This is a genomic window from Bacillus sp. FSL R5-0654 (assembly GCF_038008745.1).
Classification (GTDB): domain Bacteria; phylum Bacillota; class Bacilli; order Bacillales; family Bacillaceae; genus Bacillus; species Bacillus safensis.
In genome coordinates this window covers 3,680,947-3,791,123 of record NZ_JBBOZV010000001.1, presented here as the reverse complement: position 1 = coordinate 3,791,123, position 110,177 = coordinate 3,680,947, and the positions used below count along the sequence as shown (strand labels likewise).

Genomic DNA, 110,177 nt, shown 5'->3' with positions numbered 1-110,177 from the left:
AAGGCCTCTCCCCCCTCCTTTTCTTTTTAAAATGACCAGTATCAAACTGTTATAGAACACGAAAAAGAGCAAATGGTCATCACCATTCGTGCACATACATTGTTGAAAACAATTAATATAGTAGAAAAACGTCTTTTCGACAAATTACACAAGCTGTGGATAAACAATTCAACAGGCTGTGTAATAACTTTCCACAGGTTATCCACAAATTGTGGATAATATAAATGGGCCAGATAAGTAATTAAGAGTTAAAACACAAATATAATATCAAAATAAACAAGATGGTGCAATGGGTGTCACAAACTTATCCACACACTTTACATCCTGTTGAAAAATAATTATCCACATCGGTTATTTGTGTGAAAAAAATGTCGATAATGGGTGTGGATAGTCTAAATATGCCGGAAAAATATCCACATTCTTGTTTTGAAGGTTTTTTAGGAGGAAAAAAAGAATAAAATGCTGGAAACTAAAAAAGAAGGTTTCTTCGTTTGATAACTTATGTTATGCTTATAAGGTTGATAATAAGAGTTTTATCATTGATATTGACAATCGATGGGTTACACAAATATAATGAGTTAGACTGTCTTAAACAGCTATTCCTCAGGGAGGTGTCATAAATGAAAAGAACGTTTCAACCAAATAACCGTAAGCGTAGTAAAGTTCATGGCTTCCGCAGCCGTATGAGTACTAAAAACGGACGTCTAGTTTTAAAGCGACGCCGCAGCAAAGGTAGAAAAAAATTATCAGCTTAGGCCACTGAATAATGTCAGTGGTCTTTTTTACATAAAATCGTAAATGAACTGTCAGTTTTTATCGGAGTGGAAGAAAACATGAAGAAGCGAAACAGGCTAAAAAAAAATGAAGAGTTTCAAAAGGTGTTCAAAAAAGGTCAATCAATGGCAAATCGCCAATTCGTTATTTACCAGCTGGATCAGCCAAATCAAGTTGAACTGCGTTTAGGATTGTCTGTCAGTAAGAAGATTGGTAATGCAGTGATTAGAAACCGAATTAAACGTCTGATCCGTCAGGTGTTTTTAGAGGAAGGCCATAAGTTAAAGCAAGAAAAAGACTACATTGTCATTGCACGAAAACCAGCGAGTGAATTGACCTTTGAAGAAACAAAGAAGTCTCTCCAACATTTATTTAGAAAATCCGCTGTTTATCAACAACAACCGAAAAAGTCTTCGTAATAGAAACTTTCGTTGAATCAATTTTTAAAAGCGCTTCCTTCATCTAGTGAATTAAAATGAAACCACCACTTTGCAAAGAAAAAATGTTACCATACTGATTAGGTGAGTCACTTTCTTAATCAATTCCAACTTAAATAAAGTTTGAAGTAATGGGAGGAATCTTGTTGAAAAGGCGATTATTACTAATATTTAGCTTGATTGGCGTATTGGTTTTATTGGCAGGATGTACACAGATCAATGAACCAATTACATCAGATAGTAAGGGATTCTGGAATTCTTATATTGTTTACCCGCTATCTCAATTAATCACGTACATGGCAAACTTAACTGGTGAAAACTATGGTGTAGCGATTATTATTGTGACACTATTAATTCGCTTGCTTATTTTACCATTAATGATTAAACAGTTAAGAAGTACAAAAGCGATGCAAGCATTACAGCCTGAATTGAAAAAGCTTCGTGAAAAATATAGCTCTAAAGATCAAAAAACACAGCAGCAGCTTCAGCAGGAAACAATGGCCCTTTTTCAAAAAAATGGCGTCAATCCATTAGCAGGCTGTTTCCCAATTTTAATTCAAATGCCAATCCTTATTGGTTTCTATCATGCAATTATGAGAACAGCAGAAATTAAAAAGCATACATTCTTATGGTTTGACTTAGGCAGCCCAGATCCATTGTTCCTATTACCGATTATTGCGGGTGTAGCTACTTTCATTCAGCAAAAGCTGATGATGGCTGGAAATCCTTCGGACAACCCTCAAATGGCTATCATGTTATGGGTGATGCCGATTATGATCGTTGTGTTTGCAATTAGTTTCCCAGCAGCACTTTCATTGTACTGGGTTGTAGGTAACATTTTCATGATCATTCAAACATTGGTGATTAAAACACCTCAAGTAAAAGTTGATACAAAAGAAAAAGCTGGCGGGAATAAAAAATGAAGGAAATAACTGCTGTCGGTCGTACAATCGAAGAAGCAGTAGATTCCGGACTTAAACAAATTCAGCTACTACAAGAAGAAGTAGAAATCACAATAGTAGATGAAGGAAATAAAGGGTTTTTAGGATTATTTGGTAAAAGACAAGCTGTGGTCAAGTTAGTAGAAAAGATAAATGCATTTAAATTAGCTACACAGTATTTAGATAAAATTGTTAAGTCTATTGATCCTAAAGCAAAGATTATTTCCAAACAGGAACCGAAAAAGATTTCTTACCACATTGATGGAGATAAAACGTCATTAATGATTGGAAAAAGAGGCCAAACACTGTACTCTTTAGAAACGTTGGTACAGCTAGTGTTTAATCGTTATTCTGATCAGTATCATCATATAACAATTGATATTGGCGATTATAGGAAGAAACGACAAGAAGCACTTGAACAATATGCAGTCAAAACAGCAAATCGGGTTTTAAAAACGAAGAGAAAGGTTCATTTAGAACCAATGCCTTCGAATGAACGAAAAATTGTTCATGATGCGATTGCTGCATTCTCTAAAGAACTTGCAACGGCATCTGAAGATACAGGCAGCAAACGTCATGTTGTGGTGCTGTATAAAAAATAGCAGAAAGACTAAGATTCGGCAAAGCTGGATTTTAGTCTTTTTTTATTGAAAAATTGCTTTTTATAGAGGATTCATCCTTTATTTCTAAAAAATGAGTGTGTGATATGGGTGCAAAACGCCAATTTAACAAGTAAGTATAGGGATCAGGGCGTTTAAATTTATTGGATTTAGGTGTAAGATGTGAAGACAAGTTTCAAACGTCGTTATTCACATGTGGATAAGTTAAGTGTTAAAATAGATAAGATGCAAAGCTGTGGATAATTAGATATGGGATACTTTCACTTCGCTTTCATTTATGGTATCTTTAAATTTTGGATTAAGCGTTTTTGATATAGAGATGGACAATGTCCATTTAATAGATAACAGACTGTTTATTAAGTAGAGAAAGAGGTGAATGAGTGATGGATACAATTGCAGCAATTTCTACACCGATGGGTGAAGGAGCAATTGCGATTATTCGTTTAAGCGGGCCTGATGCGGTACAGATTGCTGATCGGATGTATAAAGGTCCCAAGGAGAAAAAACTTGTATCGGTGGATTCACATACGATTCATTATGGTCATATTGTGGACTCTAGCACTGAGCAAGTCATAGAAGAGGTCATGGTGTCAGTATTAAGAGCACCAAAAACATTTACGAGAGAAGACGTTATTGAGATTAACTGCCATGGCGGAATTGTAACGGTCAATAAAGTACTGCAGCTTGCTTTAAGAGAAGGGGCAAGATTAGCGGAGCCAGGTGAGTTTACAAAACGAGCTTTCTTAAATGGAAGAATTGATCTTTCACAGGCTGAAGCGGTAATGGATTTGATTCGTGCAAAGACAGATCGTGCGATGAATGTAGCGATTACTCAAATGGAGGGACGACTCTCCGGTTTGATTAAACGACTTCGCGGTGAGATATTGGAAACTCTGGCTCATGTTGAAGTCAATATTGACTATCCTGAGTATGACGATGTTGAAGAAATGACGCATCGAGTTTTAGTTGAAAAGGCAACATCAGTGAAAAAGGAAATTGAGTCACTGCTAACGACTTCTCAGCAGGGGAAAATACTTCGCGAGGGCTTATCCACTGTTATTATTGGAAGACCGAATGTTGGGAAGTCTTCCTTGTTGAATAGTCTTGTACAGGAAACAAAAGCGATTGTAACGGATATTCCTGGAACAACGAGAGATGTCATTGAGGAGTATGTAAATGTTAGAGGTGTACCGCTTCGTTTAGTCGATACTGCGGGTATACGTGAGACGGAGGACATTGTTGAGCGTATAGGGGTTGAACGATCTAGACAGGTCTTAAAAGAAGCTGACCTGATTTTACTTGTGCTCAATTATAGCGAGGAATTGTCAGAAGAGGATATCAAACTATTTGAGGCAGTCTCAGGCATGGATATCATCGTGATCGTGAATAAGACAGATCTTGAGCCTAAGCTTGATATCGAAAAGGTCAAGCAGTTAGCGAAGGATCGTCCGGTGGTTACTACATCATTATTACAAGAAAAGGGGATTGATGAGCTCGAAATTGCGATTCAATCATTATTCTTCACGGGTTCAATTGAAAGTGGAGATTTAACGTATGTAAGTAACACAAGGCATATTGCCCTTCTCCAGGCAGCAAAACAATCCATTGAGGATGCTCTTGAAGGAATTGAAATGGATGTACCGATCGACATAGTTCAAATAGATTTAACACGCTGCTGGGAACAGCTGGGTGAAATTATTGGGGATGCTGTTCATGAAAGCTTGATTGATCAGTTATTCTCTCAATTCTGTTTAGGAAAGTAAAGGGAGGAACATAAGAAATGGGTTATGAAGCTGGCAATTATGACGTAATCGTCGTGGGTGCCGGTCATGCTGGAGTTGAGGCTGCTCTTGCTTCTGCAAGACAGGGCGCCAAAACACTTGTATTGACTATCAACCTCGATATGGTTGCTTTTATGCCATGTAATCCGTCCGTAGGCGGCCCCGCAAAAGGGATTGTCGTCAGAGAAATTGATGCTCTAGGCGGAGAAATGGCGCGAAATATAGATAAGACGCATATTCAAATGCGCATGCTGAATACGGGGAAAGGACCTGCTGTCCGTGCGTTAAGAGCGCAAGCAGATAAGTTCCAATATCAGCATGAAATGAAAAAAACAATGGAAAATGAACCAAACCTGACAATGCTGCAAGGTATGGTAGATCATTTAATTGTAGAAGATAATGAATGTAAAGGTGTTGTTACTCAAACGGGGGCTAACTATCGTGCAAAGTCTGTTGTATTAACGACAGGGACTTTCTTAAAAGGCCGCATCATTTTAGGAGACTTATCGTATTCAAGTGGTCCAAATAACCAGCAGCCTTCCATTAAATTATCGGATCATTTAGCAGAACTAGGATTCGATTTGGTTCGCTTTAAAACAGGAACACCTCCTCGAGTGAATAGCCACTCGATTGACTATAGTAAAACAGAAATTCAACCAGGTGATGATGTCCCGCGGGCATTCTCCTATGAAACGGTTGAATATATTACTGACCAGCTGCCATGCTGGTTAACATACACGAGTTTAGAGACTCATCAAATTATTGATGAGAATCTTCACCGTTCTCCAATGTATTCAGGTATGATTAAAGGAACTGGCCCTAGATACTGCCCGTCCATTGAAGATAAAGTGGTTCGTTTCAATGATAAACCGAGACATCAAATTTTCTTAGAGCCAGAAGGTCGTAATACGCAGGAAGTTTATGTTCAAGGATTGTCTACAAGTCTTCCGGAGGATGTACAGCAGCGCATGCTTTCAACCATCCCAGGACTCGAGAATGTTCAAATGATGAGAGCGGGTTATGCCATCGAGTATGATGCGATTGTGCCTACTCAGTTGTGGCCTACACTTGAGACGAAGAAAATTTCTGGATTATATACAGCCGGCCAAATTAATGGTACGTCTGGTTATGAGGAAGCAGCAGGTCAAGGGATTATGGCAGGTATTAATGCAGGAAGAAAAGCATTAGGTAAAGAAGAAGTCATTTTAAGCCGATCTGATGCATATATCGGTGTCCTCATCGATGACCTTGTCACAAAAGGAACAAATGAACCATACCGTCTCTTGACATCACGTGCTGAGTATCGTCTACTTCTACGTCATGACAATGCTGATTTAAGATTAACTGAACTTGGCTATCAAATTGGATTAATTTCTGAAGAAAGATTCCAAGCATTCCAGCAGAAAAAAGAAGCCATTGAAGCAGAGAAAAAACGTTTATATTCTGTCATCATTAAACCTACAGCAGAGACTCAAGAATTTATTCGTTCACTCGGTGGAAGTGAGTTGAAGGACGGCATTCGTGCAAGTGATTTAATGAAGCGTCCGGAAATGAATTATGAATCTGTTGTGAAATTAGCTCCTGCTGAAACACCGCTTCCTTCTGATGTGTGTGAGCAGGTAGAGATTCAAATTAAATACGAAGGTTATATTGAAAAGTCACTCCAGCAAGTTGAAAAACTGAAAAAGATGGAGAACAAAAAGATTCCTGATCGTATTGATTATGATGCCATCAAAGGGATTGCAACTGAAGCGAAACAAAAGCTGAAAGAAGTCCGACCGCTTTCTGTTGCACAGGCTTCTCGTATTTCAGGCGTTAACCCTGCTGATATTTCTATCCTTTTAGTATATTTAGAGCAGGGGCGTATTGCGAAGATAGCAGAATAGAAAGGATGTCGGCATGAACATTGAACAATTTACAGCAGCACTAGAGGAGAAAGGGATCACTCTTTCTCCTGTGCAGCTTGAACAATTTGAAACCTACTTCCGCATGCTTGTAGAATGGAACGAGAAAATGAATTTAACGTCCATTACTGAAAAGGAAGAAGTGTATTTGAAGCATTTTTATGATTCAATATCAGCAGCATTTTTTATTGATTTTCACAAAGTGACGACGATTTGTGATATTGGAGCTGGTGCTGGTTTTCCAAGCATTCCTCTTAAAATTTGTTTCCCTCATCTACATGTGACCATTGTTGATTCTCTTCAGAAACGAATTACGTTTCTCAATGAGTTAGCAAAAGGATTAAACTTACAAGATACTACTTTTTATCATGATCGTGCGGAAACGTTTGGACAACGTAAGGAAAAGCGTGAAAGCTATGATCTTGTCACTGCTAGAGCAGTTGCACGTTTATCCGTCTTGAGCGAACTATGCCTGCCTCTAGTGAAAAAGGAAGGATTGTTTGTTGCCTTAAAAGCATCTGCCGCTGATGAAGAAATGCAAGCAGGGAAAAAAGCTGTCACAGTTCTCGGAGGAGAGGTTGTTGAAAAGCATTCCTTTGTTCTTCCTTTAGAAGAAAGCGAACGGAACATCATTGTCATTGAAAAGAAAAAGCAAACACCAAAAAAATATCCTAGAAAACCAGGAACACCTAATAAATCACCAATAGAAGGTTGATCATGTAAAAGGTCGGTTTTTCTTCAATATTTATGATTTTACAGAAGGAAAAAACATGAGAAAATAGAATTATAAAAAGGTAGTTTTTAAAGGTGGTGTAGGTTCATGAAGCATTCACTCTCACGCTTCTTCGGGCTTGGAGACAAAGAACATCCTGAGCGTGAAACCGAAATAGAGGCAGAGATTGCTGAGCATGATACATTAAAGGAAGAGATACAGGAGCTCCCGGTCGACACAATTATGCCAAACCGTTTTCAGCCACGCACCATTTTTTCAGAAGAAAAGATACAAGAGCTGGCCACGACGATTCATACCCATGGCATTATCCAACCGATTGTTGTTAGACCAACAGAAGAAGAAGGAAAATATGAACTGATCGCCGGCGAAAGACGTTGGAGGGCGGTACAGACTCTTCAATGGGAGAAAATCCCCGCTATTATAAAAGATTTTACTGATACGGAAACGGCATCTGTGGCATTGATTGAAAATTTGCAAAGAGAAGAGCTGTCTTCTATTGAAGAGGCTCATGCTTATGCACGTCTTTTAGAGCTTCATGATTTAACACAAGAGGCGCTTGCTCAGCGTTTAGGCAAGGGACAATCAACTGTTGCAAACAAATTAAGACTTTTAAAGTTGCCTGAAGAGGTACAACAAGCCATTTTAGAGAAAAAAATCTCTGAAAGGCATGCACGTTCACTTGTGCCCCTAAAGCTTCCAGAATTACAAATCGCGCTATTGCAGGAAATCATCGAAAAGCAGTTGAATGTGAAACAGACTGAAGAGCGTGTAGTGAAGATGCTTGAACAAAAAACGGATCGCAAACCGAAGCCAAAACGTAAGGCGTTTAGTCGTGATACACGAATTGCGATGAATACCATTCGTCAGTCTCTCCACATGGTAGAAGACAGCGGACTTAAAATAAATACCGAGGAAGAAGAGTTTGAGGAATATATCCAATTAACGATTCGAATCCCTAAATAGAAAAAAGCTGATGAGCGCCACTCGTCAGCTTTTTTTTGTCTTATTTCTAGCACACATTCAATATACATTATATTTATAAATTGGTAAAATATGATTTTAGAAGTTAAAGGAGGTGACAACTACTTGATAAAAATGAAGAAGACTACTTTCGCCATTATTTGTTATTTACTATTTTCTTTTTCTCTTTTTTCAAATGAAGCGACAATATACGCTGTGAAATCGTCAACGGCTCATCATGCGGATGAAAGTTTGATGACCAACGAAGAATTGAACGTTCTGAAGGAGCAAGGTGCTGTTTCTAAAGATGTGACTGTACAGCAATTCAATCAAGAGTATGCGTCTTTCGACGATTCGATCGACTTGATTACAACTGACGATGATTTGAAGAACTATGGATTACGACAAAATAAGCAGGATGAGCTGGTGACGGATGAGAAGCCGCACACCCTCAAGCTCCTTTTAGGAAAGCCGTATCCTGGTACCGATATTATCCCTAAAAAAGGAGATATTTTGGTGACAACCACTGATGCTGTGAAGGGGTTGGTTGGACATGCAGGTATCGTCATTAATGAGAAAAGCTATGCTTCTATTCCAGGGTTACGGCAGCATCCGCAACTAGATTCCATTCATAACTGGTTTCGCTATAGTGCCAATTCAAAGGTAATTCGGATTAATCAAGAGGAAAAGGCAGATTTAGCAGGAGAATGGGCACACGATTATGTGAAAGGTCATCCGAAGGCTCGCTACTCGATCACCATGTCCATTCAATCACTAGATCCGACTTATTGTTCAAAGATTGTGTGGCAGGCCTATGGCAAAACAGGGGACGCATTGGGACATGCGAACTTTACCATTAAGACACCCTATGGATTTTTAAAAAAGAAAAGCTATAAAACAGTAACTCCTAAGGTCATTGTGAGTGAAGGCCGTAAAATAGGTGAATTAAACTTTTGACATGTGACCCTCACTTTTGATGAAAGTGAGGGTTTTGAGCATGTCTATTTCTTGAAAAAGATATATCAATATACTTTTTCGATGCGTTTTCATTCGACCTTTTATGTACGAAAAGGCACATTCACCGACGAATTTATAATAGGGAAACAAAAAAAGCAAACGTTTCATACTTTTTTTGATAGAATAGAAAGTATGAATGAATGAGAAACTTGTTAAGTTGAAAGTGGGTGACATCGTGGGGAAAATCATAGCGATTACCAACCAGAAGGGCGGCGTCGGGAAGACGACAACTTCTGTTAATTTGGGTGCGTGTTTAGCATACATAGGCAAACGAGTGTTGTTGGTTGATATTGATCCGCAGGGCAATGCCACGAGTGGTATTGGGATTGAGAAAGCCGACGTAGAAAAGTGTGTGTACGATATTTTAGTTGATGATGCAGATGTTCTTGATGTGATTAAGACGACAGAGGTCGAAAATCTTGATGTCATTCCTGCGACAATACAGCTTGCAGGGGCTGAAATAGAGCTTGTGCCTACAATCTCACGTGAAGTGAGGCTGAAGAGAGCACTTGAATCTGTTAAGCAGAATTATGATTATATGATTATTGACTGCCCGCCATCACTTGGACTGCTGACGATTAATGCGTTAACTGCATCCGATTCCGTTTTAATACCAGTTCAGTGCGAATATTATGCGCTTGAAGGATTGAGCCAATTGTTAAACACAGTTCGTCTCGTGCAGAAACATTTAAATACCGATCTTGCCATTGAAGGTGTCTTGCTGACAATGCTTGATGCCCGAACAAACCTTGGGATTCAGGTAATCGAAGAAGTGAAGAAGTACTTTAGAGATAAAGTCTATCAAACCGTCATTCCGAGAAATGTCAGGCTGAGTGAAGCGCCTAGTCATGGAAAGCCGATTATTTTGTATGATCCACGTTCAAGAGGTGCAGATGTCTATTTAGACTTAGCAAAGGAAGTGGATGCGAATGGCTAAAGGTCTTGGAAAGGGTATTAATGCACTATTTAACAATGTAGACTCAAATGAAGAAACGGTTGAAGAAATCAAATTAAAGGATTTGCGCCCGAATCCGTATCAACCAAGGAAAACGTTTGATGATGATGCATTGTCTGATCTGAAAGAATCGATTCAGCAGCACGGGGTTTTACAGCCGATCATTGTTCGTAAATCGATTAAAGGATATGACATAGTAGCAGGAGAACGCCGTTTCCGCGCAGCACAACAAGCTGGTCTGACAACAATTCCTGCAATCGTTCGAGAGTTTTCAGAAACACTGATGAGAGAAATTGCCCTCTTAGAAAACCTGCAGCGTGAGGATCTCTCTCCACTAGAGGAAGCGGAAGCATATGCTTCCTTGCTGGATCATCTAAGTGTGACGCAAGAGGAATTAGCGAAGCGATTAGGGAAAAGCAGACCGCATATTGCGAACCATCTCCGTCTGTTGACTTTACCGGATGACATCCAAAAGCTGATTGCAAATGGAACGTTATCAATGGGACATGGCCGCACATTGCTCAGCTTAAAGAACAAAAAGAAGCTGGCGCCTTTGGTAAAGAAAATCGTGGATGAGGGGTTAAACGTACGACAGGTTGAAAAACTTGTTCAGCAGTTAAATGAAAATGTTCCACGTGAAACAAAGAAAAAAGAAGCACCAAAGGATCGAGTGTTGAAAGAAAGAGAGTCTTTCTTACAAAACTACTTTGGTACTTCCGTGACGATCAAGAAACAGAAGAAAAAAGGGAAAATTGAGATTGAATTCCTCTCGAATGAAGATTTAGAAAGAATCCTTGAATTGCTTTCTACGAGGGAATCATCAGAGTGACCATCTTGATATGAGATGGTCTTTTTTATATTCTCCCAGTGATATTTTGAATAGGGGTGAAGAGAGACCGGCTTTTTTCTCTCGTCCAATCCATTTGGTCAATGTGAGATAGACTTTCAGAAAGTGTATTGGCCATAGACATGACAAGATGAAGACGTGTGTTTTGGAGGACGAAGTATTCCATGAAACCACTCACATTGACGATCCCATTAATATGAATATCTCCTACCTCTGGCAGCTCCTTTTGGACACCAGCTCCAGGCTTTAACGGACCATCACCAATTTGGAAGGAACCGACACTTTTCACTCTTCCTAAACAGGCATCAACCGCTACAATAAACGGGTGTTTATGGGCTTGTTCAATTTCAGCGAGTTTTTCTTTTAAATTGACCGCATGCACTGGGTCAGAGAGTGTTCCATATACATGAAGCTTTTTCAAATCCAGACCTGAAAGCTTTGTACCAACAAGTGGACCTAGAGAGTCGCCAGTTGAGCGGTCTGTTCCAATACAGACGATGGCAACGGGTCTTTTTCCTGCTTTCTGAAGATGCGAGAATAAAATACTTTTAAGCTGTTGAATGGCGTTTGTATCCGTATGGGACACGTATTCTTTTACCCTATTTCTAAAAAAAAGACCGTTCTTGCTATTCATAGGTCTCACTTCCTTGTCATAGTAGTTAGTATCAGTATACGGAAACAAGCTTAATTCTATACCTATGAGGTGATGATTGTGTGGAAGGCTGGTTCAAGGTGGACGCTTTTAATTTTAGGAAGCTTAATAGGAGCGGGATATGCTTCCGGCCAGGAAATTTGGCAGTTTTTTGGCATTGATAGCGGACTAGCCATTCTACTGTTTACATTGATGTTTATGCTGTCTACCTATGTGGTGTTAAAAATCAGTTATGAGGTGCGTGCCGATCACTTTGTTCCAGTGCTGGAACGGCTTGTCGGTCCATGGCTGGCTAAGGTGTATGACGTGTTAATTGTCCTATATTTATTCACGACAACGACGGTCATGATTGCCGGCGGCGGTGTGACTCTTGAGATGTATCATGTGCCTTTTTGGATTGGCATCGGCGCGTTTTGTTTGTTTTCATTTATGATTTTTTTCTGGGATGTGAAAGGGCTTTTATCTGTGAATGCTTTCATTATACCAATTTTGGTGGCGGGGCTCATCTATGCGTTTGTTTTTTATTATATGAATCATGATCATGTGTGGCGGATTGATTTTGGGCAGCAGTACAATTGGCCTGCCAGCATTGTCTTTGCTTCTTTGAATATATTATCTGTTGTGGCAGTGCTGTCTTCGGTTGGGAAAGAAATGAAGGGGCTCGGGGAAGCCAAAGTGGCGAGTATATTAAGCGGTCTTATTTTTGGTGTCATCTCGTATGTGTATAACGAAATACTAGTTGATATTTCTGGAAGCCTTTCATCAGAAGGAATTCCTTTGTTTACAGTATTAGAAGGGGCGCCGACTTCTTTGTTTGTGTTTATGACCGTTGTCCTTTGTCTAGCAATTTATACGACGACGGCAGCAGGTTTATTTGGATTATCAAGCCGGATGCTTTCTTTTGTACGAATGCCCCGCTGGCTGGTTGTATTGGTGATGCTTCTTTTGATGGCTCCTTTAACATCTCTTGGATTTGCTGATTTGATTGCTTTCTTGTATCCAATTTATAGTTTGTTGAATCTTTATTTGCTCGTCTGTTTAATGCTGTATCCGATTTTAAGTAAAAAGATATTTTCTCGTCCTAAAAATTATATTGATAAAACAAAATAAGCACCTCTCTTTTTTAGAGCTGTGCTTATTTGATCTGAATTGAATCAATCGCTTCTTTGATATCATCATAGACAGGCATTTGCTTGAGACGCTGGAGGCGATCCTCTAATTCTGAAATGGCCTGTCCCTTTAAATGCTGGGAAATGTGTTGTTTGACAATGGTCGTCTGGTTTATCATGTCTTCTGTTTTAGCCAATTGATACTCCAAGTGCACGCGAGTATTTGCTAATTCGTCGTGCAGCCGCATTTTGAGCAGCCGTTTTAGATCCTTTCGCTGTCCTTCTCTGCGCATGGCCTGAATGGCGGCCATTTCTTCTGGAGACTGTGTTTGTGTGTGTGGTGCCGATTGATTTTCGAATACAGACATGGAGCGGCGGGCACTCACATTTTGCAAGAAACGCTGGGCGTCACTAGGAGGCTTATTTTGATTGATCATGCGATGACTCCTTTCTTAATGAATACCCATTTGCATTGCAAGGCGTCTATCTGCCTTGGCGTAGTCATCACCCATTGTGTACATATGTCTTGAAAGAGCAGAAAGCTCTTGTTCGTAATCCCTCAGGGTGTACAAGGCATTCAGCTGTTTTTCGTGTGAATAAAAGGAGGAATGCGACTGTTCCATCCTCACTTCGTCTACCAGTGCTTCCACATCACTATGACTTAATAAATCATAGTGGCCAAAGCCTACGAGTCCTTTAAGCTCTTGTTTTACATGATGGACGGCGTCTTTTACACTTTCATCAATTCCATCGATTTTTTCAAATACAGTGTGCACTTCATGTTCAATAATGCTTTGCAGATCATAGGATGAATTTTTTAGTAAATGGGATTTTATGATAATTTCAAGTCCGCTTTGTGCATATGCACGTCCAGAATGAATTTCTTGCAGCAGCATGGCTGTAAAACTTGTATTATGATCAAGCTGTTCATCTAAAATACGGGCAGATCCATTCGGATGGAATGAATATCCATTTGCTTTGAATTCACCTGAAACGAGAGCTAAAAAAGCATTTGTATCAAAGGATTCGTTCCATTCTATATTCATAGATGCAAAAGCTGATTTTAAAAAGGTGTCAATTTCCCTTTTTTTGTATTTAACGGATTCTTGGACTGAGTCTTGCTGCCGTGGCGGTACGGTGTACTTGACTTGCCCAACTCCTTGATCATGACGATTGAGTAAACCGACGTAATGACTAGGCTGAATATATTCAGTCAACATGCGTTTATATTGACCTTGCTGCGCCTTTTGCTGAATCGAAGGCGATAGGCTGCTCCATATATTTGGGCTGTCAAAGGTAACGGCTTTTTTGACAGCTGGCTGTTCTGTTGCAACATAAGCACAAACAGCACCGGCAAGTGCTTGTCCAGTGAGATGGATACCTGCATTCGGATGCTTCTGACAGACTTTCTCTATGTATTCCTTCCCTTTAAAAAAGACATGGTCTTGATTGCCGTCAAGGGACTTTCTTTCAATTGGATAGGCATAGTCTGTTTTGAGCAATGACTGTGCCGCATTGTGTACATCTTGCTTAGATGTCACCCTCATTTGATGTGGCAGCGGACAGTGAAAAGCGACGATGAATTCATCTGATTGTTCCGGCTGCATCGTTAAACCATATAATTTTTGGTCGATCTTTAGAAAATCGTGGACAGTGAGTGTTTGCTGACCTATTTCTATCGTATGGTGCTGCTGGTAATTGTCGATATTTCCAGCATGATCGGATATGATTTTATATTCTTTATCAGTTAATCTATCCTTTCGATTGACCATCGTACCTGCTCCCTCACATAACATTTATGCAGATATCATAAATCAAAAAATATGGAAAAACCACCGCGTTCTACCAATAAAAACCTTTTGACCTACAGTGTTTGTGACAATATTGAAAAAAAACGGAGTTTAAGTAACTATTGGTCACAAATAAAATGATCTAAAAGGAGGGTTTTTTCTCTAAAAAAGAATAGGATGAACGATTGAAAGAGACTCTTTGTTTTGTGCATTGCCCTTCATCGCCGTTTTTTTGTACAATAGATTCAATGAAGTGAGCAAGGAGAGGTGAAGGCTGATGGCAGACAAAGCGTTTGGGTTACATGATGTTGTAGAAATGAAAAAGCCCCATCCATGTGGTGCCAATCGGTGGAAGGTCATTCGTTTGGGCATGGATATCCGTATTAAATGTGAAGGCTGCGGACACAGCGTGATGATCCCAAGAAGAGATTTTGAACGAAAAATGAAGAAAATTCTCGTCAAGCATGAGGAGCCAACTGCTTAAGTAGGCCTCATGCTTTTTTTATTAAATTTGTCTTTTCTATAGCAAAGCCAGGTGCATTTTCTCGTTTTGAAGCATTGATTTATTCTTTTTGACGATGTTTCTTCTATTGAAAATGCATGATGGTTAGCTTGTCTTTTCATGTAAACCTACTTATAATTGCTCTAGGTTCATATTACGCAGTATAACGAGCACGTTTGATATAGAGGAGATGAAAGAATGGCTTTAACAGCTGGTATTGTTGGCTTACCTAACGTCGGGAAGTCAACGCTATTTAATGCAATTACACAGGCTGGAGCGGAGTCTGCTAACTATCCGTTTTGTACTATTGATCCAAACGTCGGAATTGTAGAAGTTCCTGACGAGCGTTTACAAAAGCTAACAGAATTGGTGCAGCCGAAAAAGACAGTTCCCACTGCTTTCGAATTCACTGATATTGCGGGTATTGTCAAAGGTGCATCTAAAGGTGAAGGTTTAGGGAATAAATTCCTTTCTCATATTCGACAAGTAGATGCAATTTGTCACGTGGTTAGAGCTTTTGCAGATGATAACATTACACACGTAGCTGGTAAGGTTGATCCTGTGGCAGATATTGAAACGATTAATCTCGAATTGATTTTGGCTGATTTAGAAACAGTTGAAAAGCGTTTAGCTCGTGTGAGTAAGCTTGCAAAACAAAAGGACAAGGAAGCAGTAGCTGAATTTGAGATTTTGTCGAAGCTAATGAACGCATTTGAAGCTGGGAAATCGGCAAGATCTGTAGAATTTACTGATGAGCAGCAAAAGCTTGTGAAACAGCTTCATTTACTCACATCTAAACCAGTTCTTTATGTAGCAAATGTGAGTGAGGATGAAGTAGCGGATCATGAGGGCAACGAATATGTACAGCAAATCCGTGAGTTTGCTTCTGGTGAAAACGCTGAAGTTATCGTCGTTTGTGCGAAGATCGAGTCTGAAATTGCAGAGCTTGAAGGAGAAGAGAAGCAAATGTTCCTTGAAGAGCTTGGTATTAATGAGTCAGGGCTTGATCAGCTAATTAGAGCATCTTACTCTCTTCTAGGATTAGCTACGTATTTCACAGCAGGTGAGCAAGAGGTACGTGCTTGGACATTTAAAAAAGGAATGAAAGCGCCAGAATGTGCTGGAATCATTCACACAGACTTCGAGCGTGGATTTATTCGTGCTGAAACGGTTGCGTATGAGGATTTACTAGCTGGCGGAAGCATGTCTGCTGCTAAAGAAGCAGGAAAAGTTCGTCTAGAAGGTAAAGAATATGTAGTGAAAGATGGAGACGTCATTCATTTCCGTTTTAATGTATAGGTTCTTGTCATAGGCCAAGTAATTTGTTATAATATACAATTGTGAGTAATATAATTTATTGCTCCTTGCCCGTTTAGGGCCGCTTAGACCAAAAGGAGGTGCAATCAGATGAGAAAGTACGAAGTTATGTACATCATCCGCCCAACAGTTGACGATGAGGCTAAAAAAGCAGTTATCGAGCGTTTCAATAACGTGTTAACTTCTAACGGTGCGGAGATCACTGGAACAAAGGATTGGGGTAAACGTCGTCTTGCATACGAAATCAACGATTTCCGTGACGGTTTCTACCAAATCGTAAACGTTCAATCTGACGCTGCAGCAGTTCAAGAATTTGACCGCTTAGCTAAGATCAGTGACGATATCATTCGCCACATTGTTGTTAAAGAAGAAGTATAAATCATTGAAATATATATTTAAAGGTGGTCTTTCAATATGCTAAACCGTGTTGTATTGGTCGGAAGACTAACAAAAGACCCTGAGCTTCGCTACACGCCTAATGGTGCGGCTGTAGCCACGTTTACTCTAGCTGTGAATCGTACGTTTACGAATCAATCTGGAGAGCGTGAAGCCGATTTCATTAACTGTGTTACTTGGAGAAGACAAGCCGAGAACGTGGCTAATTTCTTGAAAAAAGGAAGTCTTGCCGGTGTAGACGGTCGTTTGCAGACAAGAAACTATGAAAATCAGCAAGGACAGCGTGTCTTCGTGACAGAGGTTCAAGCTGAAAGTGTTCAATTTCTTGAGCCTAAGAGCGGCGGTGCTGGTTCAGGTGGATACAGCGGCGGTGGCAATAGCGGAGGCCAGTATTATGGCGGTAGCCAAAACGATCAGAATCCATTTGGAAATGAACCAAGTCAAAATCCATATGGCAATCAAAACAACCAAAATCGTAATCAGGGAAATAGCTTTAATGATGACCCATTTGCGAACGATGGTAAACCGATTGACATCTCCGATGATGATTTGCCATTCTAATTGATCTGAAAAAATGACTAAAGGAAAGGTGTGAAAACAAATGGCAGGTGGACGCAGAGGCGGTCGTGCGAAACGTCGTAAAGTATGTTTCTTTACTTCTAACGGTATCACGCACATCGATTACAAAGATGTTGATCTTCTTAGAAAGTTTGTTTCTGAGCGTGGTAAAATTTTACCTCGTCGTGTAACAGGAACTAGCGCTAAGTATCAACGTAAATTGACTTTAGCGATCAAAAGATCACGTCAAATGGCATTACTTCCATACGTTACTGGTGAGTAAGTCGTTGACTTAAAAAGCGGAGAGCCCCGAGCTCTTCGCTTTTTTTATTTTCCTCACTGTGAATCTCATCTATTTTTGCTAGAGTTGTTTTTGACAGTCAACCGAAGGGAAGTATGTAAAAGTGACAGTTTATTCTATACAAATATGAGGTTGATCTGTCATATTGATAGTCTAGAAAATAATTGCAGTCAGGGCGTGGGAAGATGATTGAATTTAAAAAGGTATCGATGCAATTTTCTGATGAGCGCTATGCCGTTCAATCCGTTGATTTGGAGATTCAGAAAGGTGAGTTTTTTGTATTGATTGGACCTAGTGGCAGCGGGAAAACGACGACATTGAAAATGATCAATCGTCTCATTTCTTCTACAGAAGGTGAGATTTACATAAAGGGTCAAAAAATAAGTGAGTATGATATGTATGAGCTGCGCTGGGATATCGGTTATGTTTTGCAGCAAATTGCGCTTTTTCCTCATATGACCATAGAAGAAAATATTGCTGTGGTGCCAGAGCTTAAACAATGGAGCCGGAATGAGACCAATCAGCGTGTCGATGAACTCATGTTGATGGTCGGGCTTGATCCTGCTATGTATCGGCATCGAAAGCCAGCAGAGCTCTCTGGTGGACAGCAGCAGCGTGTCGGTGTGGCACGTGCACTTGCAGCTGATCCTGAGATCGTCCTGATGGATGAACCTTTTAGTGCGTTAGATCCACTAACGAGGGAGAAATTGCAGGATGATCTGCTTGATTTGCAGCGCCGTATACAAAAAACCATTGTTTTTGTGACGCATGATATGCAGGAAGCTATGAAGCTGGGTGATCGGATTTGTGTGATGAATGAAGGAAAAGTAGTGCAGATCGGACGTCCTGAGGAATTGGTTCAACATCCAGCCAATGCCTTTGTACAGGAGTTTGTTTCAGGGGCTGCCCGCCATGTGGGACATCAAGCTTTTGAGCTGGAAATCTTGGCACAACCGATAGCCCACGAAGCTCTTTTACCCTATGAGGCGGTCTCAGCACATGCCTCACTGGATGAAGTCTTGTCTCAATTGGCAAAGCACGAGGAATTGGCTGTTGAAAAGAATGGAGAGCGGATTGGACTAGTGAATCGTCAAGCAGTAATTCAGTATTTAGCTGATTCTCCTAAAGAGAGGGGCGAGTCACATGAATGATTGGACCCGTGTGTTATGGGAACGCAAAGAACAATTGGGACACGCCTTACTTGAGCATATTCAAATTTCTTTTATTGCTTTATTTTTAGCGATTTTGATTGCTATTCCATTAGGTATCTATTTAACGAGGGTTCCAAAGCTAGCGGAGTGGGTCATCGGGGTGACGGCCGTCTTACAAACGATTCCGTCGCTCGCACTTCTTGGCTTGTTGATTCCTCTCGTGGGGATTGGGCAAGTACCTGCGATTATTGCGCTTGTGGTCTATGCCCTACTCCCTATTTTAAGAAATACATATACAGGCATTCAGGAGGTTGATCCTTCTCTGAGAGAAGCGGCACAGGCCATGGGGATGAATCATCGCAAACGGTTATTAAAGGTAGAGCTTCCTCTTGCTATGCCAGTCATCATGGCGGGTATTCGAACCGGGATGGTACTCATTGTGGGGACCGCCACCCTGGCAGCACTGATCGGGGCTGGGGGATTAGGAAGCTTAATCTTGCTGGGAATTGATCGAAATGATATGTCTCTCATTGTTATTGGCGCGATACCAGCTGCCTTACTTGCACTCTTATTTGATGTGGTGCTGCGAACCTTTGAGAAGATTTCCTTTAAAAAGACTGTGATTTCTGTGACTGTTTTTGCTCTGATTGCAGGAGCGGTTGTCGCTGCCCCCTCGCTGTTTCAGCAAGAAAGGAAAGAAATCACCATTGGCGGAAAGTTAGGATCAGAGCCTGAGATTTTGATCTCGATGTATAAGCTTTTAATTGAACAGGATACAGATATTCAAGTGAACCTGAAGCCCGGTCTTGGTAAGACGTCCTTTGTTTTTCAGGCTTTACGTTCTGGTGATATCGACATTTATCCTGAGTTTACAGGTACAGCAATCTCTGAATTCCTCAAAGAAACAGCGAAAAGCACAGATAAAAGAAAAGTGTATGAGCAAGCGCGGCGCGGATTGGAATCGTCCTTTCAGCTCCGCCTTCTTGAGCCCATGGCATACAACAATACGTATGCTTTAGCCGTGCCGCAGTCGCTGGCTGATCAATATGAGGTGTCCAACATTTCAGATCTAGGTAAAATCAAAAATCGTATAAAAGCTGGATTCACCTTAGAATTTTCTGATCGTCAGGATGGGTATCGAGGCATTCAAAAAGCCTATCAATTTTCCTTTGACGATGTTGTGACGATGGAGCCGAAGCTACGGTATCGAGCGATTCAAAAAGGAGATATCAATTTGGTCGATGCGTATTCGACAGACAGTGAATTGAGACAATACAAATTAAAGGTGCTTGATGATGATCAGCATGTTTTCCCGCCATATCAAGGAGCACCGCTGCTCAGGCAGGAGACATTAACTGAATTCCCTGAAATTGAGACCTCTCTCAATAAGCTTGCGGGTCAAATCACAGACGATGAGATGAGAGAAATGAATTATGAAGTCAATGTGAAGGGGAAGGATGCATTTCAGGTAGCGAAAGCCTATTTAAAAAAGAAAAAATTGCTGCAATAATCCAAGGAAAAGCAGAGCTGTTTCATGCAAAACAGCTCTGCTTTTTTAAAAGAAAAACAAAAATCATTGACATTTACTTAAAAACATCATATCCTTAATTCGAGATAAATATATTTTTTTGATCTAATATCTCGAATTCGAGATAATATAAAGACGTCAGTAAAGACATAATGAATAGAGGCTTATTACTTCATGATTAGGAGGTCATTAGAAGTGAAAAAAACAGAAGGAATTCACCATATTACAGCTATTGTCGGTCATCCTCAGGAGAACGTTGATTTTTATGCAGGTGTTTTAGGACTTCGTCTCGTGAAGAAGACCGTAAATTTTGATGATCCGGGCACATACCATTTATATTTTGGAAATGAAGGCGGCTCTCCAGGGACCATTATTACGTTTTTCCCTTGGCCGGGGGCACAAAAAGGTCAAATTGGTGCAGGGCAAGTGGGCGTGACGACATATGTTGTACCGACAGGCGCTTTCTCTTTCTGGAAGGATCGTCTTGAGCAGTTTAATGTTTCTTATGAAACGGTTGAACGCTTTGGCGAAGCTTTTCTCTCATTTGAAGATCCACATGGCTTATTGATTGAGCTAGTAGAACGTGCGGAAGGAAAGCAAAACGAGTGGACATTTAATGGTGTCACACCAGATGTAGCCATTAAAGGATTTGGCGGAGCTGTTTTATTAACATCACAGCCGGAGCAAACGATGCAGCTGCTAGAGCAAACGATGGGACTTGAACGAGTCGGAGAAGAAGGAGACTATGTGAGATTCCGTTCGTTTGGTGAAATAGGCAATGTCATTGATGTGAACATCACACCTGTTCCACGAGGACGTATGGGTGTTGGAGTTGTGCACCATATTGCATGGAGAGCAACAGATGATCAGGACCAATTAGATTGGCAAAGCCATATTGCACAAAGCGGGTATCAAGTGACACCTGTGCAAGATCGAAATTATTTTAATGCTATTTATTTTAGAGAGCTTGGCGGCATATTATTTGAGATTGCTACTGATCCTCCAGGGTTTGCACACGATGAATCAGTGGAAACAATGGGTGAAGCATTGAAACTGCCACCGCAATATGAGACGCAGCGCAGTCAGATTGAACAAATTGTACTGCCAATTGAAGTGAGAGAAGTTAAAGGGAAAGGAGATTCATGATGAAGCATCTTTTTCGAAAAGGAAAGAATGAACAAAAACCTGTGCTGTTATTACTGCATGGAACTGGCGGGACGGAAGAAGATTTATTGCCGCTTGCACAGATAGTAGATCCTGATGCATCTGTTCTTAGTGTGAGAGGGAATGTATTAGAAAACGGCATGCCGCGTTTTTTCAGACGTTTGGCAGAGGGTGTATTTGATGAGCAGGATTTGATTGAGCGTACAGAGGAACTATATACATTTATCGGCGAAGCAGCTGATGAATATGGGTTTGATCGTCACAATGTGGTGGCTATCGGATATTCCAATGGGGCAAACATTGCTGGAAGCTTGTTATTCCATTATGGGGATGCTTTAAAAGGAGCTATCCTGCATCATCCAATGGTTCCAAGACGCGGGGTTTCGTTGCCTTCATTAGCGGGGAAGCAAGTCTTTATAGCAGCTGGTGAAAATGACCCAATGTGCCGTCCAGAGGAATCACAGGAGCTGGAGCAATTGCTGCAGGGTGCAGGCGCATCGGTTACACTTCATTGGGAAAATCGCGGACATCAGCTAACGAGAGAAGAAGTCGATGCTGCGGCTTTATGGTATCGTCGTCAATTTTAAATAAGGTGGGGAATACAGGTGGGATTTTTACAGAAGCTTTTTGGGCAAAACAAACAAAAGGAGCTGGAACAAATGGAAAACGTAAAATTAGCGATTATTTATTATAGTTCAACAGGTACAAACTATCAGATGGCGAAATGGGCTGAAGCTGGAGCAAAAGAAGCTGGCGCAGAGGTCAAAGTATTAAAGGTTGCTGAATTGGCACCAGAAGCAGTTGTCGCTTCAAATCCAGCATGGAAAGCACATTTAGACGAAACAAAGGATGTGCCAGAGGTTCAATTAAGTGATTTAGAGTGGGCAGATGCCATCATCTTTAGCATGCCGACACGTTTCGGTAACCTGCCAGCTCAAATGAAGCAGTTCTTAGATACAACAGGCGGCTTGTGGTTCCAAGGTAAATTGGCAAACAAAGCAGTCAGCGCGATGACTTCAGCTCAAAACGCAAATGGCGGACAGGAGCAGACGGTTCTCAGCCTATATACGACGATGTTCCACTGGGGAGCCATTATTGCCGCTCCTGGATACACAGATGATTCCTTATACGGTGCAGGGGGCAACCCTTATGGCGTAAGTGTCACTGTTGACCAAAATGGAAAAATCCAAGAGGATGCAGAAGCAGCTGTGAAACATCAGGCAAAACGTACAGTCAATGTGGCAGAATGGATCAAAAAAGGTCAAAACGCTTAATAGATGTATACAAAAAGAATGCAGCCTCGCCGCTGCATTCTTTTTTTCATTAATAAGGATCTGATGGTGTGCTGTTGTTGATGGCTTCGTCCACGGCTTGAGCAGCACCTGTAGAGCCGATAGGTCCACTTGGCTGTTCTTGTTTAAAGGCTTTTAAGCCGTCAGCGACACGCTTTCCGTAATCGGGGTCTGCTTTTGTAAAGTTTTCAATCATTTGGTCTTGAATGTCCTTTTGACATGTCGCAAGAGTATTGACTAAGTTCTTAATCAGTTCCTCACGCTCCCAATCATTAAAACGGCGATACGTTTCTCCCGCTTGTCCAAAATTGTTTGGGCGGTCAATGGCTTCTCGTTTGACTTCACCCTCTACAAAAGGCGTATGATCCTTTCCATCCTGTTTGGCTTCTTTTAATCCTCCGAGGATCGATGGCTCATAATTCACATGGGGATTTTGGCCTTTGCCTTGATCGACATGGTATTCCATTTGACCGTCTCTCTGATTGGTGGCGACATGCTTTTTCGGTGCATTGATCGGGAGCTGTAAATAGTTTGGCCCTACACGATATCGCTGCGTGTCAGAGTAGGAGAAGGTACGGCCTTGAAGCAATTTATCATCTGAGAAATCTAAACCGTCTACGAGTACGCCAGTCCCAAAGGCAACCTGCTCGACTTCTGCGAAATAGTTTTCTGGATTTTTGTTTAATACCATCCGTCCGATTGGTTTCCATGGATAGTCATCCTTGTACCAAAGCTTTGTCGGGTCTAGCGGGTCAAAGTCGAGGTGAGGGTGGGCATCATCTTCCATGATCTGTGCATATACCTCCCATTCAGGATAATCTCCTTGCTCAATCGCTTCATATAAATCCTGTGTGGCATGGTTAAAATTTTCTCCCTGGATCGCTTGCGCCTGTTCTTGGGTCAGGTTGCGAATGCCTTGTTTCGGTTCAAAATGATATTTAACCAGCACCGCTTTTCCTTCATGGTTGACCCATTTGTACGCATGGACACCTGAGCCTTGCATGTGCCGGTATGTAGCTGGGATGCCCCATGGTGAAAAGAGAAATGTCACCATATGCGTCGCCTCAGGTGATTGTGAGACAAAATCAAAAATACGCTCGCCGTCCTGACGATTGGTGACAGGATCAGGCTTAAAGGCATGAACCAAATCAGGGAACTTTAAAGCATCTCGAATAAAGAAAATTTTCAGGTTGTTCCCTACAAGATCCCAGTTGCCTTCCTCTGTATAAAATTTAATCGCAAACCCTCTCGGATCGCGTAATGTTTCTGGCGAATGACCGCCGTGAATCACAGAAGAAAAACGAACGAAAACAGGCGTCTTTTTCCCTTTTTCCTGAAACAATTTTGCCCTCGTATAGGTGGAGATGGGTTCATCCCCGAATGTGCCGTAGGCTTCAAAGTAACCGTGAGCTCCGGCACCGCGTGCATGTACAACACGTTCAGGGATGCGTTCACGATCAAAATGACTGATTTTTTCTAGGAAATCGTAGTTTTCAAGCGTAGTGGGTCCTCTATTCCCAACAGTTCTCATATTTTGATTATCTGTTACGGGATGACCTTGCCGATTCGTTAAGGTTTCTTCTGACTCTGAAGATGATTTAGGCTGTTGATCTTCTTTCAATTCGAATCCCTCCTTCAATATCTCCCTAACAATATGGTCATGTTGCTCCCTGTTTCATACAAGGATTGATATAATGATTGAAAACTTTCACGAGGAGCAAACCAGATGATTCGATTACACTGCCTTCACGCCCATCCATCCAATCAATCATATATAGAAGATGTTTTTGGTGATATAGATGTTGATTTGCATCACAGGGTCGATTCATCATTTATAGAACGCGCGACACAAGATCCTGCATTTGATCAACACAAGCAGCAAATGTATGCTATCAACAGATTAAAACAAGAAAGTGAAGCCGATCTCATTCTGCTCACGTGTACACAATACATTGCCGCTTTGGGTGATCAGCAGCACCTTTTTAAACAACCGATTGTTCCGATCGATGAACCGTTATTTGAGCTGATTTGTGAGAAACAAAGGCCTCTTCAACTGGTGTTTTCCAACCCAGATACAGTGGAAGGGACGATGGATCGGCTTGAATCATATGGCACAGAGCGCGGCAAACAGCTTGAAGTAGAAATGGTTGTGATGGAGGATGTCTTTCATCTCTGCCTAGACGGTGATATGCAAGCTTATGATGAACAAATCAAGGAGCAGCTGAGAAAATGTATGAAGCAAAAAGGGAGAGACATTTGTGTGATGCAGCTTTCGATGGTTCATGCGGCAAAGCAGGTGGAGCGGGAGACAGGCGTTTCTATCATTCATCCGCTTTCTCCACTAAAACAGTTTGTCCATCAAACACTATCCGCTTGGAAAGAGTGAACCCATCAGGTTCGCTCTTTTTGTATAGGAACGTAAATGCGATGACATGTTAAAAAATAACCGAGCGCAAACTATTTTCAAAAGGTGCGCGTCTATCCAATGTAAGAAATAACAGATGCGCATTTAAGATAAAGGAGCTCTTTGTAAAATGAAGAAACGAAAAATAGACGATCAATTTGCGGATTACGTCATGGAACATAAACACAGTTTTTATCGGTTGTCCTATAGTTATGTCAAAAACCCAGAAGATGCTATGGATGTTGTTCAGGAGGCCATTCATAAAGCACTCAAATCTGTTCACCGATTAGAGGACGCGAGCAAGATGCATAGCTGGTTTTATAAAATCGTGGTGAACGCTGCCCTAGACTTTTTACGAAAGAAGAAGCGGGTGCAGGTGACAGATGATGATACGCTTGAATTCTTATCTCAGGGCGAATCAGATGTATACGAGGATCAAGACGTCAAACGGGCTATAGAGGATTTGCCTGAGATGTATCGAGTCGTCATTATTTTGAGATTCTTTGAAGATTTAAAACTAGAGGACATCGCCCAGATTCTCGATGAAAATGAAAACACCATTAAAACAAGATTATATAAGGCGCTGCGGCTTTTAAAAGTAGAATTATCACAGGAGGAAATATAAATGGATAAGTATTTGGAACATTTAAAAGATGAATATTTAGAAATTCCTATTCCACCGGAATATGATGCGATGGTTGAACGAACGTTAAAAAGAAAAAATAAAAAACCTCATTTTCAGCAATGGACTATCGGACTTGTTGCGGCGGCAGCTCTTTTTGTCACAACTGTTAATGTCAGTCCACAGGCAGCAAGAGCGATTTCAGAGGTACCTGTCATTGGCGAGCTGGTGAAAGTCGTGACATTTACAGAATTCAAAAAAAGCGATCAAGGAACGGATATTGATCTCAAAACACCACATGTTTCAGGGCTTGGGGACGGAACATTACAAGACAGCCTGAATCAAAAATATTTAGCTGAAAACAAAAAGCTGTATCAAGATTTTGAAAAGGAAACAAAGGGTTATAAAAATGGTCATTTAAGTGTTGAGAGCGGTTATGAAGTGAGAACGAACAATGATCAAATCCTTTCACTAGGCCGATACAAGGTGACGACTCAGGCTTCTGCGGCAGAGGAAATGACGTATGATACGGTTGATAAGAAAAACCATGTACTCATTACATTACCAAGCCTGTTTAAAGATGATCGTTATATTGATGTGATTAGTGAAAATATTAAAGAACAAATGAAGAAACAGATGAAAGAGGATTCAGACAAAATATACTGGATTGGCAAGGAAGAAACAGATCCATTTAAGAAAATTAAGCCGGATCAAAACTTCTATATCAATTCAAAAGGAAAGCTTGTGATTTCCTTTAATGAATATGATGTGGCTCCTGGTTACATGGGTGTTGTTGAATTTACGATCCCAACAAGTGTGCTAAAGGATGTTCTCGTTAGTGATATGTATATTCATTAAAAAGAATATAGACAAAAAAGACTGCTGAATGATTCAGCAGTCTTGTCGTGTTTTATTAAGAAAGTGCGTCTGTCAGTGCAGGTACGACTTGTTTCTTTCTTGATACAACACCTTTTAGTAAAGCTGTGTTGTTTTCAAGCGTGACGTTAAATGCTTTTTCTACTTTTGCTGCTTCTGCACCGAGTGCAAGAGCAAGGGAGTCATTTTCTAAAATGTCTGTGATGACTAAAACAAATAGATCAAGACCTTTTGCTGCAATGACTTCATTAATTTTTGCTTCAATGTCAGCCTGTCTTGCTGTCACTTCAGCGATATCTACTGTATTGACTTGTGCAATTTCCACTTTACTTTTGCCTAGTGCGAATTCTTTTGCATCAAGTGTAATTAATTCTTGAACCGTTTTTTGGCTTAGATCAGCGCCTGCTTTCAGCATGTCTAGGCCGTAAACTTCTGGATCTACCCCTGCGATTTTTGCAAGCTCATGTGCAGCATCAATATCTTGCTGTGTGCATGTTGGGGATTTGAATAGTAAGGAATCAGAAATGATCGCAGATAAAAGCAAACCAGCGATTTCTTTTTCAATCGTCACTTGGTTTTCTTTATACATTTTGTTTAAGATCGTTGCTGTACAGCCTACAGGCTCTGCACGATAGTAAAGAGGTTCACTTGTTTCAAAGTTGGCAATACGGTGGTGGTCAATGACCTCAGTTACTTGTACTTGATCAATATCGCTTACACTTTGCTGGAATTCGTTATGATCGACAAGAATGACTTGCTTTGTTTCGTTTGCAGCCGTTTCAATGAAACGAGGTGCTTCTTGTTTAAAGAAATCTAATGCGTATTGTGTTTCTCCATTGATTTCTCCAAGTCTGACGGCTTCTGCCTCAGTGCCGATTTTGTTTTTCAAATCAGCGTAAGCAATAGCAGAACAAATCGTGTCTGTGTCAGGATTTTTGTGTCCGAATACGAGTGTTTTTCCCATGTGAATTCTCCTTCTTACATTTATTGATGATGTTTCTATTCTAACAGCTTTTGACCTTGAATTCAGGGTTTATAGCTAAGAATAATCTAAAAAATTGTAACATGCTGTTTGAAAACTTGCATGTGCGATTCTATATCGGTGTTCCACGTGAAACGCTCCTAAGATAGCCTGCATTTTACTTGAGATTTGCCGCTATGGTAAAATAAAGGTTGGGGCAAGACATGATGGAGCTGACATCATACGTATACATAGAAGTACACATTGAGCAAGATATAAACAAAAGGATTGGATAGAGGTGAAGGTGTGAAACAAACAAAAGCGTTAGTAGAGGGCGCAATCATGATCAGTATTTTCGCAGTCATGATGCTGTTTTATTTATATGTGCCGCTATTATCCATTATTTTCTTTCTAGCTGCTCCGATTCCGATCATCCTCTATACAATCAGACACGGCTTGAAAAAAGGAATTGCTGCTGGCGCTATTGGGATAGTGATCAGCTTTTTAATTGGGTCTATAACTGGACTCATGAGTGCACCTATTCTGATTTCTGTCGGATTAGGCATGGGTGTTTTCTACAGCAGAAGGCAGCCTGGGAATGCCATCATTACAGGTGCGCTGATCTATTTGTTCAGTTTTCTCATCTCCTTTGTTGTCAGTGTTCAGCTTTTTCAGATCGATATCATGAGTATCGCGAAAGAGTCAATTGAGCAAATGATGCCGATGGTAGAGAGTGTTTTAAAGCAATCCGGGGCTTCTGAAAAGGACATAGCCAAACAGCTCAAACAGTTTAAAGAGATACAGGATACGGCATTAAGTGCTTTACCTGTAGCGTTATTGATTTTGGTCACCCTGATGGCTTTCGTGAATCACTGGTTCGTGCAGCCTCTGATCAAACGGTTTGTCAAAGACATGCCGTCCTTGAAGAAATTTAAGGATATGCGGCTGCCAAAAAGCATGGTATGGTATTATTTACTCACATTGCTTTTGATGCTGATTCAGACGGAAAAAGGCAGCTTTTTATGGCTCGTTCAAACGAGTGCGTTTCAAATTTTATTTATACTGGTGCTTATTCAGGGATTTTCTTTTCTCTTCTATTATTGCCACGAAAAAAACATCTCAAAAGCGGTACCCATTTTCGCTGTTGTGTTAACGGTTTTCTTTCCGCCGATCGGTGTGATTGTGCGAATTATAGGGATTGCTGACATAGGCTTTGATTTAAGAGAAAAAGTAAAAAACAAATAATTCACTCTGAATGTTGAGGAGTTGATATCAGTGCCAAGCTTCTATAGAAAACCTGTCATCAAGTATCCGATCTTCGCGTTAATTGTTCTTGCGGTGATCACAGTCCTCCTCAACCTTTATTTCAATTGGATCATAGGAGCAGTTGGTCTTTTCGTCCTTGCAGGTGTGCTCTACTTCTTAAAGTGGGCAGATACGCAAGTGCAGAAAGAGATTGATTCATATATTTCAACATTATCCTATCGAGTCAAAAAGGTTGGAGAAGAAGCATTAATGGAGATGCCAATTGGTATTATGCTGTTTAATGATCAGTATTATATCGAATGGACCAATCCATTTCTCGCTTCATGCTTTCATGAAAGCACACTTGTCGGCAGATCCTTGTACGATACATTCGAGTCCATTGTGCCTCTTATTAAACAAGAGGTTGAGACCGAAAATGTGACGCTGAATGACCGGAAATTCAAAGTTATTATTAAACGGTCAGAGCGCCTTTTATATTTCTTTGATGTCACGGAACAGGTACAGATTGAACGACAGTACGAAAATGAACGAACGGTGTTATCTTATATCTTTTTAGACAACTACGACGATGTCACGCAGGGACTTGATGATCAAGTGCGCAGCGCGATTAATAGTGAAGTGACGTCTTTGCTCAACAATTGGGCACAAGAATATGGTATTTTCCTGAAGAGAATTTCGTCTGAACGATTTATGGCGGTTCTAAATGAGAGCATTTTAGCTGAGCTTGAAGCGTCGAAGTTCTCCATTTTAGACGAGGTCCGTGAGAAAACAGGGGCACATAGTGCGACACTCACTCTGAGCATCGGGATCGGTGCGTCCGTTCCTTCTTTGAAAGAGCTTGGAGCACTTGCGCAGTCGAGTCTTGACCTTGCTCTCGGACGAGGCGGGGATCAGGTCGCCATTAAACAGCCGAATGGAAAAGTGAAATTCTACGGTGGAAAAACAAATCCAATGGAGAAACGGACACGCGTACGCGCACGGGTCATTTCTCATGCTTTAAAAGAAATTGTATCTGAAAGCGGTAATGTCATGATCATGGGGCATAAGTTCCCAGACATGGACTCAATCGGTGCATCCATTGGGATTTTAAAGGTTGCCCAGGCCAATGGAAAAGAAGGTTATATTGTCATTGATGCCAACCAGATTGGCGACAGTGTTCAACGCTTAATTAGTGAAATTAAGAATTATGAAGAGCTTTGGTCACGTTTTATCACACCAGAGGAAGCAATGGAGCTTGCAAAGGATGACACATTGCTTGTGGTCGTGGATACACATAAACCGTCTCTCGTCATGGAGGAACGACTGCTGAATAAGATTGAAAACGTCGTGGTCATTGACCATCATAGACGCGGCGAGGAATTTATCCGTGATCCTTTACTTGTTTATATGGAGCCGTATGCTTCATCTACAGCAGAGCTTGTGACAGAGCTTTTAGAGTATCAGCCGAAGAAATTGCGGATTAACATGATTGAGGCGACTGCGCTTCTGGCTGGGATCATCGTTGATACGAAGAGTTTCTCCCTGAGAACGGGGTCAAGAACGTTCGATGCAGCATCCTATCTTCGTGCAAAGGGAGCAGATCCTGTCCTTGTGCAAAAGTTCTTAAAAGAAACAGTCGATCATTACATCAAACGAGCAAAACTCATTCAGCATACAGAGCTGTATCAAAATCAGGTGGCTATCGCTTCATTGCCATCTGACAGGTCGGAGTATTATGATCAAATTACGATTGCCCAGACAGCGGATTCCCTGTTGTCAATGAGTGAGGTAGAAGCGTCATTTGCTGTCGCTAGACGAGATGACGACACGGTATGCATTAGTGCTAGATCATTAGGGGATATCAACGTTCAAATTATTATGGAAGCATTAGACGGCGGCGGCCATTTGACTAACGCTGCTACCCAGATTTATGGTATAACCATTGAAGAAGCGGTAGGGAAGTTAAAGGCTGCCATAGACGAATATTTCGAAGGAGGGGTTCAAAGATGAAAGTCATCTTTCTAAAAGACGTAAAAGGCAAAGGGAAAAAAGGCGAAGTCAAGAATGTAGCTGACGGATACGCTCACAACTTTCTCATCAAACAAGGGTTAGCTGTTGAAGCAACTCCAACGAACCTAAGCGCATTGGAAGGGCAGAAAAACAAAGAGAAAAAGAATGCCATCCAAGAGCTTGAACAAGCAAAACAATTAAAAGAAACACTTGAGGCGTTAACAGTGGAACTCACTGCAAAATCAGGTGAAGGCGGCCGTTTGTTTGGCTCAATTACAAGCAAACAAATCGCTGATAAATTGCAAAAAGATCATCAAATTAAACTCGATAAGCGCAAAATCGAGCTGAATGACGCCATCCGTGCGTTAGGTTATACAAATGTACCGGTAAAGCTTCATCCAGAGGTACAAGCAACGTTAAAGGTACATGTGACAGAGCAGGCATAAGCAGAAAAGAACCCGTCTCACGAGGAGGCGGGTTCTTTTTTATGAAGGATCTGAAATATAGACGCTGCGTCCGGCACGCATACCGGATAAAAACATGAAAAATAGGATGACAATAAAGATGATAATCGCGGGTGTCCATGTATGTGTGGAATCAAAAAGGATTCCAATCATGAACGGCCCAACAGCAGCTAATAAATAACCGAGAGACTGCGCCATTCCAGAGAGGGCAGCTGCTTGTTCCATATTGGTTGTACGTAATCCGATGAATGTGAGGGCAAGACTGATACTGGCCCCTTGTCCAATGCCGATCAATAGAACAGAGATGACAAGAATAGGCGTTGATCCTCCGAGAAGAAGTCCAATCATGCCAAGTAAATACACAAGGACAAGGCCGGCGACAAGCGGTCTTTGTGTTTTTAATTTTTCTGCAAGAACGGGCGTTAAGAAGGTGGATGGCAGCCCAACAAACTGCATAATGGAGAGCATCCAGCCAGCTGTCGACAGGTTCATTCCATGTGATGTTAAGATATCAGGAAACCAAGCGATACTGCTATAGAAAAGGAATGACTGCAACCCCATAAAAAAGGTCACCTGCCATGCAACACGTGAACGCCATATCGGCTGCTCTGTGAGCGAGATGCTTTTGACGGCCGCTGTATTCTGATGAAGAAGCTGCGGCACCCAAACCATCATGGCGAGAAGGGCAAGTCCAGCCCATACAAGGAATGATGTATTCCAGCCGCCAGGCATCGTATGACTGAGCGGAACACTGACACCTGATGCAAGTGCAGCAAAGACGGACATTGAAGTCGTATATACACTTGTCATCAAACCTGCATGTGCAGGAAATTTATGCTTCACAAGCCCCGGTAAGAGCACATTACAAATCGCAATTCCAACGCCGACCAGTGCCGTTCCAATCATTAAGAAGGTGATGGTGCCAAATGAGCGAATCACAATCCCAAAGAGAAGGACAGCAAGTCCAAGCCAGAGGGTTCGTTCATTGCCAAGTCGTTTTCCGATTTTAGGTGCAATTGGAGAAAGCAATGCGAATGAAAGCAGTGGTAAAGTCGTGAGAAAACCCGCCAGTCCATTTGAAAGCTGCAAATCGGAGCGAATCGCGCCGATCACAGGGCCAACGGATGTAATGGCAGGCCGAAGATTAAATGCAATAAGCAGAATCCCAGCAATCAGCAGGATGGTTTGTCCAGTACTGCGAGGATGTAATGTTGATTTTTCTAGTTGTTGTTCCATGAATGTAAACTCCTTTATTTCTTTAAGAAGAACGATCTTTCTTCTGTTCAAGCTCCGCTAATTTAGCTAATAAGATATGCTGCGGCATATGCATAATTTGTTCTAACGGTACATTGAGTGATGCAGCAAGCTTTTGTGCGGTATCGGCTGAGATTTGTAAAGGTCTCATGCGCAAATCCCTCCTCTTTCAATCTATACGTTCCAATATATCATATCGGCTTTGTGCCATGCTGATAAAAAATTAGCGTTCTCTTTGATAAAACCACTTTAGAGCCGATAAGAAATTTTTTTGAAATTGTTTCAGATGATGGCCCTCCCCTTGTTTGATGTGATATTGCAGCTGCCTTTCTTGCATCCCTTTTTGTAATAAAAGATCATGCAGTTGTTTGTTGAATAAAGGCATGTGCTGTTGAGCAGATGTTTTTCCTTTCCCTTCTTCACTGCCTACAGACAAATAAATAAAGTGATCCACACACTGAATGCTTTGTTGTTTAGCAAACGGTAGAAAATCTTGATACCAAAATGACCCGGAGATCGATGCGATGTTTTTAAAAAGATCAGGGTGCATGAATAAAGTATAAATAGCAAACAGCCCGCCTAATGAAGCACCTACGTGGCTATGTTCATGACAGGTCTCTTGAACTGGATATTCTCTTTTGATATATGGGAGCAAGTCATTCGCTAAAAATGACACATACGTCTGTGCCTCGCCTTTAAAGTCAGGGAACCCAGATCGCAGTGATGACGCCTTCCATGGTGTATATTCGTCAAGTCGATTGAAGGGGTGTATGCCGACGATGATGATTGGCGAGATGGTTTTGGTTTCGATCATTCTTTCGATCTCTAGCAGGTGTGTTCTAAACAAAGAAGAGCCATCTTGTACAAAGACAGCTGGGACATCAATAGAGGTGTCCGGTGGAAGGTAAATATCAAGCTGACGCCCGTTAAGCTCGTCATATAGAAACGTTCCGTTCATGTGTATCCTCTCCTAACGGTTTTCAACTGCGTTGAAAAGAAGACAAAGGGCTAAACATTTTAGCCCTTTGTCAACCATCTGATCACGCATCTTTTTAATTGTTTTGATCTAACCATTTGACAGCCTTGTCAAGGAAGGTTGTTTTGCTTAGTGCTGTTCCTCCTTGAAGCATAGGGTCAACGGCATTTTCATTGATGTGCCCATTTTTCACAGCTTTTAGGCTTGTCCAAATTTTATTTTTCTCTAAGTCTTTCAATGCATTTGGATTCGATGAGTTTTCTTCTTTAGAGAACTGAACAAAAATATAGTCAGGATTGAGTTCTCCTAGGCGCTCCAATGAAATCAATGCCTGTGCTTTGGCTTTTTTGATATCACTTGGTACTTTAAATCCTAAATCCCCATATAAGGTAGAGTTGAAGTATACGTCTTCAGGGTACACGTACAAGTCGCCCTGTCTAATGCGTAAAATGACAGCTGTTTTGTTGCTGCTTTTGTCTTTCAGGGTTTCTTTCGCTTGTTTGAGATCTTTCTGATAATCAGAGATGATGTTTTTCGCTTCTTCACTTTTTCCAGTCAATTCACCGAGTAATAAAAGATTGCTTTCCCAGTCGGAAGAGACATGTGATACTGGGATCGTCGTTTGGACTTTATCTAGTTTTTTAATTGTTGCAGGCGGGAACTTTGTTGATCCAAGTATCACATCTGGTTTTAGTTTTAGGATTTTTTCTAGGTTCGGTTCTGTTTTTTCACCGATGCCTTCCGTTTTCGCTGTGATGTCTTTAAATAATTCAGGGAATGTGCCGCCTACAGTAGAAGCACCAATAGGCTCGATACCAAGTAATTTTGCATCTTCCATTGATTCAAGGCTTCCAGCAATGACAATTCGTTTCACTGGTGTTTTGAGTTTGTACGTTTGATCTAAGTAATTGATGTTTGTTTCTGTTGCTTCAACTGACTTGCTTTTGGTTGTGTTTGAAGCAGGTTTATTTTCTGCAGCACCACAGGCTGCTGCGGTGAGCGTCATGATACAAAGGATAAGCAACGCGAACCATTTTTTCATTTGTTTTCTCCTTTAACTGATAATTGTTCTCAATTAAAGATTGTATTAGGCTTTCGTCCTTTTATCCATAGACAAATATCTGTCAAATGATGGACTTTTTACGGAAAAAAAGATAAAAGGTCCTGAATGACTCGTTGATGACTGGCTGCTGTGTATTCACGCCAAGGGTCAGAAGTGAGCGGATAGACGGCTTGCTGCGTCACAGCTTTGAGATTTTGCCAAGCCTCCTGCTGCTTTAACTTTTGATAAAAAGCAATGGTTTTTGGCTCCTTATGCAGGAAGAGGAAGATGGCGTCTGGATCTAGCTGTTGTATGGAGCGAATGCTGATTTTTTTTTCTATTAGCTGGCCGTCATTCTGAAACGCTGGCAGAAGACCAATGTCATGAAAAATCACTTCGGACATGGTGCGATTTACAGACAAGTAGAGCTGATCTTGAAAGATTCGTAGAGGCAGGACGGTTTTTGGTGGATGATCAAAAAGGCATGCCTTTTTCGCTTGAATGACGAGTTCCTCGTAATGAATCAGCCATTCTTCTGCTTCCTTCGCTTCGTTTAGGAACATAGCTGTTTGTCTGAATTGAGTGCGCCAATCCAATTGTGTGAATGGAACAAAGTGAACAGGACAGATGGTTTTTAACACTTGTTTTTCTTCCTCTGTCACATGTTCATTGGCAATGATCAGCTCAGGTTTTGTTTCCTTTAATAGCTGTAAATTGGCTTCAGCGTGCTCGTTGATCCGATGTGCACTCAGGTGAATCGGAATTTCTTCTGCATGATGCTCAAAATCATGTGCTGTCCATTTAGGGTGAAGAGGGGCAGCATATGGAATGATATGAATGGGTGTGAGCTGGCCGAGTATAGAATGACCATAGGCTGCAATTTTCCGCTGACGGCTTTTCATATAAGTAGAAGGGGTCATGCCCGTTTTTTTCTTAAAGATGCGGCTGAAGTAATACGGATCTTGATAGCCGATTTCAAGTGCAATGTCTTTGAGCTTTGCGTTGCCTTTTGCCATTAATTGTTTGGCTCTAGCCATCCTTTTCTTGGTGATATAATCAGTGACACTCACATCAAAATGCTTTTTAAATAGCTCACTGTAATGATTGGCGCTGATACCAGCCATATGAGATAGACTTGTCAGGCTGAGGGGTTCTTCGGAATGTTGATCGATATATTGTTTTGTTTTGAAAAGGGCATGTGCCGTGTCACAAATATCTTCTTTATGCAGTGTAAAAAGCTGCATAATAAGCTGCTGGAAAAGAGTTTGGCTTCTAAAAAAGCTAATGGATTCAGGTCTTTGCCATTCCTCTGTCATATCGGACAGTAAAGAATGAATGTGTTCAATCAAACTAATATCGATAAATTGCCATTTATTCAGTAAAGAACGGGCATGTTCTGGTGATACTTCTCCTATGTTTTGATTTTGCAGCGTGTAGAGCTGAAAGCGAAAAAGGTAGAGCTCGTGTTTTTGATAAGGCTCTGTTTTCAACATAAATGTTTCCCCAGGCATGATCGTATAGAGAGTCAGATGTTTCAATCGCCATTTTTGATCGTTCAATGTGAGTAAACCGCTGCCGCTTATGCTGAAGAGGAGGCAGAATGTATCTGATAGCTGCTGCTCCGTATGTGGAAGCTCTGCATTATTTATTTTTTCAGTATCTGTTAATCGATAGATGAATTGTTCGGCATTTGCCAACGTACGTAATTGATTATTGTTTCCCATAAAACCACCTGATCTCTTTTTAGTTGATAAACATTCTCAATTAAATTGTAGCAGAATGAGCTGAAAGATGGTGATGTTTATTCTGTCAAAAAAGCACCCTGATGGAGATCAGAGTGCGATGATTTATTCCGTTTTTCCATGAGCTAGCGCTGGTTCTTTTGTTAAACTTAATGGCCGCAAGTCCTGCCAGTGTGTCTGGATATAATCGATGCAGGCATTTCTAGTGTCTTCACCAAAGACCTTTTCCCATCCATCTGGCACTGGTGCAAATGATGGCCAAAGTGAATGCTGTCCTTGTTCATTGACCAGCACAAGAAATACACCGTCTTCACGATCAAAGGGATTTGTCATTTGTCATCTCTCCTTTATTCTTAGTGCTTTTGTTTGACCCGATGCAGTGCGTTGTCTAAGATGACACCAATTTCTGCTAGGGGTTTAGGCTGGCACATGTCTTTGTGCCGGCAATGAATGTCGTGCTGTTCAATTGTTCCGTTGATATAAGGTGCCCATGCTTCGGGATCAATTGGTGTAAACCAATCTGGGATAATGGTAGATCTAAAGAATAATATGTCCCCCTGATAAGTTTTTGGGTGATATTCTCCGAGCAATCGAACTGAATTCACATAGGTTTCTTTTAGATTTCTAATGGCATCTTCACTTAAGCTTGCTAGTGCACTGCCATCTTTTTTCAAAATGTCGACGGCACTTTTCATCGTGAGCGGTTCACCTGTTAAGGTATCTGGATCATAACCGCCGAGCGCAAGAAGAGCAATTAGTGCTTCTTCTTCATCAGGTGCTGCTTTAATCGGTAAGAAATGGTTTGGATAGGCATCCAGCATCGCAACGAGTGCGATTTCTTCACCTTGCTGCTGGAGCTGTGTAGCCATTGCCTGTACAACGTTTCCACCTAATGACCAGCCAAGAAGATGATAAGGGCCTTTTGGCTGAATCGTTTGGATGTGCTTGATGTAATCCGCAGCCATATCATCTAGTGTGTGCGGGTAGTCATCTTTTCTTGCGATTCCTCGTGCCTGTAATCCATAAATAGGGATGTCTTTCTCTAATGTATTCAAGAGACCTGCATAGCACCAGCTCAGACCACCTGCTGGGTGAACACAGAAAAGAGGATATCTTTCTCCATTTGTTCGCAGCGGCAGCAAGATGTCTAGTGCGTTTTCATCGCTTCCTGTTTCTAGTTTCTCTGCCAAACTTGCCACATTTGGTGCTTCAAACAATGTTCCAATGCTTAGTTTGACACCAAGTGCATCACGAATGCGGCTGATTAAACGAACTGCAAGCAGTGAATGCCCGCCAATGTCAAAAAAGCGATCGTCTATGCTGATTTTAGGCAAATCAAGCACCTCTTCAAAGAGATGACATAGGATTTCCTCTTTCGGGTTTCTTGGGCCGCGGCCATCCGTTTGCTGTAAATGCAATTGAGGGGCTGGCAGTGATTTTTGATCAAGCTTCCCGTTTGCTGTAAGCGGCATGGCGTCAATCTGTACATATGCCGCGGGCACCATGTAATCAGGAAGACTGGCTGCTGCAAAATGACGAAGGGTCTCTGTATCGAAACGGTTTTCTTCAGTTGGGACGATATAGGCGACTAGGCGTTTGTCGCCAGGCTGATCCTCTCGCATCATGACGGCAACTTGTGCAACTGCATCGTGGCGTGCCAGAACGGCTTCGATTTCTCCAAGTTCAATGCGGAAGCCGCGTATTTTAATTTGATGATCAGCTCTGCCAATGTAATCAAGAGCCCCTTCTTCTGTCCAGCGCGCAAGGTCGCCTGTGCGATACATCCTTGTGCCAGGTGCGCCATAAGGATCGGCAGGGAATCGATCTGATGTCAGGTCAGGTCTGCCTAGATAACCTCTTGCAAGGCCAGCTCCAGCTACATACATTTCACCTGTCGTCCCAGGGGGAACAGGCTGCAAGTATTCATCTAGTACGTACACATGTAAATCAGGAATCGGTTCGCCTATTAAACTGCTGGAGTTCTTTGTGATCATATCTCGATTGAGTTCATTGTACGTAACGTGTACGGTGGTTTCTGTAATGCCGTACATGTTAACGAGCTTTGGCTTACAGTCTGAGTGACGGCTGTACCAATCTTCTAATCTGCTAAGCTCTAATGCTTCACCGCCAAAGATGACATAGCGGAGTGATAATGCTTGGCCTAGTGTTTGTTGTTCCTTGTCTATCTGCATGAGCTGATAGAAGGCAGAAGGTGTTTGATTAAGCACAGTCACACCTTCCTCGACTAGAAGCTGCAGCATCTCTTCTGGAGAGCGAGAGATGGTATGAGGTACAATGACAAGCCGGCCGCCATATAAAAGTGGTCCCCATATTTCCCATACTGAAAAGTCAAAGGCATATGAATGGAACATTGTCCAAACATCTTCTTCATCAAATTGGAACCAATGTTCAGTAGATGTCAGAAGACGGATGACATTTTGGTGTGGGATGACCACTCCTTTTGGTTTCCCTGTAGAACCGGATGTATAAATAATATAGGCCGGATGCAGAGAAGATAGCGGTTCAATTCTGTCTATATCAGCCGGATTGTGATTTGGCATTGTCAGCAATTGATCGCTCGTTTCTTTTTCGTCTAACAAAATCAAATCGCATTCAGCTGGAAGATGCACTGCATCTGCTTTTGTTGTGATGCTGCAAACGGGTTTGGCATCTTGTATCATGTATGCCAGTCTGTCTGCTGGGTAATCTGGATCAAGCGGAACATAGGCTGCGCCTGCTTTATGAACGGCTAATAAGCTTACGAGCATATCGATTGATCTAGGCAGGGCAAGTGCAACGAACTGTTCTGGTCCAACGCCTCTTTGTATTAATAAATGAGCAAGACAATTGGCTTTGTTGTTTAACTCACCATAGGTCAGCTGCCTATTGCCATACGTTACAGCCACTCGATCAGGGTATTGCTGCGCCGTTTTTTCAAATAAGGCCGGGAGACTATGTGCTTGATCTAACTGAGCGAATGTCTTTTTATCAGGGAGAAATGTTTGCTGTTCTTTATCTGATAAAATGTTCACTTGACCAATTGGCACATGTGGGCGCTCAGCTACCTCTGTTAAAAAGCGCTTCATTCTGTCAGCGATTGCTCCAATGGTGCTTTGTTTAAATACATCTGTACTGAATTCAAACAATCCTGTTAAACCTGCTGCTGACCCAGTTTCCGTTCTTTGTTCTGTCAATTCGATGGTCAGATCGAATTTAGCTGACCCTACTGGTTTCACGTAGAGGTCTGAATCAAGCTGTGTCAGCTTCATTTCCGCCTTCGGTGTATTTTGGAAGGCTAGCATGACCTGGAACAATGGATTTCTTGATCTGGACCGGGTTGGGTTTAGGATTTCGACTAGCCGTTCAAATGGCAGATCCTGATGCTCATAGGCTGCTAGGTCAACGTCTCGCACTCGCTTCAATAGCTCACTAAAGGTTGGATTACCAGCTGTATTTGTACGTAATACTAGTGTGTTCACAAACAAGCCCACAATATCGTCAAGTGCATCATCATTCCGTCCAGCAATCGGACTGCCGATTGGGATATCTGTACCGGCCCCAAGGCGTGTCAGTAATGCTGCAAGTGATGCTTGAAGCACCATGAACAAACTCACCTGATGCTGCTTTGCAAGCTCAAGGAGGTTCTGATGTAAAGCGGGTTCAATCGTAAAGTCTATCGTCGCACCGTTGAAGCTTCCTTCCTGTGGACGCGGGAAGTCATAGGGAAGCTCAAGTTCTTCAGGCAGGTCCTGTAAGGCACCTTTCCAGTAGCTGAGCTGCTTGGCAAATAGACTATCCGTCTCTTCTTCACTGCCCAACAGCTTCTGCTGCCAAATAGCATAGTCAGCATATTGAACAGGTTCTGCTGGAAAGGAGATGGATTTTCCTTGTATACGGGCTTCGTAAGCAGCAGCTAAGTCTCGTGTCAATGGTGCAAGTGACCAGCCGTCACCAGCGATGTGATGCAGCAATAGAAGCAGTACGGATCGGTTTGCATCAAGCGTGAATAATTCAGCTCGAAGTGCAGGTTCTTCTTCAATCTGAAAGCTATACCGAATGGCTTCGTTTAACTGATTCTCAATTTGTTGATCGCTTGAAGCTGTGACATGGAGTTCAGGCTGAACACTTTTCGGATGTAAAATGACCTGTCTCGGCATGCCATTCTTATCTGGAAAAATGGTTCTAAGGGTTTCGTGTTTTTCAGTGATATCTGCCAAAGCACCAATGAGAGCTGTTTGATCTAGTGTACCTGTCAGCTGAATGACAAGTGGAATATTGTAAGTTGGACTTGGCCCTTCAAGGCAATGAAGGAACCAGAGCCGTTTTTGGGCAAAGGATAATGGAATTTCATCTGGCTTGTCTTCTACCTGAAGCGGCGGCCGAATGTCCTTCGCTTTGTCAATGTACTGCACAAGCTCAGCAACCCGAGGAGATTCAAAAAGGGTACTCATGCTTAGGTCTGCACCAAGTGTATCGCGTATACGTCTAAGCAGGCGAGCGGCGAGTAAGGAATGTCCTCCTAAGTCAAAGAAACTATCATCTATGCCAATTTGAGATAGGCCAAGGGTTTCTGCAAATAAACTACATAACATGTCTTCTTGTGGTGTTCTAGGTGTCCGCTCAGAACTGACTAAAGACATATTTGGTGCTGGTAATGCTTTGCGGTCGATTTTGCCGTTTGGTGTAAGTGGAAGTTCTGGCAACACGACAACAGCAGAGGGCACCATGTAGTCAGGAAGTAATGAAGCCGCAAACTGCCTGAGCTCTGAAGGGTGCAGAGAAGAGCCATCTGTCAGCACAACATACGCACAAAGAAGCTGCTGCCCAGGTTGATCCTCACGAACGATAACAGATGTATGCTTTATGGCTTGATGCTGCATCATTACGGTTTCGATTTCACCTAGTTCAATACGGAAGCCGCGTATTTTAATTTGATGATCGGCACGGCTGATATAATCAATCGAACCATCTTCGCGCCATCTGGCTAAATCACCGGTGCGATACATTCTCGTGCCTTTTGTGCTGAATGGATCAGCGACAAAACGTTCAGCCGTTAAATCATATCGTCCAAGATATCCTCTGGATACTCCTTCACCTGCAATATAAAGTTCACCAATTGATCCTGCTGGGACTGGGTTTAGTCCTTCATCTAAAATATAAATGCTCGTATTCCAAATGGGTTTACCGATTGCCGGCCCGCTATTCTCCCGGTGTGCTGTGACATTTTCCATCGTAGACCAGATCGTCGTTTCTGTAGGTCCGTACAAATTAGTAATGTCGCATTGAAGAGATTGCAATGTGTGCAAAAGGGAAGCAGGGAGTGGTTCTCCTCCAACAAGAACACGCATACCTGTTATCACGTCAGGGTACTCATCTGCCAACGCATGCCACAACGTTGGCGTTGCCTGCATGATTGTGACATGATGAGAACGAATCATGTCTGAAAGCTTTGCTGGTTCTTGTATGGTTTCTTTTTTTGCCAATAAAATAGCAGCCCCATGTAAAAGCGGGAGGAACATTTCCAGCTCGGAAATATCAAAGGCAATGGTCGTTACCGCTAAAAGCTGGTCTTCTTGATCTAATAAAAATGAATCTTGCATGGACAATATAAAGTTGATCACATTTCGCTTTGTTACAACAACACCCTTTGGTTTGCCTGTCGATCCTGATGTGTACAGGATGTAGGCGGGGTGATGTGGAGAGCCATCGCTCCAAGTCGGATTGAGATGCGGACTGTCTGCTATCTCCTGATGGACAGTTGCATCATCCAGTTGAACGATGTGCGGATGGTCCAAACCGTCTGCTGTCTCTTTAATTGTGAGCAAGCACGCCGGTTTGGCATCTTCTAGCATATAGGCGATACGATCGTTAGGATAATCAGGATCTAGTGGCAGATATGCGGCTCCCGTTTTGACGACGGCTAATAGACTTACGACCATATTGATGGACCGAGGAAGAGCAATTGCGACAAATTGTTCTGGTCCAATGCCATGTTTTTTCAAATAATGAGCTAATTGATTAGCCCGCTGATTCAACTCTTCATAGGTCAAAGTAATTCCTTCAAACTGTAATGCTTTTGCTTGTGGTGTTTTGCTCACCTGTTTTTCAAATAGTTCCCGTAAAGATTCCTTTGGTAATTCTCGTTTTGTATCATTCCAGTGCTTGAGGATGTTCTCTTTTTCTTTAGACAAAAGAAGGTTGAATTGACTGATTGTCTGATCTTGCTTTAGTCCGGTTATTTCCTCCAGCAATTGCAGAAAACGCTGCTGATGAGCGTCAACTGCTTGCTCTTTGTAAACGGCAGGGTTTGCATCAAAGTCGATTTGAAATCCGTTCCCATCCGCGCGGTCGTATATGTTAATCGATATATCATCCACGGGTCCTGCTGAAAGGTTATGTGCTTGACCAATGCTCTGATCGAACATGAGATCATAATCAAATGGCATGATATTGATCTGTGGGCCAAATAATCGCTGATTTCTTCCGATAAGTTTAAAGTCTCTCCGCATGTCTTCATGACGATATCTTTGATGAGGGCGAATGGCTTTTAGTTCTTCAGATACTTGGCGAACAAGTGCTGAGAGTGTCATTTCTGGTTTGCATGTTAAACGAAATGGTACCAGGTTCATGACCATTCCGGGTGTTTGTAAGGCGCACGATCCAAGGCGCATCATCACAGGAAGCCCTAAAACAATATCATGTGCACCAGTCATACGATGCATATATAATGCGGATGCTGCAAGGATCATTTCATGCCACGTACCACCGAAGGCTTGAGCATTTTTTTTCATTTTGCTTACCTTTTCGGCATCGAAGCCAGCCGTTTTTCGAATAAAATGATCCGACGTTCTTGGTGCAAGCTCAGCAAGGCTGACAATTTCCGGTTGATCAGCAAAGCGATTTTTCCAAAACGCTTGATCAGCTTCATATCGATTGGACTGTTGATAGGTGAGCTCCTCTTGGACTACGTCATGTAAGGATCCAAATGTTTGAGGAGGCACAGGTCTCCCTTTCGATAGGGCTGAATAGACCTCAGCAACACGACGTGCAATGAGCGAAAAGGCGAATCCATCAATGGCAATGTGATGAATGCGCTGATACCAGATAAATCGATCGTCAGCAAGCTGAAAAAGTACTTCACGGAATAATACATCTTTCTCTAAAGAGACTGGTGTTGAAAGATCTGCCTTCATCCATGCTTTAGCCGCATCAATCGGCTGTTTTTCATTTTGTAAATGAATCAATTGGAATGGAATTTCTTTCTTAGATGTCATCCATTGCTTTGGACCGTCAGTATCTTCAATGAAGCGCATATACAAGGAATCTGCTTCTAAGACAGTCTTTCTAATGGCGGCTTCAAAATGTATGGGATCAATAGGACCTTTAATATCTATATACTCTGCTGTATTGAAAATAGGATTAGCTGGATCAAGCTGCTGCGCATACCAAATGCCTGATTGGGCACCGGTTAGTGGGAATGAATCGACTGACTGGATCGACAAGGGTCTATACCTCCTTTACAAGTAATCGATATTTGGGATAGATGGCTGCTTTTCTGGGAAAAGAAGAGTCCGCCAATGAGCGAGCGTTGGATTTGCGGCAAGCTCAACGAAATTAACTGTCGCTCCTTGCTGCCTCCACTTTTCCGCTAGGCTCATCATTCTAATAGAATCAAGCCCAAGGTAGACGAGATTCTCATCAAGTGGTATTTCATTTGGCTCGATTTGGAGATACTCAGCTACTTGGTGAACGATGGCCTCAAAGGATAAATCATCACTGTTTGCTTCTTGTCCTGTTAAACGACTGATGATTTGGTTTGTCGTTGTGGTGACTGCACAGCGTTCAGCTGCATAGGTCATCGCCATTTTGTGATGTTTCAGTGAAAAGTCAGCGACGGCATCGGCGACAAAAAAGGTTTCAATATCCAGCATGAATGCTTCTGCGGCTGTCAGCATACAGCCAATATGTGCATATACGCCAGTAATGATCAGTTGATCACGCCCGCCTTCTTGAAGAATATCCAAAAAATTAGATTTCTTGAATGCGCTATAACGCCATTTTGTCAGCATTGTATCTGCTTCAGATGGAGCAAGCTGATCAATGATTTTTGTCAATGCTTCATCATCACCAAGTCCAGGTCCCCAAAAATCTGTTAATAAGGCACGATCCTTCGGGTCTTGGTCACCAGGCTGAGCTGTGTAGACGACTGGAATGCCAAGTTCATTGCATGTATTACGTAATTGTTCAATATGCTGAACTAACTCTGTGATCGGTGATGTATCTTGTTGAAATGCATTTAAAAAATATTGCTGCATGTCATGTATCAGCAGAACAGCACGTTTCGGATCAGGTATCCAGTTCACTTTATTTTCGGGTAAATCTTGTGTGCTTGGCATTGGATATGCAGGAATAGTAGGGATTGCCATGATTTTCACTCCTCATTTTTATACGTTGGCAGTATGGGTTGCAGCTAATTCTCTTAATGCTTTTTTACTGACTTTGCCTACACCTGTTTGTGGGAACGCATCGATCCATTCAATGCGGTCAGGAATTTTATAGGCTGCGAGCCCGCGTTCTCTTAGAAATGATTTTAAGATGTGCGGTGCTGGTTTGTTGTTTCCTTTCGCAATAACAAAGGCACATGAGCGTTCGCCAAGAAATGGATCTGGCATAGACACCATGGCGGCATCATGAATGTCAGGATGCGCAAGTAAATGGTTTTCAACTTCTTCTGCGGCGACCTTTTCGCCGCCACGATTGATTTGATCCTTGTCTCTGCCTTCTACAACAACATTTCCTTCTTTGGTTAATCGCACGATGTCACCTGTTCTGTAAAAACCATCGGGTGTAAATGCTTTTTTGTTTTGTTCATCGGCTTTATAGTAGCCGCGAATCGTATAAGGCCCTCTTGTTAAAAGATGTCCAGCCACTTCATGCGGGACGGGCTTGTCCTCATCATCTACCACTAGTACCTCATCATATTCAGACATCGGGCGTCCTTGTGTATGAATTATGATTTGTTCAGGATCATCTAATCTGGTATAGTTGACCAGACCTTCTGCCATGCCAAAAACTTGCTGTAACTTACATCCAAGGGCAGGCTTCACTCGTTTTGCTGCTTCAGCACTGAATTTAGCACCACCGACTTGTAAGACTTCAAGACTCGATAAGTCATCTGATCGATGAGGAGCGGCCTCTAGCCAAATCAATGCGATAGGTGGAACGACAGCGGTAATGGTCGCCCGTTCTTTTTCAATGAGTGGAAAGACGACATCAGGGCTTGATCCAGGTGCAAGAACGACTCTTCCGCCTGCGTATAATGTTCCAAGGACGCCAGGCGAGCTTAATGGATAGTTGTGCGCAACTGGAAGTGCAGCTAGATACACACTTTCTTGTGTGAGCTCGCACACCTCATTGCTTTTCCAAAGACTATAAATATAGTCATCATGTGTACGAGGAATGAGCTTTGAAAGGCCTGTGCTGCCTCCAGATAACTGAAGAAACGCAATATCGCTTGCCTCTACATGAATTTGAGGATCAAGTGCTGGGTCCTTGCGCAGATCATCCAAGCCAAGGAATTCCTCAGCTTCCCCTGCAACAATGACATGAGGTAATGAGGGAAGCTTTTCTTTCACTTGACGTGCGAGTGATCGATAATCAAAGCCGCCATCAATATCTGGTATGACATATGCATCTGCTTCGGCAAACTCAATAAAATAAGTGATTTCGCTGCTTCTATGAGATGGCAGAGAGAAGACGGGTAAAGCACCGATTCGAAATAAAGCGAAAATGACTTCAAAAAAAGCAGGAATGTTAGGAAGCTGCACGACAACTCGACTTCCTTTCTGAATTCCAAGCTGATGAAAACCGGCAGCAAGACTGCTGACGCGTTCGTCAAGTTCTTGGTAGCTTATGTGCGTATCAGCGTATGTAATCGCTGTTTTATTTCCTAACGATGCGGCGCGTTCACGAAGCATACCGCCAAAGGTTTCCCCACGCCAACAGCCGTTTTCACGGTAGCGTTTTGCAAATTCTTCTGGCCATGTAGGTGGTTGAACAAACATGTTTTTGTCATCTCCTATTTATTTTTATCACTGATGGATGCCCATCGCGTGAAGCATCGTGTTGAATTTTGCAGATGTTTCAGCTAGCTCTTCTTCTGCTTTTGATCCTTTGACCACTCCTGCACCAGCAAAGAGACGGAGAGAGTGACCCTCAGCTTCTGCACAACGAATGGTGACAATCCAATCCCCATCACCATTTGTATCTGCCCAACCGATCATTCCTGTGAAAAATCCTCGATCGAAGGGTTCAATCGCTTGAATGGCTTCACGTGCATCTGCTGTAGGTGTGCCGCATACTGCGGGTGTTGGATGAAGGCTAAGTGCCAAATCAATTGAGGACACACTGGAATCTATTAAGTCACCTTTGACCACAGTAGATAAATGCCACATCGTTTCTGTTTGAATGACGGATGGTGATGCAGGCACATCTAGTGTATGACAGTATGGAGTAAGCGCTTTAGTGACAGCTTCAACAACCACTGCGTGCTCGTGTAAATCCTTCGCTGAGGTAAGGAGTTCATCTCGGCGGCGCTGGTCTTCTACTGGATCTGAACTGCGCGGCCGAGAACCAGCGAGTGGATTGGAAATCACAGATGAACCAGTTTTTGAAAGAAGCAGTTCAGGGCTTGCCCCAAGAAGTGTGCGCTTTTGGGAAGTCTTCGGGTCAGCTATATTTGCAGCAAACGTATAGCCAGTTGTATTATGACGAGCCAGTCGTTCGAGTATTGTTTTCGTATGAATATCTCGATTTGCTTTGAGATGGAGAGATCGAGAGAGTACGATTTTGCTAAGCTCTCCGTTCTCAATTTTAGCTAATCCTTCGTTCACACCATTCATGTAGACCTCTGGAGCGGGGACAGGTGTCACCTCATAGGATGGCGATACCGCTTCTGACTCCTCATCACCTTGTTGAAATTCGAGTGGATCACTAAACTGTACATGGACTGGTACATTTAAACGAACGGGCTGCGCCGGATCAAATGGGACAGCACCAGCCACAATCGGTGTTTGGATACCAGCTTGTTTGGCATCGTCAAATACATGCGCTACCCTTGTGGATAGTTCATTTAGCTGATTGGTTTCAATATGCTGGAAAATCCCTTCGGCAAGTATCGTGCGTTTAGGTGAAGCAAGAAAAAAAGCGCCTGGCTGATAGTCTTGCAGCAACTGTATTTTTTCTTCTGACGACAATAATGAATGTTTCATGAAAAGGCCTCCTTTTAAATGAAATGCTAGATTCCGAGTGTTGCGCCGCCATCAATCGTTAGGTTCTGCATCGTAATATGACTGGATTGCTCAGATGCAAAGAAAATGACTGCATCAGCAATGTTTTGAGGATCAGCGATTTTTTGTAAAGGAATACCGGTTTTATACGTCTCTAATGAACCTTTAATCACCTGATTTTCTCCTTGTTCATCAGACCATAAAGCCCATTGCATGGGTGTTGCGGTAGAGCCGGGAGAGACGACGTTGCATCTAATGCCATAGGCAGCCAGCTCTAAACCAAGTGTTTTTGTAAAGGAAGTAGCTGCTGCTTTTGAAGCGGCATAGGCAGCCATATTCATTCTAGGAATGGCACCTGCGTTAGAGCTGACAGTCACAATGACCCCTTCTGATCTTTTCATCATGTATTTGGAGACAGCTTGAGATACGTAAAAGACACCATGTGTGTTGACTGCGAAAGTTTGTTGCCAGTCGTCTGCACTAAGCTTGTCAATAGAACTGATTCGAAGAATGCCTGCTACATTGACCAGTAAATAAATAGAGCCAAGCTGCTTTTCAATTTGATCGACAATATGCTGAACAGAAGCTTGATCGGTGATGTCACCTGGATAGGCAAAGGCACGTATGCCTTCATCCTTCATTTGCTGGACGGTGCTTTGCAGCTGCTCTTCATTTGCGTCAACTGCTGCAATAATCGCCCCTTCTTCGGCTAGTCTTTTTGCGACTGCTTGTCCAATACCTTGACCTGCGCCTGTGATCAAGGCAATTTTTTGAGATAGACCATTGTGTTTCATGTGTTCACTGCCTTTCCTTCATGTCTGTGGTTGTGAAAGGATCATCATGATAGAGTGCAAAACGAAAAGCGTAATTCATCAGCACCGGTAAAACGGACGTATGTCCTTCATCAGGGAATTCGTGATAGGACGTATGCAAGCCATATGCGGATAAAGGCAGCATACGATTTGCTAGTCCATGTGCATGATCATTCATTTGACATGGATGATGTTTTTCTAACTCACCTACACCTACAAGCAGCCTGACATTCATAGACATCTGACGTATATGGCTGGTGAATTGGTGTTCCTTTTCTAGAAATAATTCTTTGTTCCAGTGGATAGAAGGACTGCCCGCAATATATGTCTGATAAGCATCAGGGTGCTCAAATAGTGTGTGTAATACAAAAAGACCGCCAAGAGAGTGTCCAAACAGTGTTTGACGACTCTGGTTGATCGGAAAGCGCTGCTCGATATAAGGCTTTACAATCTTTTCTAAAAAAGAAAAGAACGCAGAGGCCCCGCCATATGTATGGTTGGAGAAGTCCTTTCTTTTGCCACCAATGGAAGCGTCAGGGCCGGTAAGAGTGAGATCATAATGCCTGAGCGGATGATAGGGAGCTTCTGTCTGATAGCCAATTCCAACAATGATGGCAGGTACGACACCTGTTTTTTCAGGCCTTCTTGACTGTAAACGAAGTGCTTCGACCATTGTGCCAAAAAGTGAATTTCCATCAAGCACGTACATGACTGGAAAACCAGCCGCTGGAGGAGTTGTATTCGGTTTAAATATAAAAAGTCTGTAAGGATGTGCTGTGATATCCAGCTGCTCCGTCCCAGGTATAAAAAAAGGACGGCTTTCTCTGAAAAGAGAATCCTCAGTACCCATTCCTTCAGGGCGTTTGGACATGTGTAAAATATCCCCTTCCTCAAATTGACTCTCATATGCTGATAAAAGCAGGCTTGCGGATATAGGATGGGTGTAGAGATTGAAGAATGGTCCCTTCAAATGAAAATGATTCTCAATTATCACGCAAGCAAATCAAATGATAATGGTTATCAATTATGAAGTCAAATGTTCATTAAGTGGTGTAATTGATAATTTGATCTAAATTTTCGGAAAATAAAGGACTAAATAACTACCAAATGAATGGAAATAGGGAATGCCGGACTGAGTCATTTAAAAAGAGGAGAAATGCCAAAAGACCTTGACCGTCACGGGGTATTTACCATTTTCTTCTGTTTGATTCAGGAATATATATAGGTTTTTCTTCTTGAAATCATTTTGAGGAAAAATAAGTCTATAGACCTTCTTATATTTTTAGGAAAAAAGAGGAGAATTTTTCGGAAAGCCGGTGAGCATATCTCACAACTTATTCAATCTCATGCGTAAATTCATATACAATTTTCTAAGGAAGACAAGATCGAAGGGAATGTAGGCAGAATGAAAACTCCATTAGGAAAGCTAAGGCTAAAACTGCTTGAACATCAGCTCAAACTGAAAAATACGTTTACAGTGGAAGAATATCATGAAATGAAGCAATCATTACATGATATACGGATGACATTTGCGGCCTATGAACAATGGGATTTATACCACCGAGCCACCGATATGATCACCATCCTCCTCTTTCAACACGCCCTCAAGCAAAACCACCATTAACACTTTCACTTTTTATGAGCAGCGTATTTCTTATGAAAGCACGGTGCTGTTTTAAAGTTGGCCAAATATCATATAGCATCAAAAATGCGGCAATTAAAAAAGTAAGGGATGTCCCCTTACTTTTTTTCTGCAAACACCATTCAATTAAAATCCATCTGTGACATCATATTCGTAACGAATATCGGCTTTGACATTGCTCATAGTAGATCTCGCAGTAGCCTTTGCGTTGTACTTAAAGCTCCATTTTTGAGCCACTTTTAATTCATCTTCCAGTGAAATACGATAGGACCCACTTGTTGCAGATGAAACAAGTGATGTGTACCAAATATTACTTTCACTAGCCATCAGTTTGTGTGTGACATTTCCTTGGTTAGGCGATTGGGTACTAGTCGTTGAAATCGATTTAACGACAGCACGTTTAGGAACTGTGGAATTATTAGTTAAATCCATTGTAATGACTGAAGAATCAACTCCTAAAAAATTTAAAGAAGAATTCCCCAAGTTAGTAGCAGTCCCCGTAAAATTGAATGTCCCATTTCCAGATTTGATACGATCTTGGATGGAGACAGTAAAATACATATTTCCCGTATATGTACCACGGGTCACTTTCACAAAATAAGTTTCTGAAGTTGAAGTAACTTCACCAGTGTTGGCAAAAATAAATGGCGTTATTGAATCAGGATTAATAACTTCGGACCCTGTCCTAGAGTTTTTCGAATTATACACTTCGATTTTCATCCCTGTATATTGCTTATTATACGAACTTCTTACATAAACCCTTTCACCTTTATTGATCGTGAACTGATAATACGCTTCATTTTCACCTTCAGGTAAGATTGTTGTATCTGAACGACTATTTTTCCAATATCCCATTGAGCTGGCTGTGTTAGGACTGTTATTCCCCGTGATAGCCGCTTCCGCTGAATGAGGTGCAAAAAAACTAGTAACAAGCACGAATGCCAATGCAGGTAATAAAAAACGTTTGAAAATAGTATTTGTCATATTTTAACCCTCCTTGTAATAATTACTATATCGGATCAAAACTAACAAATTTTAACTGAAATGCCGATATATTTAATAATCACTAATTTTTTAAAAAAGGAGAATCAAAATGAATATTAATACGTCATACACGGCAGCTTCAAACAATCAGAACCGAATAGACTCTAAAGACCAATCAACGATTAAAAGTACAAATGAGGTGATGACCGAATCTGATAGACGGATGAAAATATTAGATGAAAAATACGAAAAAATAAATGAACAAAATAAACGTTTCAATGATCCTCAAGACCATATATATAATAAGTATAGAAACCCTTACTCTTCTTATTTCAGAAGTGATCTAACAAAACCGGAAAGAGAAGCTGCTTACATTATGGAAATGAGTTGGGCAAGGAATAATAAAGGTGGACAATATGACTTCAATGACGCCATCTTCCGTAATGAAAAACGGTACGATCCTACGCAAGAAAGTGTAGAAAAGAAAATACTCAATCGTCAAAAAGTGAACGAACAATTACAAGATTTATTCTCTAAAAACGGTATAACCATTCCTAAAAACACAAATTTAACTTTTACCATTGATCCAAATAATTTCAAATTAGTGGTGAGTGGATCAACAGACGAATCGCTGATGAAACAAATAGAAGACTTATTAAATACAACCAACAATACAAGAGAACTATTTTTCCATATTATGAAAAGCAGAAATGATGATTCTACTCAATTCACACCGGATTCTCTGGCAAAGTTCCATCTTGTTAATCAAATCAAAACGGTGACAGGCTACAATTTAAAGGATTTAAGCATTGTAAACGGTCAATTTGTAACGGAAAACGGAACGAATATTTTTGATCTATACAAAGAAGAACTCCTGAAAAATCCATACACAGCTGAAAATGCGCGCGTTGCCGCTTCACATTATGGAGCACAGCTATTTGACCTAGCCAAAAACGGGTTTGATTCCATTCCAGATTTGGTGTTATCTATTGGTTATCAAAACGGTTCCTTATATGACATTGGACAAAAGGTGAATTACGGAGTATCAAAGTGAAGATAAATACATCGAATACGACAGCTGTTCTAAATAAGCAGAACCTTCCGGACTTCAATAGCCATCCAGCTATTAAAAGTACAAATGAGGTGATGACCGAATCTGATAGACGGATGAAAATACTAGATGAAAAATATGAAAAAATAAATGAACAAAATAAACGTTTCAAAAATCCTCATGGTCATATACACGATAAGTATCGAAATCCACGCTCGCCTTATTTTAGGAGTGATCTAACTAAAGTAGAAAGAGAAGCTGCATATACGATGGAGATTGGCTGGGCTAATTCTGGAAAAGGAGGTCAATATGACTTCAATGATGCCATCTTCCGTAATGAAAAACGGTACGATCCTACGCAAGAAAGTGTAGAAAAGAAAATACTCAATCGTCAAAAAGTGAACGAACAATTACAAGATTTATTCTCTAAAAACGGTATAACCATTCCTAAAAACACGAATTTAACCTTTACCATTGACCCGAACAATTTTAAATTAGTGGTAAGTGGTTCAAAAGATGAATCGCTGATGAAACAAATAGAAGACGTATTAAATACAACCAACAATACAAGAGAATTATTTTTCCATATCATGAAAAGCAGAAATGATGATTCTACTCAATTCACACCGGATTCTCTGGCCAAGTTCCATCTTGTCAATCAAATCAAAACGGTCACAGGCTACAATTTAAAGGATTTAAGCATTGTAAACGGTCAATTTGTAACGGATAACGGAACGAATATTTTTGATCTATACAAAGAAGAAATTCTTAAAAATCCATATACAGCAGAAAATGCGCGCGTTGCCGCTTCACATTATGGAGCACAGCTATTTGACCTAGCCAAAAACGGGTTTGATTCCATTCCAGATTTGGTGTTATCTATTGGTTATCAAAACGGTTCTTTACAAGACATTGGTCAAAAGGTGAATTATGGGGTTAAGAAAGCGATAGATTAACAAAACTTGAACGATGACAGATACAAAATCATTAGCGATAACGAAAGACTCTATAACAATTGATGTTACAGAGTCTTTTCTATTGAAATGCGCTGGTTTGCACAAAATATCAACATGGTAATTTTGACTATAGTCGATGTTTTTCACTTTTTTATTGATGAAAATGTTAAAATGATGAGTAGCGTATTTTTTTATGAAAGGACGGTGCTTGGCATGACGGAACTTCTCGATGACCGGCTGCCGCCGCAAAATATAGAAGCCGAGCAGGCCGTATTAGGTGCTGTTTTTTTAGAACCATCTGCGCTAACGCTCGCTTCTGAGGTATTAATTCCAGAGGATTTCTATAGAATGTCGCATCAAAAGATTTACAATGCGATGCTTGTACTTGGCGATAGAGGAGAACCGGTCGATCTTGTCACGGTGACATCTGAGCTTGCCAATACAGATTTACTAGAAGAGGTAGGCGGGATTTCGTATTTAACCGATATTGCGAACTCTGTCCCAACTGCCGCAAACATTGAATACTATGCAAAAATTGTAGAAGAGAAATCCATTTTAAGACGTCTGATCCGTACGGCGACAACCATTGCACAAGATGGATACACGCGTGAGGATGAAGTAGAGGACCTGTTGAGCGATGCTGAAAAGACCATTATGGAAGTGGCGCAGCGTAAAAACTCAGGAGCCTTTCAAAACATTAAGGACGTACTTGTTCAAACATACGATAATATTGAACAGCTTCATAACCGTAAAGGCGATATCACAGGGATTCCAACAGGTTTCTCTGAGCTTGACCGGATGACAGCTGGATTCCAGCGAAATGATTTAATCATTGTAGCGGCTCGTCCATCAGTAGGGAAAACCGCCTTCGCATTGAACATTGCCCAAAATGTTGCGACCAAAACGGACGAAAGTGTTGCTATCTTTAGTTTAGAGATGGGAGCTGAGCAGCTCGTTATGCGTATGCTTTGTGCAGAGGGGAATATCAACGCACAAAACCTAAGAACCGGTAATCTGACAGAAGAGGACTGGGGCAAGCTGACAATGGCGATGGGCTCGCTGTCAAACAGTGGGATTTTCATTGATGATACACCTGGAATTAGAGTAAGTGAAATTCGCTCGAAATGCCGCCGCTTGAAGCAAGAAAATGGTCTTGGCATGATCCTGATTGACTACTTGCAGCTCATTCAAGGAAGCGGACGGTCAAGTGATAACCGTCAGCAGGAGGTTTCTGAAATCTCTAGGGCATTAAAATCGCTGGCAAGGGAGCTTGAAGTTCCGGTTATTGCCTTGTCTCAGCTTTCCCGTGGGGTAGAGCAGCGTCAGGACAAACGTCCGATGATGTCTGATATTCGTGAATCAGGAAGTATCGAGCAGGATGCCGATATCGTGGCATTCCTTTATCGTGATGATTACTATGACAAAGAATCAGAGAATAAGAACATTATTGAAATCATTATTGCCAAACAGCGTAACGGTCCAGTTGGTACAGTATCACTGGCGTTCGTCAAAGAATATAACAAGTTCGTCAATCTGGAAAGAAGATTTGATGATGCGGGAGTTCCGCCCGGTGCTTAAAGCCCAGCTCAAGAAGCTGGGCTTTTTTGATTGATCTACATCGAAAGAATGATTGAAAAAACAATCAAAATGAGGAGGAGAGAGAAAAAGAGAGAGCGTATACTAAAAGGAGAAAAGGAGTGAAGACTGATGAAATTTCAACAGTTTGAAGCCGCTCAATTACGTATCGCACGCCCAACCGTCAACATGAAAGAGGTTGTTTCTTTTTATGAAGAAGGCTTAGGGCTCAAACGAATAGGCTCATTTGATCAGCATGAAGGGTACGATGGTGTGATGCTAGGGCTGCCTCACCAGCATGTTCATTTAGAAATCACCAAACATGAAGAAGAAGACAGCCTGCCCGTCCCGCATCCAGAACAGCTGCTTGTTTTTTATATTCCAGATGCAGAGGAATTTCAGCAAATGAAAAAGAGATTGCTCTCATTTGGCGGACGGCAAGTCACCTCAACAAATCCATATTGGGAACGAGGAGGAGCAACCATTGAAGATCCAGATGGGTACCGAGTTGTCCTCATGAACACAGATGGAATCACCCCCGTTTAAAAAAAGACTCCCACGTCCGGGAGTCTTTTCTGTTATGAACGAGATGTCACACGCAGTTTCAGCTCTTTCAATCCATACATACTGCTGCTTGTCATTGGAACGTAAGAGAGAAGCTCCAGCGCCTCATATCGTTCCATTAAGACCTTCATAGCAGTGCATGCTTCAAGACGAGCAAGCGGTGCGCCTAGACAGAAATGGATGCCGTGCCCGAAACCAATATGAGGGTTAGGATGGCGGTGTATATCAAATTCATGTGCGTTTGAAAAATGACGCTCATCCCGGTTGGCAGACGCAAGAAACACGATGACATTGTCCCCCTTTTTCAACATTTTTCCTCCGAGCACTGTGTCTTCTGTGACATAGCGGACGATCGTAGGAGCTGGTGCACGAAAACGGACTGCTTCCTCTACCGCTCGAGGAATAAGTTCAGGAGATTGAGCGAGTGCTTTATACGTACCTGGCTGTTCTAACAAGCTAAAGACCATATTGGAGATCAAATTAGTGGTTGTTTCATTGCCAGCTAAAAGAAGAAGATTACAGAATGGAATTAATTCATCCGCTGACAGCTTGTCTCCATTCTCCTCCGCTTGGATGAGGAGAGAAATCAAATCATCACCGAGGTTGTGACGTTTTCTTTCAATAGTGTCTGCAAAAAACGCCATCATGTCAGCTTCTCCTTGGTCCCGAATTTTCTGCCATTCAGCGACATCCTCCGTATCTTCACTTTTAGGCATACTGACGAGAATATCTGACCATTCTTTAAAGGATTGTTTATGCTCTGACGGCACACCTAAAAGCTCTGCGATCACGATGACTGGGAGTGGATACGAAATGTTTTGAACAAGGTCAATCTCTTGTTTTTCTTCTAATTCTGCCATGAGTTCTTCCATCAATTCTTGAATACGCGGCTCCCACGATTTCATGACTCGAGGTGTAAAGGCTTTGCTGACAATGGAGCGGATGCGAGTGTGATTGGGCGGGTCCATCATCACCATTGTTTTCATCAAGGAATGCTTCCGCCGGTCTTTAGGCGGCTGACTCGAAAAGGTATCTTTATCGATTGTCACACGCTTTGCTTCCTCGTAGGTGAATACACTCCACGTTTGGCTAGCTTCATCAAAATGAACAGGTGATGTCTGACGCATGTTGGCATACCAATCGAACGGGTGATACGGATCCTGCTTATGTTTCCCTCTTAATAACGCTTTTTGCACGGCATTTGGTGTTGTTGTTTCCACGATTATCACTCCTTATGGGTTGTCAGATGATTCCTTTTTTTCATTGTGTTAGATTAAAGTTAATTCATCAGCCTGGAGGATTCAACCAACAGAAAAACGAAATCTGTTGAAGAAAAGAGGAAGGGGAGAGCGGCTTGTGGCGGACTGCTACAGAGGGGATAAGCGCGCAACGGAATCAAAACAGCATTTAAGAAAAGCGTTATTTCAGTTATTAAGAGAAAAAGAGTGGGGCAAAATTTCTGTACAGGATTTGACGAAGAGGGCAGGCATCCACCGGACGACTTTTTATCAGCATTATGAGGATAAATTTGATCTTGCCCAGCAGGTGATGGCTGAGATGTTTGATGTGATGAAAGATGCTATTTTTGCTCCTGTATCGGAAGAAGATTGGCAAGAAGAGCATGCAGCATATGTGTATATTTTTCGATTTTATCAGCATTTGCAGGAACATGAAGAGGAGTATCAAATTCTCTTGAAAAGAGGCCGAGAGCTCAATATTCGTCAAACGGTTTGTGCTTTTTTTGAAGATAGCTTTTCTTTAGGGGCAGAGGAGGTCGCAGGTAAAAAGGTTGCTCGGCATCTTGTTCCTCTCGACATGCAGAAACAATTCGTCATGTCCGCTTATGCTGGCACGGCTGAATGGTGGCTGAGGACAGGAAGACCGTACTCACCTGATTTTATGGCAAGTTCAATGATTCAGCTGATTCAAAATCAATCAAAATAGGGACAAATCAAAATCGTTGTTTTTACTCAAAATCTCCCTTTTTAAGCACTGAAGAGACGATTAAAGCGCTTTTTCTTATATTTAAAACGAACAAAATTCAATTTCGAGATATTAATGTTCGGATTTAGCGTTGACTTTTTCGTTGTGCATTGATAAAATAAATGTGTTTGAAAGAGATAACGTTTTGAAAGGTTAACGGAGGTGCACGATATGTCTTCAGTAGTCGTAGTAGGTACGCAGTGGGGTGACGAAGGGAAAGGGAAAATTACCGATTTCCTTTCAGAAAATGCAGAGGTGATTGCCCGTTATCAAGGGGGAAACAATGCAGGTCACACGATCAAATTTGATGGAGTGACATACAAGCTACACCTCATTCCATCCGGTATTTTTTATAAAGAGAAAACTTGTGTCATCGGTAATGGAATGGTGGTTGATCCTAAAGCGTTGGTCACTGAGCTTGCGTATCTTCACGAACGGAATGTGAGTACAGATAACCTCAGAATCAGCAATAGAGCCCATGTTATTCTGCCTTACCATTTAAAATTGGACGAGGTAGAAGAAGAGCGGAAAGGGGCTAACAAGATCGGTACGACGAAAAAAGGAATCGGACCAGCTTATATGGATAAAGCTGCCCGCGTCGGTATCCGTGTCGCAGATCTATTAGATCGTGAAGTATTTGAAGAAAAGCTTGCACGCAATCTAGAAGAGAAAAATCGTCTTTTAGAGAAAATGTACGACACAGAAGGCTTCAAGATTGAAGATATTTTAGACGAGTATTATGAATATGGCCAGCAAGTGAAAAAATATGTCGTAGACACATCTGTTGTTTTGAATGATGCACTAGATGAAGGCCGCCGCGTGTTATTTGAAGGAGCACAAGGGGTCATGCTTGATATCGATCAAGGGACATACCCATTTGTGACATCATCTAACCCGGTAGCTGGAGGCGTGACGATTGGTTCTGGTGTAGGACCAACAAAAATCCAACATGTAGTCGGCGTGTCAAAAGCGTACACAACACGTGTTGGAGATGGCCCATTCCCAACAGAACTCCATGATGAAATTGGCGATCAAATTCGTGAGGTTGGCCGTGAATACGGTACGACAACTGGACGCCCGCGCCGTGTCGGCTGGTTTGACAGCGTTGTTGTCCGTCATGCACGCCGTGTGAGCGGAATTACAGATTTATCTCTTAACTCAATTGATGTACTGACAGGGATTGAAAAATTGAAAATCTGTGTCGCTTATAAATTGAATGGAGAAATCACTGAGGAATTCCCAGCAAGCCTAAATGAATTAGCGAAATGTGAGCCTGTCTACGAAGAAATGCCAGGATGGACAGAGGATATTACAGGCGTAAAGAACTTAAGTGAACTGCCTGCAAATGCCCGCCATTATTTAGAGCGCATTTCACAATTAACAGGTATTCCACTTTCCATTTTCTCAGTCGGACCAGATCGTTCACAAACGAACGTTGTCCGCAGCGTGTACCGTCCATAAGAATAGATTGATGAAGCACCAGTAAAATCTCGCATTTTACTGGTGTTTTTTTGTTTAAATATTCCTTAATTTCAGTAGAACGGACTTCCGGTCATTACCAAAATATGATAACTGTATAGGAGGAAGGAGCGTTCTAGTGAAAGAAAGAATACGATTATTAGATATTTTACGAGGTATTGCCATACTAGGCACCTTGGGAACGAACGTCTGGTTTTTTGCGTATGCAGGGGATACCTTTGCGACAGATCAGATTGCGGATGAATATGAAAATGGCAGTTTTCTAGAAAGTCTTGTCTCCATGTTTGTTTATGGAAAAATGCTCTCGCTGCTCACGATCATGTTTGGTGTTGGATTGGAGCTGAAATACCAGCAGGCAAAAAGGAAGGACACGCCTTGGCCGGGTACTTATTTATGGATTCTTTTATTTTTATTTTTCGAAGGCTTTGTCCATTTTACACTTGTGATGGAATATGATGTGCTCATGAGCTATGCCGTTACGGGACTGCTTGTGGCTTACATTGTACGGGGAGGAAGCAGGCGCATCAAAAAGGGCATGGTGTTCTCAGGTGTGATTCATCTGCTCATGATGTCATGTCTGATGCTGTACTCCCTCTCTGAAATGGAGTCAGCGACCGATGATCAAAGCGGTGAACCGGCGCTGGAAGAGCAGCTGCCAGAGACATGGATCTCGCAGGTTCAAGAACGGTTACAATACTTCTTCATGTACCGAGTAGAAGCGATTTTTATCATTCCAATGAACACATTTCTGTTTTTATTAGGGGTGCGGATGATGAGAGCTGGTGTATTTTATGCAAATGAACGCGGACAATCTCTCCGGAAAATATTGTTCCGAATCGGACTGTGGATTGGTCTGCCGCTGAATGCACTAGTTTTCGTACCGAACGATCTAGTGGAATTTGTGGTGCGCTACGCCTTTTCACCATTCCTCTCTATTTTCTATATAGCTGTCATTGCGAAGCTCCTAGCACGCACGGAGTCATGGTTCATGTGGACTTGGTTTGAATATGTAGGGAAAATGGCGCTTAGCTGCTACATCCTGCAAAATATTATCTGCTCCATTCTTTTTTATAGCTGGGGATTGGGTCTTAGCGGTAAAATCAATGCGCCTCTTATTGTATTGGCATGGCTGTTGATTTCACTTCTGCAAATCGCGATTTCAGCAGTTTGTCTAAAGATTTGGAGAATTGGACCAATGGAATATATCCGTTCACGGGCACTTCGTCGGGTGACGATAAAAAAGCAGCATAAAGGGGATAGACACAATGTTTTTTAAAAAAATGACGAAAAGAGAACAAGCGAATACACATAAAGCAGCTGTAACAGCATTTGTCTTTTATCTTCTCGCATTAGGAGGGCATGCGCTGTACATGTATTTCCAGGGGAATAAACCACCCGTCACCTTTGTCATTCTCATGGCGGGACTCCTTGTTTTTTTCTCCGCTGACTGGCTATTTAACAAAAAGCGTTCATAAAAAAAGCCCTCATCATGAGGGCTTTTTCCTTACTTCAGGCTTTTATATTGGCCTTTTAAATTTTTACGGATGTACTGGATGATTTTGCGTAGTTCGTTGGCGTGCGGTCTGCCAAACGGACTTGTTTGTCTTTGCTGATAGAGCACTTGACCTTTTTCATTTAATAAGAAATAGGCGGGTTCACCGTGCACCCCGTGATCTTCATATGGGGCATCTTCCCCGTGATAGTGGACTTCATATGCTTTTAATGACGTGAGGTCATGGTCATACATGATCGGGAAGGATAGTTCCTCTTTATCCGCAAATGCCTTCAAGTCATCAGGGTTATCCGTGGAAATCGCCATCAAGTGAATATCCTTGTCCTGAAAATATGATTGCTGCTGTTCGAGTTCTTTTAACTCTTCTACACATACCGGACACCAAGATCCTCTAAAGAAAACGATCAGGTGCCAGCTTTGATGCTCCTCTAAATGTTTGTCGAAATCAATGTGATCGCCCTGTATTGTTGGAAGTGAAAAGTTGGGCATTTTATCTCCTAATTTGAATGAACTCATACTGCTTCCTCCTTTTTCAATGACAATGTCACTTATTTCATGTATAGCCATTTTTGAGCGGCCTGAAACGTACCTATGTGTTTGAGTAGGCAGAGGTCACCCGAAAAGGCGTATCTAATGAAGGCGGTTGCAGAAGCGGGGGCTTTGATAGGAGATATTTAAATCCGACACTTTTTTTAAAAAAATGTCGAAAAACGTATTGCCATATGTAATTACTCTATGATATTATAAATCTCGTTGTTGCAAAGGTCTCTGAAACTTGTTAGGATGCGATGTTCCAGCTTTTTTAAAGCGATTGGTTTGGCGCAATACAGCTTCTTCAGATTCACTTTTCACAAACCGAGAGCCATTAGCTCAGTTGGTAGAGCATCTGACTTTTAATCAGAGGGTCGAAGGTTCGAGTCCTTCATGGCTCACCATGTATTGGCCCGTTGGTCAAGCGGTTAAGACACCGCCCTTTCACGGCGGTAACACGGGTTCGAATCCCGTACGGGTCATTGATTTACTTTAGCGTTAAGCTAATTTTTTCCTCACTTGCTTGAAGGAGCACCACGATTGCTTTTTCGGGCAAGTTACTGAGGTCCGGTAGTTCAGTTGGTTAGAATGCCTGCCTGTCACGCAGGAGGTCGCGGGTTCGAGTCCCGTCCGGACCGCCATTTATACATATTCATCTTTTTGATGATGGCTCGGTAGCTCAGTTGGTAGAGCAACGGACTGAAAATCCGTGTGTCGGCGGTTCGATTCCGTCCCGAGCCACTTCCAAACGCATCTGCAATCGCAGGTGCGTTTTTATTATGAAAAGAAGGCATAAAAAGGGAGAAGCCGGACCTAGGTAGGGCCCGGCTCCATAAGAAGAAGACGTTACATCTATATAGACGGCTGGTGATTGGAAAAGTTTCAATAAAAAAGGAAAAAGTCATCAATTTTTTCGGGCGGCGCCTTCCTATCCAACGTTTACTAGAAAAGAAAGCCGTTATTATTTTTATCTTTGCCTCGTAAAACGTTATAATAGACAGTGAGCCTTTTTTTCATAAACGGAAAAGGCGTAATGATACATGCAAAATGGAATGACATAGATGCTAAAAATGCAGGAGGAAATCACAATGGAAAAAAAGATTCTTGTCGTAGATGATGAAAAACCGATTGCTGATATATTGGAATTTAATTTAAGGAAAGAGGGCTATGAGGTTCATTGTGCATATGATGGAAACGAAGCCCTTGAAATGGTAGAAGAAATCAAGCCGGACATTATTCTGCTCGACATTATGCTGCCGAATAAAGATGGTGTTGAAGTATGCCGTGAAGTGAGAAAGAAATATGACATGCCGATTATCATGCTGACAGCAAAAGACTCTGAAATTGATAAAGTCATCGGCCTTGAGCTTGGCGCAGATGATTATGTGACAAAGCCTTTCAGCACACGTGAGCTGCTTGCCCGCGTGAAAGCGAATTTGAGAAGACAAACCGCTGCTCCGCAGACGGAGGAAGAATCTGAATCAAATGATATTGAGGTTGGATCACTTGTTATTTATCCAGATGCGTATGTGGTGTCTAAGCGCGAGGAAACGATAGAATTAACGCACCGTGAGTTCGAACTGCTTCATTACTTAGCGAAACATATCGGACAAGTCATGACACGTGAGCACTTGCTGCAAACGGTATGGGGCTACGATTACTTCGGGGATGTCCGTACAGTAGACGTTACAGTCCGCCGTCTTCGTGAGAAGATTGAAGACAACCCTAGCCACCCGAGCTGGATCGTAACAAGACGAGGCGTCGGCTACTATTTAAGAAACCCAGAACAGGACTAAGATTCTTATGAGTAAAGTAGGTTTTTTTCGCTCGATTCACTTTAAATTGACCTTGATTTACGTGCTGCTGATCATCGTTGCCATGCAGATCATTGGCGTGTACTTTGTGAAGCAGCTAGAGCAGTCCTTAATTAATTCATATGATAATTCCTTGAATCAGCGAATCTACTCGTTATCGTATTACCTAGAACAAGATTCATCGAAAAGCAAGGCAGAATTAAAAGAGGATGCTCAAAAGATATTAAACGATTTTAACAACAAAGATGAGTCTAATGAAATCTCTGAAGTCAGCTATATTGACGAAAGCAGAGAGGTCATTGCCTCTGTAAATAACGGCAGTCAAGAGATTGCCGGTAAGAAAATTACTGATCAAATCATTAGCCGTATTTTCGCAGTTGGCAAAGACTATGAGAAAAAATTCTATGACCCTGAGTCAAATAAAAGGGTGCGTATTTCTGCGACAGCCGTAAAAAATGAGAACCAAGAGACCGTTGGTGTGATTTATGTTGTGTCTTCAATGGAAAGTGTGTTTAACCAAATGCGAACCATTAACACCATTTTAGCGACTGGGACACTAATTGCACTTGGGACGACTGCTCTACTTGGTATCTTCATCTTTAGAACGATCACTCATCCTATTTCAGATATGAGAAAGCAGGCGATCGAGCTTGCCAAAGGGAACTTCTCCAGAAAGGTCCGGAAGTATGGACATGACGAGATTGGCCAGCTTGCAACAACCTTTAACCATCTGACGAGAGAGCTGGAGGAAGCTCAGCTGATGACAGAGGGGGAGCGGAAAAAGCTTTCTTCTGTTATTGCCTATATGACGGACGGTGTCATCGCAACGAATCAAAACGGTGCAATTATTCTATTAAACAGCCCTGCATTAGAGCTGTTAAATGTTTCACGTGAAACAGCACTAGAGATGCCGATCACGTCTTTGCTTGGCTTAGAGGAAACTCATACATTTGAAGATTTAGTCGAAAATCAAGATTCCATGCTGATAGAAATTGAGCGCGAAGACCAGCTGTCTGTATTGCGTGTTAATTTCTCCGTTATTCAGAAAGAGCATGGGAAAATTGATGGCTTAATTGCGGTCATTTATGATGTCACAGAGCAGGAGAAAATTGATGCTGAACGCCGTGAATTCGTCGCGAACGTATCGCATGAGCTGCGCACACCGCTGACGACGATGCGAAGCTATCTTGAGGCACTGGCTGAAGGTGCGATTGGTGATAAAGAGCTTGCGCCAAGATTTCTCAGTGTCACGCAAAATGAAACGGAGCGCATGATCCGGCTTGTCAATGACCTGCTGCAGCTGTCTAAGTTCGACAGTAAGGATTATCAATTCAACCGTGAGTGGACGAACTTTATCAGGTTTATCTCGCTCGTCATTGATCGTTTTGAAATGACGAAGGAGCAGCATGTCGATTTTATCCGCAACCTGCCGCAGCGTGAAGTATATGTAGAAATCGATCAAGATAAAATTACACAGGTGCTCGATAATATCATTTCCAATGCCATGAAATACTCACCAGAGGGTGGACACATCACGTTTACTGTCGATCTGGATGAGGAGAAAGGCCTTGTGTTATTCAGCGTGAAAGATGAAGGAATCGGTATTCCGAAGAAGGATATGGATAAAATCTTTGAACGTTTTTATCGAGTAGATAAAGCAAGAACAAGAAAGCTTGGCGGAACCGGCCTCGGTCTTGCGATTGCAAAAGAAATGGTTCAAGCTCATGGCGGAGATATTTGGGCTGACAGCATTGAAGGAAAAGGGACAACGGTGACCTTTACCCTTCCGTACAATGAAGAACAAGAGGATGATTGGGATGAAGCGTGAGACCTTTAAAACCATAATATTGACAATCCTAATTGCGATCAGTCTTGTATTTACGTGGAACATCTGGATGTTCCAGCCCGTCATGCAGGATCAGGCAGATACCGGCACAAAAGTCGTGGAAACGAAGAAGATTTCAAGCGACGAGCCTAGAAGTCTCATTGATGTCGTGAAGCCGCGGGAGATGTTCATCCATTCAAATGGAGAGCATTTTAAAGTGGATCAAAAGGAACTCTTTCAAAACTTTTGGAATGATGTGAGCCTTTGGGATGTCAAAGAGATTAATGATGTGTCAGATCAATATTCCGAGCAGAAATTTAAGAATTTCTTCTATGGACGCGAAGGACAAGGGAAAACATTGGATCTTGTGTTCAATGATCCGATTCCGATTGATATTTTCCAAGCGCTCTTTAAATGGCCGAACAAGTCCATTGAATACAACTCGTTTGATCGGATGATCGTGCCATTCGCCCAGCAGGATAAGGCGAATAAAAAAGTATATTTGGTCTCATACAGCAAGGAGACGGTGCTTGAGCTGACAATTGAGTCCGCCAATTACCGTAATCTAATGAACAGTATCGCAGCCGCTCAAAACGAGATGCCGCGCTATGATCTTTATACATTCTCGACGAATTCTAAACGAGATTTCCTTCTTCCGAGAAAGCAAAAGCAGCTTGAAGCGAAGATGTTCTTTATCGAAACGATTAAGACAAACAAGTTCAAAGACGCTTTGTTTACGGACCCGAGCCTTGTCGGTGAGGAATCTAATTTAAACCGGACAGTGTACACAGATGGCACAAGCCGCCTTGAAGCCAATCAAAAAGACCACCGCATTCAATATCAGCACCGCAATATCAATTCCAGCACTGTTTTCCAAACGGGGGATTTGATTAAGCGAAGCGTGAAATATTTCAATGATACGGGAAGCTTTACTGATGACTATCAATATTTTGGTATCAACAGCAACCAGCAGCTGTCCTTTAATATGTTTATGGACGGTCTGCCGATTGTGAACAGTACAAAGCATCCATTTGGGATGACCTCCCTTGAAGTTCAATGGGCGAATGATGACATTTTGAATTACAAGCGTCCAAACTATATTCTTGGCAATAAAGCGAGTCAAAGTGAACAGGTCAAGCTGATGAACGGGACAGAGCTGAAGGACTTGATCATCAAGCAGACGAAATATGATGACCTGGAGAAAATTGAACAGATTTTCCCTGCATATCAAGCTGCTTCAACTGCATCAGATCAAGATCAAGCGATGTTTGTCTGGCTGGAGCCTGTATGGTGCATGAAATATAACGGCAAAACCGTGATTCTATCGAATGATCTTTTGACAGAGGGGAGCGAGAATCATGGAGTGGAATAAGACCAAAACGATCTTTATCCTAGCCTTTCTCGTTCTCGATATCTTTCTAGGTTTTCAATACTTTGAAAAACGGTCAACCGATCATTTTGCGATTATCGAAAAAACGGATACGCTGGAAGAAATGAAGGCAGACGGGATCAAATATGGCAATCTATCAGATGAAGCGAAGATTGGATACCGCATTACAGCTGAAAAGAAGCAATATACGAAAAAGGATGTCAACGGATTAGCTGATCAAAAGGCGAAAAGCACGTTCCCGAAAACAGAAAAAGATGATCCTGTCACGCTGCTTGAAATGACCTTCAACAAGCCAGTTGCCTTGCCGAAAAAGGATATGAAAACAGCGGCGACGAACCTTGTGAACCAGCGTTTGCTGGATGGGAAGAATTATAAGCTGTGGAATATAGATGAAGAGACAGGGAAAATCGTCTTTTTCCAAACGTATAAAGGGAAATACATCTTCCAAGAAGGCCTTGATGACACCGAAACCATCGGGCAAATTACCTTAAATCTCAACGATCAAAACGAAGTCGTCTCATATCAGCAATCGATGGTGACGTCGATTAATGAAGTGAGAAAAGAAACCCTTGTCCCAGCACTTGAAACCGTGAAGGACTTATATACGCAAAATATGCTGAGTCAAAACACGACCGTGAAAAAGGTAGAGCTTGGCTACTATACGCAATACCCAGGGGCAAGCACGCAAGTCATGGTTCCTGTTTGGCGGGTGGAGCTTGAAGGCGTATCAGCAGGTTCAAAGAAAAAGACAGAGGAAGAATATTTGATCAATGCCATCGATGGCTCAACACTTGATCATATAGAGAAAGATGACAAATCTTCAATGGAGTGAGAGAACATGAGCTTGCAGTTCAGTGTACTAGCGAGCGGAAGTACGGGGAACGCTTTTTATTTAGAAACAGACGAGCATGCCTTTTTGGTGGATGCTGGTTTAAGCGGCAAACAGATGGTCGAGCTGCTTGGCCAAATCGACCGCAAGCCTGAGGACTTGGACGGCATTTTTGTGACACACGAGCACTCCGATCATATTAAAGGGCTTGGTGTCATGGCAAGAAAGTACAAGCTTCCTGTCTATGCAAATGCGAAAACATGGAAGGCGATGGAATCTCATATCGGAAAAATTGATACAGAGCAGAAATTCCATTTTGATATGGAGACCGTTCAATCCTTTGGCGGCCTTGATGTCGAGTCATTTGGTGTCTCACACGATGCGGCAGAGCCTATGTTTTACGTGTTCCATTATGGAGGGCGCAAACTTGCCCTCATGACGGATACAGGCTATGTGAGTGACCGCATGAAAGGCATTATTAAGTCAGCCAATACGTTTGTGTTTGAGAGCAATCATGATGTCGGGATGCTGCAAATGGGCCGATACCCATGGAGCATTAAGCGCAGAATTCTAAGCGATGTCGGACATGTATCAAATGAAGATGCTGCTCTTGCGATGACAGATGTCATTGGAGATGCCACCTCACGCATTTATTTGGCTCACTTGAGTCAAGACAACAACATGAAGGATTTAGCCCGTATGGCGGTCCAGCAGACGCTTGAAATGAAGGGCTTTGTTGTGGGGGATGGCTTTGATTTATTTGATACAGACCCGAAAAAAGCAACCCCGCTTTGCGCCGTATGATTTTTATAATCGTATGATTAAGATAAGAGCTTCTTACCAACACTATATACATCATCTATTCACTGAAAGGAAGGAAACATAGTGGATTATCGCGATGTAGAGTGGAAGCCGAGACGAAGCAGAAAAGGATATTTTCTTTCTGGATTGATCGGTGTATTGGTAGGAGCTTTTTTAATGGGATTCTTTTTCCCCTATGTATCTGGACAGAGCGGCAGTCCCTTTGGATGGCAGCAGAACGGTGATGGGCAAGCATCACAGGGTCCTTTAAAGACGGTGAATGTAAACGTCAATGATGCTGTCACGAAAGTGGTGTCTAATATGTCAGATACGGTGGTCGGCGTCATTAATATCCAAAAGTCGAGCTTTTGGGAGGAAGGCGGAGAAGCAGGCAGCGGGTCAGGTGTGATTTATAAAAAAAAGGGTGACACGTTTTATATTGTCACAAACCATCACGTCATCAAAGGCGCCAACCAGCTTGAAGTGAGCCTCCATGACGGGACAAGAATTAGTGCCAATCTTGTCGGCAGCGATCAGCTCATGGATTTAGCAGTTCTCACTGTCAAAAGTAATAAAATTAAGAAAACGGCAGCCTTCGGTAACTCAGATCATGTGAAACCGGGTGAGCCAGTCATCGCCATTGGAAATCCATTAGGGCTTGAATTCGCAGGCTCTGTCACACAAGGAGTCATATCAGGCACAGAGCGTGCGATCCCTGTTGACTCAAATGGAGACGGACAGACGGATTGGAATGCAGAGGTACTGCAAACAGATGCCGCCATCAATCCTGGAAACAGCGGTGGTGCCTTGATCAATATGGACGGAAAGGTGATCGGCATCAACTCAATGAAGATTGCTGAATCAGAGGTAGAAGGAATCGGGCTGTCTATTCCAGCGAATCTGGTCATCCCTGTCATAGAGGATTTAGAGCGCTACGGAGAGGTAAAGCGTCCGTACCTTGGCGTCGGCATGAAATCATTAGCGGATATTGCGAGCTACCACTGGCAGGAAACGTTGAAACTGCCATCTAAGGTTACATCCGGGGTTGTTGTCATGAGTGTTGAGCCGTTATCTCCAGCAGGAAAAGCGGGCCTAAAAGAGCTGGATGTCGTGACCTCCTTTGATGGCAAGAGTGTACAGAATATCGTGGATCTTCGTAAGTACTTATATCAAAGGAAGGTCGGCGACAAGGTAAAGGTGCAATTTTACCGAAGCGGGAAGAAAAAATCAGCAGAGATCAAACTTTCTCAAACCGACCGATATGGCGGCTAACCAGTTCCAGTAAGGGACTGGTTTTTTTGGCATGACTGACATATGATGAAGGAAAGGGGGGTGTAAGATTGGTTACACTACAACGGATGTCACAAACCGATTACGATGTATTGATAGAGAAGGCCATTCAGCGGTACGCGGAAGAAAAGGTACTCGCAGGAACATGGAAGAAGGAAGAATCACTTGCGAACGCAGAAGAACAATTTGACAGGCTTCTTCCAGAAGGACTTCAGACAGAGCATCATGAGCTGTGGAATTTCTTAAACGGAGATGAAGCGATTGGCTGGGTTTGGCTTTGCTATGACCCGAATCACCCGCAGCACGAAGGATTTATTTATAACTTTATTTTGTTTGAAGCTTATCGAGGAAAAGGCTTTGCAAAGCAGGCCATTGCTGCATTAGAGGAGCAGGCAAAGTCATTAGGTGTGCAAAAACTCTCGCTCCATGTCTTTGCTCACAATCAAATCGCCCGTTCGCTGTACGAGAAAACGGGATTTGCAGAAACCGGTATTTATATGAGTAAACCTTTATAAAAAAGAAGAAGTACCGTGCAGAAAGCGTACGGTACTTTTTTATGAGGACATCATGGCATCCTGAGCCGTGACTCTGTATAAATCGACTTTACACTTCACGAAAGCGCGAATGATCGCTGGAACTTGAGCTTCTGAACGAATTAACAATGAGGTCTCGTCATCACTGATCACAAGATCTGTTCCGACAGTTTGTAGGTACTGCGTGAGAACAGGTTTCACCTCATCATCAATCCATGCATGCTTGAAGGTTGCACGTATGTTTGAGGATGTGATGGTTTTCTCTTGAGGATGAGTATGTGGGGACACTAATTTTCCTTCAGAAATGAACGCCGTTTTGGTACAAATACTTTTGGTGAACCTTGGGCGGTCAGCTGTTAAAAAGACGGTTTTCCCTTCATCCTTTAATGTTTCAATGACCCGCTGAATGTGCAAGATCGAATCTGCATCAATATCGGCAAAAGGTTCGTCAAGTAAAATAAATTCCGGCTGATGGGCGATGGCCTGTGCCATTCCAAGCCGTTTCTTCATACCAGGTGTGAAGGCACCGACCTTCTCCTGATGATCATGATGTAAACCGACAAATTCGAGCAGTTCTTCATAATCACTCGTTCTCTGGCGTGTTCCGGTGATTTTTGACAAATAGGCAATATGCTCAAGAGCCGTAAGACCTTCATATAAATCCGTATATTCTGGCAGAACACCGATATGCTGTCTCACTTTTTTTAGCGAAGGCATATTCATCACTGTAAACGTACCAGAGGTAGGGCGGGAGATCCCGGTAATGATATTGAAAAACGTCGTCTTACCAGATCCCTTTGGTCCAATGAGGCCGAAGATATCGCCCTGATTGACATCAAGATTAATATGATCTATTGCGACTTTTGTACGATATTTTTTTGTGAGCCCTTTTGTATGAAGCATCTACACATCCCTCCTTTGAAACAGCAGTGCAGTTCCAATGAGTAAGATAACTGTCAATGCCGTGTTCATTAGGACGTAGGTCAGCGGTTCACTCCAGCGCGCATAATAATAAGGCGTCATATATTGGAACCAATGAATCATTCGTTCTGAAGAAAGAACAGAAATCATACTGACGATTGGGAAAAGAAAGGAAAATAACATACCGACAAACATTGATTTCTGCGGTGTTGGAAAGAGCATGGACAAAAATAAAGTACATGAGATACCGACACTGATAAAGGTTAAGATTTTTAAGGCATCTGAGAACAGAAAACGGTGTGAAATCACCATATTCAGCACATATGTCGTCATAATACAGCTAAGCCAAAACAGCATCAGTCCTAGATATTTCCCGATGATAATGTTCAAACGGGTTGTTTTACTGACGAGAAAACGAATGGTTTTCAAATGAATTTCGCGGCTTAAAATATCATGAGACAACAAAAAAATAAGGAAGAAACCAAATAAAGACATCACCAGTTCATTCCCAATAGAATAAGGATCCTTTGCCAGTTCCCATTTTTCCTGATGAGCAGCGATAAACGGAAGACTTGAAACAAAAGTAGATAAAATGAAAATAATAACAATTGTTAAAATAGATTTTGTGCTTTTGAAGAGCTGCTTAAACTCATTCATACAGATGGTCCACACACGCTGTACCTCCCTTCACCTTTATTATACCCCTAGAAAAGAAAGACACCATATCTCGCTCTTTAACATTTGTTTAAATTTCATAAAAAGAAGACTCTTCCAGCACCAGTTGACTCATTTTTAAAAATGTTCAGAAAAATATCTTGATTTATCAAAAAACATCATGTATGATAGCTTTAATTCAAGATAGTTATACAGGCAATGACGAGAGAAAGTACAATCATCAATTTTTTCACAGAGAGCTTCGGCAGCTGAAAAGAAGCAAAAATAATGATTCGAAAAATGGTCTCTGAGCCTCGTGCTGAACATATCTATGATATTAGTAGGTGACGACGAGAGTTGGTACTCGTTATCAAAACCACAGTATATGAGCCAGATTGGAGCTTTGTACTTGTAGAGGCTGTTTAGCGCGAGCAAACAGTAAATAAAGGTGGTACCACGAGACAAATACCTCGTCCTTATGATTCAAAGATAAGGATGGGGTATTTTTTATTGTCCACTTTTTTTCATACAAATGTTCAAATGTTCCACGTGAAACACCACATCCATTTTTTCAAATGAAAGGGAGATTGACATGAGTGAACATGCATTGGTTTTACAATCAGACTTCGGCATTGATGATGGAGCTGTCAGTGCAATGTACGGAGTGGCAAATACGGTCAGCAGCAGCATCCGCATTTTTGATTTAACACACAATATTCCGCAGTATGACATTTGGGAGGCTTCTTATCGTCTGCTTCAAACCGTCACATACTGGCCGGAAGAGACGGTATTTGTTTCCGTCGTTGACCCGGGCGTTGGATCAGAGAGAAAAAGTCTTGTCGTCAAAACGACAAGCTCACACTATATCATTACCCCAGATAACGGGACACTCACGCACGTTGCCCAGGATATTGGCATTGTGGAAGCCCGTTATTTAGATGAAACCATTAACCGGCTGCCAAAGTCGGGAAAATCACATACTTTCCATGGGAGAGATATTTACGCTTATACAGGGGCGAGAATTGCATCAGGTGTGATTTCTTTTGAAGAGGTTGGGCCAAAGGCGAATATTGATGATATTATCCATCTTCCAGTCGTACAGGCTTATGCCGAAGAAGATGTGATCACAGGGACGATTGATATTTTAGATGTGAGATTCGGAAACCTATGGACAAACATTCATCACACGCTATTTGAACAGCTTTCAATTAATTATGGGGATGCAATAGAAGTTACCATTGCCAACGGGCCGAAAAATGTGTATAAAAATATCATGACCTATGGACGATCTTTTGCCGACTTAAAGGTAGGCGAACCACTCGTATATGTCAATTCACTCGACCATTTAGGCGTGGCGATCAATCAAGGGTCATTTGCAAAGGCTTATAACATCGGTACAGGCACAGGCTGGCGCCTTTCGATTCGCAAAGCTCCGCGCATTATATACGAATAAGAGGAGGATACATCATGGCAGGAAAACAACTTTCAACGAAAACTGTCGTTGCCATTGGAATTGGCGCAGCCGTCTTTGTGATTCTAGGACGATTCGTCTCTATTCCAACTGGAATTCCGAATACGCAAATTGAAACCTCATACGCATTCCTTGCATTAATGGCCGTGCTATTTGGTCCTGTTGCAGGTGCACTGATTGGTTTTATTGGCCATCTCATTAAAGATGCGACCACATTTGGCCCTTGGTGGAGCTGGATTATTGTATCGGGTGTGGTTGGTTTATTGATCGGCTTTATTTCTAACCGTTTAAAAGTAGAAGAGGGAGACTTCGGCTGGAAGAAAATCACGCTCTTTAACGCCGTACAAGCAGGTGCACAGGCATTAGGCTGGTTTATCATTGCTCCTGTTCTTGACATTGTGATCTATGCAGAACCTGCGAACAAAGTGTTTGTTCAAGGCATTGTGGCAGGAATTTCAAACATCATCACAGTTGGTGTACTAGGAACCATCATCATTGCAGCTTATGCGAAAACGAGAAGCAAAAGCGGCAGCCTATCGAAAGAAACATCATGAAGCAAGGTGGAACACATAAATGAAGAAACCGATGATTCAATTCGAACATTTCGGATTCAAGTATCGCAGTCAGGCAGAACCAACATTAAAGGATATCAACCTGACGATCTATGAAGGAGAAAAAGTTCTCATCGCAGGTCCGTCTGGATCGGGAAAAAGCACACTAGCCCATTGTATCAATGGGCTAGTTCCTGCGTCTTATAAAGGTTCTATGGAAGGAAGTCTTCACATCAGCGGGAAAAATGCAGAGAAAGAGAACATTTTCTCCCTCTCACAGCTTGTCGGAACGGTGCTTCAGGACCCCGATGGACAATTCATCGGGCTGACCGTTGGAGAAGATATCGCGTTCACGCTTGAAAATGATCAAGTCACACGAGAAGAAATGAAAACACGTGTCGAGGAAGCAGCTAGATTAACAGAGGTAGACGGCAAGCTGGCATCGTCCGTGCATGAGCTGTCAGGCGGGCAAAAACAACGTGTCGCCATTGCAGGTGTACTTGTCAACGATGTCGACATTTTGCTGTTTGATGAACCACTTGCAAGCCTTGACCCCGCAACAGGCAAAGAAGTAATCGACCTTATTGACCGGCTGCAAAAACAAACGAAAAAAACCATCGTGATGGTTGAGCACCGATTAGAGGACGTCCTCTTCCGTCATGTGGACCGTATCATCGTTGTCAATGAAGGAAAAATTGCAGCGGATATGACCCCAGATGAATTGCTCGCCTCAAATGTATTAGAAGCGGCTTATTTACGTGAGCCTTTATATGTAAAAGCTATGAAATATGCAGGCATTCCGATTGAAGCAGGAGATCAAATTGCGAATTTACATCATCTTACCTTAAATGATGAGGAAAAAATGAAAATCGAGCAGTGGATGGAAGCGTCTGAGCCGTCAGTAGAGCAGATTGCAGCACAGGATTTACTAGAAGTGCGCGAGCTGAGCTTTGACTATCCAACAAGACCAAATACGTTGAGCAATATCTCTTTTACTGTCAAAAAAGGAGAAATAATTAGCATCGCAGGAGCCAATGGCGCAGGCAAGACAACATTGTCCAAGGTGCTCTGTGCATTTGAAAAGCCAACAAAAGGGTCAATTCTTTTAAATGGTGATGACATCACAGGAGATACGATCAAACAGCGCTCTGAACGAATCGGCGTCGTCATGCAAAACCCAAATCAAATGATTTCAAAACAAATGATCTTTGATGAAGTCGCACTTGGTCTCGTTTTAAGAGGCGTAAAGGAAGACGAGATCAAGGAACGGGTGGAGCGGGTCTTGAAAGTGTGTGGACTGTATCCATTTCGGAACTGGCCGGTCTCAGCCCTCAGCTTTGGACAGAAAAAACGCGTCACCATCGCGTCTATTCTTGTTTTAGAGCCAGAAATCCTCATCCTAGACGAACCAACCGCAGGACAGGACTTTAAACATTACACAGAGATGATGACGTTTTTAGAGCAATTAAATCAGCAGGGTATTACGATTTTCATGATCACCCATGATATGCACTTGATGCTCGAATATACAACAAGAACCATTGTCATTTCAGATGGAGAAAAAATCGCAGATGATACACCAGCCAAAGTGCTGACAGATCAGCTGCTTGTTCAAAAGGCGAGTTTAAAGGAAACGTCGCTGTATGAACTGGCGCTGAAAGCAGACTGGCCAAATCCAAATGAACTCGTGGATCGCTTCATTGAGGTTGACAGAAAGGAACGAATGACATGGCTGTAGACATGCTGTCTTATATCGATCGTCCGTCACCGATTCACCGGCTGACAGGTGCAACCAAACTCATTTGCTTTATCCTCTGGTCATCCGCAGCGATGCTCACGTATGATACAGGCGTATTAGTGTTTATGTTAGCCGCCAGTATCGTGTTCTTTCAGCTATCGAACGTACGATTTCGTGATATTTCCTTCGTGGTGATCGTCCTGGCGATTTTCCTAGTGATCAATAACATCGCCATTTACATCTTTGCGCCCCAGCAAGGTGTCGCCATCTACGGAGCAAAGCATGAGCTGTTTCATATTGCAGGCTGGTATAATGTCACACTTGAACAGCTTTTCTATCAGTTGAACATTACACTCAAATATGTGACCGTGATGCCAGCAGCGCTTTTGTTTATTGTGTCAACAAATCCAAGTGAATTCGCCTCATCTCTCAGCCGAATCGGGGTCAGCTACCGGATTTCGTATGCGGTAGCGATTGCTCTTCGTTATATTCCAGATATTCAGCGGGATTTTCGCACGATCGCGATTTCTCAGCAAGCAAGAGGCATTGATTTATCGAAGAATGAAAAGCTGGGGAAACGGATTAAAAATGCGCTGTCTATTGTCATGCCATTGATATTTTCTAGCCTAGAGCGGATTGAAACGATCAGCAATGCGATGGAGCTGCGAGGGTTTGGAAAGCATAAAAAGCGAACATGGTTTACAGCAAAAGACTTTCAAAAAGCAGATTATGTGGCGTTATTGTTTGTTGGTGTGGTGCTGATCGTGTCGCTAGTGATTACATTTGTTAGAGGAACGAGATTTTATAATCCATTTTTATAGAAAGAAGCCTTCACAGAAGTGGAGGCTTCTTTTAGTTTGTGGATAAAAGGTGTGAGAAATGGTAAAAGACTATTAACATGTGAATAAATCGGTTATATTGGACAATGAGCGAAACACTTGTGAATAACCAGAGAACTTATTGGAGGAATCAGAAACTTATGAACAAAACATTTTATGCGTGTGCAGAACACATAGAAACCGTATTAGACATGTACATAGATGATCATGAAACGCCGCCGGAATTCAGAAAAATCGAACATACACACAGTTTATCCACAACCTGTGAATTGTGCGATGAACCTGCAATATATATAGTGGGGAACGAATGATCGGACACAAAATACACAAATTTTATCCACAATTGTTGATAACTTATATGAATAACTTGTTCTTAAGGTGGGGATGACCTGTGAATATATCAATTATCACAGTAGGAAAATTAAAAGAGAAATATTTAAAGCAAGGCATAGCCGAATACACAAAACGATTACAGGCTTACGCAAAAATTGAGATCATTGAGCTCGCGGACGAAAAAGCACCCGAGAATCTCAGCGATCAAGACATGAAAATCATCAAAGACAAAGAAGGCGAACGCATCCTAAGCAAAATCAACCCAGACGCCCACGTCATCGCCCTCGCCATCGAAGGAAAGATGAAAAGTTCCGAAGAATTAGCCGATACAATAGATAAGCTGGCAACATACGGAAAAAGCAAAGTATGTTTCGTCATAGGCGGATCCCTTGGCTTAAGCGACGCTGTCATGCAGCGCGCAAATGAGAAACTGTCGTTTTCGAAAATGACGTTCCCGCATCAGTTGATGAGGTTGGTGTTGGTGGAGCAGATTTATCGGGCGTTTCGGATTGTGCGGGGGGAGCCGTACCATAAGTAGATGAGGTTATTAACTCTTTTAGTACTAATTTTTTCTAAAGAAAGTATTATAAAAAGTTGAAATTTTCTCAGAAATTGTATTTTAATTTCTCATATCCAGTTTAGGTTTGTGGTTTTTTATGGTTAGTACTAATTTTTTTTAGCAAATTTGTTTTTAGTATTTTTGTGGGCTTTATGGGCTTTAAGATTACTTAAACAATAGTGAAAATGATTTTTTGGATAACTTTTTAGAATTAAAATTTACGAGTTGAATTACTATGTGATGAAGGTGTACAACTTTTGCTATATGTTAAAAAGAGATTTGGCTGGAATGCTAAAACTTATTAAATTTTTACCGCTTGTTTTAGCTTTTTAAGGAGAGCGATTTAATGGAAGAATCACTAACAAAAGATTATGTTATGAATGAACTGTATAAATCTTATAATTATGGTAACTTAGGCTTGTTTATAGGTGCGGGTTTTTCAAAAGCTGTTGTAGATGATGGTTTTAATAATCTCGCACTCTCATGGAGAGATCTAATTGAAGGAGTTAGCAAAATTTTGCAGTTTGATATTCCTAATAGTGACGACACCGAAGGAATGTCTTATCCTGAAATTGCGACAAGAATTTGTGAAGGGATATCTGAGCAAAAGAGCATAAGTTATGTTGATGCCAAAGATAGATTTAAAAAGGTAATTTGTGATATTACAAATTGGCTTCCAAACGAAGAAAAAAGAGATATCTTCAGTGAATATTTGAATAATATAAATCCATCTTGGATAATAACTACTAATTATGATTTAGTTTTGGAAAGGCTATTAACTGGTAGATGTAAGACCTTGAGTCCAAATGATTATTTGACCCATCCTAAAAGTTTGATACCTATTTATCATTTACATGGTGTACGTCACGACCATGAATCCATAATAATAACTCAAGAGGATTACATACCTTTATTTAGACCAAATGAGTATAGGCAAACTAAATTGGCTTTAACAATAAAAGAGTCTACAACTTTAATCTTAGGTTACCAATTGGGTGATGTAAATGTACAATCGGCAGTTGACTGGTCAAAAAATATCTTTCCAGAGTCCAAAGAATACCCTCATCAGATTATTCAAGCTGTTAGAAAGAGTACTCCATCAAGTACACCATATAGAAACATAAGTGGAAATATAGTAATAGAAATTAAAGAAATTGAAGAATTTTTAGATGAATTGACAAAATATTTTACTGAGAAGCAAGACGAATATAACTCACAGATAGAGAAAGTAAATAGCTTAATTGGAGAATTGACTGAAAATAGAGAGGAGCAAGTGGATAGATTTATAAAAAATCAGAAACTCAGATTAGGGTTGTTAAAATTGTTATCTAGATTTGAGCAGTATATGGTTACACCATATATAGACTTTATGTCTGCATGTATAGATAAAACATGGAGTAACGCAGTTCCTGATGGAGCATTTGAACCTTACGATGATAATATCAGAATCCTTCTTGATATCATAATAAACTATGAGTATAAGAAAATGCCTCCGGCTTTATTTGAATTTGTTTCATACTCTCTTGATAGAGTATTTATGTATGTAGGGGACAATCCTAATTCAATACCGTTAGGAAATAGCTTTAAAGCTACTGAAACTTGGCATAGAAATAAAAAGAAAATACCATTAGAAATGGTAGAACAGTTATATCATTTTTCCAAGTTTAAGTATTCCTCTCTTCATAGAAAAATAGCAGATATAAAAAGAGAAGATTAGTAAAAACCTCATTTAGATACATCCCGGTGAGCCTTATCATAAGTTATGGTAAACCAAAAATCAGAATAGGTAGAATTATAAAGCGAAAAAGAGAAAAGGTACAATTTTATCGTATACATTGAAAAATGTAATATAAAATGGCTATCAAATTGTAAATGAATTTGATAGCCATTTTTGTTGATGTAGAGGAATTTTTGTTATAGGTGTAGGAATAAAAGTTTATGATATAAACTACATAAACTATCATGAAAGAACATAATTATCTTTCATTCTCTTTGGTGAAGTATTGATTCATAGATTGGATGGCTGGGCAGTTTAGTTGAAGATATATGTTTAACTTGTGTTCATTAATCAGGCAAGATTGTGGCAAACTCTCTACTTTATAATTGGATGTTTATGTTAAAATGAAAACAGTTTATTTGGCGAACAATATAGGGGTATGATGATTTTAATATCGAAATAATTTATAGATTTATCTAAATAAAATTTAATTCAATATGTTCCCAAAAGGTATTGCTCCATCGACCAACAGCATTTGCAGACAGCCTACAAAAATATGTGTAACATTGCAAAAAACTAGGGCCGCAGGAGCAAAGGAAGCGCCAAGCTCTGTGGAAATTAAGTGAAAAGGGGATCGACATGAATATTGACTTTAAACAATTGGAAAAGAAATTGGCAGAACAAAAAGTTTATGATGCATGGCAATATGTTAAAAGTCTGCATGAGACTTTAGGTTATATGTCGATATCATACAAATTGATAAATAAAATATATGAGCATCGCAAAGGTGTATTAGAGTCTACGGAAAATGAAATATTTGAAAGTGCAATGGAAGAAGGAAAGGCATCAATTACCCAGGATGAATTGAATAGAACAAATCTAAATATAGCTGGATATCAAATTGATGATATTGCTTATCTAAGAAAAACTACAATTGAGTTTTTTCACTATGCAAGGGTTAGTATGGATGTATTGTTTCAAATTATTAATGCTGGATTACTTGGTGATAAAGCATACCTTGTAACAGATAAAAAACTTCTTATAAAAGTACTGTCCAAGATAAGTAATATAAAAGAATTCACCAATTTAAAACATCAGTTATCTCAAATAAAAGATGATAATGAATTTAAGTATTTATCAGCGTTTGATAACTATATCAAACATATAAAGACTATACTGATAACTGTTAAAAATAGTTTTATGATCGGAACAGTAGATGAATTTTATATTAATGAGTTTTTTGATGGCAAAAACTTTTACAAACAAGTGAAAGCATTGGTTAAAGTGAAAGAAATTTACCACTATGTCATAAATACAGTGGATAACATCTTGGAAGAAGTTCTGAATCAAGTGCCAAATTGTTTAGATAATAGTCAAAGAATTCAAGAGATTAAATTTAAGATGCAAGTACAAAAGAATGAAAATAAAGATAAAGTAGATTTCATTACTTTTTTTATTGAGGTAGAAAATGATTTGTCTGAATTACCTAGTGAAATCAAAGTATATCCGTTAATAGTAAAGCCGAATGGTGAAATTTATAGTTTTGATTTTAGATATGACAAATTGTTTGTTAAAAGAAGTAACACCAATAAAGAAGAAGATTCAATTATTGGATGTGCTGAATTGAAAAATGGCTTAGAAACGAATGAGTTTTATAGAGTCTTTGAGGTAAAAGCTTGTTCATTTCGGGATTACTTAAAATATCAGTCTGAGTTTAATAATAGAATTCAGAAAATATCAATTAACTTCTATGCTATGGAAGGTCAAATAATAGCTTACGATAGTGTCAGTATCGATTGAAACACACTTCTGCGAATTTCACGAAATACTCAGCAACTTTTAGGCTACGGAACCCGCCATACTCTCTAACCAAATGAAGCGGCATCTCAATGCATGTAAAGACATCACGGTGAACTGTACCAGAGGAAGAAGGAAAATAGAAACTTTTAAGGAATCTCAAACAAATCATGTTGACATATCGTTATTTGTCGATATAATGGGGTGTATGGAGCCAATAGAAGTTTTCAAAGCCTTATCCAATGAATCAAGACTGCAAATTTTACAATGGCTAAAGGAACCTGATCGTCATTTTACACCCCATGAAGGGATTGATATGAATACTACAGGGGTATGTGTTAGTCAAATAACAGATAAATTGAAAATGACGCAATCAACAGCATCTCAATATCTTTCAATTTTACTACGAGCTGGATTAATTACGACAGAGCGTATAGGTAAATACACGTATTATAAAAGAGATGAAAATGCCATAAAACAAATTGCTGAGATTCTAGAAAAAAATATTTAATAAATGAACTGAATTCATACATCAGAATTCAGTTTCATTTATTAAATACAAATCGACTTATCGTAATATGTTTTTTTGTCCATACATATTAACAATTCTAGATATGTGAATTCGTTATATATAAGGAGTGATCTACATTGTCAAACACTGTAAAGATTTACATTTTAGCTATTGTCAGTTTTTTAGTTGGTACATCAGAGTATATCATCTCTGGTATTTTGGATAATATTTCTGAATCATTAGGGATTACGATAGCTGCAGCCGGCCAGTTAATTACGATTTTTTCTCTTGTGTATGCCATCTTCACCCCAGTATTAATGGCTTTAACATCGGGAATGAATAAACGCAAGTTAATGTTATTTTCACTTAGCGTTTTTATTCTAGGTAATATTCTTGCATTCGTCCTCCCTGGGTATCAATTATTTATTGTGTCAAGAATTATTATGGCTCTTGGAGCGGGGATGGTCGTAGTTACTGCATTAACAATTGCTGAAAAAATTGCACCAAAAGGTAAGCAAGGTACCGCTATTGCTACAGTAGTAATGGGCTTTACAGCATCATTGATCATTGGAGTCCCACTTGGCAGAATGACTAGTGATTTCTTTGGTTGGAAGGCTGTATTTGGAGGAATAGCCTTACTCGGATTATTAGCCATGGTGATCATTTCTCTTACGATTCCAAAAATCCAAGGGGATAAACCTGTACCTTTAATTCAACAACTCGCTCTTTTTAAAAAACCAAAAGTAGTGTTGGGATTAGCCATCACCTTTTTCTGGCTTGGTGGTTATTCAATTGCCTATACCTACCTATCCCCTTACCTTTTAAATATATCAGGTGTAAGCAGCAAATTGCTGAGTGTAGTTCTCCTCGTATTCGGTATTGCTAGTCTAGTTGGGTCAAAGTTTGGTGGATTTAGTACCGATCGATGGGGTGTGAATTTTACTCTGATTAGTGGAATGACATTACATGTCATCATGCTCATATTGCTCTCACTAGTTACGCATTCTTATGTTGGAGTATTACTCATTTTAATATTATGGTCATTTGCTGCATGGTCTTCTGGTCCGACTCAACAATATCACTTAGCTACAATGGAGCCAGAGTCATCAGGTATACTATTAGGTCTCAATCAGTCAATGATGCAATTAGCGATGGCTGCAGGTGCAGCTATTGGAGGTATCTTTGTAGAGAGGGTTTCTCTATCTTCTGTTACTTGGGCAGGTGCTTTAGGCGTTGCAATCGCGATCATTGTAACAATATTGGCTTCGCGTGCTACTTCGAGTAATGAAATTCGATATACTTAAACAGTAGAACGATGGGAAAAAACGTGATTTTAAAAAATAATGACAGAAAGTAGGAAGCACCTTTGCACTCAATTAAAAAAATAGGTCAGAGTTTTTGGTACATCACACCAGTAGCACTCACCGACCGCCCCATCCTAGGCATGGTCGTAGGCAATAACAAAACATTAATGATCGATGCCGGTAACTCAGAAGATCATGCCAAATACTTTATCAAAGAAACCTTAAAACACGAGAACGCCAAGCCCGATCTCGTTGTCCTCACGCATTGGCATTGGGATCATATTTTTGGTCTGTCAGCGCTGTCTGATTCGGTTTCGATTGCTTCTGCAAAGACCAGAAAGGAAATGGAGAAGCTTGTTCCGTTTTCGTGGTCTGATGAGGCAATCGATGAGCGGGTGAGGGAAGGAACGGAGATTGAGTTTTGCGCGAAGGCGATAAAAGAAGAATATAAGAATCATCGAGATATTCAGGTGGTTTTACCGGATGTGACGTTTGACCGTCGGGTGGAAATTGATCTTGGCGGGGCTACTTGTGTCGTGCAGCATGTTGGAGGCGATCATGCGGCAGATTCCGTGATCGTGTATGTGAAAGAAGAGAAAATTCTTTTTCTTGCTGATTGCATTTATCCAAAAATGTATGCCGAAAAAGTACATTACACGGTGAAAGAAATATTGCGTCTTTTAGATGAGTTAGAAACTTTTGATGCAGAAACGTACATTCCTTCACACCAAAGACCGTGGAGAAAAGAGGAGTTTCGTCAGGAAACAGACAAACTTCGGATGATAGCGAAATTCACTGATCAATGTGGTGGAGATAAGCAGAAAATCACGAAAGAATATCAACATTACGTGAACAGAGAACTGAAAGAAGAGGAATTAGAAACCATTGATTACTTTGTAAATGGTTATTAAATAATCACTAAAAAAAGTCTCATTTGAGTAATTTCCCTCAAACGGGACTTTTTTTGCATCATGTATTGTGACAGACTTATTTTTGGCATTGATCATAAAAACAATCCCCAAGTAGGCTTGAGTTTTCCTTATTAGGAGGTAAAAAACAGATGGACAAAATAACTGACCCTTACGACACTTTCAAAACCAAAATATCCAAGTATCCAATCGAACAAAATCATTGGCAAGCCTTCAAAGAAGGAACAACGATTAAACAATTAAAAGCAGGTACATGTATGATCAAAGCTGGCGATCCGGTGAAGCATGCTTATTTTTGCATAACGGGGCTCTTCCGTCTGTTCTATTTGTTACCGGATGGAAGGGAGTACAATGTGGCTTTTACGTTGGAAGATGATTTTGCTACTTCTTATGCAAGTATGATCAACGGGCAGCCTTCTCCTTATTCGATTGAAGCGATGGAGGATTCGATCGTGATTGAAATTCCGTATGATCTGCTTCAAATGTTGATGGATAGAAGTCATATGTGGGAGCGCTTTGTTCGGGTTAGTGTAGAAAGGCTGTATACGAGAAAGGAAGAGCGTGAGAGGGAACTGCTATATTTGCCCGCAATTGAGCGATATCAGGCGTTTTTATTGAAATATCCTGGGTTACATCAACGTATCGCTCAATATCATATTGCCTCATATATTGGCATTTCTCCGGTTTCGCTGAGCAGGCTGCTCCATACAGCTGAACATTAACCTATGTTAATGCATACTCCCTAGATCTGACGTACAATCATCACATCATAGAAGAATCGGGGGTATGATGATGAAATATATGATGGTTGTTTTATTAGAGTTCTATCCATCTTGGCTTGCTTTACCACGAGAGGAGCGAAGAACCCATGCGGCTTCGCTGCAAGAGTTGATGCAGAAATATGAGGAACATGTGACAGTGCGCTTTTTTGATGCTGAAGCTCTTCCGGGTAAGGATTACACAGATTTTGTGATGTGTGAAACGGATGACCTGAAATTCTATCATTTTATGTGGGAAGAGATTAGAGATTCTATTCCTTACACAAGTGGTTATGTCAAAATTAAAGAGGTCATCATGGGAATGGAAAATGCTTTTCAAACATATGAAAAGGAATCTCTGAAAATGAATCAGTAATAGAAAACCACCTGCTATCAGGTGGTTTTTTGTACATTCTTTTTTTTGGTATAATCAGAGGTAATGTTAGAACGGATAAATTTTTGAACTGAATCGGAGGTATATATGAAACAGCTTTACATGAAGCAGAAAGTATTTAGCCTGAGCGGCAGGTTTACGGTAAAGGATCAACAGGAGAACGATGTATATGTGGTCGAAGGCAGCTTTATGAAGATGCCGAAGACGTTTACCATTTTGAATACAGAACGAGATGAAATCGCTGTGATTACGAAGAAAATGTTTACCTTTTTACCGAAGTTTTTAGTAGAAGTTGGTGGTCAAGAGGTATTGACGATTAAAAAAGAGTTTACGTTCTTTAAAGCAAAATATTCAATTGATGCTGCTGGGATCGAAGTGCAAGGTAACTGGTGGGATATGAATTTCCTGGTGCTCCAGAACGGCGAAGTGATTGGTCAGGTGAAGAAGGAATGGTTTACTTGGGGTGACAGCTATAAGGTTGATATTTTGAAAGAAGAAATGGAGCCTGTGATGATTGCGCTCGTTGTTGCGATTGATTGTGTGAAAGCTGATGAAGCAGCGTCTAGGTCTTCGTCGTCGGCGACGACGAATTAATTGGAGGTTTAAAAATTGGACAACCTCACTCGCATCATAAGATTAAGAGATGCAGAATTATGGGAGTATGAATTTCTCGATAAAAAAGAAATCATTATTTATTTCTCCATTACAGATTTAAATAGAAAAGCAACGACCCATGATAACCCGCTAGCTACCCGAGAAGAATTAGATGAAAGAGATAATTATATTTCAATTGATGTCCATAGTAATCTGGATCTCAAAAAAACGCTTGAAGAAGATACATTTGATGATTTTATCACCACAATCTCATCTTTAGTAGAGCATATGCACGATTTTCACAATGCTCATGTTTTTACTAATATGCACGTTCATGAAAAAATGGACTTAACGGATTTTCAGTTGGAGAAAGATGAAGATTTGCATGGTGATGAAAAAGAACAGCTCTATACATTTAAACGTTTATGGGTTCAGCAGGCATGTTTTCAAATGATAGAACAACATTTAAATCGAAAAATCAAAGAAATATCTAAAAGTAAATTTTGCCAGGATCTAATATGAGCTTGCGAGGTGAGCACACTGATCACATTCCAATACAAAGTATTTCTAACAGTCGTCGAATGCGGCAGTTTTACAAAAGCCGGGGAGAAGCTTGGGCTGACGCAGTCTGGGGTGAGTCATAATATTGCGAAGCTTGAGTCGGAACTCGGGATTGTGCTGCTTCGGCGGAATCGAAACGGGCTTTCGTTAACGGACGCAGGTGAGCGGGTGATGCCGCATATCCGGCAAATCTTGCACCATGCGGCATTGCTTGAGCAAGAGGCAGCGCTGATTCAAGGGATGGAAGTGGGGAGCATCAAGATTGGGACATTCCCTAGTTTTTCTTCAAATGTCCTTCCACGCCTTATTCATCGTTTTACGCAAAGCTATCCGCATATCAAGCTGGAGTTATATGAAGGCGGTTATGAGGAGATTGAGGAATGGATTGCTTCAGGCACGGTTGATGTTGGTTTTTTAACGCAGTCATCGAGGGAATTCGAGACCGTTCCACTTTTTCAGGATGAGTTAGTGGTGCTCATTCAAGAGAATCATCGCTTTCATACGAAGAAAGTGATTGAAGTTGACTCGTTACATGATGAAGCCTTTATCATGCCGAAAGCGGGCTGTGACATACTCGTTAAGAAACTGTTAAAAGAAAGAGGCGGCGTGAAGCCTCATGTTTTGTTTGAAATTGAAGACAACAATACGCTCATTTCTATGGTGCAAGAAGGGCTTGGGGTCACGATCATTCCCAAATTAGTGTTGCCGCCGCACATACCTCATACGAAAGTCATTCCACTGGAGACGAGCGTCTTTCGTGAGGTCAACTTGGCGCTCAAATCATTCAAAACAGCTTCCCCATCGGCCAAGAGGTGGATCGAAACGGTCAAAAATCATTTTAAATAGAATCAGCTTGAACAGGAAGTCCCCATTCAAGCTGATGTTTTATAAAGTCAACACGCCGCGGATCGTGATGACAGCTGCGCCTGCCACTTTGATCACCGGCTCTGATTCATTTGGAATGACTGTGATACGAAGCAAGCCAGGTCTGCCGATGGCATCCCCTTGGGCAATGTTCAGGTGAGTGATTTCTTGCTGAGAAATGATACGCTCCAAATAAAGATATCCAGCCAATGCTCCGTTTGCTGCCCCTGTCACAGGATCTTCGGGTATCCCAATTCCAGGTGCAAAATCCCTTGTGTAAAGATCAACTTCTTTTGTGGTGTGAAATGTATAAAGGTGAGTCGTCGTGATATTCTGTTCTTTATTCATTTTCCCTAAAGCCGCTAAGTTCGGTGCTGCTTGATCAATGTCCTGTTGGTGCTTCATCGGAACAAGAAGATGCCAGTTACCGGTGTTTGCTAATTTGATAGGATAGGAGGAATCAATGCGGTCACTGCTCACACCAAGCATGTCACTAAGCTCTTCTAAATCGATGACAAAATCCCGCGTCTTCGGTGTCACCTGCGTCATTTCCACATTAACGACTTTGCCGTTTTCTTCATTCCATACAACAGGAACATTGCCGATCTTTGTTTCTAACACAACCCCTGATCTCTCTTTAGCCAGTCCTAGCTCCGTAGCCAGAAGCCAAGTCAATCCAACAGTCGCATGCCCGCAGAAATTGACCTCTTCCGTCGGGGTGAAGTATTTGACACGATAATCGGCTTCCTGATCATGGGCAGGCAGCAAGAAGACCGATTCCGGTAAATTCAACTCCTTGGCGATGCTCTGCATGTCATCTTCTGTTAAAAATTCACCATCCAACACCACCCCAGCGGCATTTCCTCCAAATTTCTCAGTTGTAAACGCATCGACATGATACACTCTAATGTCTCTCATCTGACGAACCCTCCTATACACTCTTGTTACGTTAATCATAAGTTTGTTTGATGCATTCGTAAAATGAATCTTTTTGATAGTTTAAATCGGAAGTGTTCATGTAAGAGAGGGAGTTTTCGCAGAATAATAGTTTGAATAAAGTATAATGAATGAAAAAATGAAGTGAGGGATGCGACATAGCTCTGGGTGGATACATCAATATCGGACTCGTTTTTTACGAGGCCATTCATATACCAAATACTTTTCGCCAACTGATTGATTATCTAGCTCAAAAAGACATGTCTATCACGAAAGTAAAATTTAGTCAGGACCCTGACGGTGAAACATGGATTGAGCACAGTGTTAAAGAAAATATCATCAAAGACGATGATTTTTCAGGTTATTATACAGAGTTTGAATTGTCAGGCATAAGTTCAGATCGAAAAGGGATGACAATCAACATACAAAAAGAAACGGGTTTCGTAGGGTTCGTTCTCAGTTTAAATTGGACAGAGGTTGTTTCTCATGATGTTATTCATCTTCAACAAGAGATCATACACTGTCTTGTAGATCTTTATCATACGTTTACGTTTGAATATGCGTTCATTGGACATGAAATTGAAGTCGAGATTCCTCCAAATGAGTTTGAAAAGTGCCTGCAAGACCAGCATGCTTTTCCAGTTGCTCTAATTGGGAAAGGAAATCACATAGATATTTATTATGGTGATGTGGCGATTGATGGTCTTTCTTCTCAAGAAAGAAGGATAGAATGTTTAAAGGTTAAAAGCTAATAGTAAAAAAGCCTCCTGATACTCTCAGGAGGCTTTTTCCATCCATCACCCATAATAATTATTCGCTTGAATAAAAAATTGGGATTGCATGTAGTTATATGTGATTTTCGAAAAGTCGAAGGGCTGGCCGTTTGTGAGATGAAAGACCGTCTCGACGCGGAGAGCGGGATCGTCTTGTTTGAGGCCGAGGTGCTTTGCTTCGGTTTCGTTCAGTTTGCCTACTTGTAAGTACATATCGGAGAAGCCGACTTTGAGTCCAAGACCTTCACTGACGAATTTAAAAACAGAATCGGCGGCAATTTCTGTGTTGAGATAGGGAATGATGCTTTTTCGGTAATAGGATTCTTCTAAACATAAGGTTTGTCCGTTGATGTAACGAATGCGTTTTAGATAAAAAACATCTTCATCTTGTTCAATGTTCAAATTAAGTGCAGCTTCTTCGGACGGCTTGATGGTGTCTAGCATTAAAACCTCTGATGTCAGTTGAAATTCCTCTAAATCTTTTTTAAACCCTTGGTTGGATAAAAGGCTGATGTAGCCCTTACGGCGGTGTCTTCGAACAAAGATGCCGCTGCCCCTCACTTGATAGATAATTCCTTTTTTTTCGAGTAATTCTAACGATTTGATAATGGTACTTTTGCTCACAGCAAATTGGCTCATGAGTGTTTCGAGTACAGGTAGCTTATCCCCTTGCTGCATCTCATGGGTGACAATATATTTTTCAATATCGCTCGCAATTTGTTGATACTTTAACATGGCTATTCCTCTTTGTTTTCACGATTTATTGTCTTTGTATTATAGCACATACCAAATTTCCTTTGATATGCTATTTGAAATTATATATGTATTGATAAATTGTACCGGTATAATTATAATGTACATATACTAGCAGTGATAAAGGGGGGTTTTATATGTCAAAAGTGAGGGATTATCAAAAGCTTGCAAAAGACATCTTAGAGGCAGTTGGCGGAGAAGAAAATGTGGTGAGTGCTGCAAGATGCGCCACGCGGCTGCGTTTGGTCTTGAAACGTTCGAATCCAAAGGCAAAGGAAGCAGTTAATGCAATGCCTGGCGTCATTACCGTGGTGGAAAACGGCGGTCAATTTCAGGTTGTCATCGGTCAGCATGTTGGTGAGGTATACGAGCATTTTTCCAGCCTTGTTCAGCTGCAGCCGTCTGATGATGAACAGGCAAATGAAAACAAGGGAACGGTGCTGAATCGTGTCATCGCGACCATGTCTGCTGTGTTTGCACCATTTGTGTATATTTTGGCAGCAGCAGGTATTTTACAAGGTGCACTTATCCTCATTAATTTATTATTTCCAAGCTTCTCGAAAACGGGAACGTATGAAGTCTTTAGCTTTATTTCATGGGCGCCGTTTACGTTCTTGCCTATCTTTATCGCCATCACAGCAGCCAAGCATTTTAAAACGAATATGTATATCGCCGTAGCGTGTACAGCAGCGCTTGTCAGTCCAACTTGGACGGAGATTGCTGGACGGGTGGCATCAGGGGAAGGCGTTACTTTTTTAGGCATAGCGTTATCTGAAACGGTTTATACGTCCTCTGTTTTGCCGCCGCTATTCTTGGTATGGATTCTTTCATATGTTGAGAGATTTTTAAACAAACGCATTCACGAGGTAGTCAAACCGTTATTTGTCCCATTTATCTGTATGGTTGTCATGGTTCCGTTAACGATTCTATTAATTGGTCCACTTTCGACAGCCGGTGCAAATGGGATTGCAAACGGATACAATTTCTTAGCAGAACATGTCCCAGCTTTAGCAGGCGCCATTATCGGAGGTTTCTGGCAAGTGCTTGTCATTTTCGGTGTTCACTGGGGCATCACACCAATGGTGCTCGCCAACTTTGAACAATATGGACGTGACTCCTTCCAGGCATATCAAACCATCGCTGTTATCGCTCAAGTCGGCGCAGTGTTAGGGGTTATTTTAAAAGCAAGAAACCGCGAAACACGAAAAGTCGGGGTTTCAGCGGGAATCACTGGTCTCTTTGGAATTACTGAGCCTGCGATTTATGGGGTCACCTTGCGTTTCAAGAAACCATTTATTTTCGGATGTATATCTGGAGCGATCGGGGCCATTGCTGCCAGCTTCTTTACGCCTTATTACTTTGCGTATGCAGGTTTGCCTGGTCCACTGACGATTGTAAACGGAATTAGTTCAGATTATCCAACATCGATCATCGGCATATTGATTGGTGTCGCAATTGCGCTGATCTTACCAGTTGTGCTCATTCAAATGTTTGGTTATGGGGAAGATACAGTGGAACAGACAGTCGGTGGAACGTCTGATAAAGATCAAGTTGGAGAAAAAATGAATGCTTCGATGAACAATGAAGAAATTATTCCTGCACCGCTTGCAGGGAAAGTGATCTCGTTATCTGATGTGCCGGATGCTGTATTTAGCTCGGGGGCGATGGGTAAAGGGTTTGCGATTGAACCGACAGACAACAAGCTGTATGCACCGTTTGACGGCAGTGTCGTCATGCTTGCGCCGACAAAGCATGCGATTGGACTGCGTTCAGAATTCGGTGTGGAGTTACTAGTTCATGTAGGAATTGATACGGTTTCCCTAGATGGCTCAGCATTTACTCTGCATATCGAAGAAGGCAGCAAGGTGAAGAAGGGTGACTTGTTGATGACATTTGATCAAGAAGCCATTGAAAGCAAAGGATTAAAAACAATCACACCCGTCATCATCACCAATACACAAGCGTACGAAGATGTGATTGTAGAAGAACAATCGACATGTCAGCCAACGGATGTCATGATCACTATTGTAAAATAGGAGGAAAAAAATAATGACTTTACCAAAAGATTTTCTATGGGGCGGCGCATTAGCTGCGCATCAATTTGAAGGTGGATGGAATGAAGAAGGAAAAGGTCCAAGTGTTGTAGATGTGATGACAGCAGGTGCTCATGGAGTACCGAGACAAATAACTGAAACGATAGAAGAAGATAAATTTTATCCGAATCATGAAGCGATCGATTTCTATCATCGTTATAAGGAAGATATCGCGATGTTTGCCGAAATGGGTTTAAAATGCTTACGTACATCGATCGGCTGGAGCCGGATTTTCCCTAAGGGAGATGAAGCGGAACCGAATGAAGCAGGTTTACAGTTCTATGATGATGTTTTTGATGAACTGCTCAAGCATGGCATCGAGCCTGTAATTACGCTGTCTCACTTTGAGATGCCGCTCCATTTAGCAAGAGAGTACGGCGGGTTCCGCAGCCGAAAAGTCGCTGAGTATTTCGCGAAATTCGCAGAAGTATGCTTCAATCGATACAAAGACAAGGTCACATACTGGATGACGTTTAATGAAATCAATAACAAAATGGATGTCAACAACCCACTATTCCTTTGGACAAATTCAGGGGTATCAGTCAAAGAAGGCGAAAATGCCAAAGAAGTCATGTATCAAGCAGGACACCATGAATTACTTGCAAGTGCATGGGCAGTAGCCAAAGGAAAAGAGATCAATCCTGCTTTCCAAATTGGAGCGATGGTTTCTCACGTGCCAATCTATCCGTATTCCTCAAATCCAGAGGATGTCATGCTCGCAGAGGAATATATGAGACAGCGCTATTTCTTCCCAGATGTACAGGTGCGCGGCTACTATCCGAGCTATGCATTAAAAGAATTCGAACGCGAAGGCTATCACATTCTATTTGAAAAAGGCGATGAAGAAAGCTTAAGAAAAGGGAAAGTGGATTATCTAGGCTTTAGCTACTACATGTCGACAACGGTTAAAAGTGATACGGTGTCTGATCACAACGGAGATATTGTCAACGGAGCCCTGCCGCATGGTGTAGATAACCCTTATATCAAATCAAGTGACTGGGGCTGGTCCATTGACCCGACAGGCTTAAGATATACATTGAATCGTTTTTACGATCGCTATCAAATCCCGTTATTCATCGTAGAGAATGGATTTGGTGCAATAGATCAAGTGGAAGAAGACGGTTCTATTCACGATCCAGAAAGAATTCAATATCTCGCTTCTCATATCGAAGCACTAAAAAAAGCAATTGAATACGACGGTGTCGACCTTATTGGCTACACACCTTGGGGTATCATTGATATCGTGTCATTCACAACAGGCGAAATGAAAAAACGCTACGGCATGATCTACGTTGACCGCGACAACGAAGGAAACGGCTCAATGAAGCGCCTTAAAAAAGATTCGTTTACTTGGTATCAAAACGTCATCGCAACGAATGGTGAAGAAGTGTAATAAAGGAAAATAGAAGCCCGGACGAGCGTGTATTCGCTTGTCCGGGTTCTTCTGTTTCTTTCGACAAAAATGGTGAGTATATCCTTTTGTTCACAAGAAATAAGTCTTATAATTTAGTAAGAATATTTATGGGATGGAATAGGAGAGATCGTAAATGACGAAATGGTGGATGGTTCGTGCAGGTGACCAAAATGAGTTAATTTCAATATGGGAAAAGGAAGGTATTGCATCGATTGGGTGGCCGAAATTAGGTAATCCAAAACAATATCAAACAAAGCAAGAGATGAATGATCGAGCTGATGTCATATTCGCCGAGAACAAACCGTTTACAAGGAGAAGCTGGGTTAGTCAGATATGGAGGTTCAGTAGAGAAATTAAAAAGGGAGATCGAATCATTACATATTTAAAAGAGAGTCGTGAATATCGAGTAGGTACGGTGACTGCTCCGCATTTTTTTGATGAAGCAACTGGAGATAAAATGTATCCAAATCATATTAAGGTGAATTGGGAGTCAACCGCCGTTAAACGAGATTCCCTCAGTCAACCAGCTAAGAACAGCCTCGGTTCTATATCAACTGTTTTTCGTGTAGATGATTGGGGGCAAGAGATTGAACATTTACTAAAGAACCCTACTTCTATTGCAGTATACGAAGATGAAACAGCAGAAGATGAAATTATTGAAGATTTAGTCAGCAAAGCAACTGTTATGATTGCAGATAAGGTAGATAAACTGGATCCGTGGCAGATGCAAGATCTAGTCGGGGGCTTACTGCAAGCCATGTCATATAATGTTCGCGTAAGCCCAAAAGGGCCTGATGGTGGTGTTGATGTATTAGCTTATAAAGATGCATTTGGATTTGAAAAACCTATTATAAAAGTACAAGTTAAGCATCGGCAAACCTCAGCTAGTTCCCCAGAAGTACAACAATTATTAGGGGCTAATCCCATGAATGCAAACAGTTTATTCGTTTCTACTGGTGGATTCACTTCAAATGCCAAAGCTGTTGCGAAGCATAATGAAGTTCACCTAGTGGATTTAGAAGAACTTGTAGATCTTATTGTACATTGGTATGAGCATATGCCAGCTGAGACAAGATCTTTATTACCTCTGAAAAAAGTGTATGTACCTGAGTGATTTTTTATTGCCTACGCTTCAATAACGCCTGAATACAAAGGAAAAAGAGGATAATAACAATAAAATAGTTCATTGGGTTTTGAAAGATATTGATGTTCAAGGATAATTGTAGAAAAATCCAAAAGCCGAATATCACGATAATTGCATAAATGATTCCTTTAAACACTTTGATTCTCCTTTCGTTTTAGTTGGCATTATCTCATATCACTGAAAAGATTGAACAGGGATTAATGTTCTAATAGTTCTATCACATAGTCTGGTATAAAGGGCCAACTAATGTTTATAAAATAGTATAAAGTAAGGCTAGACAGAGCAAAGTGCATTGTCTAGCTTATTTTATTTGATCGTTGAATAGAGAGTCTATTCCATTTTTTATGTCATTCAGCCTATTTTTCCGTTTTAATGGTCACGGTAAAATAGACTTTATGATCAATAATGGAGGGAGTGACTTCTTCTGGGCAAGATACTTGATGCAAAAGCACTAACCAGTGCCATGGACACAAGGGCAAAACACTATCAGGAATTCCGCGAACAAATGGTAGATTTAAAGAAGGCATTACAAGGTGTTGCCAACCTCGGTGATGACTTCACTGGGAAAGGTGCAGATAATATTAAAAGTTTCTACAAAGAGCTCGCTGGAAATGTAGACATGTTTATCAGCTTCATTGATAAGCAAAAAGCCTTTCATGAAGGTGTTTCTGGGACACTGGATGATACGAGCTTTGGCGGCGATACCTTTGTAGAAGAACACTTTTTAGACAACGCAGTACATATGGGCATCAAGAATGCCAAAAGCATTGTGAAGGATCAAAAAAAGGCACTCAAAACGATTTTTCAAGACATTGATGACCTCATTTCCCTAGAGGTATTTGATAGCCAAACCTTTGATGAAAAAATAGAAGATGCGGAAGATGAACGAAAAAAGACGGTCAAAGAACTAAGAGAGCTTGATCAAAATTTAAAAGATGAATATGCTTTGTCAGAGACGGAGCAGCAAGCTACAATGGCATTGTACGCTGAAATGATCAATGCGACAAATGACGGAAAAGCGATTTCACCTATGAATTTTGATAAGAAAGCGTATCAAAATAGCGAAATCTTCAAGGCAAAAAGCGATATTGAAAAACAAACTTCTGAATATCTGAAAATCAAAAAAGAACAAGAAGAAGCCCGCAAGATCGCAAAGGAACAAGAAGCCCTCGCCAACCGCCCTTGGTATGAAAAAGCCCTCGATTATGGTGGAAACATCGTGAATGAACTAACAGGTGTGAACGATGCAAAACGTGCCGCAACAGGCGTTGATCCAATCACAAGCGAGGAACTCACCGCAGGCCAGCGAGTCGCGGCAGGAGGAATGGCTGCAGCCGGCTACATCCCTATCGTCGGCTGGGCAGGACGCATTTTCAAAGGCGGGAAAGCAGTCTATAAAACGACCCAAGCCACATCAGCCGCAGTCAGGGCAGTCGACATTTACAAGACATCACAAAAATCCTTTGACGCCCTGAAAACATCTCAAAAAGGTTTATATGGCCTCACCGCCATCAACGGCTTCAGCGAAGCGATCACAGGCCGAGACATGTTTGGAAATAAGATCTCGAAAGAACAGCAGGAAGCGAGTATGAACGCGGCTCTGGGGATGCTTTTGCCGTTCGGGGTGAAAGGGTTTCATGGGAAGATGGGGGTGAAGGATAGTGCTGGTAAAGGTGGATTTAAACATAAGTATTCTGACAATAGCAAAAATCATCTAATACGGCCAGAAGGTGTTAGTAAAACAGGTGTAAGTGGTGGTCATAATGAAAAGGAATTTTTTAATTATTTAAATGAAAAGGAAATTCCCTATAAATTGGAGAGAAAAGAAAGCCATCCTTCGGTACATGGAATAAATGATGTGTACTATAAAATAGCAAAACAAGAACGTGGTATGTATACAAAAGAATTTAAAGCATCTACTCATAAGAAGACTGTTTATGATGATAATGTATTTACTGATGAACAAATTTATAAATATGGCCAAGAGGCAATGGAAATGGTACTGAGTATGTAACTAGAGGCGGTCAACATGTAATACAAGGTACATCAAATGGTATAAAATTTGAAGGGTGGAAAAATCCAAAAACAGGGGAAGTTGAAAGCTTGTACCCAGTATTAGAATGGAAGAAATATAGTAATTAGGAGGATCTTGATGTTAAAAAAAATGCAGCCGATTGTTCAAGACTTTTTTTCTTTTTTGAAGGATGATTTAGTTGAGGTGTTAGAGTGTTTGTCCCACAGAGAACCTTGGCAAGATCATATGATGGGATATGAACTTCCAGAGCATTCAGAGAATGTTGAATTTAATAATGGAGTAATGATATTTATGGACACAGCATCTTATCATGAAATTGTGATGGATAATCTAGATTTCTATAGTTGCTTGGAAGAAATTTGTATGGAGTATGTTGCTGAAACTCCAGAACAGAAGGCACAAGTTTATTTACTTTTGGACAAGGTAAAGACTACTTTAAATTTGTGAAAATTAAACCTAACTGAGTAAACCTTTAATACGAAGGTGATTACTTATATGAGGTATTCATTGAATTTAAGGAAGATCAAATTGATGATTTAGCAATAATACTACCAGAAGAAGTAAGTATTTTTTATACAAGATATTTCAACAATAGAAGAAGTAGATGAGTATATAAGATAAAGTATATGAAATCTTTTACATTTACCAGAAACACAGGAAGTTGAGGGGGAGAGATGAAAACCTTTAAAATCAATTAATAAATCATAATGTGTAATGTTAATTGGGTAAAGCTTGGAGGAGACAATAGAGTTTGTCAAATCACAAAAGGTGTATTAAATTATGAATTTTTCATTAGAGCATTTAAAACATCACAAAATAAAAGTTAATTGGAAAACTATATATGTAGGAATTAGTCTAGATTTGATTTCATACAAAGAAATAAGCAAGTATGCTGTGGAATATTTATCTAATCATACTGAATGTGAAAATTCTTTAATCCTAGAATTAGCTTGGGGAGATGGCGACCCAGATGAGGATTATAGAAAACTTCAAATGGTTTTGGTAGAAGAAGAATCTAGTCAATGGGACGTTGAAAAAAGGAAATGGAACCGTTTATTCATTATATGCCTTCTTCAGATGGCTATAATCCGTTACTGTATTCAAAAGAAGAGAATATAAATAGATTAGTCTCTCTTTTTGAGAAGTTTTTACAAAAAGAAAAAGCAGTTGTTCAATTCGAGCAATTTTAATTACTGATTAAAAGGTGCCTAATGAAAATAGAACTTGAATTCGAACAAGAAGTGACAAACTACTATAAGTGGTTAGATCAAAAAATAAATGAACTTAAACAATTAAGTATATATAGTATTAATGGATATTACTTTTTAGATAATGGTGGAATTAAAACTTTTCAAAGTTATTGTCAAAATGAACTAATCGAAATTTTTAGCGATCAATTGACTAATTACCATTTTTATATCTTTCTGAGTAAGAAAGTAAGTGATGTGCATTCGCGAATAGAGAGATTCCGAAAAGTATGGAAATCTATTGATTCAGACATAAATACTTCAGGTTTTGAAAAGGGGCCAGAATTACTTTTAGATGAACATGAAAATCAGTTTTATGTCAGTATAGCCAAGGTTCCTCAACATGATTTAGATAAAGCATTGCGAATAATGGATCAGTATCAATCTAGTTTCATGATTGCCAGTAGAAGGGATTCTATGCTCTCAGAGGAATCTATAAAAGATTTGTTTTACTCAGGATTGGATAAGAATAGTCATGAAATAGATTATCAAGCGCTTTTTTTGAAGTATGGTTTGAATAGTGAAATTATCTTTAGATGGGGATCTGTTCTAAATGAGGCCGAATTGGCAATGATTTTAAATCAAGATCATACCCGGAAAATACGGGAGCGAATACAAAGCCATTCATAGTATCTTCAAAATGATCCCGTAATATTTTAAACAATCCCCACATCGGGACTTGATCCCCCATTTTTGAGAGACTGGGATCAAAACACCGTATGAAACAGCCAGTTGTCGAAACTCTTTCGAGGGACTGGTTGTTTAATTTCTATAGAATTCGAATAGTGGTATATGGATTTTATAAAATCGCTGAGTAGTGTTTGTCAGAAGGTGTTTGCTTTCCTTCAATCGAGAAAACATAAAATCCAAATACATGGAGAACACTATCGAGAGCATGAAATTGAAGCACTTAAAGTGAATGTGAATGAAGTCTTTATTCATTTAAATCACCTTCTTGAGCAAACAAAATTTTCAAGTGGGTATGGGGATTTTATTTTTGGCAGAATATTTCCGTTTTGGATTATGCATCGAGAGAACGGAATATTTTTATGAGCTAAGTATTTGGGGGCTGCGAGGAACAGAATTGAGACATCATTTAAGGAGTGGAATGAACCACTCCTTTTTTCTATCGATGGTGTCATATGCATAATCGATGAATTCCCTTCAAATTTAAGCAATTCACTATCTTTACCTTTCGCATTCGTATAAAATAAGAGCAGTGAAAAATTGAAGAAATGCTTGATACATGAAGGGCGTGTAAGCTGTGAGCTGCATGACATGATGAGATGTATGAACGTGAAGGCTGCAAAGCTGTTCTTCCTCACATATGAGATCTTGTAAGCGTAACCATTATTTGTCACTTCATTGCGATGGTGTTAAGGGGTGTGTCAGGATGAGGAATCCGTATGTGAGAACGGCTTCTAGTCTGTATATTAATTATTTTTTATTGGGTATGGTCAATATTATTTTGGCTTCAAATATGCCATTTTTAATCAAACAATTAGATACCAATAGTGCGGGAATTAGTTATATGATTTCGGCGCTTGGCATTGGCAGGGTGCTCACGTATGGTTTATCAGGCGTACTGTCAGATCGTTTTGGGCGTAAGCCGGTCATTCTGGTTTCTGGTGTGCTGATGGCGGTGTTCCTCACCGGAATCCCATTGTCTCCGAATTATCAAATCGCATTTGCGTTTGCGATTTTGGCAGGGGTCGCGAATTCGGCAATGGATGCAGGAACGTATCCTGCGTTAATGGAGGCGTTTCCGCAAAACTCGGGATCTGCGAATGTGATGGTGAAGGCCTTTATCTCCATTGGGGCAACCATTTTGCCACTGGCGATTTTCTTTTTAGCAGAGCATGATTTGTTTTATGGAATGGCATTTTTTGTTCCTGCTCTGATCTATCTTGTGAATGTCTTGATGCTGTGGACCTTGCCATTTCCGAATCATCGCAAGGTGGAGCAAGTCCAGGTAACGGAGCATGACGGACTTCCGCGCTTCTCGACAGAGCCTACATTTTGGAGAGAAGGGATCGCGCTCATTGTGATCAGCTTTACGTCAAATGGACTGTATGCGCTGCCGCAAATTTGGCTTCCTACGTACGGTGAGGCCATCTTGGGGATGACATCTGGCAGTGCTGTGAAATTGCTCAGTTACTATAGCATGGGCGGGCTGCTGTCTGTCGTGATGCTCGCGTTTCTTTTGCGCCGCTTTGTCCGGCCGGTCACTGTACTGCTGATCTATCCAATCATTACACTTGTTTCCATTTGTGTGCTCTTGGTCGTGAAATCACCAGTTATAGGAACCGTCAATGCTTTTGTATTGGGATTTTCAACGGCAGGAGTTTTTCAGCTGACGTTAACTGTGATGGCTGAATTCTTCTGGAAAAACAAAGGGACGATGACTGGGATTATCTCTACAGCGGGCGGCGTGTCGGCTATCGTCATCCCGGTCGTAACAGGTTTAATTCAGAGTCACGCGTCCATTTTACAAATCTTTATGTTCGATGCAGTGGTGGCTGTTGCGGCCATTATCGGCGCACTGTATATCCTGTATCGATACCGCCAAGTCATGGTACATGATTAAAAAAAGACGACCTACGCAGGAAGTCGTCTCAGCGTGTAGGCAAATCCTCGCATTCAGGGCTGCTAGACTTCGCTGAAAAGAAAACAAAGGGCTAAAATGATCATCATTTTAGCCCTTTGTCTTTTTTATTTTAGAAACGGTCATTTTCAAAAAGAATTTGTTTTACTTGATCAACTGGCATATCTTCACCAGTAAAGAGTTTGTAAGCAAGTGCACCTTGCCACAGCATCATTCCAAGACCGTTAATGGTTTTGGCGCCAGCTTCCTGTGCTTGTGCAAGAAGCTTTGTTTTTTGCGGGTTGTACACAACATCTGTCACGATCAAATCTTCACGAAGTACATCAAGTGTATCATCGATAATGCTGAGCTGATCTAGTGGTTTCATGCCAAGGCTTGTCCCGTTTGCCAGGATCGCACTTTCTGCTACTTCACGGCGGAATGCGTCTTTGTCTTCAAGTGGGAAAATGTTTGCTTTGACACCGAAAGATTTCATTTCGTTATTGATGTAATTTACATTTTCTTCTGCTTGAACAAAGTATTGATCATTACGAGCAAAAATGCTAATTTCACGGATGCCTGACTGTGCAAGCTGAATCGCAATCGGAGTCGCAGCGCCGCCAGAGCCAACAAGTGTGACTTTTTTGCCGGCTAATTCAACGCCATGTTCAATTAAGTTTCTCACATATCCAAGACCATCTGTGTTGTAGCCGATGAGCTTACCATCTTTGTTTACTACAGTGTTACTTGCACGTGTATATCTTGCAGAATCATCTAGTTCGTCTAAGTAATCTAGTACTTTCATTTTGTTCGGCATAGAGACGTTAAATCCAGCTGCACCCATTGCTTTCATACCGTTTACGGCTGCTTCTAGTTCATCATTCCCTACTTCAAATGCGAGGTAAGCATAGTTGATACCTGTTAGTGTATAGCCAAGGTTATGCATACGTGGTGAAAGGCTGTGTCCGATTGGTGTAGCAAGAAGGCCGACTAATTTTGTTTTTCCATCAATATTTCGTTCATGTATGTTTGTCATGATTGACATCTCCTTTAATTATCTAAATAATTTTTTCATGCGTCCAAGAACAAAGACCGCTAGTAATACGCTAATAACCGCAATGATCATATCGAAAAATAACGTCATTTTAATATCGTACGAGCTGACCAATCCACTTGTAATGAGCGGCACGAGAATAAACGCTGAGCTTGCCGCAATGTTGACGTAGGATGAAGCTGTTGCTTTGTTTGTCGGGAACAATTTCATCATAATACTCATCGCCAGCTGGAAGATTCCCGCTGTAAATAGTCCTAAGAAGAAGGTGCTGACAATGACAATGCTGTACGTTTCGATTTGGAAAAGTGAAAGCATTGCAAGGAACGCCCCAATTGGATAAATGATCGCCACCATAATCGGTGAAATGAATTTATCTAAGACGATCGAAAGCAATAGAACAGATACCAGTGCACCAATACTAAAATAAGAAAGAAGCTGTGTGGCTTGTTCTGTGCCAAGTCCGATTAATTTCAACCCCAGCTGCGGAAGCCATGTCTGCCATACGACAAACAATGCAGTCGATGTGAATCCCATCAGTACAACAGCTAAGCCTTCGCCAAGCATTTTTGGTTCTTTCTTCAGCTGATCCTGTACGGGAAGAGCGTCTTGTGAAGAAACTTGCTTATGGTTCGGGAATGGCATAAAGATTAAGTAAATCCCTACGAGTAAATAAAGAAGCCCTAGTCCAAAGAACGCCCAGCCCCAGAAGATGTCATGTGCCACTAGGAATGCCAAGATAAATGGAAGAACAGTCGCCCCAATGGATACAGACGCTTTTACTAAAACAGAAGCCGAACTTGCTTTTTTAGGAAATGACTCTGACAAAGCAGGATAGGTTCCTGAATCAAGCAGTGAGTTGGCAATACCTGCTGAAATCGCAAAGATAAATGCCAGTGTATAACTTGTTGTCGTTGGAATACCGATTAAGAATAATAAGTAAAGAAAATTTCCTGTAATAATGACAGGCTTACGTCCCCAGCTGTCGGCTAACCGGCCTGAGAAAAAGAGCGCAATGAGTTTACCAATTCCGATCGCAGATACAAGCAAGCTGATTTTCGGAATATCTACATGGTAGCGTTCAGATAAGCTGTCCATGTTGGAAGCTACAATAATGTTGATCATGCCAAGCATGAAGTAATTTAAATACATGCCAAGTGACGATTTTATATAAGGATTTTTCATGTTCCCACTCCTATATTTGAAACCCCTTTAAGGTCAAATTCTTTGTATACCCTTTGTTATTGTTTCCTTCAAAATGAATAATATGAAGCCCATCACAACACCCCTTATGTGATTGATGAAAAAAATAATGAATATTCATCTGTTCTTCAATCAAGTACATCGTTCTACTAAAATGAAAAAAATAATAACAGCCTTGATTAGGAAGTGAAACTTCATGATTTGATCAGAATCATAAAAAACCACTTTTAACTGTTTTTTGATAGAAATAATGATATGACGAAATAGGTATAACGATATACTAAAAGAAGCAACGAGATAAATATACTCCTGCATTTTAAATGTGTCAAGTTTATGACTTTGTGATTTAAAAAAAGAAAAATGAAACAAAGAAATAGTTGACTTGATCAATAAAAAAAGAGAATTGCTGCACACAATTCTCTTTTTCATCATGATGGGGAGGTTTCTCTAATATGAAGTTGGGGCTTTAAAATCAATCGCTGCAGCTCTTCATCCTGTTCGTTCATTTTATGATATAAAAGGTTCGCTGCTTTTACCCCGATGGATCGGGGGAAGGAGGAAACAGTGGTGAGCGGCGGATGGTACATTTCCGCTTCAGGAACATTATCGAATCCAACGACATCGATATCTTCACCAGGCTGAATGCCCCGTGCTGACAGTGCTTGAATGACCCCAAATGCGACTAAGTCACTGAAACAAAAAATAGCAGTAGGGGGCTCAGGCTGATCCATCACTTGGGCGAGTGCTTCTTTCCCGCCTTCGCGAGTAGGTACTATATCAATAATAAGCGATTCATCAATCGTCACATTTTCTTCGTCATGAGCTCTTTTGAAACCTTTCATCCGCTCAATCCAAGTCGAAGAGGTCTTAATGCCGCCTAAAAAAGCGATGCGGCGATGTCCCTTTTGAAGAAGATGATGAACTGCCATCCAAGTACCTTGTTCATAATCAACACCGACATAATCACATTGCACGTCTGATAATTCACGATTTGCCAGTACTTTTGGGGTGCGAATTTGATTTAATTGTTTGACCGTTCGAGCAGAACTTTTCGAAGCTGGGTTTAAAATAATCCCGCCTACACGATGCTCTACCATAGTGGAAATGAGCCGCTCCTGTTTATCAACACTGTCAAAGGTTGTACCAAGTAAAACAGTATAGCCCAGTGATTCAAGTGTGGTCTGTACGCCAATTAAAAACTCCGAAATAAAGGTGTTAGAAATATCCGTCACAATCACACCAACGATATTTGAGCTTTTTGACCGCATGTTAGCAGCAACGCGGTCGTATACGTATCCTAAGTCCTCCATGGATTGCAGTACTTTGTTTCGAGTGGCTTCAGAGATTCTAGGATTATTTCGAACAACGAGTGATGCCGTTGAAGTCGAGACACCGGCATGCTTGGCGACTTCCTGTAATGTAACACGCTGTTTGTTCATTTTTTTCATTTATCTTCACCAACTTCCATGGATTGCTTAACTTTGTTCATGATCAAGAGGAATTTCTCCATCAAACGAGCCGAACATCTTTTGATTTATTATACATGAATCAGGGGGGATTGATGAAGTGAAGACATATGCGTACCGCCGTAAATCATAAAAGATTACCATTGACAGCTTTCTGAATGAGGCGTAAAATATGAAATTATTCAGAAATAGCAACATTTTAATTAAATAACGAAGGCTATGAATGCTGTGGGTCACACTATAGCAGGAGCAGCTTCTGGAGAGACCGCATGTGTGTGCGGCGCCGAAGGGTTCACAATCTCAGGCAAAAGGACAGAAGAGTACGAAATATTGTATTTGTGGTGCATGGATGATGCCGTGTATGACTTTTCTCTATTTTGCTATTCTTTTATGACCGTGAGATTGGAGCGCATCCAATCTCTTTTTTTATGGACTTTTTTAAAGGGTTCATTATTTCAGTATAAGATCGTGTCGTAGGAGGGTGTTAGCATTGGCACAACAAGAATTAAAACGAGATTTATCAAACCGTCATGTGCAATTGATTGCCATTGGCGGAACCATTGGAACAGGGTTGTTTTTAGGATCTGGAAAAGCTATTCAATTGGCAGGTCCTTCAATCATTTTTGCTTATTTAATTGTCGGGATGGCTATCTTTTTTGTCATGAGGGCACTCGGAGAATTGCTTTTATCGAAGGCGGGCTATCAGTCATTAACCGATATTGCGGAGGACTATCTCGGCCCGTGGGCATCCTTTGTAACAGGGTGGACGTATTGGTTTTGCTGGATTATGACAGCGATGGCGGATGTCATTGCGGTCGGGGTGTACGTACAGTATTGGTTTGACATCCCGCAGTGGATTCCTGCCATCATTTGTTTGTTGATTTTACTAGGGTTGAATTTGTTAACGGTAAAGCTTTTCGGAGAAATGGAATTTTGGTTTGCACTCATTAAAGTAATTACGATTCTATTATTGATCGGGGTTGGAATGGTTCTTTTAATCATTGGTTTTCAAACAGATGCTGGACCGGTGACAGTAACGAATTTATGGTCTCATGGCGGGTTATTCCCGAATGGTGTCACAGGTTTCTTATTGTCATTCCAGATGGTGATTTTTGCGTATGTGGGAGTTGAACTGGTCGGTGTGTCCGCAGCAGAAACAGCCAATCCGCAAAAAAACATCCCTTCTGCGATTAATAAGATTCCATTAAGAATCCTATTTTTCTATGTGGGTGCGATCTTTGTTTTATTATGTATCAACCCATGGACTGAGCTCAGTGCATCAGAAAGTCCTTTTGTGAAAACCTTTGGACTCATTGGGATACCAGTAGCAGCAGGGCTCATCAACTTTGTCGTCCTGACATCTGCGGCATCAGCTTGTAATAGCGGCATGTTCTCGACGAGCCGCATTCTGTATAATCTCAGTCATCAAAAGCAGGGGCCAGCTTCCTTTGGACGTTTGAACAAGAATGCTGTCCCAAGTAATGCCCTGTTTGTTTCGACGATTGTGGTATCGGTTGGAGCTCTTTTAAGCAAGCTGATTCCCGAACAAGCCTTTGGTATTGTGACAACGATCAGTGCCATTTGTTTCATTTGGGTATGGAGTATTATTTTAATTTGTCATTTGAAATATAAAAAAACAAAGCCTGAACTGCATGCAGCATCTACCTTTAAAGCACCGTTCACCCCTTTTGTGAATATATGTGTTTTGGTTCTCTTCGCTGCGATTCTAGTGATCATGCTGTTTGCAGATGCAACACGCCCCGCGCTCTTATTAACGCCGGTCTGGTTTTGTTTCTTACTATTGATCTATGCACGAAAGAAACGCTGCGCGTCATAATGAACGGAAAAAGCACAGCCTTTGCATGAGGCTGTGCTTTTGTTCATTTAACGATTTCTAATCTTTAGCACATAATTTGCATTCAAAATGATCAAAACAACCCCAATGACCATGATTGAGAACAGCTGAGAGTGATTGGCTCCAAGGGAATACACAATCAAAATAAACATGGCGCTGGTCAATAGGATATTCATCATTTGATACGTATGAAACAGTCCGCCAAGCATCACATGCTTTTCGCCTTCGTCCGAAATGGCGAGCAGCTTTTTACTGTAGTCTTTGTCAGATAGACTTGGCAGGTTCCGATTAGGGTAGACAAGCTTTAGAACAGATATCGATATATATGAACTGATAACGGTGACGATAAATAAAGCAGCATTGACGAGAATCAGCCAGAGTGGCTGCTCGGTGACGATCGCGATACCGATGGCAACAATGGAAAAAATGGTACTTACCGTATTGGCTAAAGTCAAATCAGTAAAGGTCCGATATTGTTTTGCTTCCAGTTCATCCTCCTCATCTCCAGAGACCGAAAGAGACACTCTTTTTTTCATACGTGAAATCCCTGAAAAACAATAAATAATCAATAAAATCGTCAATCCACTGATGACAAGAGTCGCTTCAAATGCAACATCAAGAAGTGTCATCTCAAATTCGGCTGCCAGCAGACAGTAAGCGCCGAGAAAGCCAAGGAGAGCACCTAAGAGCATTTTGTATACAGTTTTCATGAAAGTTCATCCTCCTCGAATAGAAAAATACGTTCAATGGGTTCCTGAAAAATTCGTGAAAGCTTAACCGCGAGCAAGAGAGACGGCATTAACTCATCTCGTTCCATTAAGCTGATGGTCTGACGAGAGACCTTTGCACGCTTTGCCAGCTCAGTTTGGTTTAAACCATCACGCGCACGAAGCTCTTTTAACCGATTTTTCATTCTGTCACCTCAATTTTGCTTGAAATCTTTCCTTGATTGTAAAGCATTATATTCATTTTGACAAGTAAAGTTGTCAAAATGATAAAAATAATTGTCAGAAGGATCATCTTTATTCAAAAGGAGAACCATGATACGCTAAAGGAAAGAGAAACAGAAAACAGGGGATGTCCGTGTTCATTGATCAATTAAAAAATGACTTACATCAATCACAGCCGTTGTTCATTGGAGAAGAGACAGCGTTCAAAGCAGCAGTCCTTATCCCTTTGGTGCAAGTAAATGGAGAATGGCATATATTATTTGAGGTACGATCGTTGACCATGAGAAAACAGCCGGGGGATATTAGCTTTCCTGGGGGCAAGCTTGACGGCAGCGAAACTGCACAGGAAGCTGCACTGCGAGAAACACATGAAGAGCTGGGCATTCCACCAGAATCGGTCGAGATCCTTGGACAGCTTAGTCCTTATATCGCTTCTCCATCCTTCGTGGTATACCCATATGTTGGTATCATTGATGAGCAAAAAGTGAAACACTCCTTTAATCAAGAAGAAGTAGAGGAGACTTTTACCGTGCCTCTATCATGGCTCAGCCAATATGAGCCGTACTTGCATCATGTATCCGTTCAGCCAACACTAGGCGAGGACTTCCCTTATGAAAAAATCATGAATGGTGAAAAATACAGCTGGGGAAGCCGTTCGATTGAGGAATGGTTTTATGATTACAAAAACTACACCATATGGGGATTAACAGCCCGCATATTAAAGCATTTTGTGACCGTTGTAAAAAGAAATTCCTAGAGAATCGCTCTCTAGGAATTTGTTGTATTCAGGCGTTCCTTCGCTGTTTGTTGTCCTTTACTTATTGAAATAGGGGATTTTGCTTGGCCCAGTCCGTAGGAAGGCATGTTCACGTAGATGGATTCATACGAGCCGGCTTGAATTTGGTACGTTTCATGATAAATTCCGACCGCGTCATTATTTCGTGCTCTTTGGTTAAATTCTTTCCAAGCAGCCAAATGCTTCTCCATCTTGGCATAGGCAAGGAGGTCATCGGTTGATTTCCAATATTGAATCATCGCTGTCGTGCGTAATCCGAAGTAATTCTCTGTTCCAAGAAACCCAAGCTCATCTTGATGGGTATACAGCTCCTTGATCATGCCAGGCATTGCCATGAACACGGGCAGCCATTGATGAATGGCCCAGCGTTTGTTGATCCTCATTCCGATAATGAATACAACAATCGAATCAGAATTGTCCGTTGTAAATCTGCCAGCACGTATGTCTTTTTTCATTCATTTACCCTTCCTTCTTCATCGAATGGAATGTTTCCACGCACCAATCAATGCCTGCTTGAGCCACTCTTTTCCCATAATCTAAAGTAAACAGCCAATACTTCGCATCCGCTTCATCTGGATAAAGCTCTTGAATGTTTTGTTCAATTGACACATAAGTTTCATAACGAATACGGAGCTGCCGCTCATAATCCTGTAAAAGCACCAATTTTTTCTCAAACGAAAGATATTGACCGAAGAATAACTTTAATAACACCTCATTACGCTCTGTTGGTAATTGATCGAGCGGCTGCGCCAGCCACTCTCTTAACGTATCCAGTCCTTTTTCAGTCAAATGATATTCCCGCTTGTCTGATCGGCCAGAAGTAGCAGCAGGTGAAACTTCCGCAAGGCCTTCCTCGACTATTAACTTTAAAGCTGGATAAATTTGTCCATAACTGATTTTCCAAAAATGATGCAGGCTTCTATCAATTAATTGCTTCACTTCGTACCCTGACTTACAATCAGTCGTTAAAATACCTAAAATCGCATACGTCGTATCATTGTATTTTTTCATATCAGCACACCTATCTAAAAGATATATCATTTAGATATATAATATACGATATCTACTGGTGATACAAGAGGTTTTAGAAAAAATCCAATGAAGGAGGTGAAGAGATCGCTAGGAGTTGCATCACAATATATTGATAGAATAAATAAAAATCCGTCAGATCAATGATCAGAGGAGGTATGTATGAATAGATCAAAAATCTGGATCGTAGCAATTTCAGCGGTGATAGTCATCGTTGCTGTCAGCTGGATAGCATACCAAGCAAATGCAAAAAAGAGTGTATTGAACAACTATTACGCCTTTGTATATAAGACAAAAGATCAAGTGAACTGGTTCAAGGTAACGGAGAGAAAAGGGAAAGTCACTGGTTATCTGAATGAAACCATTTTGGAGGAAAACCCAAAAAGACATTTTGATCCCAACCTATTTATCAACAAATATAAATTAACTGGTAAAACTGTTGAAAACGGTTACGAATTTCAAGTGAAGCAAGAGAAAGAGACGATCACATATAAAGTTCACCTTGATGAAAAAGATCTTTCTGTGAAAAAACAAGGTGAAAAGCAAAGCATCACCTATAAAGCAGTTGATCAAACAAAACTACGTGCTGTTCAAAAGGATATTCATGACCGATATGATGAATTGATGGAGGACTCTGAGAATAGATTCCATGATTATGTAAGAAACTTTATTAAGAAAGTAACAGGCGCTTATGGTTATCTGTATACAGCGGAGGATGGTTCATACCAGCTATTTCTAAAAGTAAAACGGATGTATATGCAGTCTGAATGGGCAGGTTCTTTTTTGATGAGAACGGTTCCAGGAGATGGTGGTGAACCATATAAAGAAACGAAACATACAGCCGGTGGTGTTTCAGATGGGATAATGTTTGATTTGAGTACTTATCCTGCAATTGAAAAGGGGTTTACTTTAGGGGAAACTGATCGAGATGCAACATCAATTAAATTCCCTTTTAAAATGGCAGGCGGTACAATAGAATTTAAAGCTGTCACGAAAGAGGAATATCAAGAACAAACGGAAGCATTCAAAAAGCAGGCTGAAGAAAAGAAAAAATAGATGATGATAAACCAGATAAGTCATTTTAAACTTATCTGGTTTTTAGATGGAAGTAGTTTTTGGTGAGTGATAAAAGGATATTTATTGTATAAAAAAACAGGAAGGTTACTGCAACAATGAAAGAAGAGTAATTTGGGTATAAAGACCTTAATAATTTTTAGAAAAATAAATGTTGACGCTTTCATATAATCAATATATACTAAAAACAAATCCAATATGAATAAATTAGACATGTGACTGGTCATGCAGGCAGGATCTAAAAACGATGAATTTCTTTTATTTGTCGTTTTAGATCCTTTTTTTTGTTGCCAAAATATAGGTCTCGTGTATGAGAAAAGGGGGAGAAGAAAAAATGAATTACACACAAGTTGCCAAAGACGTTTTACAGCATGTAGGCGGCAAAGAAAACATTGCGCACCTTGAACACTGTTCAACAAGGCTTCGCTTCACACTAATCGATCAGAAAAAAGCAGATGTACCAGCACTAGAAAAAACACCAGGTGTTATAGCTGTCAGAATGTCAGGACAATGCCAAGTAGTCATTGGGAATGATGTCATTGAAGTGTATCAAAAGGTAACTAGTTTAATAGGCAGCACCTCATCAAGCCAAGACGTGCCATCCAACCAGCCAAAAGAAAAAAGAAAAGCAGGCACAGTTCTGTTAGATTTCATTGTCGGTGTCTTCCAACCGCTTGTACCAGCTATCGCAGGCGGAGGAATTTTAAAATCATTTCTCCTCCTTTTCTCTTTATTAGGCTGGATGGATGCAAAGGGACAAACCTATCAAATACTGAACATGGTAGGTGATGCACCACTTTACTTTCTGCCTTTACTAGTTGCTGTAACGACGGCGAATAAACTAAAAGTAAATCCACTGGTCGCTCTATCAGCAGTCGGTGCGCTCCTTCTGCCGAACATGACGGCGATGCTTACAGAAGGTGCGCAATTACTTTCATTCGATGTAAAAAATATAGCTTATGCATATCAAGTGTTTCCGGCAATCCTTTCTGTATTGCTTTACGCGCAAATGGAAAAATTCTTTACACGGTTTTCACCAAAACCAATTCGGATTTTCTTCGTTCCGATGATGTCATTGGTCATTACTGTACCAGTTACGCTACTTCTGTTAGGACCGATTGGTTTTACAGCGGGGCAAGGCTTTTCATCTATTATTCTTGCGATGTTTAATACGGTAGGCTGGGTAGCTGTCGCAATTTTAGCAGCGGTCCTCCCATTCATGGTGGCTTCAGGCATGCACAAAGCAATGGTCCCTTATGCAGTCACAACGATGGGAACCCTTGGGAAAGAAGCACTTTATTTACCGGCATCACTTGCGCATAATATCGCGGAAAGTGGAGCGTGTTTTGCTGTGGCACTTCGAACAAAAGACAAGGTACTCAGATCAACAGCCATTTCGGCAGGAATATCAGCCTTTTTTGGCATCACAGAGCCGGCGTTATATGGTGTGACACTGCAAAATAAGCGAGTCCTTGGAAGTGTTATGATGGGTTCGTTTGTTGGCGGGATTTTCATTGGTTTAGTTGGTATACAAGCCTTTGTGCTTGTTGGCCCTGGATTAGCAAGCATGTCGATGTTTATATCAGATGAGCTCCCGCGAAATTTGATGTTTGCTATCATTGGAGCGGTCATTTCGTTTATTGTCGCCTTTATCGCTGCTTTTGTATTAGGTAAAGATCGAACTGTAGAAGAAAAGACAAAGGACCAAGCTGGGTTTGCTGAAAAAATTGGAGCAGGAGAAACATTCAAAAGCCCTGTGATTGGTCAAATGATCTCTCTATCTGAAGTGAAAGATGATATTTTCTCTTCAAAGGTCATGGGAGAAGGAATTGCCATTGTACCTTCAAAGGGAGCACTTTATGCACCAGTAGATGGAGAGGTAACCTTACTGTTCGAAACAAACCATGCACTTGGTATGAAGACGGACCATGGAGTTGAAGTATTATTCCACATCGGCATTGACACCGTTCAGTTGGAAGGACAGTATTTCCATCCAAAGGTGCAGGCTGGAGAGCGTGTTCAAGCGGGTGATTTATTGATTGAATTTGATCTAGAAAAAATCATGGAAGCAGGGTATGATCCAGTAACTCTTGC

Annotated in this window: 104 protein-coding genes, 4 tRNA genes, 2 pseudogenes, 1 riboswitch and 1 other annotated feature (1 of these 112 running past the window's edge); of the genes and pseudogenes, 78 read left to right on the top strand and 32 right to left on the bottom strand. The window is 41.1% G+C overall.

The window, feature by feature from the left end; translation table 11 throughout:
- The first annotated feature begins 620 nt into the window (after window positions 1–620).
- The 11 genes from rpmH to NSS76_RS19280 all read left to right on the top strand — a co-directional run bounded on the left by rpmH (window position 621) and on the right by NSS76_RS19280 (window position 10,951).
- Window positions 621–755 (top strand): 50S ribosomal protein L34, encoded by a 135-nt coding sequence (gene rpmH, locus NSS76_RS19330; RefSeq protein ID WP_073208224.1) that lies wholly within the window; start codon window positions 621–623, stop codon window positions 753–755.
- Between the two features lie 78 nt (window positions 756–833).
- On the top strand, window positions 834–1,193 hold the full coding sequence (rnpA, locus tag NSS76_RS19325) for a ribonuclease P protein component (RefSeq protein WP_024427652.1): 360 nt from the start codon (window positions 834–836) through the stop codon (window positions 1,191–1,193).
- 158 nt (window positions 1,194–1,351) lie between these two features.
- Window positions 1,352–2,134, top strand: a complete 783-nt coding sequence (gene spoIIIJ, locus NSS76_RS19320) for a YidC family membrane integrase SpoIIIJ (protein ID WP_087976621.1) — start codon at window positions 1,352–1,354, stop codon at window positions 2,132–2,134.
- On the top strand, window positions 2,131–2,754 hold the full coding sequence (jag, locus tag NSS76_RS19315; protein WP_024424071.1) for an RNA-binding cell elongation regulator Jag/EloR: 624 nt from the start codon (window positions 2,131–2,133) through the stop codon (window positions 2,752–2,754). The genes spoIIIJ and jag overlap by 4 nt, the downstream gene beginning before the upstream one ends.
- A 401-nt stretch (window positions 2,755–3,155) precedes the next feature.
- Window positions 3,156–4,535, top strand: coding sequence for a tRNA uridine-5-carboxymethylaminomethyl(34) synthesis GTPase MnmE (gene mnmE / locus NSS76_RS19310; RefSeq protein WP_024424070.1), 1,380 nt, complete (start codon window positions 3,156–3,158; stop codon window positions 4,533–4,535).
- A gap of 17 nt (window positions 4,536–4,552) precedes the next feature.
- Window positions 4,553–6,439 carry a tRNA uridine-5-carboxymethylaminomethyl(34) synthesis enzyme MnmG gene (gene mnmG / locus NSS76_RS19305; protein WP_024424069.1) on the top strand — a complete coding sequence of 629 codons (1,887 nt, stop codon included), beginning with the start codon at window positions 4,553–4,555 and terminating at the stop codon, window positions 6,437–6,439.
- Between the two features lie 13 nt (window positions 6,440–6,452).
- On the top strand, window positions 6,453–7,172 hold the full coding sequence (gene rsmG, locus NSS76_RS19300) for a 16S rRNA (guanine(527)-N(7))-methyltransferase RsmG (RefSeq protein ID WP_024424068.1): 720 nt from the start codon (window positions 6,453–6,455) through the stop codon (window positions 7,170–7,172).
- A gap of 105 nt (window positions 7,173–7,277) precedes the next feature.
- Window positions 7,278–8,153 (top strand): nucleoid occlusion protein, encoded by an 876-nt coding sequence (gene noc, locus NSS76_RS19295; protein WP_024424067.1) that lies wholly within the window; start codon window positions 7,278–7,280, stop codon window positions 8,151–8,153.
- Between the two features lie 126 nt (window positions 8,154–8,279).
- On the top strand, window positions 8,280–9,107 hold the full coding sequence (locus tag NSS76_RS19290) for a hypothetical protein (protein WP_024424066.1): 828 nt from the start codon (window positions 8,280–8,282) through the stop codon (window positions 9,105–9,107).
- 235 nt (window positions 9,108–9,342) lie between these two features.
- The gene (soj, locus tag NSS76_RS19285) at window positions 9,343–10,104 is read left to right on the top strand and encodes a sporulation initiation inhibitor protein Soj (protein ID WP_008360890.1); all 762 of its coding nucleotides are present in this window, start codon (window positions 9,343–9,345) and stop codon (window positions 10,102–10,104) included.
- A complete protein-coding gene (locus NSS76_RS19280) occupies window positions 10,097–10,951 on the top strand; it encodes a ParB/RepB/Spo0J family partition protein (RefSeq protein ID WP_024424064.1) in 855 nt (284 codons plus the stop codon). Before soj ends, NSS76_RS19280 begins: the two co-directional genes overlap by 8 nt.
- A gap of 25 nt (window positions 10,952–10,976) precedes the next feature.
- Here the strand turns inward: NSS76_RS19280 and yyaC are convergent, their stop codons facing one another.
- The gene (yyaC, locus tag NSS76_RS19275) at window positions 10,977–11,603 is read right to left on the bottom strand and encodes a spore protease YyaC (protein WP_024424063.1); all 627 of its coding nucleotides are present in this window, start codon (window positions 11,601–11,603) and stop codon (window positions 10,977–10,979) included.
- Window positions 11,604–11,675: 72 nt separating this feature from the next.
- Between yyaC and NSS76_RS19270 the strand changes: the two genes are divergently transcribed.
- Entirely contained in the window at window positions 11,676–12,731 is a 1,056-nt protein-coding gene (locus NSS76_RS19270; RefSeq protein WP_073208213.1) for a YkvI family membrane protein, read from the top strand.
- A gap of 25 nt (window positions 12,732–12,756) precedes the next feature.
- Here the strand turns inward: NSS76_RS19270 and NSS76_RS19265 are convergent, their stop codons facing one another.
- Window positions 12,757–13,167 (bottom strand): hypothetical protein, encoded by a 411-nt coding sequence (locus NSS76_RS19265; protein WP_024424061.1) that lies wholly within the window; start codon window positions 13,165–13,167, stop codon window positions 12,757–12,759.
- A gap of 15 nt (window positions 13,168–13,182) precedes the next feature.
- A complete protein-coding gene (locus NSS76_RS19260) occupies window positions 13,183–14,502 on the bottom strand; it encodes a hypothetical protein (protein WP_024424060.1) in 1,320 nt (439 codons plus the stop codon).
- 295 nt (window positions 14,503–14,797) lie between these two features.
- On the opposite strand from NSS76_RS19260, the gene NSS76_RS19255 reads away from it, so the two are divergent.
- From NSS76_RS19255 to wrbA, 10 genes are all read left to right on the top strand, one after another.
- Window positions 14,798–15,004, top strand: coding sequence for a DUF951 domain-containing protein (locus NSS76_RS19255; protein ID WP_008347561.1), 207 nt, complete (start codon window positions 14,798–14,800; stop codon window positions 15,002–15,004).
- A gap of 216 nt (window positions 15,005–15,220) precedes the next feature.
- The gene (gene ychF / locus NSS76_RS19250; protein ID WP_024424059.1) at window positions 15,221–16,321 is read left to right on the top strand and encodes a redox-regulated ATPase YchF; all 1,101 of its coding nucleotides are present in this window, start codon (window positions 15,221–15,223) and stop codon (window positions 16,319–16,321) included.
- A 108-nt stretch (window positions 16,322–16,429) separates the two neighbouring features.
- The gene (gene rpsF / locus NSS76_RS19245) at window positions 16,430–16,717 is read left to right on the top strand and encodes a 30S ribosomal protein S6 (protein ID WP_024424058.1); all 288 of its coding nucleotides are present in this window, start codon (window positions 16,430–16,432) and stop codon (window positions 16,715–16,717) included.
- 36 nt (window positions 16,718–16,753) lie between these two features.
- Entirely contained in the window at window positions 16,754–17,296 is a 543-nt protein-coding gene (gene ssbA / locus NSS76_RS19240) for a single-stranded DNA-binding protein SsbA (protein WP_007497456.1), read from the top strand.
- Window positions 17,297–17,336: 40 nt separating this feature from the next.
- Window positions 17,337–17,576: a 30S ribosomal protein S18 gene (gene rpsR, locus NSS76_RS19235; RefSeq protein ID WP_008359105.1), complete on the top strand. Its 240-nt coding sequence runs from the start codon at window positions 17,337–17,339 to the stop codon at window positions 17,574–17,576.
- A 203-nt stretch (window positions 17,577–17,779) separates the two neighbouring features.
- Window positions 17,780–18,745, top strand: a complete 966-nt coding sequence (locus NSS76_RS19230) for an ABC transporter ATP-binding protein (RefSeq protein WP_172880926.1) — start codon at window positions 17,780–17,782, stop codon at window positions 18,743–18,745.
- The gene (gene opuFB / locus NSS76_RS19225; RefSeq protein ID WP_024424056.1) at window positions 18,738–20,255 is read left to right on the top strand and encodes an osmoprotectant update ABC transporter permease/substrate-binding subunit OpuFB; all 1,518 of its coding nucleotides are present in this window, start codon (window positions 18,738–18,740) and stop codon (window positions 20,253–20,255) included. Before NSS76_RS19230 ends, opuFB begins: the two co-directional genes overlap by 8 nt.
- A gap of 192 nt (window positions 20,256–20,447) precedes the next feature.
- Window positions 20,448–21,419, top strand: coding sequence for a ring-cleaving dioxygenase (locus tag NSS76_RS19220; RefSeq protein WP_044333140.1), 972 nt, complete (start codon window positions 20,448–20,450; stop codon window positions 21,417–21,419).
- Window positions 21,416–22,024 (top strand): alpha/beta hydrolase, encoded by a 609-nt coding sequence (locus NSS76_RS19215; RefSeq protein WP_044333137.1) that lies wholly within the window; start codon window positions 21,416–21,418, stop codon window positions 22,022–22,024. The genes NSS76_RS19220 and NSS76_RS19215 overlap by 4 nt, the downstream gene beginning before the upstream one ends.
- Window positions 22,025–22,096: 72 nt before the next feature.
- Window positions 22,097–22,711: an NAD(P)H:quinone oxidoreductase gene (wrbA, locus tag NSS76_RS19210; protein WP_034283654.1), complete on the top strand. Its 615-nt coding sequence runs from the start codon at window positions 22,097–22,099 to the stop codon at window positions 22,709–22,711.
- Between the two features lie 49 nt (window positions 22,712–22,760).
- Here the strand turns inward: wrbA and katX are convergent, their stop codons facing one another.
- The gene (gene katX / locus NSS76_RS19205; protein ID WP_406846203.1) at window positions 22,761–24,371 is read right to left on the bottom strand and encodes a catalase KatX; all 1,611 of its coding nucleotides are present in this window, start codon (window positions 24,369–24,371) and stop codon (window positions 22,761–22,763) included.
- 84 nt (window positions 24,372–24,455) lie between these two features.
- Here katX and NSS76_RS19200 point away from each other — a divergent pair, with 84 nt between their 5' ends.
- The 3 genes from NSS76_RS19200 (at window position 24,456) to NSS76_RS19190 (ending at window position 26,613) form a co-directional block, all read left to right on the top strand.
- Window positions 24,456–25,115: a hypothetical protein gene (locus NSS76_RS19200; RefSeq protein WP_341082647.1), complete on the top strand. Its 660-nt coding sequence runs from the start codon at window positions 24,456–24,458 to the stop codon at window positions 25,113–25,115.
- A gap of 148 nt (window positions 25,116–25,263) precedes the next feature.
- The gene (locus tag NSS76_RS19195) at window positions 25,264–25,758 is read left to right on the top strand and encodes an RNA polymerase sigma factor (RefSeq protein ID WP_073208195.1); all 495 of its coding nucleotides are present in this window, start codon (window positions 25,264–25,266) and stop codon (window positions 25,756–25,758) included.
- Window positions 25,759–26,613, top strand: a complete 855-nt coding sequence (locus NSS76_RS19190) for a DUF3298 and DUF4163 domain-containing protein (RefSeq protein ID WP_024424049.1) — start codon at window positions 25,759–25,761, stop codon at window positions 26,611–26,613.
- Window positions 26,614–26,668: 55 nt separating this feature from the next.
- Here NSS76_RS19190 and NSS76_RS19185 read toward each other — a convergent pair whose 3' ends face one another.
- On the bottom strand, window positions 26,669–27,595 hold the full coding sequence (locus NSS76_RS19185) for a manganese-dependent inorganic pyrophosphatase (protein ID WP_073979340.1): 927 nt from the start codon (window positions 27,593–27,595) through the stop codon (window positions 26,669–26,671).
- 303 nt (window positions 27,596–27,898) lie between these two features.
- On the opposite strand from NSS76_RS19185, the gene NSS76_RS19180 reads away from it, so the two are divergent.
- Genes NSS76_RS19180 through rplI form a run of 3 tightly spaced genes read left to right on the top strand, consistent with a single transcriptional unit; the run spans window position 27,899 to window position 31,293 of the window.
- Window positions 27,899–28,837, top strand: coding sequence for a YybS family protein (locus NSS76_RS19180; RefSeq protein ID WP_341082643.1), 939 nt, complete (start codon window positions 27,899–27,901; stop codon window positions 28,835–28,837).
- Between the two features lie 30 nt (window positions 28,838–28,867).
- The gene (locus NSS76_RS19175) at window positions 28,868–30,847 is read left to right on the top strand and encodes a DHH family phosphoesterase (RefSeq protein WP_048238316.1); all 1,980 of its coding nucleotides are present in this window, start codon (window positions 28,868–28,870) and stop codon (window positions 30,845–30,847) included.
- Window positions 30,844–31,293 (top strand): 50S ribosomal protein L9, encoded by a 450-nt coding sequence (rplI, locus tag NSS76_RS19170; RefSeq protein ID WP_008359128.1) that lies wholly within the window; start codon window positions 30,844–30,846, stop codon window positions 31,291–31,293. The genes NSS76_RS19175 and rplI overlap by 4 nt, the downstream gene beginning before the upstream one ends.
- A gap of 39 nt (window positions 31,294–31,332) precedes the next feature.
- Here the strand turns inward: rplI and NSS76_RS19165 are convergent, their stop codons facing one another.
- From NSS76_RS19165 to NSS76_RS19110, 12 genes are all read right to left on the bottom strand, one after another.
- On the bottom strand, window positions 31,333–32,547 hold the full coding sequence (locus tag NSS76_RS19165) for a CynX/NimT family MFS transporter (protein ID WP_151863293.1): 1,215 nt from the start codon (window positions 32,545–32,547) through the stop codon (window positions 31,333–31,335).
- A gap of 22 nt (window positions 32,548–32,569) precedes the next feature.
- Window positions 32,570–32,716 carry a YycC family protein gene (locus NSS76_RS19160; protein ID WP_064498621.1) on the bottom strand — a complete coding sequence of 49 codons (147 nt, stop codon included), beginning with the start codon at window positions 32,714–32,716 and terminating at the stop codon, window positions 32,570–32,572.
- A gap of 72 nt (window positions 32,717–32,788) precedes the next feature.
- A complete protein-coding gene (locus NSS76_RS19155; RefSeq protein ID WP_341082641.1) occupies window positions 32,789–33,523 on the bottom strand; it encodes an alpha/beta hydrolase in 735 nt (244 codons plus the stop codon).
- Window positions 33,524–33,617: 94 nt separating this feature from the next.
- Window positions 33,618–34,583 carry an iron-hydroxamate ABC transporter substrate-binding protein gene (locus tag NSS76_RS19150; RefSeq protein ID WP_341082640.1) on the bottom strand — a complete coding sequence of 322 codons (966 nt, stop codon included), beginning with the start codon at window positions 34,581–34,583 and terminating at the stop codon, window positions 33,618–33,620.
- Window positions 34,584–34,681: 98 nt separating this feature from the next.
- Window positions 34,682–36,307 (bottom strand): helix-turn-helix domain-containing protein, encoded by a 1,626-nt coding sequence (locus NSS76_RS19145; RefSeq protein WP_341082639.1) that lies wholly within the window; start codon window positions 36,305–36,307, stop codon window positions 34,682–34,684.
- 123 nt (window positions 36,308–36,430) lie between these two features.
- Window positions 36,431–36,658, bottom strand: coding sequence for an MbtH family protein (locus NSS76_RS19140; protein ID WP_025093680.1), 228 nt, complete (start codon window positions 36,656–36,658; stop codon window positions 36,431–36,433).
- Between the two features lie 20 nt (window positions 36,659–36,678).
- A complete protein-coding gene (locus NSS76_RS19135) occupies window positions 36,679–43,827 on the bottom strand; it encodes an amino acid adenylation domain-containing protein (protein ID WP_341082638.1) in 7,149 nt (2,382 codons plus the stop codon).
- A 15-nt stretch (window positions 43,828–43,842) separates the two neighbouring features.
- Entirely contained in the window at window positions 43,843–44,751 is a 909-nt protein-coding gene (locus NSS76_RS19130; protein ID WP_041105837.1) for an isochorismatase family protein, read from the bottom strand.
- An 18-nt stretch (window positions 44,752–44,769) separates the two neighbouring features.
- The gene (locus NSS76_RS19125; RefSeq protein WP_341082637.1) at window positions 44,770–46,389 is read right to left on the bottom strand and encodes a (2,3-dihydroxybenzoyl)adenylate synthase; all 1,620 of its coding nucleotides are present in this window, start codon (window positions 46,387–46,389) and stop codon (window positions 44,770–44,772) included.
- 27 nt (window positions 46,390–46,416) lie between these two features.
- Window positions 46,417–47,595, bottom strand: coding sequence for an isochorismate synthase DhbC (gene dhbC, locus NSS76_RS19120; RefSeq protein ID WP_341082635.1), 1,179 nt, complete (start codon window positions 47,593–47,595; stop codon window positions 46,417–46,419).
- A 26-nt stretch (window positions 47,596–47,621) separates the two neighbouring features.
- Complete coding sequence (locus NSS76_RS19115) at window positions 47,622–48,407, bottom strand: 2,3-dihydro-2,3-dihydroxybenzoate dehydrogenase (protein WP_103132527.1); 786 nt, start codon at window positions 48,405–48,407, stop codon at window positions 47,622–47,624.
- Between the two features lie 4 nt (window positions 48,408–48,411).
- Window positions 48,412–49,296, bottom strand: a complete 885-nt coding sequence (locus tag NSS76_RS19110; RefSeq protein WP_341082633.1) for an alpha/beta hydrolase — start codon at window positions 49,294–49,296, stop codon at window positions 48,412–48,414.
- A gap of 534 nt (window positions 49,297–49,830) precedes the next feature.
- Here NSS76_RS19110 and NSS76_RS19105 point away from each other — a divergent pair.
- Window positions 49,831–50,049 carry a hypothetical protein gene (locus NSS76_RS19105; protein WP_257802278.1) on the top strand — a complete coding sequence of 73 codons (219 nt, stop codon included), beginning with the start codon at window positions 49,831–49,833 and terminating at the stop codon, window positions 50,047–50,049.
- 144 nt (window positions 50,050–50,193) lie between these two features.
- On the opposite strand, the gene NSS76_RS19100 is transcribed toward NSS76_RS19105, so the two are convergent.
- A complete protein-coding gene (locus NSS76_RS19100) occupies window positions 50,194–51,051 on the bottom strand; it encodes a hypothetical protein (protein ID WP_042968152.1) in 858 nt (285 codons plus the stop codon).
- Between the two features lie 109 nt (window positions 51,052–51,160).
- Between NSS76_RS19100 and NSS76_RS19095 the strand changes: the two genes are divergently transcribed.
- The 4 genes from NSS76_RS19095 (at window position 51,161) to NSS76_RS19080 (ending at window position 55,179) form a co-directional block, all read left to right on the top strand.
- Window positions 51,161–52,105 carry a DUF4885 domain-containing protein gene (locus NSS76_RS19095; protein WP_257802279.1) on the top strand — a complete coding sequence of 315 codons (945 nt, stop codon included), beginning with the start codon at window positions 51,161–51,163 and terminating at the stop codon, window positions 52,103–52,105.
- Window positions 52,102–53,058: a DUF4885 family protein gene (locus NSS76_RS19090; protein ID WP_024424035.1), complete on the top strand. Its 957-nt coding sequence runs from the start codon at window positions 52,102–52,104 to the stop codon at window positions 53,056–53,058. Before NSS76_RS19095 ends, NSS76_RS19090 begins: the two co-directional genes overlap by 4 nt.
- A gap of 213 nt (window positions 53,059–53,271) precedes the next feature.
- Window positions 53,272–54,636, top strand: a complete 1,365-nt coding sequence (gene dnaB / locus NSS76_RS19085; RefSeq protein WP_003214779.1) for a replicative DNA helicase — start codon at window positions 53,272–53,274, stop codon at window positions 54,634–54,636.
- Between the two features lie 129 nt (window positions 54,637–54,765).
- Window positions 54,766–55,179, top strand: coding sequence for a VOC family protein (locus NSS76_RS19080; protein ID WP_024424033.1), 414 nt, complete (start codon window positions 54,766–54,768; stop codon window positions 55,177–55,179).
- A 32-nt stretch (window positions 55,180–55,211) separates the two neighbouring features.
- Here NSS76_RS19080 and NSS76_RS19075 read toward each other — a convergent pair whose 3' ends face one another.
- Complete coding sequence (locus NSS76_RS19075; protein WP_172880894.1) at window positions 55,212–56,417, bottom strand: cytochrome P450; 1,206 nt, start codon at window positions 56,415–56,417, stop codon at window positions 55,212–55,214.
- A 136-nt stretch (window positions 56,418–56,553) separates the two neighbouring features.
- On the opposite strand from NSS76_RS19075, the gene NSS76_RS19070 reads away from it, so the two are divergent.
- The 4 genes from NSS76_RS19070 (at window position 56,554) to NSS76_RS19055 (ending at window position 60,134) form a co-directional block, all read left to right on the top strand.
- On the top strand, window positions 56,554–57,141 hold the full coding sequence (locus NSS76_RS19070; protein WP_172880892.1) for a TetR/AcrR family transcriptional regulator: 588 nt from the start codon (window positions 56,554–56,556) through the stop codon (window positions 57,139–57,141).
- A gap of 210 nt (window positions 57,142–57,351) precedes the next feature.
- Entirely contained in the window at window positions 57,352–58,641 is a 1,290-nt protein-coding gene (locus tag NSS76_RS19065) for an adenylosuccinate synthase (protein ID WP_024424032.1), read from the top strand.
- Window positions 58,642–58,777: 136 nt separating this feature from the next.
- Window positions 58,778–59,935, top strand: coding sequence for a DUF418 domain-containing protein (locus NSS76_RS19060; protein ID WP_257802283.1), 1,158 nt, complete (start codon window positions 58,778–58,780; stop codon window positions 59,933–59,935).
- Window positions 59,925–60,134, top strand: coding sequence for a hypothetical protein (locus NSS76_RS19055; RefSeq protein ID WP_149126094.1), 210 nt, complete (start codon window positions 59,925–59,927; stop codon window positions 60,132–60,134). The genes NSS76_RS19060 and NSS76_RS19055 overlap by 11 nt, the downstream gene beginning before the upstream one ends.
- 29 nt (window positions 60,135–60,163) lie before the next feature.
- Here NSS76_RS19055 and NSS76_RS19050 read toward each other — a convergent pair whose 3' ends face one another.
- On the bottom strand, window positions 60,164–60,688 hold the full coding sequence (locus NSS76_RS19050; RefSeq protein WP_149126095.1) for a peroxiredoxin family protein: 525 nt from the start codon (window positions 60,686–60,688) through the stop codon (window positions 60,164–60,166).
- A 343-nt stretch (window positions 60,689–61,031) separates the two neighbouring features.
- On the opposite strand from NSS76_RS19050, the gene NSS76_RS19045 reads away from it, so the two are divergent.
- The 11 genes from NSS76_RS19045 (at window position 61,032) to NSS76_RS18995 (ending at window position 69,167) form a co-directional block, all read left to right on the top strand.
- Window positions 61,032–61,107: transfer RNA gene (locus NSS76_RS19045), tRNA-Lys, on the top strand.
- Window positions 61,108–61,113: 6 nt separating this feature from the next.
- Window positions 61,114–61,185: transfer RNA gene (locus NSS76_RS19040), tRNA-Glu, on the top strand.
- 82 nt (window positions 61,186–61,267) lie between these two features.
- Window positions 61,268–61,344 (top strand) — tRNA-Asp (locus tag NSS76_RS19035).
- Between the two features lie 27 nt (window positions 61,345–61,371).
- Window positions 61,372–61,444 (top strand) — tRNA-Phe (locus NSS76_RS19030).
- A gap of 347 nt (window positions 61,445–61,791) precedes the next feature.
- A complete protein-coding gene (yycF, locus tag NSS76_RS19025) occupies window positions 61,792–62,499 on the top strand; it encodes a response regulator YycF (protein ID WP_024424030.1) in 708 nt (235 codons plus the stop codon).
- A gap of 7 nt (window positions 62,500–62,506) precedes the next feature.
- Window positions 62,507–64,345, top strand: coding sequence for a cell wall metabolism sensor histidine kinase WalK (walK, locus tag NSS76_RS19020; RefSeq protein WP_024424029.1), 1,839 nt, complete (start codon window positions 62,507–62,509; stop codon window positions 64,343–64,345).
- Window positions 64,335–65,714, top strand: coding sequence for a two-component system activity regulator YycH (gene yycH / locus NSS76_RS19015; RefSeq protein WP_073208144.1), 1,380 nt, complete (start codon window positions 64,335–64,337; stop codon window positions 65,712–65,714). Before walK ends, yycH begins: the two co-directional genes overlap by 11 nt.
- Window positions 65,701–66,564, top strand: a complete 864-nt coding sequence (locus NSS76_RS19010) for a two-component system regulatory protein YycI (RefSeq protein ID WP_185854003.1) — start codon at window positions 65,701–65,703, stop codon at window positions 66,562–66,564. Before yycH ends, NSS76_RS19010 begins: the two co-directional genes overlap by 14 nt.
- Window positions 66,565–66,570: 6 nt before the next feature.
- On the top strand, window positions 66,571–67,365 hold the full coding sequence (locus tag NSS76_RS19005; RefSeq protein WP_024424026.1) for an MBL fold metallo-hydrolase: 795 nt from the start codon (window positions 66,571–66,573) through the stop codon (window positions 67,363–67,365).
- A 78-nt stretch (window positions 67,366–67,443) separates the two neighbouring features.
- Complete coding sequence (locus NSS76_RS19000; RefSeq protein WP_392387674.1) at window positions 67,444–68,634, top strand: S1C family serine protease; 1,191 nt, start codon at window positions 67,444–67,446, stop codon at window positions 68,632–68,634.
- Window positions 68,635–68,702: 68 nt separating this feature from the next.
- Window positions 68,703–69,167: a GNAT family N-acetyltransferase gene (locus tag NSS76_RS18995; RefSeq protein WP_041106743.1), complete on the top strand. Its 465-nt coding sequence runs from the start codon at window positions 68,703–68,705 to the stop codon at window positions 69,165–69,167.
- Between the two features lie 39 nt (window positions 69,168–69,206).
- On the opposite strand, the gene NSS76_RS18990 is transcribed toward NSS76_RS18995, so the two are convergent.
- Together NSS76_RS18990 and NSS76_RS18985 are read right to left on the bottom strand one after the other, a co-directional pair.
- The gene (locus NSS76_RS18990) at window positions 69,207–70,088 is read right to left on the bottom strand and encodes an ABC transporter ATP-binding protein (protein ID WP_149126096.1); all 882 of its coding nucleotides are present in this window, start codon (window positions 70,086–70,088) and stop codon (window positions 69,207–69,209) included.
- The gene (locus NSS76_RS18985) at window positions 70,089–70,778 is read right to left on the bottom strand and encodes an ABC transporter permease subunit (protein ID WP_024427617.1); all 690 of its coding nucleotides are present in this window, start codon (window positions 70,776–70,778) and stop codon (window positions 70,089–70,091) included.
- A gap of 192 nt (window positions 70,779–70,970) precedes the next feature.
- Window positions 70,971–71,241: a binding site (T-box leader), on the top strand.
- Between the two features lie 111 nt (window positions 71,242–71,352).
- Between NSS76_RS18985 and NSS76_RS18980 the strand changes: the two genes are divergently transcribed.
- The 7 genes from NSS76_RS18980 (at window position 71,353) to NSS76_RS18950 (ending at window position 77,968) form a co-directional block, all read left to right on the top strand.
- Window positions 71,353–72,213 (top strand): SAM hydrolase/SAM-dependent halogenase family protein, encoded by an 861-nt coding sequence (locus NSS76_RS18980; protein WP_024427616.1) that lies wholly within the window; start codon window positions 71,353–71,355, stop codon window positions 72,211–72,213.
- A gap of 14 nt (window positions 72,214–72,227) precedes the next feature.
- Complete coding sequence (locus tag NSS76_RS18975) at window positions 72,228–72,785, top strand: ECF-type riboflavin transporter substrate-binding protein (protein WP_024424020.1); 558 nt, start codon at window positions 72,228–72,230, stop codon at window positions 72,783–72,785.
- A gap of 19 nt (window positions 72,786–72,804) precedes the next feature.
- Window positions 72,805–74,520, top strand: coding sequence for an ABC transporter ATP-binding protein (locus NSS76_RS18970; protein WP_341082629.1), 1,716 nt, complete (start codon window positions 72,805–72,807; stop codon window positions 74,518–74,520).
- Window positions 74,511–75,341, top strand: coding sequence for an energy-coupling factor transporter transmembrane component T family protein (locus NSS76_RS18965; protein ID WP_185854000.1), 831 nt, complete (start codon window positions 74,511–74,513; stop codon window positions 75,339–75,341). The genes NSS76_RS18970 and NSS76_RS18965 overlap by 10 nt, the downstream gene beginning before the upstream one ends.
- A 158-nt stretch (window positions 75,342–75,499) precedes the next feature.
- A complete protein-coding gene (locus NSS76_RS18960) occupies window positions 75,500–75,670 on the top strand; it encodes a CxxH/CxxC protein (RefSeq protein ID WP_065215011.1) in 171 nt (56 codons plus the stop codon).
- Between the two features lie 80 nt (window positions 75,671–75,750).
- The gene (gene rlmH, locus NSS76_RS18955; RefSeq protein ID WP_046312614.1) at window positions 75,751–76,230 is read left to right on the top strand and encodes a 23S rRNA (pseudouridine(1915)-N(3))-methyltransferase RlmH; all 480 of its coding nucleotides are present in this window, start codon (window positions 75,751–75,753) and stop codon (window positions 76,228–76,230) included.
- Between the two features lie 367 nt (window positions 76,231–76,597).
- Complete coding sequence (locus tag NSS76_RS18950; RefSeq protein ID WP_286098836.1) at window positions 76,598–77,968, top strand: SIR2 family NAD-dependent protein deacylase; 1,371 nt, start codon at window positions 76,598–76,600, stop codon at window positions 77,966–77,968.
- A 1,749-nt stretch (window positions 77,969–79,717) separates the two neighbouring features.
- On the opposite strand, the pseudogene NSS76_RS18945 reads toward NSS76_RS18950, so the two are convergent.
- Window positions 79,718–79,856, bottom strand: a pseudogene (locus NSS76_RS18945) (family 1 glycosylhydrolase); the annotation flags it as partial.
- Between the two features lie 117 nt (window positions 79,857–79,973).
- Between NSS76_RS18945 and NSS76_RS18940 the strand changes: the two are divergent.
- From NSS76_RS18940 to NSS76_RS18905, 8 genes are all read left to right on the top strand, one after another.
- Window positions 79,974–80,276: an ArsR/SmtB family transcription factor gene (locus tag NSS76_RS18940; protein ID WP_039182804.1), complete on the top strand. Its 303-nt coding sequence runs from the start codon at window positions 79,974–79,976 to the stop codon at window positions 80,274–80,276.
- Window positions 80,277–80,413: 137 nt separating this feature from the next.
- A complete protein-coding gene (locus tag NSS76_RS18935; RefSeq protein ID WP_234107495.1) occupies window positions 80,414–81,580 on the top strand; it encodes an MFS transporter in 1,167 nt (388 codons plus the stop codon).
- Window positions 81,581–81,642: 62 nt separating this feature from the next.
- Window positions 81,643–82,491 (top strand): MBL fold metallo-hydrolase, encoded by an 849-nt coding sequence (locus NSS76_RS18930; protein ID WP_103132544.1) that lies wholly within the window; start codon window positions 81,643–81,645, stop codon window positions 82,489–82,491.
- A 149-nt stretch (window positions 82,492–82,640) separates the two neighbouring features.
- Window positions 82,641–83,231, top strand: a complete 591-nt coding sequence (locus NSS76_RS18925) for a Crp/Fnr family transcriptional regulator (protein WP_151863308.1) — start codon at window positions 82,641–82,643, stop codon at window positions 83,229–83,231.
- 70 nt (window positions 83,232–83,301) lie between these two features.
- Window positions 83,302–83,643 carry a darcynin family protein gene (locus NSS76_RS18920; RefSeq protein WP_341082624.1) on the top strand — a complete coding sequence of 114 codons (342 nt, stop codon included), beginning with the start codon at window positions 83,302–83,304 and terminating at the stop codon, window positions 83,641–83,643.
- Between the two features lie 105 nt (window positions 83,644–83,748).
- Window positions 83,749–84,255, top strand: coding sequence for an LURP-one-related/scramblase family protein (locus NSS76_RS18915; protein ID WP_151863310.1), 507 nt, complete (start codon window positions 83,749–83,751; stop codon window positions 84,253–84,255).
- A gap of 15 nt (window positions 84,256–84,270) precedes the next feature.
- Window positions 84,271–84,777: a hypothetical protein gene (locus tag NSS76_RS18910; protein ID WP_044335725.1), complete on the top strand. Its 507-nt coding sequence runs from the start codon at window positions 84,271–84,273 to the stop codon at window positions 84,775–84,777.
- Between the two features lie 9 nt (window positions 84,778–84,786).
- The gene (locus NSS76_RS18905; protein ID WP_226340800.1) at window positions 84,787–85,662 is read left to right on the top strand and encodes a LysR family transcriptional regulator; all 876 of its coding nucleotides are present in this window, start codon (window positions 84,787–84,789) and stop codon (window positions 85,660–85,662) included.
- Between the two features lie 39 nt (window positions 85,663–85,701).
- On the opposite strand, the gene NSS76_RS18900 is transcribed toward NSS76_RS18905, so the two are convergent.
- Window positions 85,702–86,598 (bottom strand): PhzF family phenazine biosynthesis protein, encoded by an 897-nt coding sequence (locus NSS76_RS18900; protein WP_341082621.1) that lies wholly within the window; start codon window positions 86,596–86,598, stop codon window positions 85,702–85,704.
- A 176-nt stretch (window positions 86,599–86,774) separates the two neighbouring features.
- Here NSS76_RS18900 and NSS76_RS18895 point away from each other — a divergent pair, with 176 nt between their 5' ends.
- On the top strand, window positions 86,775–87,368 hold the full coding sequence (locus NSS76_RS18895; protein ID WP_151863312.1) for an Imm64 family immunity protein: 594 nt from the start codon (window positions 86,775–86,777) through the stop codon (window positions 87,366–87,368).
- A 45-nt stretch (window positions 87,369–87,413) separates the two neighbouring features.
- Here NSS76_RS18895 and NSS76_RS18890 read toward each other — a convergent pair whose 3' ends face one another.
- Window positions 87,414–88,124 carry a GntR family transcriptional regulator gene (locus tag NSS76_RS18890; protein WP_341082620.1) on the bottom strand — a complete coding sequence of 237 codons (711 nt, stop codon included), beginning with the start codon at window positions 88,122–88,124 and terminating at the stop codon, window positions 87,414–87,416.
- A gap of 155 nt (window positions 88,125–88,279) precedes the next feature.
- Here NSS76_RS18890 and NSS76_RS18885 point away from each other — a divergent pair, with 155 nt between their 5' ends.
- The 10 genes and pseudogenes from NSS76_RS18885 to NSS76_RS18845 all read left to right on the top strand — a co-directional run bounded on the left by NSS76_RS18885 (window position 88,280) and on the right by NSS76_RS18845 (window position 98,662).
- The gene (locus NSS76_RS18885) at window positions 88,280–90,178 is read left to right on the top strand and encodes a beta-glucoside-specific PTS transporter subunit IIABC (RefSeq protein ID WP_341082619.1); all 1,899 of its coding nucleotides are present in this window, start codon (window positions 88,280–88,282) and stop codon (window positions 90,176–90,178) included.
- A 10-nt stretch (window positions 90,179–90,188) separates the two neighbouring features.
- A complete protein-coding gene (gene bglA / locus NSS76_RS18880) occupies window positions 90,189–91,628 on the top strand; it encodes a 6-phospho-beta-glucosidase BglA (protein WP_341082740.1) in 1,440 nt (479 codons plus the stop codon).
- 154 nt (window positions 91,629–91,782) lie between these two features.
- Entirely contained in the window at window positions 91,783–92,763 is a 981-nt protein-coding gene (locus tag NSS76_RS18875) for a restriction endonuclease (RefSeq protein WP_044335734.1), read from the top strand.
- A 493-nt stretch (window positions 92,764–93,256) separates the two neighbouring features.
- On the top strand, window positions 93,257–94,807 hold the full coding sequence (locus NSS76_RS18865) for a T7SS effector LXG polymorphic toxin (protein ID WP_445662190.1): 1,551 nt from the start codon (window positions 93,257–93,259) through the stop codon (window positions 94,805–94,807).
- 138 nt (window positions 94,808–94,945) lie between these two features.
- On the top strand, window positions 94,946–95,275 hold the full coding sequence (locus NSS76_RS18860) for a hypothetical protein (protein WP_151039555.1): 330 nt from the start codon (window positions 94,946–94,948) through the stop codon (window positions 95,273–95,275).
- Window positions 95,276–95,608: 333 nt separating this feature from the next.
- A pseudogene (locus NSS76_RS18855) lies at window positions 95,609–96,018 on the top strand (DUF2247 family protein).
- A gap of 21 nt (window positions 96,019–96,039) precedes the next feature.
- Window positions 96,040–96,705: a hypothetical protein gene (locus tag NSS76_RS18850; protein WP_151039559.1), complete on the top strand. Its 666-nt coding sequence runs from the start codon at window positions 96,040–96,042 to the stop codon at window positions 96,703–96,705.
- A gap of 162 nt (window positions 96,706–96,867) precedes the next feature.
- On the top strand, window positions 96,868–97,128 hold the full coding sequence (locus NSS76_RS19700; protein ID WP_445662189.1) for a YxiF family protein: 261 nt from the start codon (window positions 96,868–96,870) through the stop codon (window positions 97,126–97,128).
- A complete protein-coding gene (locus tag NSS76_RS19695) occupies window positions 97,058–97,225 on the top strand; it encodes a YxiF family protein (RefSeq protein WP_445662188.1) in 168 nt (55 codons plus the stop codon). Before NSS76_RS19700 ends, NSS76_RS19695 begins: the two co-directional genes overlap by 71 nt.
- A 243-nt stretch (window positions 97,226–97,468) precedes the next feature.
- The gene (locus NSS76_RS18845; protein WP_341082618.1) at window positions 97,469–98,662 is read left to right on the top strand and encodes an MFS transporter; all 1,194 of its coding nucleotides are present in this window, start codon (window positions 97,469–97,471) and stop codon (window positions 98,660–98,662) included.
- Window positions 98,663–98,792: 130 nt separating this feature from the next.
- On the opposite strand, the gene NSS76_RS18840 is transcribed toward NSS76_RS18845, so the two are convergent.
- The 3 genes from NSS76_RS18840 to NSS76_RS18830 all read right to left on the bottom strand — a co-directional run bounded on the left by NSS76_RS18840 (window position 98,793) and on the right by NSS76_RS18830 (window position 102,361).
- Window positions 98,793–99,695: a shikimate dehydrogenase gene (locus NSS76_RS18840; RefSeq protein ID WP_024423990.1), complete on the bottom strand. Its 903-nt coding sequence runs from the start codon at window positions 99,693–99,695 to the stop codon at window positions 98,793–98,795.
- Window positions 99,696–99,713: 18 nt separating this feature from the next.
- Entirely contained in the window at window positions 99,714–100,895 is a 1,182-nt protein-coding gene (locus tag NSS76_RS18835; protein WP_024423989.1) for an MFS transporter, read from the bottom strand.
- Between the two features lie 446 nt (window positions 100,896–101,341).
- The gene (locus tag NSS76_RS18830) at window positions 101,342–102,361 is read right to left on the bottom strand and encodes a LacI family DNA-binding transcriptional regulator (protein WP_024423987.1); all 1,020 of its coding nucleotides are present in this window, start codon (window positions 102,359–102,361) and stop codon (window positions 101,342–101,344) included.
- A gap of 264 nt (window positions 102,362–102,625) precedes the next feature.
- A riboswitch (glycine riboswitch) is annotated at window positions 102,626–102,705 on the top strand.
- Between the two features lie 164 nt (window positions 102,706–102,869).
- On the opposite strand from NSS76_RS18830, the gene NSS76_RS18825 reads away from it, so the two are divergent.
- Entirely contained in the window at window positions 102,870–104,216 is a 1,347-nt protein-coding gene (locus NSS76_RS18825) for an amino acid permease (RefSeq protein WP_024423986.1), read from the top strand.
- A gap of 47 nt (window positions 104,217–104,263) precedes the next feature.
- Here NSS76_RS18825 and NSS76_RS18820 read toward each other — a convergent pair whose 3' ends face one another.
- Window positions 104,264–104,944: a DUF3169 family protein gene (locus tag NSS76_RS18820; RefSeq protein ID WP_024423985.1), complete on the bottom strand. Its 681-nt coding sequence runs from the start codon at window positions 104,942–104,944 to the stop codon at window positions 104,264–104,266.
- On the bottom strand, window positions 104,941–105,147 hold the full coding sequence (locus NSS76_RS18815) for a helix-turn-helix transcriptional regulator (RefSeq protein ID WP_003215336.1): 207 nt from the start codon (window positions 105,145–105,147) through the stop codon (window positions 104,941–104,943). The genes NSS76_RS18820 and NSS76_RS18815 overlap by 4 nt, the downstream gene beginning before the upstream one ends.
- Window positions 105,148–105,317: 170 nt before the next feature.
- Here NSS76_RS18815 and NSS76_RS18810 point away from each other — a divergent pair, with 170 nt between their 5' ends.
- Window positions 105,318–105,941 (top strand): NUDIX hydrolase, encoded by a 624-nt coding sequence (locus NSS76_RS18810; RefSeq protein ID WP_341082616.1) that lies wholly within the window; start codon window positions 105,318–105,320, stop codon window positions 105,939–105,941.
- 11 nt (window positions 105,942–105,952) lie between these two features.
- Here NSS76_RS18810 and NSS76_RS18805 read toward each other — a convergent pair whose 3' ends face one another.
- Together NSS76_RS18805 and NSS76_RS18800 are read right to left on the bottom strand one after the other, a co-directional pair.
- The gene (locus NSS76_RS18805; protein ID WP_024423983.1) at window positions 105,953–106,435 is read right to left on the bottom strand and encodes a DUF4188 domain-containing protein; all 483 of its coding nucleotides are present in this window, start codon (window positions 106,433–106,435) and stop codon (window positions 105,953–105,955) included.
- A gap of 4 nt (window positions 106,436–106,439) precedes the next feature.
- Window positions 106,440–106,991, bottom strand: coding sequence for a PadR family transcriptional regulator (locus NSS76_RS18800; protein ID WP_024423982.1), 552 nt, complete (start codon window positions 106,989–106,991; stop codon window positions 106,440–106,442).
- A 180-nt stretch (window positions 106,992–107,171) separates the two neighbouring features.
- Between NSS76_RS18800 and NSS76_RS18795 the strand changes: the two genes are divergently transcribed.
- Together NSS76_RS18795 and NSS76_RS18790 are read left to right on the top strand one after the other, a co-directional pair.
- Window positions 107,172–108,065, top strand: coding sequence for a hypothetical protein (locus NSS76_RS18795; RefSeq protein ID WP_024423981.1), 894 nt, complete (start codon window positions 107,172–107,174; stop codon window positions 108,063–108,065).
- 352 nt (window positions 108,066–108,417) lie between these two features.
- Window positions 108,418–110,177 carry the 5' portion of a beta-glucoside-specific PTS transporter subunit IIABC gene (locus NSS76_RS18790; protein ID WP_024423980.1) on the top strand. 100 nt of this gene lie beyond the right edge of the window, so 1,760 of the gene's 1,860 nt are visible here — the first part of the coding sequence; its start codon is at window positions 108,418–108,420; its stop codon lies beyond the right edge, outside the window.

Excerpts from the sequence above, each read along its gene's own strand:
- NSS76_RS18840 (WP_024423990.1), bottom strand. The coding sequence starts at position 99,695 with ATGACAAACATACATGAACGAAATATTGATGGAAAAACAAAATTAGTC.
- dhbC (WP_341082635.1), bottom strand. The coding sequence starts at position 47,595 with ATGAAACATTCATTATTGTCGTCAGAAGAAAAAATACAGTTGCTGCAA.
- NSS76_RS19145 (WP_341082639.1), bottom strand. The coding sequence starts at position 36,307 with ATGGGAAACAATAATCAATTACGTACGTTGGCAAATGCCGAACAATTC.
- NSS76_RS18970 (WP_341082629.1), top strand. The coding sequence starts at position 72,805 with ATGAAGAAACCGATGATTCAATTCGAACATTTCGGATTCAAGTATCGC.
- noc (WP_024424067.1), top strand. The coding sequence starts at position 7,278 with ATGAAGCATTCACTCTCACGCTTCTTCGGGCTTGGAGACAAAGAACAT.
- NSS76_RS19095 (WP_257802279.1), top strand. The coding sequence starts at position 51,161 with ATGAATATTAATACGTCATACACGGCAGCTTCAAACAATCAGAACCGA.
- NSS76_RS18990 (WP_149126096.1), bottom strand. The coding sequence starts at position 70,088 with ATGCTTCATACAAAAGGGCTCACAAAAAAATATCGTACAAAAGTCGCA.
- NSS76_RS19065 (WP_024424032.1), top strand. The coding sequence starts at position 57,352 with ATGTCTTCAGTAGTCGTAGTAGGTACGCAGTGGGGTGACGAAGGGAAA.
- NSS76_RS19260 (WP_024424060.1), bottom strand. The coding sequence starts at position 14,502 with ATGGTCAATCGAAAGGATAGATTAACTGATAAAGAATATAAAATCATA.
- NSS76_RS18915 (WP_151863310.1), top strand. The coding sequence starts at position 83,749 with ATGAAACAGCTTTACATGAAGCAGAAAGTATTTAGCCTGAGCGGCAGG.
- NSS76_RS19265 (WP_024424061.1), bottom strand. The coding sequence starts at position 13,167 with ATGATCAATCAAAATAAGCCTCCTAGTGACGCCCAGCGTTTCTTGCAA.
- NSS76_RS19160 (WP_064498621.1), bottom strand. The coding sequence starts at position 32,716 with ATGAGACCTTTACAAATCTCAGCCGATACCGCACAAAAGCTTGCTGCA.
- NSS76_RS19165 (WP_151863293.1), bottom strand. The coding sequence starts at position 32,547 with ATGGAACAACAACTAGAAAAATCAACATTACATCCTCGCAGTACTGGA.
- NSS76_RS19055 (WP_149126094.1), top strand. The coding sequence starts at position 59,925 with ATGTTTTTTAAAAAAATGACGAAAAGAGAACAAGCGAATACACATAAA.
- NSS76_RS18940 (WP_039182804.1), top strand. The coding sequence starts at position 79,974 with ATGGAGCCAATAGAAGTTTTCAAAGCCTTATCCAATGAATCAAGACTG.
- NSS76_RS19005 (WP_024424026.1), top strand. The coding sequence starts at position 66,571 with ATGAGCTTGCAGTTCAGTGTACTAGCGAGCGGAAGTACGGGGAACGCT.
- NSS76_RS19185 (WP_073979340.1), bottom strand. The coding sequence starts at position 27,595 with ATGGGAAAAACACTCGTATTCGGACACAAAAATCCTGACACAGACACG.
- NSS76_RS19105 (WP_257802278.1), top strand. The coding sequence starts at position 49,831 with ATGAAAACTCCATTAGGAAAGCTAAGGCTAAAACTGCTTGAACATCAG.
- rpmH (WP_073208224.1), top strand. The coding sequence starts at position 621 with ATGAAAAGAACGTTTCAACCAAATAACCGTAAGCGTAGTAAAGTTCAT.
- NSS76_RS18950 (WP_286098836.1), top strand. The coding sequence starts at position 76,598 with ATGGAAGAATCACTAACAAAAGATTATGTTATGAATGAACTGTATAAA.
- NSS76_RS19190 (WP_024424049.1), top strand. The coding sequence starts at position 25,759 with ATGGATAAGTATTTGGAACATTTAAAAGATGAATATTTAGAAATTCCT.
- NSS76_RS19010 (WP_185854003.1), top strand. The coding sequence starts at position 65,701 with ATGGAGTGGAATAAGACCAAAACGATCTTTATCCTAGCCTTTCTCGTT.
- NSS76_RS18830 (WP_024423987.1), bottom strand. The coding sequence starts at position 102,361 with ATGAAAAAAATGAACAAACAGCGTGTTACATTACAGGAAGTCGCCAAG.
- NSS76_RS19215 (WP_044333137.1), top strand. The coding sequence starts at position 21,416 with ATGATGAAGCATCTTTTTCGAAAAGGAAAGAATGAACAAAAACCTGTG.
- mnmG (WP_024424069.1), top strand. The coding sequence starts at position 4,553 with ATGGGTTATGAAGCTGGCAATTATGACGTAATCGTCGTGGGTGCCGGT.
- NSS76_RS19695 (WP_445662188.1), top strand. The coding sequence starts at position 97,058 with ATGGGGATTTTATTTTTGGCAGAATATTTCCGTTTTGGATTATGCATC.
- ychF (WP_024424059.1), top strand. The coding sequence starts at position 15,221 with ATGGCTTTAACAGCTGGTATTGTTGGCTTACCTAACGTCGGGAAGTCA.
- NSS76_RS18975 (WP_024424020.1), top strand. The coding sequence starts at position 72,228 with ATGGCAGGAAAACAACTTTCAACGAAAACTGTCGTTGCCATTGGAATT.
- NSS76_RS19700 (WP_445662189.1), top strand. The coding sequence starts at position 96,868 with ATGGATTTTATAAAATCGCTGAGTAGTGTTTGTCAGAAGGTGTTTGCT.
- NSS76_RS19150 (WP_341082640.1), bottom strand. The coding sequence starts at position 34,583 with ATGAAAAAATGGTTCGCGTTGCTTATCCTTTGTATCATGACGCTCACC.
- yyaC (WP_024424063.1), bottom strand. The coding sequence starts at position 11,603 with ATGAATAGCAAGAACGGTCTTTTTTTTAGAAATAGGGTAAAAGAATAC.
- NSS76_RS18845 (WP_341082618.1), top strand. The coding sequence starts at position 97,469 with ATGAGGAATCCGTATGTGAGAACGGCTTCTAGTCTGTATATTAATTAT.
- NSS76_RS19115 (WP_103132527.1), bottom strand. The coding sequence starts at position 48,407 with ATGAAACACAATGGTCTATCTCAAAAAATTGCCTTGATCACAGGCGCA.
- NSS76_RS18980 (WP_024427616.1), top strand. The coding sequence starts at position 71,353 with ATGAGTGAACATGCATTGGTTTTACAATCAGACTTCGGCATTGATGAT.
- NSS76_RS19140 (WP_025093680.1), bottom strand. The coding sequence starts at position 36,658 with ATGACAAATCCCTTTGATCGTGAAGACGGTGTATTTCTTGTGCTGGTC.
- NSS76_RS18965 (WP_185854000.1), top strand. The coding sequence starts at position 74,511 with ATGGCTGTAGACATGCTGTCTTATATCGATCGTCCGTCACCGATTCAC.
- NSS76_RS19125 (WP_341082637.1), bottom strand. The coding sequence starts at position 46,389 with ATGTTTGTTCAACCACCTACATGGCCAGAAGAATTTGCAAAACGCTAC.
- dnaB (WP_003214779.1), top strand. The coding sequence starts at position 53,272 with ATGACGGAACTTCTCGATGACCGGCTGCCGCCGCAAAATATAGAAGCC.
- jag (WP_024424071.1), top strand. The coding sequence starts at position 2,131 with ATGAAGGAAATAACTGCTGTCGGTCGTACAATCGAAGAAGCAGTAGAT.
- NSS76_RS18875 (WP_044335734.1), top strand. The coding sequence starts at position 91,783 with ATGACGAAATGGTGGATGGTTCGTGCAGGTGACCAAAATGAGTTAATT.
- rpsR (WP_008359105.1), top strand. The coding sequence starts at position 17,337 with ATGGCAGGTGGACGCAGAGGCGGTCGTGCGAAACGTCGTAAAGTATGT.
- yycH (WP_073208144.1), top strand. The coding sequence starts at position 64,335 with ATGAAGCGTGAGACCTTTAAAACCATAATATTGACAATCCTAATTGCG.
- NSS76_RS19220 (WP_044333140.1), top strand. The coding sequence starts at position 20,448 with ATGATTAGGAGGTCATTAGAAGTGAAAAAAACAGAAGGAATTCACCAT.
- NSS76_RS19050 (WP_149126095.1), bottom strand. The coding sequence starts at position 60,688 with ATGAGTTCATTCAAATTAGGAGATAAAATGCCCAACTTTTCACTTCCA.
- NSS76_RS19155 (WP_341082641.1), bottom strand. The coding sequence starts at position 33,523 with ATGAACGGAACGTTTCTATATGACGAGCTTAACGGGCGTCAGCTTGAT.
- mnmE (WP_024424070.1), top strand. The coding sequence starts at position 3,156 with ATGGATACAATTGCAGCAATTTCTACACCGATGGGTGAAGGAGCAATT.
- NSS76_RS19255 (WP_008347561.1), top strand. The coding sequence starts at position 14,798 with ATGGCAGACAAAGCGTTTGGGTTACATGATGTTGTAGAAATGAAAAAG.
- NSS76_RS19110 (WP_341082633.1), bottom strand. The coding sequence starts at position 49,296 with ATGTCCAAACGCCCTGAAGGAATGGGTACTGAGGATTCTCTTTTCAGA.
- walK (WP_024424029.1), top strand. The coding sequence starts at position 62,507 with ATGAGTAAAGTAGGTTTTTTTCGCTCGATTCACTTTAAATTGACCTTG.
- NSS76_RS18960 (WP_065215011.1), top strand. The coding sequence starts at position 75,500 with ATGAACAAAACATTTTATGCGTGTGCAGAACACATAGAAACCGTATTA.
- NSS76_RS18820 (WP_024423985.1), bottom strand. The coding sequence starts at position 104,944 with ATGAAAACTGTATACAAAATGCTCTTAGGTGCTCTCCTTGGCTTTCTC.
- NSS76_RS18900 (WP_341082621.1), bottom strand. The coding sequence starts at position 86,598 with ATGAGAGACATTAGAGTGTATCATGTCGATGCGTTTACAACTGAGAAA.
- NSS76_RS18850 (WP_151039559.1), top strand. The coding sequence starts at position 96,040 with ATGAAAATAGAACTTGAATTCGAACAAGAAGTGACAAACTACTATAAG.
- NSS76_RS19280 (WP_024424064.1), top strand. The coding sequence starts at position 10,097 with ATGGCTAAAGGTCTTGGAAAGGGTATTAATGCACTATTTAACAATGTA.
- NSS76_RS19130 (WP_041105837.1), bottom strand. The coding sequence starts at position 44,751 with ATGGCAATCCCTACTATTCCTGCATATCCAATGCCAAGCACACAAGAT.
- NSS76_RS18800 (WP_024423982.1), bottom strand. The coding sequence starts at position 106,991 with ATGAAAAAATACAATGATACGACGTATGCGATTTTAGGTATTTTAACG.
- NSS76_RS19270 (WP_073208213.1), top strand. The coding sequence starts at position 11,676 with ATGATTGTGTGGAAGGCTGGTTCAAGGTGGACGCTTTTAATTTTAGGA.
- rplI (WP_008359128.1), top strand. The coding sequence starts at position 30,844 with ATGAAAGTCATCTTTCTAAAAGACGTAAAAGGCAAAGGGAAAAAAGGC.
- NSS76_RS19195 (WP_073208195.1), top strand. The coding sequence starts at position 25,264 with ATGAAGAAACGAAAAATAGACGATCAATTTGCGGATTACGTCATGGAA.
- rnpA (WP_024427652.1), top strand. The coding sequence starts at position 834 with ATGAAGAAGCGAAACAGGCTAAAAAAAAATGAAGAGTTTCAAAAGGTG.
- NSS76_RS18865 (WP_445662190.1), top strand. The coding sequence starts at position 93,257 with ATGGACACAAGGGCAAAACACTATCAGGAATTCCGCGAACAAATGGTA.
- opuFB (WP_024424056.1), top strand. The coding sequence starts at position 18,738 with ATGAATGATTGGACCCGTGTGTTATGGGAACGCAAAGAACAATTGGGA.
- NSS76_RS19230 (WP_172880926.1), top strand. The coding sequence starts at position 17,780 with ATGATTGAATTTAAAAAGGTATCGATGCAATTTTCTGATGAGCGCTAT.
- NSS76_RS18805 (WP_024423983.1), bottom strand. The coding sequence starts at position 106,435 with ATGAAAAAAGACATACGTGCTGGCAGATTTACAACGGACAATTCTGAT.
- NSS76_RS18925 (WP_151863308.1), top strand. The coding sequence starts at position 82,641 with ATGGACAAAATAACTGACCCTTACGACACTTTCAAAACCAAAATATCC.
- NSS76_RS18920 (WP_341082624.1), top strand. The coding sequence starts at position 83,302 with ATGAAATATATGATGGTTGTTTTATTAGAGTTCTATCCATCTTGGCTT.
- rpsF (WP_024424058.1), top strand. The coding sequence starts at position 16,430 with ATGAGAAAGTACGAAGTTATGTACATCATCCGCCCAACAGTTGACGAT.
- NSS76_RS18860 (WP_151039555.1), top strand. The coding sequence starts at position 94,946 with ATGTTAAAAAAAATGCAGCCGATTGTTCAAGACTTTTTTTCTTTTTTG.
- NSS76_RS19100 (WP_042968152.1), bottom strand. The coding sequence starts at position 51,051 with ATGACAAATACTATTTTCAAACGTTTTTTATTACCTGCATTGGCATTC.
- NSS76_RS18885 (WP_341082619.1), top strand. The coding sequence starts at position 88,280 with ATGTCAAAAGTGAGGGATTATCAAAAGCTTGCAAAAGACATCTTAGAG.
- NSS76_RS19200 (WP_341082647.1), top strand. The coding sequence starts at position 24,456 with ATGATTCGATTACACTGCCTTCACGCCCATCCATCCAATCAATCATAT.
- NSS76_RS18890 (WP_341082620.1), bottom strand. The coding sequence starts at position 88,124 with ATGTTAAAGTATCAACAAATTGCGAGCGATATTGAAAAATATATTGTC.
- NSS76_RS19080 (WP_024424033.1), top strand. The coding sequence starts at position 54,766 with ATGAAATTTCAACAGTTTGAAGCCGCTCAATTACGTATCGCACGCCCA.
- NSS76_RS18795 (WP_024423981.1), top strand. The coding sequence starts at position 107,172 with ATGAATAGATCAAAAATCTGGATCGTAGCAATTTCAGCGGTGATAGTC.
- rsmG (WP_024424068.1), top strand. The coding sequence starts at position 6,453 with ATGAACATTGAACAATTTACAGCAGCACTAGAGGAGAAAGGGATCACT.
- NSS76_RS18815 (WP_003215336.1), bottom strand. The coding sequence starts at position 105,147 with ATGAAAAATCGGTTAAAAGAGCTTCGTGCGCGTGATGGTTTAAACCAA.
- yycF (WP_024424030.1), top strand. The coding sequence starts at position 61,792 with ATGGAAAAAAAGATTCTTGTCGTAGATGATGAAAAACCGATTGCTGAT.
- NSS76_RS18835 (WP_024423989.1), bottom strand. The coding sequence starts at position 100,895 with ATGAAAAATCCTTATATAAAATCGTCACTTGGCATGTATTTAAATTAC.
- wrbA (WP_034283654.1), top strand. The coding sequence starts at position 22,097 with ATGGAAAACGTAAAATTAGCGATTATTTATTATAGTTCAACAGGTACA.
- ssbA (WP_007497456.1), top strand. The coding sequence starts at position 16,754 with ATGCTAAACCGTGTTGTATTGGTCGGAAGACTAACAAAAGACCCTGAG.